At 60.7% G+C, this 113917-nt stretch carries 103 protein-coding genes and 3 pseudogenes (2 of these 106 running past the window's edge); 57 read left to right on the top strand and 49 right to left on the bottom strand.

Annotated elements, in window-relative coordinates; genetic code table 11:
• The 7 genes from ppc to QF045_RS08940 all read left to right on the top strand — a co-directional run.
• Window positions 1–385, top strand: the 3' end of a protein-coding gene (gene ppc / locus QF045_RS08910) for a phosphoenolpyruvate carboxylase (protein WP_306491886.1). It extends 2243 nt beyond the left edge of the window; only the last 385 of its 2628 coding nucleotides appear in the window; its start codon lies beyond the left edge, outside the window; the stop codon is at window positions 383–385.
• A 280-nt stretch (window positions 386–665) separates the two neighbouring features.
• Window positions 666–1313 (top strand): adenylate kinase, encoded by a 648-nt coding sequence (gene adk, locus QF045_RS08915; RefSeq protein WP_124369856.1) that lies wholly within the window; start codon window positions 666–668, stop codon window positions 1311–1313.
• A gap of 90 nt (window positions 1314–1403) precedes the next feature.
• Window positions 1404–2090, top strand: a complete 687-nt coding sequence (tsaB, locus tag QF045_RS08920; RefSeq protein ID WP_306491887.1) for a tRNA (adenosine(37)-N6)-threonylcarbamoyltransferase complex dimerization subunit type 1 TsaB — start codon at window positions 1404–1406, stop codon at window positions 2088–2090.
• Between the two features lie 160 nt (window positions 2091–2250).
• The gene (locus tag QF045_RS08925; RefSeq protein ID WP_306491888.1) at window positions 2251–2541 is read left to right on the top strand and encodes a hypothetical protein; all 291 of its coding nucleotides are present in this window, start codon (window positions 2251–2253) and stop codon (window positions 2539–2541) included.
• Window positions 2541–3401 (top strand): DUF72 domain-containing protein, encoded by an 861-nt coding sequence (locus QF045_RS08930; RefSeq protein WP_306491889.1) that lies wholly within the window; start codon window positions 2541–2543, stop codon window positions 3399–3401. Before QF045_RS08925 ends, QF045_RS08930 begins: the two co-directional genes overlap by 1 nt.
• A gap of 28 nt (window positions 3402–3429) precedes the next feature.
• Window positions 3430–4257 carry an oxaloacetate decarboxylase gene (locus QF045_RS08935; protein WP_306491890.1) on the top strand — a complete coding sequence of 276 codons (828 nt, stop codon included), beginning with the start codon at window positions 3430–3432 and terminating at the stop codon, window positions 4255–4257.
• A gap of 21 nt (window positions 4258–4278) precedes the next feature.
• Entirely contained in the window at window positions 4279–4959 is a 681-nt protein-coding gene (locus QF045_RS08940) for an extensin family protein (RefSeq protein WP_373424475.1), read from the top strand.
• Window positions 4960–4962: 3 nt separating this feature from the next.
• Here QF045_RS08940 and QF045_RS08945 read toward each other — a convergent pair whose 3' ends face one another.
• On the bottom strand, window positions 4963–5583 hold the full coding sequence (locus QF045_RS08945) for an energy transducer TonB (RefSeq protein ID WP_306491892.1): 621 nt from the start codon (window positions 5581–5583) through the stop codon (window positions 4963–4965).
• Window positions 5584–5679: 96 nt separating this feature from the next.
• On the opposite strand from QF045_RS08945, the gene QF045_RS08950 reads away from it, so the two are divergent.
• Window positions 5680–6462 carry a class I SAM-dependent methyltransferase gene (locus QF045_RS08950; protein ID WP_306491893.1) on the top strand — a complete coding sequence of 261 codons (783 nt, stop codon included), beginning with the start codon at window positions 5680–5682 and terminating at the stop codon, window positions 6460–6462.
• Between the two features lie 44 nt (window positions 6463–6506).
• Here the strand turns inward: QF045_RS08950 and QF045_RS08955 are convergent, their stop codons facing one another.
• Complete coding sequence (locus QF045_RS08955; RefSeq protein WP_306491894.1) at window positions 6507–7160, bottom strand: TetR/AcrR family transcriptional regulator; 654 nt, start codon at window positions 7158–7160, stop codon at window positions 6507–6509.
• Window positions 7161–7253: 93 nt separating this feature from the next.
• Here QF045_RS08955 and QF045_RS08960 point away from each other — a divergent pair, with 93 nt between their 5' ends.
• Both QF045_RS08960 and QF045_RS08965 read left to right on the top strand, forming a co-directional pair.
• Window positions 7254–8354: an efflux RND transporter periplasmic adaptor subunit gene (locus tag QF045_RS08960; RefSeq protein ID WP_306491895.1), complete on the top strand. Its 1101-nt coding sequence runs from the start codon at window positions 7254–7256 to the stop codon at window positions 8352–8354.
• Window positions 8355–8360: 6 nt separating this feature from the next.
• Complete coding sequence (locus QF045_RS08965; RefSeq protein ID WP_306491896.1) at window positions 8361–11426, top strand: efflux RND transporter permease subunit; 3066 nt, start codon at window positions 8361–8363, stop codon at window positions 11424–11426.
• A gap of 510 nt (window positions 11427–11936) precedes the next feature.
• Here the strand turns inward: QF045_RS08965 and QF045_RS08970 are convergent.
• The 3 genes from QF045_RS08970 to plsB are packed head-to-tail and all read right to left on the bottom strand — an operon-like array spanning window position 11937 to window position 15606.
• The gene (locus tag QF045_RS08970) at window positions 11937–12626 is read right to left on the bottom strand and encodes a DUF4197 domain-containing protein (RefSeq protein WP_306491897.1); all 690 of its coding nucleotides are present in this window, start codon (window positions 12624–12626) and stop codon (window positions 11937–11939) included.
• Window positions 12627–12648: 22 nt separating this feature from the next.
• A complete protein-coding gene (locus QF045_RS08975; RefSeq protein ID WP_306491898.1) occupies window positions 12649–13050 on the bottom strand; it encodes a YbaY family lipoprotein in 402 nt (133 codons plus the stop codon).
• 60 nt (window positions 13051–13110) lie between these two features.
• Entirely contained in the window at window positions 13111–15606 is a 2496-nt protein-coding gene (plsB, locus tag QF045_RS08980; protein WP_306491899.1) for a glycerol-3-phosphate 1-O-acyltransferase PlsB, read from the bottom strand.
• A gap of 180 nt (window positions 15607–15786) precedes the next feature.
• On the opposite strand from plsB, the gene QF045_RS08985 reads away from it, so the two are divergent.
• A complete protein-coding gene (locus tag QF045_RS08985) occupies window positions 15787–15996 on the top strand; it encodes a cold-shock protein (RefSeq protein WP_065886074.1) in 210 nt (69 codons plus the stop codon).
• A 131-nt stretch (window positions 15997–16127) separates the two neighbouring features.
• Here QF045_RS08985 and QF045_RS08990 read toward each other — a convergent pair whose 3' ends face one another.
• The 4 genes from QF045_RS08990 to QF045_RS09005 all read right to left on the bottom strand — a co-directional run bounded on the left by QF045_RS08990 (window position 16128) and on the right by QF045_RS09005 (window position 21223).
• The gene (locus tag QF045_RS08990; RefSeq protein WP_306491900.1) at window positions 16128–16505 is read right to left on the bottom strand and encodes a hypothetical protein; all 378 of its coding nucleotides are present in this window, start codon (window positions 16503–16505) and stop codon (window positions 16128–16130) included.
• Window positions 16506–16559: 54 nt separating this feature from the next.
• Entirely contained in the window at window positions 16560–17369 is an 810-nt protein-coding gene (locus tag QF045_RS08995) for a putative RNA methyltransferase (protein ID WP_306491901.1), read from the bottom strand.
• Entirely contained in the window at window positions 17369–18520 is a 1152-nt protein-coding gene (gene dapE, locus QF045_RS09000; protein WP_306491902.1) for a succinyl-diaminopimelate desuccinylase, read from the bottom strand. The genes QF045_RS08995 and dapE overlap by 1 nt, the downstream gene beginning before the upstream one ends.
• A gap of 111 nt (window positions 18521–18631) precedes the next feature.
• Window positions 18632–21223: a glycosyltransferase gene (locus tag QF045_RS09005; protein ID WP_306491903.1), complete on the bottom strand. Its 2592-nt coding sequence runs from the start codon at window positions 21221–21223 to the stop codon at window positions 18632–18634.
• A gap of 217 nt (window positions 21224–21440) precedes the next feature.
• Between QF045_RS09005 and tcdA the strand changes: the two genes are divergently transcribed.
• The gene (gene tcdA / locus QF045_RS09010; RefSeq protein WP_124385439.1) at window positions 21441–22250 is read left to right on the top strand and encodes a tRNA cyclic N6-threonylcarbamoyladenosine(37) synthase TcdA; all 810 of its coding nucleotides are present in this window, start codon (window positions 21441–21443) and stop codon (window positions 22248–22250) included.
• Between the two features lie 187 nt (window positions 22251–22437).
• Here tcdA and QF045_RS09015 read toward each other — a convergent pair whose 3' ends face one another.
• From QF045_RS09015 to QF045_RS09030, 4 genes are all read right to left on the bottom strand, one after another.
• Window positions 22438–22851, bottom strand: a complete 414-nt coding sequence (locus QF045_RS09015) for a SufE family protein (RefSeq protein ID WP_306491904.1) — start codon at window positions 22849–22851, stop codon at window positions 22438–22440.
• Window positions 22848–24053 carry an aminotransferase class V-fold PLP-dependent enzyme gene (locus QF045_RS09020; protein WP_306491905.1) on the bottom strand — a complete coding sequence of 402 codons (1206 nt, stop codon included), beginning with the start codon at window positions 24051–24053 and terminating at the stop codon, window positions 22848–22850. Before QF045_RS09020 ends, QF045_RS09015 begins: the two co-directional genes overlap by 4 nt.
• Window positions 24054–24122: 69 nt before the next feature.
• Window positions 24123–25157 (bottom strand): 2,3,4,5-tetrahydropyridine-2,6-dicarboxylate N-succinyltransferase, encoded by a 1035-nt coding sequence (dapD, locus tag QF045_RS09025; RefSeq protein ID WP_306491906.1) that lies wholly within the window; start codon window positions 25155–25157, stop codon window positions 24123–24125.
• A gap of 33 nt (window positions 25158–25190) precedes the next feature.
• A complete protein-coding gene (locus tag QF045_RS09030; RefSeq protein WP_053137275.1) occupies window positions 25191–25553 on the bottom strand; it encodes an ArsC family reductase in 363 nt (120 codons plus the stop codon).
• A 199-nt stretch (window positions 25554–25752) separates the two neighbouring features.
• Between QF045_RS09030 and QF045_RS09035 the strand changes: the two genes are divergently transcribed.
• Window positions 25753–27396 carry a Na+/H+ antiporter gene (locus QF045_RS09035; RefSeq protein ID WP_306491907.1) on the top strand — a complete coding sequence of 548 codons (1644 nt, stop codon included), beginning with the start codon at window positions 25753–25755 and terminating at the stop codon, window positions 27394–27396.
• 50 nt (window positions 27397–27446) lie between these two features.
• On the opposite strand, the gene dapC is transcribed toward QF045_RS09035, so the two are convergent.
• From dapC to map, 3 genes are all read right to left on the bottom strand, one after another.
• Window positions 27447–28646: a succinyldiaminopimelate transaminase gene (gene dapC / locus QF045_RS09040; RefSeq protein WP_306491908.1), complete on the bottom strand. Its 1200-nt coding sequence runs from the start codon at window positions 28644–28646 to the stop codon at window positions 27447–27449.
• A 157-nt stretch (window positions 28647–28803) separates the two neighbouring features.
• Window positions 28804–31506 carry a [protein-PII] uridylyltransferase gene (locus QF045_RS09045; RefSeq protein WP_306491909.1) on the bottom strand — a complete coding sequence of 901 codons (2703 nt, stop codon included), beginning with the start codon at window positions 31504–31506 and terminating at the stop codon, window positions 28804–28806.
• Between the two features lie 65 nt (window positions 31507–31571).
• On the bottom strand, window positions 31572–32366 hold the full coding sequence (gene map, locus QF045_RS09050) for a type I methionyl aminopeptidase (RefSeq protein ID WP_306491910.1): 795 nt from the start codon (window positions 32364–32366) through the stop codon (window positions 31572–31574).
• A gap of 387 nt (window positions 32367–32753) precedes the next feature.
• Here map and rpsB point away from each other — a divergent pair, with 387 nt between their 5' ends.
• The 23 genes from rpsB (at window position 32754) to ispD (ending at window position 58957) form a co-directional block, all read left to right on the top strand.
• Window positions 32754–33491, top strand: a complete 738-nt coding sequence (gene rpsB, locus QF045_RS09055; RefSeq protein ID WP_003189158.1) for a 30S ribosomal protein S2 — start codon at window positions 32754–32756, stop codon at window positions 33489–33491.
• Between the two features lie 204 nt (window positions 33492–33695).
• Entirely contained in the window at window positions 33696–34559 is an 864-nt protein-coding gene (tsf, locus tag QF045_RS09060; RefSeq protein WP_306491911.1) for a translation elongation factor Ts, read from the top strand.
• Window positions 34560–34771: 212 nt separating this feature from the next.
• Window positions 34772–35515, top strand: a complete 744-nt coding sequence (gene pyrH, locus QF045_RS09065; protein ID WP_003172271.1) for a UMP kinase — start codon at window positions 34772–34774, stop codon at window positions 35513–35515.
• Entirely contained in the window at window positions 35512–36069 is a 558-nt protein-coding gene (gene frr, locus QF045_RS09070; protein WP_306491912.1) for a ribosome recycling factor, read from the top strand. Before pyrH ends, frr begins: the two co-directional genes overlap by 4 nt.
• A 17-nt stretch (window positions 36070–36086) precedes the next feature.
• Window positions 36087–36842 carry a polyprenyl diphosphate synthase gene (uppS, locus tag QF045_RS09075; protein ID WP_306491913.1) on the top strand — a complete coding sequence of 252 codons (756 nt, stop codon included), beginning with the start codon at window positions 36087–36089 and terminating at the stop codon, window positions 36840–36842.
• Window positions 36843–37649, top strand: a complete 807-nt coding sequence (locus QF045_RS09080) for a phosphatidate cytidylyltransferase (protein WP_306491914.1) — start codon at window positions 36843–36845, stop codon at window positions 37647–37649.
• Window positions 37646–38851, top strand: a complete 1206-nt coding sequence (gene ispC / locus QF045_RS09085; protein ID WP_306491915.1) for a 1-deoxy-D-xylulose-5-phosphate reductoisomerase — start codon at window positions 37646–37648, stop codon at window positions 38849–38851. Before QF045_RS09080 ends, ispC begins: the two co-directional genes overlap by 4 nt.
• 38 nt (window positions 38852–38889) lie before the next feature.
• Window positions 38890–40242 (top strand): sigma E protease regulator RseP, encoded by a 1353-nt coding sequence (gene rseP, locus QF045_RS09090; RefSeq protein ID WP_306491916.1) that lies wholly within the window; start codon window positions 38890–38892, stop codon window positions 40240–40242.
• A 74-nt stretch (window positions 40243–40316) separates the two neighbouring features.
• Window positions 40317–42704: an outer membrane protein assembly factor BamA gene (gene bamA, locus QF045_RS09095; RefSeq protein ID WP_306491917.1), complete on the top strand. Its 2388-nt coding sequence runs from the start codon at window positions 40317–40319 to the stop codon at window positions 42702–42704.
• Between the two features lie 45 nt (window positions 42705–42749).
• Window positions 42750–43253, top strand: a complete 504-nt coding sequence (locus QF045_RS09100) for an OmpH family outer membrane protein (RefSeq protein WP_003172279.1) — start codon at window positions 42750–42752, stop codon at window positions 43251–43253.
• A gap of 3 nt (window positions 43254–43256) precedes the next feature.
• The gene (gene lpxD, locus QF045_RS09105; RefSeq protein ID WP_306491918.1) at window positions 43257–44312 is read left to right on the top strand and encodes a UDP-3-O-(3-hydroxymyristoyl)glucosamine N-acyltransferase; all 1056 of its coding nucleotides are present in this window, start codon (window positions 43257–43259) and stop codon (window positions 44310–44312) included.
• A 111-nt stretch (window positions 44313–44423) separates the two neighbouring features.
• Complete coding sequence (gene fabZ / locus QF045_RS09110; protein ID WP_003172281.1) at window positions 44424–44864, top strand: 3-hydroxyacyl-ACP dehydratase FabZ; 441 nt, start codon at window positions 44424–44426, stop codon at window positions 44862–44864.
• Window positions 44861–45637 carry an acyl-ACP--UDP-N-acetylglucosamine O-acyltransferase gene (gene lpxA / locus QF045_RS09115; protein WP_306491919.1) on the top strand — a complete coding sequence of 259 codons (777 nt, stop codon included), beginning with the start codon at window positions 44861–44863 and terminating at the stop codon, window positions 45635–45637. Before fabZ ends, lpxA begins: the two co-directional genes overlap by 4 nt.
• A gap of 2 nt (window positions 45638–45639) precedes the next feature.
• Window positions 45640–46779, top strand: coding sequence for a lipid-A-disaccharide synthase (gene lpxB, locus QF045_RS09120; protein WP_306491920.1), 1140 nt, complete (start codon window positions 45640–45642; stop codon window positions 46777–46779).
• A complete protein-coding gene (rnhB, locus tag QF045_RS09125) occupies window positions 46776–47408 on the top strand; it encodes a ribonuclease HII (RefSeq protein ID WP_306491921.1) in 633 nt (210 codons plus the stop codon). Before lpxB ends, rnhB begins: the two co-directional genes overlap by 4 nt.
• Window positions 47409–47485: 77 nt before the next feature.
• Window positions 47486–51007, top strand: a complete 3522-nt coding sequence (gene dnaE, locus QF045_RS09130) for a DNA polymerase III subunit alpha (RefSeq protein WP_306491922.1) — start codon at window positions 47486–47488, stop codon at window positions 51005–51007.
• 152 nt (window positions 51008–51159) lie between these two features.
• A complete protein-coding gene (locus QF045_RS09135) occupies window positions 51160–52107 on the top strand; it encodes an acetyl-CoA carboxylase carboxyltransferase subunit alpha (protein ID WP_003172288.1) in 948 nt (315 codons plus the stop codon).
• 160 nt (window positions 52108–52267) lie between these two features.
• Window positions 52268–53587 (top strand): tRNA lysidine(34) synthetase TilS, encoded by a 1320-nt coding sequence (gene tilS / locus QF045_RS09140; protein ID WP_306491923.1) that lies wholly within the window; start codon window positions 52268–52270, stop codon window positions 53585–53587.
• Window positions 53588–53860: 273 nt separating this feature from the next.
• On the top strand, window positions 53861–55492 hold the full coding sequence (locus QF045_RS09145; RefSeq protein ID WP_124361620.1) for a CTP synthase: 1632 nt from the start codon (window positions 53861–53863) through the stop codon (window positions 55490–55492).
• Window positions 55493–55497: 5 nt separating this feature from the next.
• A complete protein-coding gene (gene kdsA / locus QF045_RS09150) occupies window positions 55498–56343 on the top strand; it encodes a 3-deoxy-8-phosphooctulonate synthase (protein WP_003189190.1) in 846 nt (281 codons plus the stop codon).
• Window positions 56344–56498: 155 nt separating this feature from the next.
• Window positions 56499–57788 (top strand): phosphopyruvate hydratase, encoded by a 1290-nt coding sequence (gene eno / locus QF045_RS09155; RefSeq protein ID WP_306491924.1) that lies wholly within the window; start codon window positions 56499–56501, stop codon window positions 57786–57788.
• 183 nt (window positions 57789–57971) lie between these two features.
• The gene (gene ftsB / locus QF045_RS09160) at window positions 57972–58250 is read left to right on the top strand and encodes a cell division protein FtsB (RefSeq protein ID WP_057723188.1); all 279 of its coding nucleotides are present in this window, start codon (window positions 57972–57974) and stop codon (window positions 58248–58250) included.
• Window positions 58247–58957 (top strand): 2-C-methyl-D-erythritol 4-phosphate cytidylyltransferase, encoded by a 711-nt coding sequence (ispD, locus tag QF045_RS09165; RefSeq protein ID WP_306491925.1) that lies wholly within the window; start codon window positions 58247–58249, stop codon window positions 58955–58957. Before ftsB ends, ispD begins: the two co-directional genes overlap by 4 nt.
• A gap of 90 nt (window positions 58958–59047) precedes the next feature.
• Here ispD and QF045_RS09170 read toward each other — a convergent pair whose 3' ends face one another.
• On the bottom strand, window positions 59048–59950 hold the full coding sequence (locus QF045_RS09170; RefSeq protein WP_306491926.1) for a LysR substrate-binding domain-containing protein: 903 nt from the start codon (window positions 59948–59950) through the stop codon (window positions 59048–59050).
• Between the two features lie 108 nt (window positions 59951–60058).
• On the opposite strand from QF045_RS09170, the gene QF045_RS09175 reads away from it, so the two are divergent.
• The 8 genes and pseudogenes from QF045_RS09175 (at window position 60059) to rpoS (ending at window position 67181) form a co-directional block, all read left to right on the top strand.
• On the top strand, window positions 60059–61171 hold the full coding sequence (locus QF045_RS09175) for an S-(hydroxymethyl)glutathione dehydrogenase/class III alcohol dehydrogenase (protein WP_306491927.1): 1113 nt from the start codon (window positions 60059–60061) through the stop codon (window positions 61169–61171).
• Between the two features lie 8 nt (window positions 61172–61179).
• Window positions 61180–62025, top strand: coding sequence for an S-formylglutathione hydrolase (gene fghA / locus QF045_RS09180; RefSeq protein ID WP_306491928.1), 846 nt, complete (start codon window positions 61180–61182; stop codon window positions 62023–62025).
• Window positions 62026–62079: 54 nt separating this feature from the next.
• Window positions 62080–62553, top strand: a complete 474-nt coding sequence (ispF, locus tag QF045_RS09185) for a 2-C-methyl-D-erythritol 2,4-cyclodiphosphate synthase (protein ID WP_012722614.1) — start codon at window positions 62080–62082, stop codon at window positions 62551–62553.
• Window positions 62550–63608 (top strand): tRNA pseudouridine(13) synthase TruD, encoded by a 1059-nt coding sequence (gene truD / locus QF045_RS09190; protein ID WP_306491929.1) that lies wholly within the window; start codon window positions 62550–62552, stop codon window positions 63606–63608. The genes ispF and truD overlap by 4 nt, the downstream gene beginning before the upstream one ends.
• Window positions 63596–64345 carry a 5'/3'-nucleotidase SurE gene (gene surE, locus QF045_RS09195; protein WP_306491930.1) on the top strand — a complete coding sequence of 250 codons (750 nt, stop codon included), beginning with the start codon at window positions 63596–63598 and terminating at the stop codon, window positions 64343–64345. The genes truD and surE overlap by 13 nt, the downstream gene beginning before the upstream one ends.
• A gap of 41 nt (window positions 64346–64386) precedes the next feature.
• A complete protein-coding gene (locus tag QF045_RS09200) occupies window positions 64387–65022 on the top strand; it encodes a protein-L-isoaspartate(D-aspartate) O-methyltransferase (RefSeq protein ID WP_306494872.1) in 636 nt (211 codons plus the stop codon).
• A gap of 208 nt (window positions 65023–65230) precedes the next feature.
• A pseudogene (locus QF045_RS09205) lies at window positions 65231–66068 on the top strand (peptidoglycan DD-metalloendopeptidase family protein).
• A 105-nt stretch (window positions 66069–66173) separates the two neighbouring features.
• Window positions 66174–67181, top strand: coding sequence for an RNA polymerase sigma factor RpoS (gene rpoS / locus QF045_RS09210; protein WP_065951955.1), 1008 nt, complete (start codon window positions 66174–66176; stop codon window positions 67179–67181).
• Window positions 67182–67409: 228 nt separating this feature from the next.
• Here the strand turns inward: rpoS and QF045_RS09215 are convergent, their stop codons facing one another.
• Window positions 67410–67619 (bottom strand): cold-shock protein, encoded by a 210-nt coding sequence (locus tag QF045_RS09215; protein ID WP_002554837.1) that lies wholly within the window; start codon window positions 67617–67619, stop codon window positions 67410–67412.
• A 388-nt stretch (window positions 67620–68007) separates the two neighbouring features.
• Here QF045_RS09215 and dcd point away from each other — a divergent pair, with 388 nt between their 5' ends.
• Together dcd and QF045_RS09225 are read left to right on the top strand one after the other, a co-directional pair.
• The gene (gene dcd, locus QF045_RS09220) at window positions 68008–68574 is read left to right on the top strand and encodes a dCTP deaminase (RefSeq protein WP_003172320.1); all 567 of its coding nucleotides are present in this window, start codon (window positions 68008–68010) and stop codon (window positions 68572–68574) included.
• 108 nt (window positions 68575–68682) lie between these two features.
• Window positions 68683–68880 carry a hypothetical protein gene (locus tag QF045_RS09225; protein WP_057723177.1) on the top strand — a complete coding sequence of 66 codons (198 nt, stop codon included), beginning with the start codon at window positions 68683–68685 and terminating at the stop codon, window positions 68878–68880.
• A gap of 25 nt (window positions 68881–68905) precedes the next feature.
• Here the strand turns inward: QF045_RS09225 and pdeM are convergent, their stop codons facing one another.
• The 14 genes and pseudogenes from pdeM to QF045_RS09295 all read right to left on the bottom strand — a co-directional run bounded on the left by pdeM (window position 68906) and on the right by QF045_RS09295 (window position 83695).
• The gene (gene pdeM / locus QF045_RS09230; RefSeq protein ID WP_306491931.1) at window positions 68906–69553 is read right to left on the bottom strand and encodes a ligase-associated DNA damage response endonuclease PdeM; all 648 of its coding nucleotides are present in this window, start codon (window positions 69551–69553) and stop codon (window positions 68906–68908) included.
• On the bottom strand, window positions 69553–72033 hold the full coding sequence (locus tag QF045_RS09235) for a ligase-associated DNA damage response DEXH box helicase (protein WP_306491932.1): 2481 nt from the start codon (window positions 72031–72033) through the stop codon (window positions 69553–69555). The genes pdeM and QF045_RS09235 overlap by 1 nt, the downstream gene beginning before the upstream one ends.
• Window positions 72034–72090: 57 nt before the next feature.
• Entirely contained in the window at window positions 72091–72855 is a 765-nt protein-coding gene (locus QF045_RS09240; RefSeq protein WP_306491933.1) for an ABC transporter ATP-binding protein, read from the bottom strand.
• A 13-nt stretch (window positions 72856–72868) separates the two neighbouring features.
• The gene (locus QF045_RS09245) at window positions 72869–73987 is read right to left on the bottom strand and encodes a succinylglutamate desuccinylase/aspartoacylase family protein (RefSeq protein ID WP_306491934.1); all 1119 of its coding nucleotides are present in this window, start codon (window positions 73985–73987) and stop codon (window positions 72869–72871) included.
• 9 nt (window positions 73988–73996) lie between these two features.
• Complete coding sequence (locus QF045_RS09250; protein ID WP_306491935.1) at window positions 73997–74707, bottom strand: ABC transporter permease; 711 nt, start codon at window positions 74705–74707, stop codon at window positions 73997–73999.
• Window positions 74704–75432: an ABC transporter permease gene (locus tag QF045_RS09255; RefSeq protein ID WP_306491936.1), complete on the bottom strand. Its 729-nt coding sequence runs from the start codon at window positions 75430–75432 to the stop codon at window positions 74704–74706. Before QF045_RS09255 ends, QF045_RS09250 begins: the two co-directional genes overlap by 4 nt.
• 57 nt (window positions 75433–75489) lie before the next feature.
• On the bottom strand, window positions 75490–76269 hold the full coding sequence (locus tag QF045_RS09260; RefSeq protein ID WP_306491937.1) for a transporter substrate-binding domain-containing protein: 780 nt from the start codon (window positions 76267–76269) through the stop codon (window positions 75490–75492).
• Between the two features lie 311 nt (window positions 76270–76580).
• Window positions 76581–78216, bottom strand: a pseudogene (locus tag QF045_RS09265) (ATP-dependent DNA ligase).
• On the bottom strand, window positions 78213–79217 hold the full coding sequence (locus QF045_RS09270; protein WP_306491938.1) for a ligase-associated DNA damage response exonuclease: 1005 nt from the start codon (window positions 79215–79217) through the stop codon (window positions 78213–78215). Before QF045_RS09270 ends, QF045_RS09265 begins: the two are co-directional and overlap by 4 nt.
• A gap of 139 nt (window positions 79218–79356) precedes the next feature.
• Window positions 79357–81798 (bottom strand): penicillin acylase family protein, encoded by a 2442-nt coding sequence (locus QF045_RS09275; RefSeq protein WP_306491939.1) that lies wholly within the window; start codon window positions 81796–81798, stop codon window positions 79357–79359.
• A gap of 223 nt (window positions 81799–82021) precedes the next feature.
• Entirely contained in the window at window positions 82022–82222 is a 201-nt protein-coding gene (locus tag QF045_RS09280; protein WP_003189235.1) for an SEC-C metal-binding domain-containing protein, read from the bottom strand.
• The gene (locus tag QF045_RS09285; protein WP_306491940.1) at window positions 82219–82701 is read right to left on the bottom strand and encodes an LEA type 2 family protein; all 483 of its coding nucleotides are present in this window, start codon (window positions 82699–82701) and stop codon (window positions 82219–82221) included. Before QF045_RS09285 ends, QF045_RS09280 begins: the two co-directional genes overlap by 4 nt.
• A gap of 21 nt (window positions 82702–82722) precedes the next feature.
• A complete protein-coding gene (locus tag QF045_RS09290; RefSeq protein WP_306491941.1) occupies window positions 82723–83193 on the bottom strand; it encodes a YchJ family protein in 471 nt (156 codons plus the stop codon).
• A 4-nt stretch (window positions 83194–83197) separates the two neighbouring features.
• A complete protein-coding gene (locus QF045_RS09295; RefSeq protein ID WP_306491942.1) occupies window positions 83198–83695 on the bottom strand; it encodes a DUF6231 family protein in 498 nt (165 codons plus the stop codon).
• A gap of 174 nt (window positions 83696–83869) precedes the next feature.
• On the opposite strand from QF045_RS09295, the gene QF045_RS09300 reads away from it, so the two are divergent.
• A complete protein-coding gene (locus QF045_RS09300) occupies window positions 83870–84628 on the top strand; it encodes a collagen-like protein (protein WP_306491943.1) in 759 nt (252 codons plus the stop codon).
• 102 nt (window positions 84629–84730) lie between these two features.
• On the opposite strand, the gene QF045_RS09305 is transcribed toward QF045_RS09300, so the two are convergent.
• Window positions 84731–85195 carry a CopD family protein gene (locus QF045_RS09305; protein ID WP_306491944.1) on the bottom strand — a complete coding sequence of 155 codons (465 nt, stop codon included), beginning with the start codon at window positions 85193–85195 and terminating at the stop codon, window positions 84731–84733.
• Window positions 85196–85294: 99 nt separating this feature from the next.
• Between QF045_RS09305 and dinG the strand changes: the two genes are divergently transcribed.
• The 6 genes from dinG (at window position 85295) to QF045_RS09335 (ending at window position 93732) form a co-directional block, all read left to right on the top strand.
• Window positions 85295–87439, top strand: coding sequence for an ATP-dependent DNA helicase DinG (gene dinG / locus QF045_RS09310; RefSeq protein WP_306491945.1), 2145 nt, complete (start codon window positions 85295–85297; stop codon window positions 87437–87439).
• Between the two features lie 88 nt (window positions 87440–87527).
• Window positions 87528–89837: a beta-galactosidase gene (locus QF045_RS09315; RefSeq protein ID WP_306491946.1), complete on the top strand. Its 2310-nt coding sequence runs from the start codon at window positions 87528–87530 to the stop codon at window positions 89835–89837.
• Between the two features lie 83 nt (window positions 89838–89920).
• Complete coding sequence (locus QF045_RS09320) at window positions 89921–91066, top strand: serine hydrolase domain-containing protein (RefSeq protein WP_306491947.1); 1146 nt, start codon at window positions 89921–89923, stop codon at window positions 91064–91066.
• A gap of 142 nt (window positions 91067–91208) precedes the next feature.
• Window positions 91209–92336 (top strand): OmpA family protein, encoded by a 1128-nt coding sequence (locus QF045_RS09325; protein ID WP_306491948.1) that lies wholly within the window; start codon window positions 91209–91211, stop codon window positions 92334–92336.
• A 27-nt stretch (window positions 92337–92363) separates the two neighbouring features.
• On the top strand, window positions 92364–93011 hold the full coding sequence (gene pdxH / locus QF045_RS09330; protein ID WP_306491949.1) for a pyridoxamine 5'-phosphate oxidase: 648 nt from the start codon (window positions 92364–92366) through the stop codon (window positions 93009–93011).
• Window positions 93012–93267: 256 nt separating this feature from the next.
• Window positions 93268–93732 carry a glycine zipper 2TM domain-containing protein gene (locus tag QF045_RS09335; protein WP_003189251.1) on the top strand — a complete coding sequence of 155 codons (465 nt, stop codon included), beginning with the start codon at window positions 93268–93270 and terminating at the stop codon, window positions 93730–93732.
• Between the two features lie 75 nt (window positions 93733–93807).
• Here the strand turns inward: QF045_RS09335 and nhaA are convergent, their stop codons facing one another.
• A complete protein-coding gene (nhaA, locus tag QF045_RS09340) occupies window positions 93808–94992 on the bottom strand; it encodes a Na+/H+ antiporter NhaA (RefSeq protein WP_306491950.1) in 1185 nt (394 codons plus the stop codon).
• Between the two features lie 216 nt (window positions 94993–95208).
• Between nhaA and QF045_RS09345 the strand changes: the two genes are divergently transcribed.
• Window positions 95209–96303 (top strand): PLP-dependent cysteine synthase family protein, encoded by a 1095-nt coding sequence (locus QF045_RS09345; protein WP_306491951.1) that lies wholly within the window; start codon window positions 95209–95211, stop codon window positions 96301–96303.
• Window positions 96304–96425: 122 nt separating this feature from the next.
• Here the strand turns inward: QF045_RS09345 and QF045_RS09350 are convergent, their stop codons facing one another.
• The 3 genes from QF045_RS09350 to QF045_RS09360 all read right to left on the bottom strand — a co-directional run bounded on the left by QF045_RS09350 (window position 96426) and on the right by QF045_RS09360 (window position 99512).
• On the bottom strand, window positions 96426–98039 hold the full coding sequence (locus tag QF045_RS09350) for an NAD(P)/FAD-dependent oxidoreductase (RefSeq protein WP_306491952.1): 1614 nt from the start codon (window positions 98037–98039) through the stop codon (window positions 96426–96428).
• A gap of 106 nt (window positions 98040–98145) precedes the next feature.
• A complete protein-coding gene (locus QF045_RS09355; protein ID WP_306491953.1) occupies window positions 98146–98817 on the bottom strand; it encodes a COG3650 family protein in 672 nt (223 codons plus the stop codon).
• Between the two features lie 95 nt (window positions 98818–98912).
• The gene (locus QF045_RS09360; RefSeq protein WP_306491954.1) at window positions 98913–99512 is read right to left on the bottom strand and encodes a short chain dehydrogenase; all 600 of its coding nucleotides are present in this window, start codon (window positions 99510–99512) and stop codon (window positions 98913–98915) included.
• A 104-nt stretch (window positions 99513–99616) separates the two neighbouring features.
• Here QF045_RS09360 and QF045_RS09365 point away from each other — a divergent pair, with 104 nt between their 5' ends.
• Window positions 99617–100531 carry a LysR family transcriptional regulator gene (locus QF045_RS09365; RefSeq protein WP_306491955.1) on the top strand — a complete coding sequence of 305 codons (915 nt, stop codon included), beginning with the start codon at window positions 99617–99619 and terminating at the stop codon, window positions 100529–100531.
• On the opposite strand, the gene QF045_RS09370 is transcribed toward QF045_RS09365, so the two are convergent.
• From QF045_RS09370 to QF045_RS09410, 9 genes and pseudogenes are all read right to left on the bottom strand, one after another.
• On the bottom strand, window positions 100522–101007 hold the full coding sequence (locus tag QF045_RS09370) for a DoxX family protein (RefSeq protein WP_306491956.1): 486 nt from the start codon (window positions 101005–101007) through the stop codon (window positions 100522–100524). The two genes, QF045_RS09365 and QF045_RS09370, sit on opposite strands and share 10 nt — an antisense overlap.
• Window positions 101004–101781 (bottom strand): annotated as a pseudogene (locus tag QF045_RS09375) (DUF2063 domain-containing protein). The gene QF045_RS09370 and the pseudogene QF045_RS09375 overlap by 4 nt, the downstream one beginning before the upstream one ends.
• Window positions 101778–102656: a DUF692 domain-containing protein gene (locus tag QF045_RS09380; RefSeq protein ID WP_306491957.1), complete on the bottom strand. Its 879-nt coding sequence runs from the start codon at window positions 102654–102656 to the stop codon at window positions 101778–101780. Before QF045_RS09380 ends, QF045_RS09375 begins: the two are co-directional and overlap by 4 nt.
• Window positions 102657–102678: 22 nt before the next feature.
• Window positions 102679–102975 carry a DUF2282 domain-containing protein gene (locus tag QF045_RS09385; protein WP_306491958.1) on the bottom strand — a complete coding sequence of 99 codons (297 nt, stop codon included), beginning with the start codon at window positions 102973–102975 and terminating at the stop codon, window positions 102679–102681.
• Window positions 102976–103213: 238 nt separating this feature from the next.
• Window positions 103214–103915: an ABC transporter ATP-binding protein gene (locus QF045_RS09390; protein ID WP_306491959.1), complete on the bottom strand. Its 702-nt coding sequence runs from the start codon at window positions 103913–103915 to the stop codon at window positions 103214–103216.
• A 1-nt stretch (window position 103916) separates the two neighbouring features.
• Window positions 103917–104684 (bottom strand): high-affinity branched-chain amino acid ABC transporter ATP-binding protein LivG, encoded by a 768-nt coding sequence (livG, locus tag QF045_RS09395; RefSeq protein WP_005785832.1) that lies wholly within the window; start codon window positions 104682–104684, stop codon window positions 103917–103919.
• Window positions 104681–105934, bottom strand: a complete 1254-nt coding sequence (locus tag QF045_RS09400) for a high-affinity branched-chain amino acid ABC transporter permease LivM (RefSeq protein ID WP_306491960.1) — start codon at window positions 105932–105934, stop codon at window positions 104681–104683. Before QF045_RS09400 ends, livG begins: the two co-directional genes overlap by 4 nt.
• Window positions 105931–106854 (bottom strand): high-affinity branched-chain amino acid ABC transporter permease LivH, encoded by a 924-nt coding sequence (gene livH / locus QF045_RS09405; protein WP_065951982.1) that lies wholly within the window; start codon window positions 106852–106854, stop codon window positions 105931–105933. The genes QF045_RS09400 and livH overlap by 4 nt, the downstream gene beginning before the upstream one ends.
• Before the next feature lie 230 nt (window positions 106855–107084).
• Entirely contained in the window at window positions 107085–108212 is a 1128-nt protein-coding gene (locus QF045_RS09410) for a branched-chain amino acid ABC transporter substrate-binding protein (RefSeq protein ID WP_124385500.1), read from the bottom strand.
• Window positions 108213–108552: 340 nt separating this feature from the next.
• Between QF045_RS09410 and QF045_RS09415 the strand changes: the two genes are divergently transcribed.
• Window positions 108553–108855, top strand: a complete 303-nt coding sequence (locus QF045_RS09415; RefSeq protein ID WP_306491961.1) for a DUF2288 domain-containing protein — start codon at window positions 108553–108555, stop codon at window positions 108853–108855.
• A 190-nt stretch (window positions 108856–109045) separates the two neighbouring features.
• On the opposite strand, the gene QF045_RS09420 is transcribed toward QF045_RS09415, so the two are convergent.
• A complete protein-coding gene (locus QF045_RS09420; protein ID WP_306494873.1) occupies window positions 109046–111310 on the bottom strand; it encodes a bifunctional diguanylate cyclase/phosphodiesterase in 2265 nt (754 codons plus the stop codon).
• 138 nt (window positions 111311–111448) lie between these two features.
• Window positions 111449–111817: a YkgJ family cysteine cluster protein gene (locus QF045_RS09425; RefSeq protein ID WP_306491962.1), complete on the bottom strand. Its 369-nt coding sequence runs from the start codon at window positions 111815–111817 to the stop codon at window positions 111449–111451.
• Window positions 111818–112070: 253 nt separating this feature from the next.
• Here QF045_RS09425 and QF045_RS09430 point away from each other — a divergent pair, with 253 nt between their 5' ends.
• The gene (locus QF045_RS09430) at window positions 112071–113417 is read left to right on the top strand and encodes an MFS transporter (RefSeq protein ID WP_306491963.1); all 1347 of its coding nucleotides are present in this window, start codon (window positions 112071–112073) and stop codon (window positions 113415–113417) included.
• A 165-nt stretch (window positions 113418–113582) separates the two neighbouring features.
• Here the strand turns inward: QF045_RS09430 and rapA are convergent, their stop codons facing one another.
• A protein-coding gene (gene rapA / locus QF045_RS09435) for an RNA polymerase-associated protein RapA (RefSeq protein WP_306491964.1) crosses the window boundary here: on the bottom strand, window positions 113583–113917 show its 3' end. Its footprint extends 2512 nt past the window's final position; the window shows 335 of its 2847 coding nt (coding positions 2513–2847); the start codon falls outside the window, past its right edge; its stop codon occupies window positions 113583–113585.

Raw genomic sequence — 113917 nt, forward strand, 5'->3', positions numbered from 1 at the left:
GCGTGAGCAGTGGCCATTCTTCCGCACGCGCATCGACATGCTCGAGATGGTGCTGGCCAAGGCCGATGCCGACATCGCCCGTCTCTATGATGAGCGCCTGGTGCAGCCTGATTTGCTGCCATTGGGCGCGCATTTACGCGACCTATTGTCGCAGGCCTGCGACGTGGTGCTTGGCCTGACCGGCCAGTCGCAGCTGCTGGCCCATAGTCCGGATACTCTGGAGTTCATCCGCCTGCGCAACACCTACCTGGACCCCTTGCACCTGTTGCAGGCCGAATTGCTCGCACGCTCGCGTCAACGTGAAGCTGCGCAAGACAGCCCTCTGGAACAGGCGCTGCTGGTGTCCGTCGCCGGTATTGCCGCGGGTTTGCGCAACACCGGTTGAGGTTTTTCGCGTGTTCTCAACGGCTTGCGGATAAACCGCGACGACCGCCCTGAACAGGGCGGTCGTTGTTTGAGGGGCTGGGTTGCGCTCAGGCAAACCCGCTGGCTGACGCATGCCTGGCGCGGGTTTCTCCTACTTTTGGCGGCTTGTATGGTGAGGTCCTGCTGTGTATCTTGATCAGCCTTTGGCCGTTTGATCGGCCCAGAACCACATTTTTACGAGATTGGCCCCACGCGGCGAATCCGAGCGTCATCTCTATAAAAAATTGAGGAGCACATCGATGCGCGTCATTCTGCTGGGAGCTCCCGGGGCCGGTAAAGGTACTCAGGCAAAGTTCATCACTGAAAAATTCGGCATTCCACAAATCTCCACCGGCGACATGCTGCGCGCGGCCGTCAAGGCCGGCACCGAGCTGGGCCTGATCGCCAAGAGCGTGATGGACAGCGGCGGCCTGGTCTCCGATGACCTGATCATCAACCTGGTCAAGGAACGCATCAGCCAGGAAGACTGCAAGAACGGTTTTCTGTTCGACGGTTTCCCGCGCACCATTCCCCAGGCTGAAGCCCTGGTGAAAGCGGGCGTCGAGTTGGACGCCGTGGTCGAGATCGCCGTTGAAGACGAAGAAATCGTTCAGCGCATTGCTGGTCGTCGTGTTCACGAAGGCTCGGGCCGCGTGTACCACATTGTCTACAACCCGCCGAAAGTGGCCGGCAAGGACGATGTCACCGGTGAAGACCTGGTGCAGCGCAAGGACGATACCGAAGAAACCGTGCGTCATCGCCTGTCGGTCTACCATTCCCAGACCAAGCCGCTGGTGGATTTCTACCAGAAGCTGTCCGCTGCCCAGGGCAAGCCGAAGTACAGCCATATACCTGGCGTCGGCTCCGTGGAAGCGATTACGGCCAAGGTGCTGCAAGCACTGAGCTGATGCTTTAACTGCCTGCACTGACAACGGCCCGCTTGCGGGCCGTTGTTGTTTATACTGGCGCACTTTTTTTCGACTTGGACACCCACACCCATGAGCACCCTGCTGGCCCTGGACACCGCGACTGAAGCTTGCTCCGTTGCCTTGCTGCACGATGGCAAGGTAACGAGCCACTACGAGGTGATCCCGCGCCTGCACGCGCAGAAGCTGCTGCCGATGATCAAGCAGCTGCTGGAAGACGCCGGCACCCACCTGGGCGCCGTGGACGCGATCGCTTTCGGCCGTGGCCCGGGCGCGTTTACCGGCGTGCGCATTGCCATTGGCGTGGTGCAGGGCCTGGCGTTTGCATTGGAGCGTCCGGTTTTGCCGGTCTCCAACCTTGCGGTGCTGGCCCAGCGTGCGCTGCGTGAGCACGGTGCCTCGCAAGTGGCGGCGGCGATTGATGCGCGCATGGATGAAGTCTATTGGGGCTGCTACCGCGAGAACGCCGGTGAAATGCGCCTGGTGGGTGTAGAAGCCGTGCAGGCGCCGGAGTCATCCGTTTTGCCCGATGATGCTGGCGGCGACTGGTTTGGCGCCGGCACCGGCTGGGGATATGGCGAGCGCATGGGTGTGCAACCGGCGAGTCAGGACGCTGCGATGCTGCCTCATGCGCAAGATCTGCTCACGCTTGCGCGCTTTGCTTTCGAGCGCGGCGAGGCGATTGCGGCGGACCTGGCGGCGCCGGTCTATTTGCGCGATAAAGTCGCACAGACCAAGGCGGAGAGAGGGATTATTTGACGCCAGAAACGCGGTAAATCTGCGACAAAAATCGCCAATCGTCAGAATTTGCATCGGCTTTTAAACCTTTTACAAATTATGTGTTCTAGTTATCACCAGAGCATTTGCGCGCTACGGATTGCGCCATTAAAATGCCATTACTGATAGCGAGTTCGCGCCCATGCGTATTGATGGCTTTTCCTCACAGTCGTACCCGATCAAGCGTAAGCCTCGTAAGGCGAACGCCACTGTGGACGATTCAGTCGAGGACTCGCCGGACTTCATTCAGGTCCAATCGGATGCGCAGGCCAACAGCCAGGCGCGCACCAGTGGTCTTCCCGCCCGTCAGCAAGACATGGTCTTCCCCCGCTCCATGAGCAAAAGCGTCGCCACCGCCCTGGCCAGCTACCTGACCACCGCCGGCTTTGTCGAATGGGATATGGAAGTGCTGGGTCTCGATATCCACATCTGATGCGTCTGCCTTACTACATCGGCTGTCCGTCCTGGAGTGAAAACGCCTGGCGCGACTACCTGTACCCCGTCGATGCGCGCGCCAACGATTATCTGGCGCTCTATTCCCAAGTCTTCAACGCGGTTGAAGGCAACACCACCTTTTACGCGCGTCCCTCGACCTCTACTGTGCAGCGCTGGGCCGAGATCATGCCCGATCATTTTCGTTTCACCGCCAAATTCCCGGGTGATATCAGCCATGCCGGCGACTTGCGTGAACAGTTACCGGCGGCGGAAAGTTTTGTTGGTTTGATGAGTCCCCTAGGCGAGCGCGTTTCGCCATTGTGGCTGCAGCTTTCGAAGGGGTTCACACCGCAACGCCTGGGGGAGTTGGCCGGGTTTCTGGATGGCATCGATCGTCCGCTGGCGGTTGAAGTTCGCCACCGTGAGTTCTTCGCCAAAGGCGAGGCCGAGCGCAGCCTCAACCGGCTATTGCGTGACCGCGGTGTGGAACGCATTTGCCTTGATCCGCGTGCGCTGTTCAGCTGCACCTCCACCTCGGCGGCGGTACTGCATGCCCAATCGAAAAAGCCGAAGGTACCGCCACGCCCGGCGGCGTTGACGCAGTTTCCCCAGGTGCGCTTTATCGGGCATCCCGAGCTTGAGGCCAACGACCCGTTCCTGGTTCCGTGGGTCGAAAAGATCGCCGCATGGATCGAAGAAGGACGCACCCCCTACATGTTCCTGCACACCTCGGACAACCGTCTCGCCGCACAGTTGGCCTTGCGTTTTCACGACCAACTGATGATGCGTTTACCCGGTCTCGCGCCGCTGCCGACCTTGCATCGAGAACCCGTCGCGGAGCAACTGGGGTTACTCTAAGGCTTCTTTATCTCGCCTGGAGTCAGTCATGGATGCCCAAACCCTTCGCGCCCAAACCTTCAAAGCCCTGCACGAGCGCGATTGTGCCTTTGTCATGCCCAATCCGTGGGATGCCGGCTCCGCGATCATGCTTGCCAGCCTTGGCTTCGAAGCGTTGGCCACCACCAGCGCGGGCTTTGCGTTCAGCCTGGGGCGGCCGGATGCCGAAGGCGCGCTGTCGCTGGAGGACACCCTGGGCAATGCTGGCGCCATCGTCAGGGCGACGTCGCTGCCGGTCGCCGCTGACTTGGAAAACGGCTTCAGCGACACCCCAGAAGGCTGCGCCCAGACCATCTTGCGTGCCGCCGCCACCGGTATCGTCGGCGGTTCCATCGAAGACGCCACGGGCGTTGCCGTCGATCCGATCTACCCCTTCGACCTGGCCGTCGAGCGCATCGAGGCCGCCGTCGCTGCCGCCCGCAGCCTGAGCTTTCCCTTCACGCTGACGGCCCGGGCAGAAAACCTGCTGCATGGCCGCCTGGATTTGCCCGACACCATTCGCCGCCTGCAAGCCTATGCCGAGGCGGGAGCCGATGTGCTGTATGCGCCGGGCCTGCGCAGTGCCGAAGAGGTATTGGCGGTGGTCAAGGCAGTCGCGCCCAAGCCGGTGAATGTGTTGATGTCCGGTGGCTTGAATCTTAGCGTCGCGCAATTGAGCGAACTGGGCGTGCGTCGCATCAGCGTGGGCTCGGCCCTGGCCCTGGCGGCCTATGGCGAGTTCTATCGGGCCGCGCAGGAGGTCTACGGGCTGGGCACCTTTACCTTTACCGAGCGCAAGATGCCGTTCGACCAAGCCAACCGATTCTTCAAGGGCTAGGCCGTGCGGTCGATCAGCTTGATGGGCGTGTTGCTGTTGCTCGGCGGCGTTGTCGCCGTAGGTGTGTGGCGAGGCTGGGTGCCGTTTCCGAATGAGTGGAACCCCTGGGCGCCGCTGGATGTGGGCGCCAGTCCGAACCTGTTGACGCGCTACAAGTTGGGGCGGCTGCAGGATGATCCGGTTCTGTGCGATCAAGTGCTGAAAACTTCGGGATTGCGCGTCAGCCGTCAGGCGGACTCGCCCGCCGGCGCCGCCTGCCCGTTGCGCAACACGTTGAGGGTACAGGGCGCGGAGGTTGGCTTGAGCAGCAGCTTTTTGGCCAGTTGCCCACTGGCGGTAGCGTTTGCCTTGTTCGAACGCCATAGCGTGCAACCGGCCGCTCAGGCGATATACGGCCAGGCGGTGATGCGAGTCGACCACTTGGGCAGTTTCGCCTGTCGCAATATCTACAACCGCGCCGAAGGCCGACTCAGCCAGCACGCCTCGGCCAATGCCCTGGATATCGCCGGGTTTCGCCTGGCCGATGGACGCAGTATCAGTGTGCTCAAGGGGTGGCCGGGGGAAGGCGCTGACGCACGGTTTCTGCGTCAGGTGCGTGACAGCGCCTGTCACGCGTTCAATGGGGTATTAAGCCCGGACTATAACGCCGCGCACCGTAACCATTTCCACCTGGATATGGGAGGCTGGTGGGTGTGTCGCTAAGGGTCAGGCAGCCAGGCGCAGGTTGTTGGCGATCAGCGGGCGTGCCCAGTAATAGTCAAAATCCAGGGCCTTCTGTTGCGCCATCCGATCTTCTTCAGTGAAGGGCGTCGCGGCCGGTGGCAGCAAGTCCAGCTCGAACTCGGCAATCGGCAGGTGCAGTGGGCGAGGTTGTGGCGCCGGGCCGGGTTCAGCCACGGGGTTGCCCGCATTCAGGACAATCGGCCGTACCCAACCGCTTTCGAAATGCTGCTGGCGTTGCTGGGCGATGATTTCTTCATCGGCGAAGGGCGCTGCCGCGGGTGGCAGCAACTCGGTCTCGAATTCGGCGATCGGCAGGAACAGCGGTTCAGGCGGGGCGATCTCGGTGTCTTTCACGTCGCACCCACGCTGGGTGAGAATCTGCGCCAACAGGTCGGCGCCTTCGCTGGGCTCCACCGCGGGATCTTTCGCTGCAGATGCCGTGGCGGCAAGCGCGCCCGGCGTGGCGCCGAGCTGCTCGGCCAGGGCGCGGGCGAAGAAGTCCTGCCACACATGGCTCACCCCGGCCAGCGCTTGAGTATTGCGCAGGCCGTAGTGGTTGTGGGTCGGCAGTACACCGATGGTTAGGGGAAGAATGTCTGACATTTTTCTCGGTCGACGCTCAGCTCTGGCAAAATACCTGACTGTTGTTTTTATCGGCCGCTGTTTGCCGATCCTTAATATTTTTGAGCGTAGCGATTGATGAGCGAACAACCAGCGGCCAGCCGCATTCGGGTCGAGGCTTTGGCCGAAGGATTCCAGGCCCGTGCCGAGCAGTGGGCGGCGCTGCTTGGCTTGCCTGTGCACCTTGCGGATGCGGATTTTTCCCTGCAGGTCGGGGAACAGGGCCTGCAATTACAACAGCTCGGGCCTGACGCGCCGGGCCCGGTGCGAGTCGACTTTATCGAAGGCGGCGCGGCGCACCGGCGACTATACGGCGGCGGCAGTGGGCAGATGATCGCCAAGGCTGTGGGCATCGCCCAAGGCGTTCGCCCACGCGTGCTTGATGCCACGGCGGGCCTTGGCAAGGACGCCTTCGTGCTGGCCAGCCTGGGGTGTGACATGAGCCTGGTCGAGCGTCAGCCGCTGATTGGCGCTCTGCTTGAAGACGGCCTGGCACGCGCTGCGGACGATTTTGAAGTGGCGCCGATCGTGGCGCGGATGAAGCTGCTCAAGGGCAACTCCATCGACGTGATGCTCAATTGGGAGGGCGAGCCGCCGCAGGTGATCTACCTCGACCCGATGTTCCCGCATCGTGAGAAAACGGCATTGGTGAAGAAGGAAATGCGCCTGTTTCGGCCGTTGGTCGGTGACGACCCGGACGCTCCGGCACTATTGGCTGCCGCCCTGGCCTTGGCCAGCCATCGTGTGGTGGTCAAGCGCCCGCGCAAGGCGCCGTGCATCGAGGGGCCCAAGCCGAGTCACGCGCTGGAGGGCAAGTCCAGTCGCTATGACATTTATCCTAAAAAAGCACTCAAGCCTTAAGTCTTAAGCTGCAAGCAAAAGCGCGCTCAACTTGCCGCTTGCAGCTAACCACTTGCCGCTTCTCCTCGCCCATACGCCCGCATAAACAACCCCACCACCTCCTGCACATGGGCCTCGGCGTCCGTCTCACTCAACTGCCCGCCGCAGCCATACAGCAGACGGAAGTTTGCCGTGCCTTTGAGCAGGCAAAAGAAGTGCTCGGCAGCCTTGAAGGGTTTGTCGATGCTCAGAGCGCCACTCTGGTCGATCCGACTGAGCAGGCGCTCCATGCCTTGCAGCATGCGCATCGGCCCTGCCTCGAAGAAGATCTGTGAAAGTTTCACGTCCTGATTGCCGGTGGTCATCATCAGGCGATGCAGGTTCACCGATTCTTCGCTGTTGATCAGCCGATGGAACCCGCGCGCAATGTTCAGTAATACGGTTTGCACGGGCATGGCTTCGGGTAGCTCGAAGTACATCACCGGCAATTGTTCCTCGCACTTGGCGACAACGGCGGCAGTGAACAGGGTTTCTTTGTCAGTGAAGTGGCTGTAGACGGTCAGTTTCGACACGCCCGCTTCCAGCGCCACGGCGTCCATGCTGGTGCTTGCATAGCCATTGCTCAAAAACAGAATTTTCGCGGCATCGAGAATTGCCTGGCGTTTTGCCATGTCCTTGGGACGCCCGGGGCTGCTGGTGTTTACAGGATTGTCGGACATTTGCACCTTTAATACTGGACTGCTGAGTTTGGTATTAATAACATACCGGCCAGTATAATAATTCCTAGCTTCATTTGCGAAAGGTCCTACAGCATGCGCAGTACTTTCCTGCCCCTTGCGTTGCCTGTCAGTCTGGTTTTCCTGTTAGCCGCTTGCGGCCATGAGGAAGCGGCTCAAACCACCGTCCGCCCGGCCATGGTGGTGCAACCCCAGCCTACGGCGCAGGCAATGGACAGCTACCCAGGCGAAGTGCGCGCCCGTTATGAGCCGGACCTGGCCTTTCGCATCGCTGGCAAAGTCAGCAAGCGCCTGGTGGAGGAGGGCGAGCGGGTCAAGGCCAACCAGCCACTGGCAGAGCTGGACCCGCAAGATGTGCGCCTGCAACTGGAAGCCACCCGTGCGCAAGTGGCCGCCGCCGAGGCCAACCTGAGCCTGGTGCGTGCCGAACGTGACCGCTACAAGACCCTGATGGACCGTCAGATGGTCAGCCGGTCCCAGTACGACAATTCTGAAAATCTTTATCGATCAGGCGTTGCACGCCTCAAGCAGATCAAGGCTGAATTCGACGTGTCCAGCAACCAGGCCGGCTACGCTGTGCTGCGCGCGCCCCAGGACGGTGTCGTCGCCAAGCGCGCGGTGGAAGTGGGCCAGGTCGTCTCCGCGGGCCAAACCGTGTTCACCCTGGCCACCGATGGCGAGCGTGAAGTGTTGATCAGCCTGCCCGAGCAAGGCTTCGCTCGCTTCAAGGTTGGCCAGCCGGTGTCGGTTGAGTTGTGGAGCCAGCCGGATCAACGCTTTGCCGGGCGCATCCGCGAGCTCTCGCCCGCCGCCGATCCGAAGTCGCGCACCTTCGCCGCACGGGTGGCTTTCACGGAGGGCAAAACGGCGGCGGAACTCGGCCAGAGCGCCCGCGTATTCATACAGGCTGACGGTGTGATTGCCCTGTCGGTGCCGCTGTCGGCCCTCAGTGCGCAGGACGGCGCGTCCTACGTCTGGCGTGTGGCGCCGGACAATACCCTCAAGCGCACACCCGTGCGCATCGGCGCGTTTGGCGAGAAGACCGTGCCGGTACTCGAAGGCCTGACACCCACCGACTGGGTCATCGCCGCGGGTGTGCACGTGCTGCATGAGGGCCAGCAAGTGCGGCCGGTGGATCGCGCTAACCGCGTGGTGAATCTGGCGGCGAAGGAGTAGTCCCCGATGGGTTTCAATCTTTCCGAGTGGGCGTTGCGTAATCGCCAGATCGTACTGTTCCTGATGATCCTGCTGGCGGTGGTCGGCACCTTGTCCTACACCAAGCTGGGGCAAAGCGAAGACCCGCCCTTCACCTTCAAGGCCATGGTGATCAAGACCAACTGGCCGGGCGCCACGGCCCAGGAAGTCTCACGCCAGGTCACCGAGCGCATCGAGAAAAAATTGATGGAGACGGGCGAGTACGAGCGCATCGTCTCGTTTTCGCGCCCCGGTGAGTCCCAAGTCACCTTCATTGCTCGCGACTCCATGCACTCGGCGCAGATTCCCGAGCTGTGGTACCAGGTGCGCAAGAAGATCAGCGATATTCGCCAGACCTTGCCGCCGGATATTCAGGGGCCGTTTTTCAACGATGAGTTCGGCACCACGTTCGGTAACATTTACGCCCTGGCCGGTGATGGTTTCGACTACGCCGTGCTCAAGGACTACGCCGACCGTATCCAGATTCAGCTGCAACGGGTACCGGATGTGGGCAAGGTCGAGCTGCTCGGCCTGCAGGACGAGAAGATCTGGATCGAGCTGTCCAACCTCAAGCTCGCCACCCTCGGCCTGCCATTGGCCGCTGTGCAGCAGGCCTTGCAGGAGCAGAACGCGGTCTCGACCGCCGGTTTCTTTGAGACCCCGACCGAACGGGTGCAATTGCGGGTGTCCGGCAATTTCAAGACCGTGGAAGCGATCCGCAGCTTTCCTATCCGCGTTGGCGACCGCACTTTCCGCATCGGCGATGTGGCCGATATCCACCGTGGTTTCAATGACCCGCCTGCACCGCGCATGCGTTTCATGGGTGCTGACGCTATCGGTCTGGCCGTGGCCATGCGTGATGGCGGCGACATCCTGGTGCTGGGCAAGGCGCTGGAAAACGAATTCGCACGATTGCAGAAGAATCTTCCGGCAGGCATGGAGCTGCGCAAGGTCTCGGACCAACCGGCAGCGGTGAAAACCAGTGTCGGCGAATTCGTCCAAGTGCTGGCTGAGGCGTTGGCCATTGTGCTGCTGGTGAGCTTCTTTTCCCTGGGCGTACGCACCGGCATGGTGGTGGCCCTGGCGATTCCGTTGGTGCTGGCGATGACCTTCGCCACCATGTATTACCTCGGCATCGGCCTGCATAAAATCTCCCTGGGCGCGCTGGTATTGGCCCTGGGCTTGCTGGTGGATGACGCGATCATCGCCGTGGAAATGATGGCGATCAAAATGGAGCAGGGCTACGACCGGCTCAAGGCCGCGAGCTTCGCCTGGACCAGCACCGCATTCCCGATGCTGACCGGCACGTTGATCACCGCTGCGGGCTTTTTGCCGATTGCCACGGCGCAATCGAGTACCGGTGAGTACACCCGTTCGATCTTCCAGGTGGTGACCATTGCATTGCTGGCCTCATGGGTCGCCGCAGTGGTATTTGTGCCGTACCTGGGCGAAAAGCTGCTGCCGGACCTGGCTAAGATTCATGCCGCCAAACACGGCTCGGATCGGCCTGACCCCTACGGCACGCCCTTCTATCAACGTGTCAGGCGTCTGGTGGAGTGGTGCGTGCAACGGCGCAAGACGGTGATCGTCCTGACCCTGCTGCTGTTTATCGGCTCGGTGGGGCTGTTTCGTTTCGTGCCGCAGCAGTTCTTCCCGGCCTCGGGTCGCCTGGAATTGATGGTCGACCTGAAACTGGCCGAAGGCGCGTCGTTGAGCGATACGGCCGAGCAAGTCAAACGCCTCGAAACCCTGCTTAAGGAACACGCCGGCATCGATAACTACGTGGCCTACGTGGGCACCGGTTCGCCGCGTTTCTACCTGCCCCTCGATCAGCAACTGCCGGCTGCCAGCTTTGCGCAATTTGTGGTGTTGGCACACACCATCGAAGAACGCGAAGGCCTGCGCACCTGGCTGATCGAAACGCTGAACGAACAGTTTCCCGACCTGCGTTCGCGCGTTACCCGCCTGGAAAACGGCCCGCCCGTGGGCTACCCAGTCCAGTTTCGCGTGACCGGCGAGCACATCGAAGAAGTCCGCGCCCTGGCGCGCAAAGTCGCGATCAAGGTTCGCGAAAATTCTCACGTGGTCAACGTGCATCTGGACTGGGAAGAGCCGAGCAAAATCGTTTATCTGAATATCGACCAGGACCGCGCCCGCGCGCTGGGCGTAAGCACCGCCAACCTGTCGAAGTTCCTGCAAAGCTCCCTGACCGGCTCCACGGTCAGCCAGTACCGCGAAGATAACGAGTTGATCGAAATTCTCCTGCGCGGCACGGTCCATGAGCGCACTGAGTTATCGCGGCTGTCCAGCCTGTCCGTGCCGACCGATAACGGTAAAAGTGTGGCCCTGTCGCAGATCGCCACCCTTGAGTATGGTTTTGAAGAAGGCATCATCTGGCACCGTAACCGCCTGCCTACGGTGATCGTGCGCGCCGATATCTACGGCAAGGAGCAACCTGCGACCCTGGTCCAGCAGATTCTGCCGACCCTCGAAGGCGTGCGCGCCGAGTTGCCTGACGGCTATTTGCTGGAGGTCGGTGGCACCGTCGAAGATTCGGCGCGCGGACAGAACTCGGTGAAAGCCGGCGTGCCATTGTTCATCGTGGTGGTGCTGACCTTGCTGATGCTGCAACTGCGCAGCTTCTCACGCACAGCCATGGTGTTTCTCACAGCACCCTTGGGCTTGATCGGCGTAACGCTGTTCCTGCTGGTGTTTCGTCAACCCTTTGGTTTCGTGGCGATGCTCGGCACCATCGCGCTGTCGGGGATGATCATGCGCAACTCGGTGATCCTGGTCGACCAGATCGAACAGGACATCAAGGCGGGACTGGCGCCCTGGCAGGCGATCATCGAAGCCACCGTGCGACGCTTCCGGCCGATCGTGCTCACCGCACTCGCCGCGGTACTGGCGATGATTCCGCTGTCACGCAGTGTGTTCTTCGGGCCGATGGCGGTTGCCATCATGGGCGGGCTGATTGTGGCGACAGCGTTGACCCTGCTGTTTTTGCCGGCGTTGTACGCGGCCTGGTTCAGGGTCAGGAAGGAGGTTGGGTGATTGATCGATACCACGCGCAGCTGGTTTACGCGCTGATGCAAATAGGCACGCAGCCATGTGGAACGCCGACGCCTGCCGCTCCACTCAGAGATGCCTGATGAACAGGCAGGAGCCTCGGTATCGCTATAGGGCGGCCGGGGCTGTTTCACTGAGCTTATGGAGTTTCATATGTCATTTTTCACCGCGATTGCGGCTTTCAAAGGGGCGTTTCTCGGGGCCTTGCTGGGCAGCAATCTGCCGCGCCATGAAGTGGGTGCCGCAAAACCGCACAGGCCTGATCATGGGTACTCGGGTCATCACCACGGACTTCGTTATGGTCATAACCCACCTGCCAAACCACATCATGGGCGGCCTTATCCGTCCCATCCGACGTTCAATGAACATCAGTCTCCCACCAGAGTTTTGTACTCACTGTTTCGTTGAGCCATTAAGCACCCTGGCTTGAAACCACTGCGCCAAAGCCCTTTACAAGCGGCCTTGGCGCAGTAGTTGAGCGGTGTCGTCGAGGAATTACAGCGCGCCGAACACCTTCTTCGCCAAACTGGTGGCTGCCGCTGCGGGATTCTTGCGAATCGTTTCTTCCTGCTGCGCAATCATTTTGAACAAGCCATCCAGCGCCTGTTCGGTCACGTAATTTTCAACATTGGCGCTTTTGGCGTCCACTGCGCCAAACGCAGCCGCCTTGCCGGCGAGCGCGTTGTACTGCTGGGCCACGCCGACCTTGTCGGTGGCGGCCTTGACGATGGGCAGGAATTTGGCGCGGATCTGTTCGCGGCTGCTCGTGTTCAAGTACCGGGTGGCGGAGTCCTGGCCGCCGCTGAGGATGCCTTTGGCATCGGTCACGCTCATGTTCTTCACGGCATTGACCAGAATCGGCTGAGCCTGGGTAACGGCGGTTTCCGCCGCTTTGTTCATGCTGGTTTCCAGCTGGGTGACCTGATCGCCCATGCCGAACATCTTGAGCTTGTCAGCGACCTTGCCGAGCTTCCCCGGCAGGCCGATCTTCACGTCGGGGTTATTGCTGAAACCGCCGGGCGTACCCAGTTGCTTCACGGCGATCTGTGCGCCTTGGGTCAAAGCGTCCTTGAGGCCGCCGCTGGCGTCGCCCTGGGACAGGCTGCCAAGGTCCAGCGCCATGGCGTTGGCACCGAGCAGCAGGCCGGCGAGCAGGGCAGTGAGGCGAAGAGGGTTACGGAGCATGGGCGCTTCCTTGTGGTTGAGTTCAGTGGGCTACAGCGTCGACGCGCAAGCGCAGTGGCTGTTGATCCTGGCCGTTAAGCTGCACGGCGTGACGTTCAGTGGTGATGAACAGTAGCTTGCCGTCCACTTCGATGCGAGCACTGACCGAGTAGCTGTGGCCAGGCTTGACGTGTGCCGGGTCATAGCTCAGGTGAAACGGCAGCGGCACCTGGCCTTTGACCGGGCCTTTCTGTTCGGCCAGGACCACGGCGGGGGCGTCCATCAGCGACACGTCTTGCAGGCTGACGCTCAAGGTCGCGGTAGGCGGCAGGGCGATGCGTTGCAGGTAGAACACTTCGCCGTCCAGGCTGGCCTTGGGGGCAGGGGACATGGATTGGCAGGCTCCGAGCAGGGCAGTGAGGCCCAGAAGAATGATTTTTTTCATGGTGCAGCTCCTTTTCAACGGCGCCGGCAACTGCCCGGCGCCTTGTTCAATCTAGCGGGTTTACGCAGGTTCCACCGCTTGCTCGGCCGCGCCATCGACGCGATGCAACGCCACCTGGCGGATCGACAGGCGAATGTCCGCCGGCAGTACCCGTTTGGCCGCGCCTTCAGCCAGCTCGCCGAGCAGGTCGTGGTAGCTCAGCTTGCCGGCTTCATCACGGCGCAGCACATCTTGCTCCAACAAGGTCTGGATGAAATGTCGGAATAGGCTCTTGTCGAAGAATTCCGGGGCATTGAGGCCGTGCAGGATCGACAGCCGCTGGGCCATGATCGTGCACAGGTCTTCCAGCTCTTCGGCGCTGATGCTGTTCTGGCCGCTGTTGAGCAGCAGCGAAATGGCCATGTAAAAGCGTTGCAGGGTCTGGGCGATACTCTTGGACAGCAGCGTCAGCAGCACAAAATGCCGCGAGCTCGGCGCCGGGCGCAGGTACACGTTGTTTTCGAAGCGCAGCAGGCCCTGTTCGACAAACGCGTCCAGCCATTGGTCGACCACGGCATCCAGCTCCTCCAGCGGCCAGCGGATAAACAGCTCCGATTGCAGGTACGGATACAGCGCCTGCGTGTAGCGCAGGATCTGCTCGCGGCTCATGCGCGAACTGCTCTGGAAGAAGCTCGCCAGCAGCGCCGGCAGGGCGAAGATGTGCAATACGTTGTTGCGGTAATAGGTCATCAGGACGGCGTTTTGCTCATCCAGATAGACGATTTTACCCAGGGCATCGCTCTGTTCCGAGAGCAGGTTCATGTCCTTGACGTGCTTGATCAGCGCGAGGCCATCGCCGTCCGGCAGGGTGGTGTGCGGCGAATAGGGCACGCGGCGCAGCAGCGCCAGATACAGGTCCAACTGGCGGGCCATGGCTTGCTCATCCAGGGCCAGGCGGGTGGTCGACAGTAGCGCCAATGCCACCAGGTTCACCGGGTTCACCGCCGCGGCTTCGTTCAGATGGCGCGCCACCCGCTCGCCGAGGCGGTGGGTGGTTTCATTCAGCCACGCCGGCTTGTAGTTCGGGCCCAGTTCCTGAGCGCGCCAATCCGGTTGCTCGTTGTCGAGAAATTCCGCCAGCTTGATCGGCTCGCCGAAGTTGACCGCGACCTGGCCGAAGCGCTGCTTGAGCGCGCCCACCACTTTGAAAATATCGAAGATCGACTCTTTCTTCTTGCTCGCACCGCGCAGTTCACCGAGGTAGGTACGACCTTCCAGCACGCGTTCATAGCCGATGTACACCGGCACGAACACGATAGGCATGCGCGAAGAGCGCAGAAAACTGCGCAGGGTGATCGCCAGCATCCCGGTTTTGGGCTGCAGCATGCGCCCCGTGCGCGAGCGTCCGCCTTCGACGAAGTACTCGACGGGGAAGCCTTTGGTAAACAGGGTGTGCAGGTATTCGTTGAACACCGAGGTGTACAGCGGGTTGCCCTTGAAGGTGCGGCGCATGAAAAACGCACCGCCACGGCGCAGCAGGCTGCCGATCACGGGCATGTTCAAGTTGACGCCGGCGGCAATGTGCGGCGGGGTCAGGCCGTTCTTGAACAGCAGGTAGGAAAGCAGCAGGTAGTCGATATGGCTGCGGTGGCACGGCACGTAGATTACTTCGTAGCCCTGCGCAACCTGCTGCACGCCCTCGATGTTGTTGACCTTGATGCCGTCGTAGATCTTGTTCCAGAACCAGCTCAGCACCACTTCCAGGAAGCGGATTGCGGTGTAGGTGTAGTCCGAGGCGATCTCGTTGCCATAGCGCAGGGCCAGGGCCTTGGCTTTCTCCGGCGAGATTTTTTCGCGCTCGGCTTCATCGGCGATGGCTTGGCGCACCAACGGCATGTTCACCAGGCCCTTTACCAGGTTGCGGCGGTGAGACAGGTCGGGCCCGATCACGGCGGTCTTCAGGTTACGAAAGTGCACACGCAGGATGCGCTGGGCCATCCTTACGGTGCGTTCGTGCCCTTTATTGTGCTCGATCAATTCACGCAGATTGATAGGCGCGGAGAATTGCACACGGGTCTTGCGACCGAGGATCAGGATGCTCAACAACCGGCGCAAGCGCCCGGTGACCGCCCAGCTGTCGGCGAACAACAGTTTCCACGGGCTGGACTCACTTTCAGGCGATTGGCCCCAGAACACGCTGACCGGAATGATTTGTGCATTCTCTTCGGCATGTTCGGTCAGCACATTGACCAGGCGCGTCAGGGTCGGCGGTGCGCCGCGCTTGTCCTGGCGGCCGAGCCAGTCCGGGTCCGGCGTCAGGTAAAAGAACGCCGCGGGTTCCATCAACGGGCCGACCGATACCGGCAGCACCGGGCGCGGCAGGCCGGCCTTGGTGCACTCGGCGTCGACCACGGCCAATTCGGTCAGGGAGGGCGATTGCAGGACGTAGAACACCGGCCGGCTGCGGTCCAGGTTTAGGGTTAGGGACGACTGGTTGATCGTCTCCGAGCGAACCCAGAGGTACAGCAGTCGACGCAAGGTGCCAAACACCAGGCGACGGAACGGGGAGCGGGTCATAGGCGAGCTGCTTCAAGTGGGAATAAACCGGGCAGATGCTCGGGCAGGTAGTGTGCCGTATTCGCCGAAAATCGGCAAAAAAGCGGCGATGTAAAGTTGGGTTGATGGTTTTTGAACCTGTCTTATACTCGGCAGTTCAACCTCAGCGACTCAATAATAAAAACCAGTGGGAGTGAACAGATGACAACGCGCGAAACCGGCAATGTGAAGTGGTTCAACGATGCCAAGGGCTATGGCTTTATCCAGCGTGAAGATGGCAAGGATGTGTTCGTGCACTACCGCGCCATTCGCGGTGACGGTCATCGCTCATTGGCCGAAGGCCAGCAGGTGGAGTACGCCGTGGTGACCGGCGAGAAGGGGTTGCAGGCCGAGGATGTGGTGGGTCTTTAAGACCACCGCTGGACCCCTGTGGGAGGGGGCTTGCCCCCGATTGCTGAGTGTCAGTCGCTGAATAAATCGACTGATCCACCGCTATCGGGGGCAAGCCCCCTCCCACATTTGATTGGGTTCGCAGCTTGGAATCAGGCGGTTTTCCAGGTGATCTGTTCTTCACCGTCGGCGCTGATGCGAATCCAGGTGTCGGCGCTGTCCTCGCCTTCTTCCTCGACCCAGGTCCCCGGTGCGCAGCGCACTTCAACGTTCAGCGCGGCAAACGCGGCGCGGGCGCAGGCGATGTCGTCGCCCCACGGAGTCTGGTCGCTTTCCAGGAACAGGCTGTTCCACTTGCCGACGGCTTTTGGCAGCCAGGTCACCGGCACGTTGCCGGCCTTGCACTTGTAGGTCTGGCCCTTCTGGACCCAGTCGGTGCACGGGCCCAGGGCGGCGCCCAGCCAGGCGGCGATGGCCTTGTGGTCGACGTCGGCGTCCTTCAGGTAAATCTCAATATCGGGTTGGCGCATGGATGTTCCTCGTCGCGGGATTCGAAAATCCATTCGCGGGTACTGAAAAGTCGGTTATTGAAGCACGAAATAATCGTAGCGCATCGACACGGTGACCTGCAGCGGCTCGGCGGCTTCGATCACCTCGTTGCGCCGCTCTGCACTGGCGCGCCAGCCGTGGGGGGTCATGGCCAGCAGATTGGCGCGGTCCTTGGGTTCGGCCAGGCTCAGGGTGAATTCAAGGAGTTCGCTGTGCGCCAGGCTCATGCCATCCGGCACCAGTGCCAGGTGTTTGTCGTCGGTGTACTCGCGCACTTCGTCGTACAAGCGCTCGCGCAATTCCATCAGATGGCCGCGGGTAGGGCCGACCTTCATCAAGCCGCCACCTGGGCTGAGCAGGCGCTTGGCTTCCTGCCAGTCCAGCGGGCTGAACACGCTGGCGAGAAACTGGCAACTGGCGTCGGCCAATGGGATGCGGGCCATGCTGGCGATCAACCAGGTCAGCGCCGGGTTGCGCTTGCACGCCCGTTTGACCGCTTCCCTGGAAATATCCAAGGCGTAGCCGTCGGCATGAGGCAGGGCGTCGGCGATCTGCGCGGTGTAGTAACCCTCGCCGCACCCGATGTCCACCCAGCGTTGCGGCGCGCGTTCAGCGGCCAGCTCGGCCAGGCGCCGGGCCACAGGGGCGTAGTGCCCGGCATTGAGAAAGTCGCGACGCGCCTCGACCATCGCCAGGTTGTCGCCCGGGTCGCGGCTGTTCTTGTGCTGCACCGGCAACAGGTTCAAGTAACCCTGACGTGCGCGGTCGAAACGGTGCCCGGCGGGGCACGCCACGCCGTTGTCCACCGGGTTGAGCGGGGCGCTGCAAAGGGGGCAGGCGAGCATCAGGCGAGCAACTTGATCAGGGTCTGGTAGTAGATTTCGGTCAACACATCGAGGTCGCTGGCGAGGATGCGCTCGTTGACCTGATGGATCGTTGCATTCACCGGGCCCAACTCGACCACTTGCGTGCCCAGGGTCGCGATGAAGCGGCCATCCGAGGTGCCCCCGCTGGTGGACGCCTTGGTCTCACGACCGGTGATCGCCTTGATGCTGGCCGAGACCGCGTCGAGCAATGCGCCCGGCTCGGTAAGGAATGGCAGGCCCGACAGCGCCCAGTCCAAATGCCAGTCCAGGCCGTGTTTATCCAGGATCGCGGCCACCCGTTGCTGCAAACCTTCCACGGTGGATTCGGTGGAAAAACGGAAGTTGAACACCGCCGTCAGGTCGCCGGGAATCACGTTGGTGGCGCCGGTACCGGAATTGAGGTTGGAAATCTGGAAGCTGGTCGGCGGGAAGAAGCTGTTGCCGTCATCCCAATGCTCGGCAGCGAGTTCGGCCAATGCCGGTGCGGCCAGGTGGATCGGGTTCTTCGCCAGGTGCGGATACGCCACATGGCCCTGCACGCCGCGCACGGTCAGGGTGGCGCCGAGGGAGCCTCGGCGGCCGTTCTTGACCACGTCACCCACCAGCGTGGTACTCGACGGTTCGCCGACGATGCACCAGTCCAGGCGCTCCTTGCGCGCGGCCAGGCGTTCGATCACGGCCTTGGTGCCATGGTGCGCCGGGCCTTCTTCATCGCTGGTGATCAGGAAGGCCACCGAGCCCTTGTGGTCCGGGTAGTCGGCGACAAAACGCTCCGACGCCACCAGCATCGCCGCCAGGCTGCCTTTCATGTCCGCCGCGCCACGGCCGCACAGCATGCCGTGTTCGTCGATCAGCGCGTCGAACGGATCGTTCTGCCAGGCCTGCACCGGGCCGGTCGGCACCACGTCAGTGTGGCCGGCAAAGCACAGCACCGGGCCTTCATGTTTGCCATGGGTGGCCCAAAAGTTATCCACATCTTCGATGCGCATCGGCTCGAGCGCAAAACCGGCGTCGCCCAGGCGCTGCATCATCAGCTTCTGGCAATCGGCGTCGATCGGTGTGACCGACGGGCGACGGATCAGGTCGATGGCGAGTTGAAGGGTCGGCGAAAGGTCGGCATGGGCCGTCATGGGAAAACTCCGGAAAGCGTGTTTGGAAGAGCAGAGCGGGCATACAAAACGGCCGTTATCTTATAGCAAAACGGCGACCAGAGGCCGCCGTTTAGTGGATTGCGCAAGTTTTTACGCAGCGGGTGCGGGCTCAGCCTTCGCCGCAGGTTTGGGCAGTGAAGACAGGAACGCCATGATCAGCGCCGCCACATACGGCAGCGACTGCACCAGCAGCATCACCACCCAGAAGCGCATGTCATTGCTCGGCAGGCCCTGCACCAGGTAGATCCCCAGCGCGGCGCCCCACAACAGCAGCATGATGAACATCTCTTCGCGGGCTTCGGAAATCGCTACCCAGAAGCCGTGGTTATCGGCGTTTTTCGGCGTGCGAAAGAACGGAATGCTGGTGGTAAAGAAACCGTACAGCACCGCCTTGGCAATGGTGTGCGACAACGCCAGGCCGGCCAGGGCCGCGCAAAATGCATCCTTGAGGTTGACCCCGACCGCACGGCGGTAGAGGAAGATGATCTTGCCCACCTTGAACACGAACAATGCCAACGGCGGAATCGCAAAGATCAGCAACGGCGGATCGACACGGGTCGGCACGATGATCATCGCCGCCGACCACAACAGCGCGCCGACGGTGAAGAAGATGTTCATGCCATCGGCCACCCACGGCAGCCAGCCCGCGAGGAAGTGATAGCGCTGGCCACGGGTCAGCTCGGTGTCCTTGCCGCGCAGCAGGCTGGCGGTGTGGCGCTTGATGATCTGAATCGCGCCGTAGGCCCAGCGGAAACGCTGTTTCTTGAAGTCGATAAAGGTATCGGGCATCAGGCCTTTGCCGTAGCTGTCGTGGTAATACGCCGCCGACAAGCCTTTCTCAAACACGCGCAGGCCAAGTTCCGCGTCTTCACAGATGCACCAGTCGGCCCAGCCCAGCTCTTCGAGCACCGAGCGACGGGTCATGGTCATGGTGCCGTGCTGGATGATCGCGTCGCGGTCGTTACGGGTGACCATGCCGATATGGAAGAAGCCTTTGTATTCCGCATAGCAGAGCTTCTTGAAGGTGCTTTCGTTCTGGTCGCGGTAATCCTGGGGCGACTGCACCACGGCGATTTTCGGGTCGGCGAAGTGCGGCACCATGTGCTTGAGCCAGTTGGGCGACACGCAGTAATCGGAGTCGATCACCGCGATCACTTCGGCGTCCTTGGCGGTGTGCGGAATCAGGTAGTTCAGCGCGCCGCCCTTGAAACCGGCCAGTGGCGCGACGTGGAAGAACTTAAAGCGCGGGCCCAGGGTTTCGCAGTAGTCGCGCACCGGCTCCCATACCGCCGGGTCCTTGGTGTTGTTGTCGATGATCAGGACTTCGTAGTCCGGGTAATCGAGTGCGGCCAGGGCGTCGAGGGTCTGTTTGACCATTTCCGGCGGCTCGTTGTAGCACGGCACGTGGATCGACACTTTCGGGCGGTAGTCCGATTCCCCTTCTACCGGCAGGAATTCACGCCGGCGCTTGTGAGTCCACACTGCTTCCGCCAGTTCGTGGGCTTCGGTCAGCAGCACGATGAATACGCCCATGGCACCCAGCGCCAGCAAGAAACCGACGGTCAGGCTGAACCAGGTGCTGTATTGCTGGCTGTAGTCGTAGCCGATCCATACCAGCACCGACCCGCACAGGAACGCGATAAACGTCAGGAAGGTACGGCCGCGCTGGCGCAAGGCCGAACCGTCGATCATCAACAGGGTCAGCGACAGCAGGGCCAGTACCACCGAGCCGATCGCCAGCACGCGCCATTGCGGAATGGCGACCACCGGCCCTTCAAAGTTGAATTTCTGCTGGCGCGCGGCGTTGTACACGCCCCAATAGGCGCCAGCGGAACCTTCATCGCTGACTTTCCACGGTTGGTCGAAGGCTTCGATCACGAAATAGTTGAAGCCTTGGCGATTGAGCTTGTTGACCAGTGTGCGCAGGTAAATCGCCTGGTCTGCTGGCGACGATTCATTGCCGCCGCGCATGCGCCCGTTACTTGGCCAGCCAACTTCCGACAGCAGCAACGGCTTTTTCGGGAACATCTTTTTCAGGTCCCGGGCGCGGTCGAGTACGTACTGGCCGGCCTTGTCCATCGGAATGAATTCCCAGAACGGCAGGATGTGCGCGGCGATCAGGTCGACGTGCTTGGCCAGTTGCGGGTTCTTTTCCCAGATGTGCCATTGCTCGGAGGTGGTCACCGGCACTTTCACGGCGGCGCGCACCCGGTCCAGCAGCACAATCAGCGCCTCGGGGGTGATCTCTTCACGGAACAGCGCCTCGTTACCCACCACCACGCGCACAACGCTGCGCGAGCTGTTGGCGATCTCGATGGCGCGCTGGATTTCGCGTTCGTTGCGCTCAAGATCGGGGCTGATCCAGATACCCAGGGTCACGCGCAGGCCGAACTCTTCCGCCAGCTTGGGGATATCGCCCAGGGTGCCGTCGACCGAGTAGGTACGGATGTTGTCCGTCAGCTTGCTCATGATCTCGAGGTCACGACGCATCTGGTCGTCGCTCGGGTATTGGTTCTTCTGCGGATACTGGCCTTGCTGGAACGGCGAGTAAGAAAACCCGGAGATCTGTTCAGGCCAGTTGGGGGTAGTGACGGGGCGGTTGATCAACGCCCAGAAGCCAGTGAACAGTGCGGCAATAGCCAGCACCACCACCAGGTTGAGTCCAAATTTACGCGATGACATGGCGATTTCGGGTTCCAAAGGGTGTGGAACGAAAAGAGGTGTCGGCCTGCGCCGAACGGCGCGCATCCTACACCGGCCTTTCCCTGAGCGTACAGCAGACAGAGAAAAGCCGGACGTTAGTCCGCGAATGTCCACCTAAGTTCTTTACTTGTAGCTTGTCGCTTCGAACTTGTCGCTGCGTAGTCCATAATGCGCGCCGGTTTTTGGGGTAATGGTCATGAGCACAGAAGATCCACGGTTTGCAGGCGTCGCCCGCTTGTATGGCATTGAAGGCCTGGAACGCTTGAAAGCGGCCCATGTGGCGATCGTCGGCGTCGGCGGCGTGGGCTCGTGGGCGGCGGAAGCCATCGCCCGCTGCGGGGTGGGCGAGATTTCGCTGTTTGACCTGGATGACGTCTGCGTCAGCAACAGCAACCGCCAGTTGCATGCGCTGGACAGCACCGTGGGCAAACCCAAGGTCGAAGTGATGGCCGAACGCCTGCGCGGCATCAACCCGGCGTGTACGGTGCATGCGGTGGCGGACTTCGTAACGCGCGACACCATGGCCGAGTACATCACCCCGAACATTGATTGCGTGATCGACTGCATCGACGCGGTCAACGCCAAGGCGGCGCTGATTGCCTGGTGCAAACGCCGCAAAATCCAGATCATTACCACCGGCGGCGCCGGCGGGCAGATCGACCCGACGCTGATCCAGGTGTGTGACCTGAACCGCACCTTCAACGATCCGCTGGCCTCCAAAGTGCGCTCCACGCTGCGACGGGACTATGGATTCTCACGCACCGTGACCCGTCATTACAGCGTGCCGTGCGTATTTTCCACCGAGCAACTGCGCTACCCCAAGCCCGATGGCAGCATCTGTTTGCAGAAGAGTTTCGTCGGCGACGGCGTCAAGCTCGATTGTGCCGGTGGCTTTGGCGCGGTGATGATGGTGACGGCCACGTTCGGCATGGTGGCGGCGACCAAGGCGGTGGACAAGATTGTGGCCGGGGTGCGCCGGCCGTCGGAGCGGGTCAAACCCGCCTGAATCGAAGCATGTTGTTCAGCCCAAAATGTGGAAGGGGCCTTGCCCTAATGCCAGTCAGTTAAGCGAAAGCGGTTCAATGTAGGAGCGAGCTTGCTCGCGAAAAACGCCTAGGCAACGCGTTCATTCTGGATAAACGCGGGGGCCCTGAGTTCTTCGCGAGCAAGCTCGCTCCTACAGTGAACCAATTTCAGTTTTGGGTCTGGCTCAGGGAACGCATGCGCTGCAGGACTGCATTGAGGCCATTGCTGCGTGACGGGGAAAGTTGGCGCGACAATCCCAGTTGATTGAACCAGTCAGGCAGGTCAACGGCTTGCAACTGCGCAGCCGACAACCCATTGACCCGTGCCAGCAACAGCGCCACCAGGCCACGAATCATCCGCGCCTCGCTGCTGGCGGCAAACTGCCAGTGACCGTCCTCCAGACGTCCCACCAACCACACCAGGCTTTCGCAGCCGTGCACCAGGTTGGCGTCGACCTTGTCGGCCTCCGCCAGAGCCGGCAGCCGCTCGCCCCATTGCATCAACAGGCGTGCGCGTTGTTCCCAGCTGCCTATGGCCTGGAACGCTTGCAGTGCGGCCACCGCGTCCGTCGGCAAGCTCATCGCAACATATCCAGCGCCTGGTCCAGTGCTTCAAAGAAACGCTCCAAGTCGTCGGAGTCGTTGTACAGCGCCAGGGACACGCGAATCGCCCCCGACAACTGCAGTGCCTTGAGCAGCGGCATCGCACAGTGATGACCGGCACGCACGGCAATTCCCTGCTCGGTCAGCAGGTGTGCGAGGTCGGCGTTATGCACGCCCTCGACCACAAAGCTGACCAGCGCCACCTGCGGCGCGCCCAATACGCGCACGCCGTTGCGCGCCTTCAAGCCGCGCAGCAGATAATCGTGCAGCGCCGCCTCATGCTTGACCACGGCCTGTTGATCCAGTGAAGTCAGGTAATCCAGCGTGGCGCCCAGGCCGATCACGCTGGCAATCGGCGGCGTACCTGCTTCAAAACCCAGCGGGGCAGGGCGGAAGCTGGCGCTGTGGTAATCGGCCTGTTGCACCATCTCGCCACCAAACTGCCAGTGGCGCAAGTGATGCAAGACCTCATGGCGGCCATATAACACGCCGACTCCGTCCGGGCCGTATAGCTTGTGGCTGGAAAATACATAGAAGTCGCAGCCCAGGGCCTGCACGTCGTGGCGGCCGTGGACGATGCCTTGGGCGCCGTCGATCACCGTCAGTGTGCCGTGGGTGCGGGCCAGCCCGAGCAAGGCGTCGAGCGGTTGCCAGGCGCCGAGTACGTTGGATAGCTGGCTTACCGCCAGCAGTCGGGTACGCGGGCCGATCAGCCGGGCGGCGGCCTCGAGGTCAATCACACCGTCAGCGTCCAGTGGCAATACCACCAACGTCAGTGCGCGACGTTTGGCCAGTTGCTGCCAGGGCAGCAGGTTGGCGTGGTGCTCCAGGGCGCTGATGGCAATCTCATCGCCCGCATTGAATAAGTGCTCCAGGCCGTAGGCCAGGAGGTTCAGCGCAGAGGTTGCGCCGTGAGTAAATACCACCTGCCCGCTGTCGCCTGCATTCAACCACTGCGCAACCTTGCTGCGACTGTCTTCAAACGCCTGGGTCGCGTGGGCACCCGGCAGATGCTGGGCACGGTGCACATTGGCTGCGCCATTGGCGTAGTAATGGCTGATTGCATCCAGCAGGGCTTGGGGTTTTTGCGTGGTGGCGGCGTTGTCCAGGTAGGTCTGGTCCTGCCGTTGCAGGGTGGCGATGGCTGGAAAGTCAGCGCGCCAGGGGGAGGGCACAAGCATGATGTTCAAGACTCGTATAAGCGAGCCGCACCCTGACGGTGCGGCTCGCTGGGGGCATCGAGTGGCTGCTTAGTTGTGAGCGTGCAGCGCTTCGTTCAGTTCGATGGCCGATTTGTGGGTTTTGCACTCCACGGCACCGGTCTCGGAGTTGCGACGGAACAGCAGGTCCGGCTGGCCCGCCAGTTCACGCGCCTTGACCACTTTGACCAGTTGGTTCTTCTCGTCCAGCAAGGCAACCTTGGTGCCGGCGGTGACGTACAGGCCGGACTCCACGGTGTTGCGGTCGCCCAACGGGATACCGATACCGGCGTTGGCGCCGATCAGGCAGCCTTCGCCGACCTTGATCACGATGTTACCGCCACCGGAGAGCGTGCCCATGGTCGAGCAGCCGCCGCCCAGGTCCGAACCCTTGCCGACGAACACGCCAGCCGATACGCGGCCTTCGATCATGCCCGGGCCTTCGGTGCCGGCGTTGAAGTTGATGAAACCTTCGTGCATGACGGTGGTGCCTTCGCCCACATAGGCACCCAGGCGCAGGCGGGCGGCGTCAGCGATACGCACGCCGCTCGGCACCACGTAGTCGGTCATTTTCGGGAATTTGTCCACTGAGAACACTTCCAGCAGATCGCCGCGCAGGCGCGCTTCCAGCTGGCGTTCGGCCAGTTCAGCGATATCGATGGCGCCCTGGCTGGTCCAGGCCACGTTCGGCAGCTGCGGGAACACACCGGCCAGGCTCAGGCCGTGAGGCTTGACCAGGCGATGGGACAGCAGGTGCAGCTTGAGGTAGGCCTCAGGCGTGGAGGTCAGCGCGGTGTCTTCGGCCAGCAGGGTCGCCACCAGCGGGGTGTGGCTTTCGGCCAGGCGGCTGAGCAGGGCGGCTTGGGCGGCATCGACGCCTTTGAGCGCGTCGGCCAGTTGCAGGGCCTGGGTGACGGTGAAGCTAATCGCCTGGTTGCCTTCGGTGTAACCGAGGATCGGCGCGATGGCCGCGACGATCTCAGCCGATGGGTTGAGCAAGGGCTGTGCGTAAAACACTTCCAGCCAAGCACCTTGGCGGTTCTGAGTGCCGACGCCGAAGCCCAGGCTGAACAGGGAATTGGACATGCTGTTACCTCTACAAAAATGGAAAAGGCTGACCTACTTGAGGGCCGCCGAATAACTATCTGGCTTGAAGCCAATCAGGGTTCTGTCACCGAGATCGAGCACCGGGCGCTTGATCATCGAGGGTTGTGCGAGCATCAATTCAATGGCTTTCGACTGATCGAGATCGGCTTTGCGTTCGTCTTCGAGTTTGCGAAAGGTGGTGCCCGCACGGTTCAAAACCACCTGCCAACCGTGCTCGTTGCACCATTGGGTCAAGTGTTCGCGGTCGATACCGGCCGTTTTGTAATCATGGAACTCATAGCTCACAGCGTGCTCATCAAGCCAGGTGCGCGCCTTTTTCATGGTGTCGCAGGCTTTGATGCCGAAAAGGTGCAAGGTTTTGCTTGAAGCAGTCAAGGAATTGCCCCCTTTGGACGAATGAAAAATGAAAGATCGCGGATTATGCCACGCTCAGCGCATTTCGGCGCCGCCCGTCAGCAGGGTGCGACTTTTGTGCAAAAGCCACCGCGCAGCATAGACGCCTAATATGGCACTTCAACGGCCACGTGTTGCCTGATGTGTGTCGTTGCAAGTCGATTGTCTGGGAAACCGCTTTATGCAAACCGCCTACACCGTTCTTATCCTGCTGATGCTGGTCAGCGTTTCGCGTCTGGTCGGACGCATCATTCCCCTCCCGCTGCCGCTGGTGCAGATTGGCGCCGGGGCGCTGCTGGCCTGGCCCACGCTGGGGCTGCACGTGGCGCTGGACCCTGAGCTGTTCCTGTTTCTGTTCCTGCCGCCGCTGCTGTTCTCCGATGGCTGGCGCATGCCCAAGCGTGAGTTGTGGCGCTTGCGCGGGCCGATCCTGACGCTGGCCGTAGGGCTGGTGCTGTTTACCGTGGTCGGCGCGGGTTATTTCATTCACTGGATTGTGCCGGCGATTCCGTTGCCGGTGGCCTTCGCCCTGGCCGCCGTGTTGTCGCCGACGGATGCCGTAGCGGTGTCGGCGATTTCCCAGAACCGCTTGCCCACGCCCTTGATGCACATGCTTCAGGGTGAGGCCTTGATGAATGACGCGTCGGGCCTGGTGACCTTCAAGTTTGCCCTGGCTGCCGCCCTGACCGGGGTGTTTTCCCTGGCCGATGCCAGCCTGACCTTTGTGTTGGTGGCCGTGGGTGGGCTCGCGGTCGGTGTGGCGTTGAGCTGGCTGGTCGGTCGCCTGCGCGCCTGGATGATCGCGCGCGGATGGGATGACCCGGCCACCCACGTGGTATTCATGTTGCTGCTGCCGTTCGCTGCCTACGTTCTGGCGGAACGCCTGGGCGCGTCGGGCATTTTGTCGGCGGTGGCGGCGGGCATGATGCAAAGCTGGCTGGACCTGCTGCCGCGTCAAACCAGTACACGGCTGCTCAATCGCAGTGTGTGGTCGCTGCTGGAGTTTGCGTTCAATGGCCTGATCTTTCTGCTGTTGGGCCTGCAACTGCCGGACATCATTAAGGCAGTGGTGAGCCATGAGACGACAGTGTGGCCGACCTTGATGTATCGCTGCCTGGACGTAGTCGCGATCTTCGTGGTGCTGGTGGTGTTGCGCTTTATCTGGGTGCAGAGCATCTGGCGGCTGTCAGGCCTGCTGCGTCGTGTGCGTGGCAAACCCGAGCTGACCTTGGTGCCCACGGCACGCTCCTGCTGGTTGCTGACGGTGGGCGGTGTGCGCGGTGCGGTGACACTGGCGGGCGTGATGTCGGTGCCATTGCTGCTGGCGCCGGGCCAGGCTTTTCCGGAGCGCGACCTGCTGATCTTCATCGCGGCCGGCGTCATCCTGTTGTCGCTGGTGGCCGCTTGTATCGCGCTGCCGCTGCTGCTTCGAGGCATTGAAAAGAGCCCCGATGAGAAGCGGCACCGAGAGGTTCGTGACGCCTGGAAAAAAACCGCCGTGGCGGCGATCCATGCGCTGGAGGCCGAAGAACCTGATGAAGGCGCACTACCGGATGCGGCTCAAGCGGCGTTGGCCACTGAGCTCAAAGCGCGGTTGATGTCGGAATATCGCCACCAGCTTGAGGTATTCAACGATTCCGCCGAAGCCCAGGCACTGGCGCTGCAGATGGATCACTTGGAACGCAAGCTGCGGCTCAAGGGGCTGCGCGCGCAGCGGCTGGAATTGTACCGTTTGAGCCGCCAACACCAGATTGGCGATGACGTGTTACGCGAGGTCCTGGCGGATCTGGATATGAGTGAAGCGAACCTGGGGAGCGTCAAGTAGTTCTGCTTTCGCTCAACGGCCGCCCCCACGGTGTGGGAGCGGCTTGAACCTTAAGCGCGGCGCTGGATGAAATCGCGTATCCGCTCAGCCGCTTCGACACATTCGGCCAGCGGCGCAACCAATGCCAGGCGCACGCGCCCGGCGCCTGGATTGAAGCCGTCCACTTCACGGGACAGGTAAGAGCCCGGCACCACCGTCACATGTTCTTCCACGAACACGTCACGGCAGAACGCCGCATCGTCCCCATTCACATTCGGCCACAGATAAAAGCCGCCGTCCGGGCTTTGCACATCCAGCACCGGTTTGAGGATTGCCAGCACCGCGTCAAACTTCTCGCGATACAGGTCACGGTTGGCCAGTACGTGTGCTTCGTCTTGCCACGCGGCGATGCTGGCCAGCTGGGTTTGCACTGGCATGGCGCAACCATGGTAGGTGCGATACAGCAGGAACGCCTTGAGAATCTCAGCGTCGCCAGCCACGAAGCCCGAACGCAGGCCTGGCAGGTTGGAACGCTTGGACAGGCTATGGAACACCACGCAACGCTTGAAGTCCTGGCGACCCAGTTCGACACAGGCGCTCAGCAGGCCCGGCGGCGGGGTTTGCTCGTCGAAGTAGAGTTCGCTGTAGCACTCGTCGGCGGCGATCACGAAATCGTATTCGTCGGCCAGGGCGATCAGCTTTTTCAGGGTGTCTACGGGGATCAGCGCGCCGGTCGGGTTGCCCGGAGAGCACAGGAACAGGATCTGGCAGCGTTTCCAGATGTCCGGCGACACCGCATCGAAGTCCGGGTTGAAACCATTGCTGTCCAGGCACGCCAGGTAATGCGGCTTGGCACCGGCGAGGAACGCGGCGCCTTCGTAGATCTGGTAGAACGGGTTCGGGCTCACCACCAGCGCGTCGTCACTGCGATTGACCACGGTCTGGGTAAAGGCGAACAACGCCTCGCGCGTGCCATTGACCGGCAGGATATTGCGCGCGGGGTCCAGCCAGCCGCCGGGTACGTTGAAGCGGCGTTCGCACCAGGCACCAATGGCCTCGCGCAGTGCAGGGATGCCCAACGTGGTCGGGTACACCGCCATCTGGTCCAGGTTATTGCTCAACGCCTCGGCGACGAACCTGGGTGATGTGTGCTTGGGCTCGCCAATCGACTGTGCAATCGGGCGTTTGTCCGGGTTCGGGGTGACACTGCCGAGCAAGGCGCGCAGTTTCTCGAACGGGTAGGGCTGCAGCTGGTTCAGGGCGTTGTTCATCGAAAGTCTCGTCAAGTTCAGTTGTCGGCACGCAGTCTGGTTGCCGACGAAATTCAATGTGGGAGGGGGCTTGCTCCCGATTGCGTTGTGTCAGTCAGCTGATTTTTATCTGATCCACTGCTATCGGGAGCAAGCCCCCTCCCACAGAAGCCGATGTTCATAGGGTCAGGCGCGTCAGCTCGACGCCGGGTTCCTGGGTCACGCTCAATTGCTCAACGATTGCATCCTGCAAGCGGCGGCACAGCTCGGGGTCGGACAGCGGCTGGTTGTCGGCGTCGGTGATGAAGAACACGTCTTCGACGCGCTCGCCGAGGGTCGCAATCTTGGCGTTCTGCAAAGACAGGTCGAACTCGAGGAAAATCCCGCCGATGCGTGCCAGCAGGCCCGGGCGATCCGGCGCGCTGAGTTCCAGCAGCGTCACCGGGCGCTGGGCATCGTTGGAGATGGTCACCTGGGGCGCAAAGGCAAAGTGCTTGAGCTGGCGCGGTACCCGGCGCTGGATGATGGTCGGGTAGTCGTCCGGGTTGCGCAGGGCGTCGGTGAGGCCTTCGCGGATTTTCTTCACGCGCGCCGGATTGTCGCCGATCGAGTCGCCATCGGTGTCGAGCACTATGTAGGTGTCGAGGGTGAACTGGCTGCTGGAGGTGATCACTCGGGCGTCATGAATGTTCAGGTTGAGCTGGTCCATGGCCGCCACGGTCACGGCGAAGAAGTCATGTTGGTCCGGCGCATAGATGAAGATCTGCGTGCCGCCTTCAAATTCGCGCTGGGTGGTTTCCTTGATCAGCACCAACGGGCCACCATCGGCCGGCTGTTGCAGGATGGCGTCGGTGTGCCAGGCGACATCGCCGGCGGTATGGCGCAGGAAGTAGTCATCGCCCAGTTGCGACCACAGTTGTTCGACATCGTCCGGGTCGTTGCCGCCGCGCACCAGGATATCCAGGGCCGCGCTTTGGGTGCGGCGGATCTGCTCTTCGCGGTCCACCGGGTTTTCCAGGCCGCGGCGCAGCGCGCGCTTGGTCTCGGTGTACAGTTGGCGCAGCAGGCTGGCGCGCCAGGAATTCCACAGCGTTGGGTTGGTGGCGTTGATGTCGGAGACGGTCAGCACGTAGAGGTAGTCGAGGCGGGTTTCATCGCCGACGATCTGCGCGAAGTCGTGGATGACTTGCGGGTCGGACAGGTCCTTGCGCTGGGCGGTGGTCGACATCACCAGGTGGTTCTGCACCAGCCAGACGATCAGGCGGCTGTCCCACAGCGGCAACTGGTGGCGTTGGCAGAACGCTTCGGCATCGACCGCGCCGATCTCCGAGTGGTCGCCATGCCGGCCTTTGCCGATGTCGTGGTACAGCCCGGCCAGGTAAATCAGCTCGGGCTTGGGCAGCTTGGCCATGAGCTTGCTGGCCAGCGGGAATTTTTCTGACACCTGGGTGTACTGCAACTTACGCAGGTGCTTGATCAGGTTCAGGGTGTGGGCGTCCACGGTATAGATGTGGAACAGGTCGTGCTGCATCTGCCCGACGATAAAGCCGAACTCCGGCAGGTAGCGCCCAAGGATGCCGTAGCGGTTCATCCGCCGCAGGTTGCGGTGGATGCCGATCTTGCACTTGAACAGCTCGATAAACAGGCTGGTGTTGCGGATGTCGTTACGAAACTCATCATCGATCAGGTGACGGTTTTCCCGCAGCAGGCGGATGGTGTCGGCGCGCACGCCTTTGATTTCCGGCTGCTGGGCCATCAGCACGAAGATTTCCAGCATGGCGAACGGCGTGCGGCGGAACACATTGTCGTTGCGTGCCTCGATATAGCCATCGTGCAGTTGAAAGCGCGCATTGATCGGTTGCGGCGGCGCTTCGTCTTCGGGGGCCAGGATCACTTCTTCGAAGTGCTGGATGATCAGGTCGCTGAGCTGGGCAATGCTCATTACCACCCGGTAATACTGTTGCATGAAGCTTTCGATGCTGGTCTTCGCGTCTTCGCCTTCAAAACCCAGGAGGGTGGCGATGGAGCGTTGGTGGTCGAACAGCAGGCGGTCTTCGGAGCGCCCGGCAAGCATGTGCAGCGCGTAGCGCACTTTCCACAGGAACTCCTGGGACGAGGCCAGCAGGGCGTTTTCGCTCTCCACCAGAAAGCCCTCGCCGGCCAGGGCGCGCAGGTTCAAGGTGCCGTACTGGCGGCGGGCGACCCACAAGATCGTCTGGATATCGCGCAACCCGCCCGGCGAGCCTTTGACGTTGGGCTCCAGGTTGTATTCGGTGTCGTTGTACTTGTGGTGGCGGGCCTTTTGCTCGGCGCGCTTGGCCAGGAAGAAGTCCTTGCTCGGCCACATGTGTGCGGTGCTGGTGACTTCGAGCATGCGTTGGCGAAGGCGCTCGGGGCCGCAGATGGTGCGGCTTTCCATCAGGTTGGTGACCACCGTCAGGTCGGCGCGGGCCTCTTCGGCGCATTCATCGACCGAGCGTACGCTCTGACCGACTTCCAGGCCGATGTCCCACAACAGCGTCAGAAATCGCTCGATGGAATCGCGAAACATCTCATGGTCGGCGCTGTCCAGCAGGATCAGCAGGTCGATGTCGGAGTAGGGGTGCAACTCGCCACGCCCGTAGCCGCCAACCGCCACCAGGGCGATATCCGCCTCGGTGCTCCAGCTGAACTGTTCCCAGGCTTTTTGCAGGATGTTATCGACGAACCAAGCGCGGTCCTCGATCAGCCGGCGGATGTCGCGGCCGCTGCGAAAGCGCTGGTCGAGCACCTCGCGCGCCTGGCGGATCGCCTTCTTGAACGCGGCGATGGGGCTTGCCTTCAGTGCCAGTTCGGCCTGGAACTGGCCACGGTCGAAGAGTTCGGGATCCACTTGGGGCATCGATCGGTTTTCCTTTCTATCTATCAGTCAGTCACAACACCAGTGTGGGAAAACCTCAGCAACCCTTACGCCGACGCTGCATCCGAGGTGCGCGCGATTGTGTCATCGGCGCGCAGGGTGAAGATCTCGTAGCCGGTTTCGGTGACCAGCAGGGTATGTTCCCACTGGGCCGAGAGCTTGCGGTCCTTGGTGATGGCGGTCCAGCCATCGCCTAGCACCTTGGTGTCGGCCTTGCCCTGGTTGATCATCGGCTCGATGGTAAAGGTCATGCCGGCCTTGAGTTCCATGCCGGTGCCGGCGCGGCCGTAGTGCAGGATCTGCGGTTCTTCATGGAACACGGTACCGATGCCGTGGCCGCAGAACTCGCGCACCACCGAGAAGCCGTTCTTTTCGGCGTGCTTCTGGATCACTTCACCGATATCGCCCAGGCGGCAGCCAGGCTTGACGATCTCGATGGCCTTGTACATGCATTCCTGGGTGACCTGGGACAGGCGTTCGGCCCAGACCGGCACGTTGCCGACGTGGAACATGCGGCTGGTGTCGCCGAAATAGCGGTCCTTGATCACGGTGACGTCGATGTTCAGGGTGTCGCCATCCTTCAACGGCTTGTCACCCGGGATGCCGTGGCACACCACGTGGTTGACCGAGGTGCAGATCGACTTGGGGAAGCCTTTGTAATTCAGCGGGGCAGGAATGGCCTTCTGCACATTGACAATATAGTCATGGCAGATCTGGTTCAGTTCTTCGGTGGTGACGCCAGGCTTGACGTGTTCGGCGATCATTTCCAGTACGTCGGCGGCCAGTTTGCCGGCGATGCGCATGCCGGCGATGTCTTCGGCGGTCTTCAAACTAACGGTCATACAGGCTCTCTCTAGCGCCAAGCGCTGAAATCAATACGGTTCACGGGCGTGCGACATGAGGTTACATATTTCGCACAAGCCACAAAAAACGCGATTCTAACAGACGCGGGCGGCAAACCATGAGCCCCTGACGATCGCTTCTCTCTATAGAGTGGGGTTATATCGACGCTATTCAAAGGGTTGGGACGGGGCGACTCAAGGCAAATGTGATTGCGGGTTCCGTTTTCGCCCTTGCTGTGGTATAAAATGCGCCGCTTTCCGGGGATGCCCCGTAGAGCTTAAATCCACACACGTGTCGACACGATGACCTGGGTGCCGGAGGCCTTGAAGCCGCTGGTTGGTCATTGGGATACGTGGAGGCCAAACCCGACTTATTAAGGAACTATCATGTCCCAAGTCAACATGCGCGATATGCTGAAGGCCGGTGTGCACTTCGGTCACCAGACCCGTTACTGGAACCCGAAAATGGGCAAGTACATTTTCGGCGCGCGTAACAAGATTCACATTATCAACCTTGAAAAAACCCTGCCAATGTTCAACGAAGCTCTGACTTTCGTAGAGCGTCTGGCCCAGGGCAAAAACAAGATCCTGTTCGTCGGCACCAAGCGTTCCGCTGGCAAGATCGTTGCTGAAGAAGCAGCACGTTGCGGTTCGCCGTACGTCGATCACCGCTGGTTGGGCGGCATGCTGACCAACTTCAAAACCATCCGTGCTTCCATCAAGCGTCTGCGTGACCTTGAAGTGCAAGCCGAAGACGGTACTTTCGCCAAGCTGACCAAGAAAGAAGCGCTGATGCGCTCCCGTGACCTGGAAAAGCTCGATCGTTCCCTGGGTGGTATCAAGGACATGGGCGGTCTGCCTGACGCACTGTTCGTTATCGACGTTGATCACGAGCGCATCGCGATCACCGAAGCCAACAAGCTGGGCATCCCTGTTATCGGCGTAGTCGATACCAACAGCAGCCCGGAAGGCGTTGACTACATCATCCCAGGCAACGATGACGCAATTCGCGCTATCCAGCTGTACATGGGTTCGATGGCTGACGCTGTAATCCGTGGTCGCAACCACGTTGCTGGTGGCACTGAGCAGTTCGTTGAAGAAGCTCCGGTAGCCGCAGCTGAGTAATTGACGCCCTGGCGTTGACTCAGTAAGCAAAAAGGGGGCTTGGCCCCCTTTTTGCCACCTCGAAAACCGTTTGTCGGCGCCCACTTGTGGCAGCGCAACCTAGCGACTGTAACGTGCAGCAGCCTACAACGGAGATTCGGGAAGAATTGATCCCCCGTTCGATCGGGTGGAATGGTTGAAAACCTATCCAAGAGGAATTTGAAAATGGCAGCAATTACTGCAGCGTTGGTTAAAGAACTGCGTGAGCGTACTGGCGAAGGCATGATGGACTGCAAGAAGGCCCTGGAAAAGGCTGACGGCGACATCGAAAAAGCCATTGATGACATGCGTGCTTCCGGCGCCATCAAGGCTGCCAAGAAAGCAGGCAACGTAGCTGCTGAAGGCGCTATCGCTCTGAAGACTGACGGCAAAGCCGCCGTTCTGCTGGAAGTGAACTCGCAGACCGACTTCCTGGCTCTGCAGGACGACTTCAAGGCATTTGTTGCCGCCAGCGTTGAAAAAGCGTTCGCCGACAAGCTGACTGACGTCGCTCCGCTGATCGAAGCTCAAGAAGCTGCGCGCCTGGTACTGGTCGGCAAGGTTGGCGAAAACGTCAACATCCGTCGCCTGGTTCGCGTTGAAGGTGACGTGGTTGGCGGTTACCTGCACGGTAACAAGATCGGTGTTGCTGTTGTACTGAAAGGCGGCGACATTGAGCTGGCGAACGATATCGCTATGCACGTAGCGGCCAGCAACCCAGAGTTCCTGCTGCCTTCGGAAGTTTCGGCAGAAGCGATCGAGCGTGAAAAAGCTGTGTTCCTGCAGCTGAACGAAGAAAAAATCAAAGGCAAGCCAGAAAACATTGTTGAGAACATGGTCAAGGGCCGTATCAGCAAGTTCCTGGCTGAAGCAAGCCTGGTTGAGCAGGCGTTCGTCAAGAACCCTGAAGTCAAGGTTGGCGAGCTGGCCAAGAAAGCCGGTGCTGAAATCGTTTCCTTCACCTACTTCAAAGTAGGCGAAGGCATCGAGAAGCCGGTCGACAACTTCGCTGAAGAAGTTGCTGCCCAGCTGGCTGCCGCCAAGCAATAAGACAGTTTTCAACTGTCGCCCGAAAGAGGCTGCCCGCTCACGCGCGCAGCCTCTTTTCAAATGGGAAGGCTAATTTTATTTGGCTTCCCCTCGGAACTGGCTTACAAAGCCGTGTTCCGATGGCGCTGTGATGGCGTCCAGCTAGAGTGAACGCAAGCCGTAAACGGCTCGCCAAGAATTTTTTTAAAAATACGCCGCAGGAGAGATTCGCAATGGCTCAGCAGGGCAGTGGTTATCAGGCTCGCTATAAACGCATTCTACTCAAGCTCAGCGGCGAGGCCCTGATGGGCTCGGAAGAGTTCGGGATCGACCCCAAGGTGCTTGACCGCATGGCACTCGAGGTCGGCCAATTGGTCGGTATCGGCGTCCAGGTGGGTCTGGTGATCGGCGGTGGTAACCTGTTCCGCGGCGCGGCACTGAGCGCTGCCGGCATGGATCGGGTCACTGGCGACCACATGGGCATGCTGGCCACTGTGATGAACGCCCTGGCCATGCGGGACGCCCTTGAGCGTGCCAACATCTCGGCCATCGTGATGTCGGCGATCTCCATGGTTGGCGTGACCGATCACTATGATCGCCGTAAGGCCATGCGCCACCTGAACGCCAAGGAAGTGGTGATCTTTGCCGCTGGCACGGGTAACCCGTTCTTCACCACCGATTCGGCCGCGTGCCTGCGCGCTATCGAAATCGACGCCGACGTGGTGCTGAAGGCGACCAAGGTGGATGGCGTATACACTGCAGATCCATTCAAAGACCCGCATGCCGAGAAGTTCGATCATCTGACCTACGATGAAGTGCTGGATCGCAAGCTGGGCGTGATGGACCTCACGGCTATCTGCCTGTGCCGCGACCACAAGATGCCGCTGCGCGTATTTAACATGAACAAGCCCGGCGCCCTGCTGAATATCGTACACGGCGGCGCGGAAGGGACTCTGATCGAGGAAGGCCAACAATGATCAACGAAATCAAGAAAGACGCTCAAGAGCGTATGCAAAAATCCCTGGAGTCTCTGAACCATGCATTTGGTCAGATTCGTACCGGCAAGGCTCACCCAAGCATCCTGGGTAGCGTGATGGTGCCGTACTACGGCACGGACACCTCGATCACGCAGGTGGCCAACATCACGGTAAAAGACTCGCGCACCCTGCAAGTCGTGGCCTTTGAGCGCAACATGCTCGGCGCTGTCGACAAGGCTATCCAGAGCGCCGGCCTGAACCTCAACCCGACCAACCTGGGCGAGTTGCTGCTGATTTCCATGCCAGCCCTGACCGAAGAAACCCGCAAGGGCTTCACCAAGCAGGCGCGCAGTGCGGCTGAAGATGCACGCGTTGCTGTGCGCAACATTCGTCGCGATGCCTTGGGTGACCTCAAGAAGCTGGTCAAGGACAAGGAAATCAGCGAAGACGAAGAGCGCCGTGCCGTTGCCGATATCGACAAGCTGACCAAGGATGCGGAGGCCCAGATCACCAAGGCCACCGAAGAAAAAGAAAAGGACCTGATGGCCGTATAAGGGGTCAGGACGCCTTCATGGAAAAGACCAAGCAGACTGTGCCCTCTGTGGTGCCGCGCCATGTCGCGATCATCATGGATGGGAATAATCGCTGGGCGAAAAAGCGCTTTATGCCGGGCGTTGCCGGGCATAAAGCGGGTGTCGATGCGGTGCGCGCTGTCATCGAGGTGTGTGCCGAGGCCAAGGTCGAAGTGCTGACGCTGTTTGCCTTTTCCAGTGAGAACTGGCAACGGCCCGCCGAAGAAGTGAGTGCCTTGATGGACCTGTTCTTCAAGGCGCTGCGTCGCGAGGCCAAGCGCCTCAACGAGAACAACATCAGCCTGCGCATCATTGGTGACCGCTCCCGGTTCCATCCGGAACTGCAAACGGCCATGCGTGAAGCCGAGGCCATTACTGCCGGCAGCAACCGCTTTGTGCTGCAAATCGCAGCCAATTACGGTGGCCAGTGGGACATCGCCCAGGCTGCGCAGCGACTGGCTCGCGAGGTACAGGCCGGTCATCTGCGCCCCGACGACATTACGCCCGAACTGTTGCAAACCTGTCTGGTAACCGGTGACCTGCCATTACCCGATTTGTGCATCCGTACCGGTGGCGAGCATCGCATCAGCAATTTCCTGCTGTGGCAGCTAGCCTATACCGAGTTGTACTTCTCCGACCTGTTCTGGCCGGACTTCAAACACGATGCCATGCGCAATGCGCTGGCCGATTTCGCTTCCCGTCAGCGTCGCTTCGGTAAAACGAGCGAGCAGATCGAAGCTGGAGCCCGGGTTTAAATGCTTAAACAACGAATCATCACAGCGCTGATCCTGCTGCCAATTGCCTTGTGCGGTTTTTTCCTGCTCGAGGGTTCCGGCTTTGCGCTGTTTATCGGCCTGGTCGTGACCTTGGGGGCATGGGAGTGGGCACGTCTGGCGGGGTTCAGCGATCAATTGCCGCGCGTGGTGTACGCCGTGATCGTCGCGCTGTTGCTGTTCCTGATGTACATCCTGCCTGATATCGCGCCTTGGGTGCTGGGGGCGGCGGTACTGTGGTGGGCCTTGGCGACGTTCCTGGTGCTGACCTACCCGCGCACCAGTGGCCAGTGGTCCAGCGTGGCCTGCAAGTTGGTGATTGGCTTGCTGATCCTGCTGCCGGCCTGGCAAGGGCTGGTGGAAATCAAGCGTTTCCCGAATGGCAACGAATTGATCCTGGCGGTCATGGTGCTGGTCTGGGGCGCCGACATTGGTGCCTATTTTTCGGGCCGTGCCTTCGGCAAGCGCAAGCTGGCGCCTGCCGTCAGTCCGGGCAAGAGCTGGGAAGGCGTATACGGCGGCCTGGCCTTGACGCTGCTGATCGCGCTGGTAGTCGGTGTGTTGCGCGACTGGTCGGTGAAAGAGATTTTCCTGGCTTTGCTGGGTACTGCCGTCGTCGTCTTCATTTCGGTGGTGGGTGACCTTACCGAAAGCATGTTCAAGCGCCAGGCCGGGATCAAGGACAGCAGCAACCTGCTGCCGGGTCACGGCGGCGTGCTGGACCGTATCGACAGCCTCACCGCTGCGTTGCCGATCTTTGCTGTGTTGCTGTGGATGATCGCTTCGTGAGCCGTCCACAGCAGGTTACCGTGCTGGGCGCGACCGGCTCGGTCGGGCTGAGCAGCCTGGATGTCATCGCCCGTCATCCTGATCGTTATCAGGTGTTTGCGCTGACCGGCTTCACCCGTATCAGTGAATTGCTCGCGCTGTGCGTGCGCCACTCTCCGCGTTTTGCGGTGGTGCCACAGGCCGCTGCCGCCCGTAGCCTGCAGGATGACCTGCGGGCTGTCGGCCTTGCCACCCAAGTATTGGTGGGCGAAGAGGGGCTGTGCCAGGTGTCTGCCGATGCCGAAGTGGACACTGTGGTGGCGGCGATCGTCGGAGCGGCGGGTTTGCGCCCGACACTGGCCGCAGTTGATGCGGGCAAAAAGATCCTGCTGGCCAATAAAGAAGCGCTGGTCATGTCCGGCGCGCTCTTTATGCAGGCCGTGCGCAAGAGCGGTGCGGTCCTGTTGCCTCTCGACAGCGAGCACAACGCGATCTTCCAGTGCATGCCTGCTGATTTTGCCCGCGGCTTGAGCCAGGTTGGCGTGCGCCGGATTTTGCTGACGGCGTCCGGTGGCCCCTTTCGACAGACTCCTTTGGATGAGCTGGAGCATGTGTCGCCCGACCAGGCGTGCGCGCACCCGAACTGGTCCATGGGGCGCAAGATCTCCGTGGACTCGGCAAGCATGATGAACAAGGGCCTTGAGTTGATCGAGGCCTGCTGGCTGTTCGATGCGCGGCCCGATCAGGTAGAGGTGGTGATTCACCCGCAAAGCGTGATTCATTCCCTGGTGGATTACGTGGATGGCTCGGTATTGGCGCAGTTGGGCAACCCCGATATGCGCACGCCGATCGCCAATGCCCTGGCTTGGCCGCAGCGGATTGATTCCGGTGTGGCGCCATTGGACCTGTTTGCCGTTGCGCGCCTGGATTTCCAGGCGCCGGACGAGCAGCGCTTTCCATGCCTGCGTCTGGCCCGACAAGCGGCTGAAGCGGGTAACAGTGCGCCAGCCATGCTCAATGCAGCCAATGAGGTCGCCGTGGCGGCGTTTCTCGAACGGCGCATCCGCTTTCCGCAGATCGCGAGTATCATCCAGGACGTTCTGGATCTTGAACCGGTCGTGGCTGTGAGTGATCTGGAGGCAGTGTTCGAGGCCGATACAAAGGCTCGGGCCCTGGCCGAACAATGGCTGGACCGCAACGCGCGTCAGGCTGTGGGCGGGTAAGCGCCTTCAGGCATTGGATTGAAATGCGGAGAAATTAGATGAGTGCGCTCTACATGATTGTCGGCACCCTGGTTGCTCTGGGTGTGCTGGTTACCTTCCACGAATTCGGCCACTTCTGGGTGGCGCGTCGTTGCGGCGTCAAGGTATTGCGCTTTTCCGTCGGCTTCGGCATGCCGCTGGTCCGCTGGCACGACCGTCGCGGCACCGAGTTCGTGATCGCAGCCATCCCGCTGGGTGGCTACGTGAAAATGCTCGATGAGCGTGAAGGCGAAGTGCCTGCCGACCAGTTGGACCAATCCTTCAACCGCAAGACCGTTCGTCAGCGTATCGCCATCGTGGCGGCCGGTCCGATTGCCAACTTCCTGTTGGCGATGGTGTTCTTCTGGGTCCTCGCCATGCTGGGCAGCCAGCAAGTGCGCCCGGTCATCGGTGCGGTCGAGACGGGCAGCATGGCGGCCAAGGCTGGCCTGGTAGCAGGGCAGGAAATTGTTTCTATTGATGGCGAACCTACCACGGGTTGGGGGGCGGTCAATTTGCAGTTGGTGCGTCGACTGGGCGAGAGCGGCACCGTCAAGGTGGTGGTGCGCGAGCAGGACTCCAGTGCCGAAAGCCCCCGTGAGCTGGCTTTGGACCATTGGCTTCAAGGCGCTGACGAGCCGGACCCGATCAAATCCCTGGGCATTCGTCCGTGGCGTCCGGCGTTGCCGCCGGTGCTCGCCGAGCTGGACCCTAAAGGCCCGGCCCAGGCTGCGGGCCTGAAAACCGGCGACCGCCTGTTGGCCCTCGATGGTCAGGCGCTGGGCGACTGGCAGCAAGTGGTCGACCTGGTGCGTGTACGGCCTGATACCAAAATTGTGCTGAAAGTTGAGCGCGAAGGTGCTCAAATCGACGTTCCCGTGACCTTGTCGGTACGTGGGGAGGCCAAGGCCGCCGGGGGTTACCTGGGTGCCGGGGTCAAAGGTGTCGAGTGGCCGCCATCGATGGTGCGAGAGGTCAGCTTCGGGCCGTTGGCAGCAATTGGGGAGGGCGCGAAACGCACTTGGACCATGAGCGTGCTGACCCTAGAATCGCTCAAGAAAATGTTGTTCGGCGAGCTCTCGGTAAAAAACTTGAGTGGACCGATAACCATTGCTAAAGTGGCGGGCGCTTCTGCCCAGTCGGGTGTCGCGGATTTCCTGAATTTCCTGGCTTATCTGAGTATCAGCCTTGGGGTTCTGAATTTGCTGCCCATTCCAGTATTGGATGGGGGGCATCTGCTGTTTTATCTGGTCGAGTGGGTGCGTGGTCGCCCCTTGTCGGATCGGGTGCAGGGTTGGGGGATACAGATCGGTATCAGTTTGGTGGTCGGGGTGATGTTGTTAGCTCTGGTCAACGATCTGGGACGACTGTAACGCTTCGCTGAATTGCGAATCTGCCGCATTTTGCGGCAGTTTGTTTATTGCCAGTTGGAATAAGAAAGGACTTCATGAAACGTCTGCTGCTAACTGCGGTTCTCACCGTATTGATGATCGCCGAAGTTCACGCCGAGTCCTTCACCATCTCCGATATTCGCGTCAACGGCCTCCAGCGGGTTTCCGCGGGTAGCGTCTTTGGTGCCTTGCCGTTGAACGTCGGGGAACAGGCTGATGATCGTCGCCTGGTGGAATCCACTCGTGCGCTGTTCAAAACCGGGTTCTTTCAAGATATCCAACTGGGTCGCGAAGGCAATGTCCTGGTCATCACCGTCGTCGAGCGACCTTCTGTCGCGAGTATCACGATCGAAGGTAACAAGGCCATTTCCACTGAAGACCTGATGAAAGGTCTGAAACAGTCTGGCCTGGCCGAGGGCGAGATCTTCCAGCGCGCTACCCTTGAAGGTGTGCGTAACGAGCTGCAACGCCAGTACGTTGCCCAGGGTCGCTACTCGGCGAGCGTGGAGACGGAAGTTATCCCGCAGCCGCGTAACCGCGTGGGCCTGAAGGTCAACATCAACGAAGGCACCGTGGCGGCTATCCAGCACATCAACGTGGTGGGCAACACCAAGTTCGCCGACGAAGACCTGATCGACCTGTTCGAACTCAAGACCACCAACTGGTTGTCGTTCTTCAAGAACGATGACAAGTACGCCCGTGAAAAACTTTCCGGTGACCTGGAACGCCTGCGCTCCTACTACCTGGACCGTGGCTACATCAACATGGACATCGCTTCGACCCAGGTGTCCATCACCCCGGACAAGAAGCACGTCTACATTACCGTCAACGTCAACGAAGGCGAGAAGTACAAGGTTCGTGACGTGAAGCTCAGCGGTGACTTGAAAGTACCTGAAGACCAGGTCAAGTCCCTGCTGCTGGTCCAGAAAGACCAGGTGTTCTCGCGCAAACTGATGACCACTACCTCAGAGCTGATCACGCGTCGCCTGGGTAACGAAGGCTACACCTTCGCCAACGTCAACGGCGTGCCAACTCCAAACGATGAAGACCACACCGTCGACATCACATTCGTCGTCGACCCAGGCAAGCGTGCCTACGTTAACCGCATTAACTTCCGTGGCAACACCAAGTCCTCGGACGAAGTGCTGCGTCGCGAAATGCGCCAGATGGAAGGCGGTTGGGCGTCGACTTACCTGATCGACCAATCCAAGACTCGTCTCGAACGCCTGGGCTTCTTCAAGGAAGTCAACGTCGAAACCCCGGCCGTACCGGGCGTGGATGACCAGGTCGACGTGAACTATGCCGTTGAAGAGCAAGCCTCGGGTTCGATCACCGCCAGTGTCGGTTTCGCACAGAGCGCGGGTTTGATCCTGGGTGGTTCGATCACGCAGAACAACTTCCTGGGTACCGGTAACCGTGTGTCCATCGGCCTGACCCGAAGCGAATACCAGAGCCGATACAACTTCGGTTACACCGACCCCTACTGGACTGCAGACGGTGTGAGCCTGGGCTACAACGCCTTCTATCGCACCACCGACTACAAAGACCTCGATGTTGACGTTGCAAGCTATGCGATCGACAGCCTCGGTGCCGGTGTCAACGTGGGTTATCCGATCAGTGAGACCTCGCGTCTGACCTTCGGCCTGACCGCCCAGCAGGATGAAATCAAGACCGGTGTGTACACCGTGGACGAGATCTTCGACTTCACCCGCCGTGAAGGCGACAAGTTCCTGAACTTCAAGGCGTCTGCCGGCTGGTCCGAGTCGACTCTGAACAAAGGCGTACTGGCAACCCGTGGTCACTCCCAGAGCCTGACCGCGGAAGTCACCACGCCGGGCAGCGACCTGTCGTTCTTCAAGCTCGACTACCGTGGCCAGTTGTTCCAGCCGTTGAGCGATAACTACACCATGCGCCTGCACACTGAGCTGGGCTATGGCGATGGATATGGTTCGACCAATGGTCTGCCGTTCTATGAAAACTACTACGCGGGTGGCTTCAACTCGGTACGTGGCTTCAAGGACAGCACACTGGGTCCTCGTGGTACGCCGAGCCGTGGCCAGCTGCTTACTGGTAACCAGGGCACAGTGGCTGACTCGGACAACGACCCGCTGCCGTTCGGCGGTAACGTGCTGATCCAGGGTGGCGCGGAGATTCTGTTCCCGCTGCCGTTCGTCAAAGATCAGCGCTCCTTGCGGACTTCGGTCTTCTGGGACGTGGGTAACGTGTTCGACTCCAAGTGCGAGCAGATCAAGAACCCAAGTGGCTTGAAGTCCAACACCCAGTGCAACGACGTGAGCCTCAGCAACATGGCCAGCTCCGTGGGCGTGGGTGTGACCTGGGTGACTGCGTTGGGCCCGTTGAGCTTTGCTCTGGCCATGCCGATCAAGAAGCCGGATAACGCTGAAACCCAGATTTTCCAATTCTCCCTTGGCCAGACGTTCTAAGCGTCTGACCTAAGATAACGACAACGGATTCTGTAGGAGTACATCGTGCGTAAGTTGACTCAATTGGTCCTGCTGGCCACTGTGCTGGTAACCACCCCGGCCTTCGCCGAAATGAAAATCGCCGTTCTGAACTATCAGATGGCTTTGCTGGAGTCCGACGCGGCCAAGAAGTATGCCGTGGATGCCGAGAAAAAATTCGGTCCGCAACTGACCAAGCTCAAGACACTGGAAAGCAGCGCCAAGGGTATCCAGGACCGTCTGGTTGCCGGTGGTGACAAGATGCAGCAGGGCGAGCGCGAGCGTCTGGAGCTTGAATTCAAGCAAAAGGCCCGTGACTACCAGTTCCAATCCAAGGAGCTGAACGAAGCCAAGGCTGTTGCCGACCGCGAAATGCTCAAGCAGCTCAAGCCGAAACTCGACAGCGCCGTGGAAGAAGTCATCAAGAAGGGTGCCTTTGACCTGGTGTTCGAGCGTGGCGCCGTGATTGACGTCAAGCCTCAATACGACATCACCCGTCAGGTGATCGAGCGCATGAACCAGCTGAAGTAAACCATGACCGCGACTATCAAGCTCGGCGAGTTGGCCGAGTTCCTGGGGGCCACCTTGCGTGGCTCCCCGGAGAAAGAAATCACTGGGCTAGCCACCTTGCAGGAGGCTGGCCCAGCTCAGTTGAGCTTCCTCGCAAATCCTCAATACCGTAAATACCTGATCGATTGCCAAGCCGCAGCCGTGTTGCTGAAGGCCGCGGACGCCGAAGGGTTTGTCGGGGATGCGCTGGTGGTGGCTGACCCCTACCTGTCTTACGCGAAAGCATCGCACCTGTTCGATCCCAAGCCTAAGGCGGCTGGCGGTATTCACCCGTCAGCGGTAATTGCCGAGGATGCCCAGGTCGATCCTGCTGCGAGCATTGGTGCTTTTGCGGTGATCGAGAGTGGCGCGCGTATTGGCGCTGGCGTCACCGTCGGCGCGCATTGCTTCATTGGTGCACGCTGCGAAATCGGTGCCGATGGCTGGCTGGCGCCTCGCGTTACCCTTTACCACGATGTGCGTATCGGGCAGCGGGTGGTCATTCAGTCGGGCGCGGTGATCGGTGGTGAGGGCTTTGGCTTTGCCAATGCCAAAGGTGTCTGGCACAAGATTGCCCAGGTTGGCGGCGTATTGATCGGCGACGACGTGGAAATCGGGGTCAACACCGCTGTCGATCGCGGGGCCCTGGCCGATACCGTGATTGGCAATGGCGTGAAGCTCGACAACCAGATTCAGATCGCTCACAACGTGCAGATTGGCGATCACACCGCCATGGCTGCCTGCGTGGGGATTTCCGGCAGCACCAAAATCGGCAAGCATTGCATGCTTGCCGGTGGCGTGGGGCTGGTGGGGCATATCGATATTTGCGACAACGTCTTTATCACCGGCATGACCATGGTCACTCACTCGATTACCGAGCCAGGGGCTTATTCATCCGGTACCGCCATGCAGCCAGCGGCTGAATGGCGCAAGAGTGCGGCGCGCTTGAGACAGCTCGACGACATGGCGCGACGTCTCAAACAGCTGGAAAAGCGTGTTGGGGACGTGACCCCTGGCGGTAATGCTTCATCAGAAGGCTGATACCATTTCCATATCAAGTGTGCACAGCCGATAGACTGCCTCCTTGATTTGCTAGCGGGGCGTGCTTTTAGTCCGCCCGCCCCCAATCTTTATTACAGGCTTCCCCCCGAAATGATGGACATCAACGAGATTCGCGAATACCTGCCTCACCGTTACCCGTTCCTGCTGGTGGACCGCGTAGTGGACCTCAATGTTGAGGAAAAGCGCATTCGTGCCTACAAGAATGTCAGCATCAACGAACCGTTTTTCAATGGCCACTTTCCTGCGCATCCCATCATGCCAGGCGTGTTGATCATTGAAGCAATGGCCCAGGCTGCCGGTATCCTTGGTTTCAAAATGCTCGACCTCAAGCCTGCCGATGGCACGCTTTACTATTTCGTGGGCTCCGACAAGTTGCGTTTCCGCAACCCGGTCACCCCGGGTGACCAGTTGATCCTGGAAGCCAAGTTCATCAGCTGCAAGCGCCAGATCTGGAAGTTCGAATGCCAGGCTTCGGTTGATGGCAAGCCGGTGTGCTCTGCCGAAATCATCTGTGCGGAACGCAAACTATGAGTTTGATTGACCCTCGCGCAATCATCGATCCGTCGGCCGTCCTGGCCGACGACGTTGAGGTCGGCCCTTGGTCGATCGTCGGCGCAGGTGTGGAAATCGGCGAGGGGACTGTCATCGGGCCGCATGTGATCCTTAAGGGGCCGACCCGTATTGGCAAACACAATCGTATCTACCAGTTTTCCTCGGTAGGCGAAGACACCCCGGACATGAAGTACAAGGGTGAAGAAACACGCCTGGTAATCGGTGACCACAACATCATCCGTGAAGGTGTGACTATTCACCGTGGCACCGTGCAGGACCGAGCCGAGACGACGTTGGGCGATCACAACCTGGTGATGGCCTATGCGCATATCGGCCACGACAGCGTGATTGGCAACCACTGCATCCTGGTCAACAACACCGCGTTGGCTGGCCATGTGCATGTGGATGACTGGGCGATCCTGTCCGGTTTTACCCTGGTGCATCAGTATTGCCATATCGGCGCCCACAGCTTTTCCGGCATGGGCACCGCCATCGGCAAGGATGTGCCTGCATTCGTCACCGTGTTCGGCAACCCTGCCGAAGCACGCAGCATGAATTTCGAGGGCATGCGCCGTCGCGGGTTCAGCGACGACGCAATCCAGGCCCTGCGCCGGGCCTACAAGACGGTTTACCGTCATGGGCTGACGGTTGAGCAGGCCCTGGCCGAACTGGCTGAGCCTGCAGCGACGCACCCGGAAGTCGCGGTGTTTCGTGACTCGATCCAGGCGTCGACTCGCGGCATCACCCGCTGATCATGGCTAAGTTGCGTATCGCATTGGTCGCCGGAGAAGCTTCCGGCGATATTCTCGGCGCCGGCCTGATGCGGGCCCTCAAGGTCCAGCACCCTGCTATCGAATTTATCGGTGTCGGTGGCCCGTTGATGCAGGCCGAAGGCCTCACCTCCTACTTTCCGATGGAGCGCTTGTCGGTCATGGGCTTGGTGGAGGTGCTGGGGCGTCTGCGTGAGTTGCTCGCTCGCCGCAAGCTGCTGATCAAGACGTTGATCGAAGAAAAGCCCGACGTCTTTATCGGTATCGATGCCCCGGATTTCACCCTCAATATCGAACTCAAGCTGCGCCAGGCCGGAATCAAGACCGTTCACTATGTCAGCCCGTCCGTCTGGGCGTGGCGACAGAAGCGTGTGCTGAAGATTCGTGAAGGCTGCGACCTGATGTTGACCCTGCTGCCGTTCGAGGCCAGGTTCTACGAAGAGAAGGGCGTGCCGGTGCGGTTTGTCGGCCACACCCTGGCCGATGCCATTCCTTTGCAGGCTGACCGTGCCGCGGCGCGTACCGAGCTTGGGTTGCCCGACGGCCCGCTGGTCGCATTGATGCCGGGCAGCCGGGGTGGCGAAGTCGGGCGTCTTGGCAGCCTGTTTTTTGATGCCGCCGAACGTCTGCAAGCACTCAAGCCGGGCATTCGTTTTGTGCTGCCATGCGCCAGCCCGCAACGTCGCACGCAAATTGAAACACTGCTGGAAGGGCGCAACCTGCCGTTGACCCTGCTCGACGGTCAGTCGCACCTGGCCCTGGCCGCCTGCGATGCGGTATTGATCGCCTCGGGTACCGCGACCCTGGAAGCCTTGCTGTACAAGCGCCCAATGGTGGTGGCCTATCGTCTGGCGCCGGTGACGTTCTGGATACTCAAGCGGATGGTCAAGAGCCCATATATCTCCTTGCCCAATCTGCTGGCCCAGCGGTTGTTGGTGCCAGAGTTGTTGCAGGACGATGCTACGCCCGAAGCGCTTGCGCAAACTCTACTACCCTTGATTGACGGCGGCGAAGAGCAGACCCGTGGTTTCGACGAAATCCACCGCACCCTGCGCCGTGATGCCTCGAATCAGGCGGCTGACGCCGTGCTGAACTTGATTGGCCATAAACAGGAAGCCTTATGAGCACGCAAATGGGCCTGGATTTCAGCCTGGTTGCACATGCCCACGAACTGGTGGCGGGTGTCGACGAAGTCGGGCGCGGCCCGTTGTGTGGTGCGGTCGTGACGGCGGCGGTGATCCTCGACCCGAACCGGCCGATCCTTGGCCTTAATGATTCGAAGAAGCTCACCGAAGCCCGTCGTGAAAAACTCTATGACGAGATCTGCGAGAAGGCCCTGAGTTGGCATATCGCCCGGGCAGAAGTAGAAGAAATCGATGAGCTGAATATATTGCACGCCACCATGCTTGCCATGCAGCGTGCGGTTGAAGGGCTGCACATTACGCCAAAGCTGGCGATGATCGACGGCAATCGTTGCCCCAAACTGGCGATGCGCGCTGAGGCGGTGGTGCAGGGCGACAGCAAGGTGCCAGCTATTGCGGCGGCGTCGATTCTGGCCAAGGTCAGCCGCGACCGTGAAATGGCTGCGTTCGAATTGGTCTACCCCGGCTACGGCATGGGCGGACACAAAGGCTATCCGACGCCCGTTCATCTGGAAGCGTTGGCGCGACTCGGCCCTACACCGATCCATCGCCGCTCGTTCGCCCCGGTGCGCCAGGCTTATGAGCTGCGCGAGAGCCTCATCGAGGTGTAGTCGCCAGGCTGATGTTTTGCTCAAGGCCCGGTACAATCCCGGGCCTTGTTGTTTCCAAGTTACTGCACAGGATCACTATGCCGGCTTCATTCGTTCATCTACGCCTGCACACTGAATACTCCCTGGTCGACGGCCTCGTACGGATCAAACCGCTGGTCAAGACCCTGGTGGGCATGAACATGCCGGCAGTGGCGGTCACCGACCAGAACAACATGTGTTCCCTGGTCAAGTTCTACAAGAACGCCATGGGCGCGGGCATCAAGCCGATCTGTGGCGCCGACCTGTGGCTGTCCAACAAGGATCCGGACAACGCCCTGAGTCGCATCAGCCTGCTGGCGATGAACGGCGTCGGTTATCGCAACCTGACCGAACTGATTTCCCGTGGCTTTATCGACGGCCAGCGCAATGGTTCGGTCATTATCGAACGTGAGTGGGTGGCCGAAGCCAGCGAAGGCCTGATCATGCTTTCGGCCGCCAAAGAGGGCGAGGTTGGTGTTGCGCTGCTCGGCGGCAACCCTCAGGAAGCCGAAGTGCTGGCCCGTGAATGGATGCAGGTGTTCCCCGGCCGCTTCTACCTGGAAGTGCAACGCACCAATCGTCCCAACGATGAAGAGCATTTGCACGCCGCCGTGGCCCTGGCCGACAAGCTGGGCACGCCGCTGGTGGCAACCAACGATGTACGTTTTATCAAGAAAGAAGATTTCGAAGCCCACGAAACCCGCGTGTGCATCGGCGAAGGCCGGGCCCTGGATGACCCGCGTCGCTCGAAGAACTACAGCGAAGAGCAGTACCTCAAAAGCGCCGAGGAAATGGCCGAGCTGTTCAGCGACTTGCCCGAGGCGCTGGAAAACTCCGTCGAGATTGCCAAGCGCTGCAATATCGAAGTGAAGCTGGGCAAGCACTTCCTGCCCAACTTCCCGATTCCCGATGGCATGACCATCGACGAGTACTTCCGCAAGGTGTCGTTCGATGGCCTGGAAGAGCGGCTCAGCGTATTGCTGCCCAGGGACACCACCGAAGACTACGAAGCCAAGCGCCAGGTCTACGTCGACCGGTTGAATTTCGAACTGGATATCATCATCCAGATGGGGTTCCCCGGTTACTTCCTGATCGTGATGGACTTCATCCAGTGGGCCAAGAGCAACGGCGTACCGGTAGGCCCGGGCCGGGGGTCAGGCGCGGGCTCGCTGGTGGCCTACGTGCAGAAGATCACCGACCTCGACCCGTTGGAATATGACCTGCTGTTCGAACGCTTCCTGAACCCGGAGCGGGTTTCCATGCCCGACTTCGACGTCGACTTCTGCATGGACGGTCGCGACCGCGTGATCGAATACGTGGCCGAGAAATACGGTCGCAACGCGGTAAGCCAGATCATCACGTTCGGTTCCATGGCGGCCAAGGCGGTAATCCGCGACGTGGCCCGTGTACAGGGCAAGTCTTACGGCCTGGCCGACCGCCTGTCGAAGATGATCCCGTTCGAAGTCGGCATGACCCTGGAAAAAGCCTACGAGCAGGAAGAGATCCTGCGCGACTTTATCAAGGTCGATGAAGAAGCCGCCGAAATCTGGGACATGGCGCGCAAGCTCGAAGGCGTGGTGCGTAACGTCGGTAAACACGCCGGTGGCGTGGTGATCGCGCCCACCAAGCTCACTGACTTCTCGCCGATCTATTGCGATGAAGAAGGTGACGGCCTGGTCACCCAGTTCGACAAGGACGACGTGGAGGCGGCCGGCCTGGTGAAGTTCGACTTCCTCGGCCTGCGTACGTTGACGATCATCGACTGGGCGCTTAAGACCATCAACCGCGACCGCGCCAAGGTGGGCGAGGAGCCGCTGGATATCGCCTTCATCCCGCTGGATGACAAGCCGACCTACACCTTGCTGCAAAAAGCCGAAACCACCGCAGTGTTCCAGCTTGAATCGCGCGGCATGAAAGAGCTGATCAAAAAGCTCAAGCCCGACTGCCTGGAAGACTTGATCGCACTGGTGGCCCTGTTCCGTCCGGGGCCGCTGCAGTCGGGCATGGTGGATGACTTCATCAACCGTAAGCACGGCCGCGCCGAACTGGCGTACCCGCACTCCGACTATCAGTACGAAGGTCTCAAGCCGGTGCTGGCGCCGACCTACGGCATCATCCTGTATCAAGAACAGGTGATGCAGATCGCCCAGGTGATGGCGGGTTACACCCTCGGCGGCGCGGACATGCTGCGTCGCGCCATGGGTAAAAAGAAACCCGAGGAAATGGCCAAGCAGCGCGGCGGTTTCATTGAGGGTTGTGCCACCAACAACATCGACGCGGACCTGGCCGGTAACATCTTCGACCTGGTGGAAAAGTTCGCCGGTTACGGCTTCAACAAATCCCACTCTGCCGCCTACGGCCTGGTGTCGTACCAGACGGCGTGGTTGAAAGCCCACTACCCGGCGCCGTTCATGGCGGCGGTACTCTCGGCGGATATGCACAACACCGACAAGGTCGTGACCTTGATCGAAGAAGTGCGCACCATGAAGCTGCGCCTCGACGCGCCGGACGTGAACGCCTCGGAGTTCAAGTTCACGGTGAACGACGAAGGCCGCATCATTTATGGCCTCGGCGCGATCAAGGGCGTGGGTGAGGGGCCGGTGGAGGCGATCACCGAAGCACGTCAGGATGGACCGTTCAAGGACCTGTTCGACTTCTGTGCACGGGTCGACCTCAAGCGTATCAACAAACGTACCCTCGACGGCCTGATCCGCAGCGGCGCGCTGGACCGTCTTGGCCCGTATTTCCATGACGAACCCAAGGCATACCAGGCCAATATCGACCGTAACCGCGCCGTGTTGCTCACCGCCATGGAAGAAGCGATCAAGGCCGCCGAACAGACCGCCCGTACCCATGACAGCGGCCACGCCGACCTGTTTGGCGGACTGTTCGTCGAAGAAGACGCGGATGTGTACGCCAACCACCGCAAAGCCAAGGAACTGACCCTCAAGGAACGTCTCAAGGGCGAGAAAGACACCTTGGGCCTGTACCTCACTGGCCATCCGATTGACGAGTACGAAGGCGAGATTCGCCGTTTCGCCCGTCAGCGCATCATCGACCTGAAACCGGCCCGGGATACCCAGACCGTCGCCGGCATGATCATCGCCCTGCGGGTGATGAAAAATAAGAAGGGCGACAAGATGGGTTTCATCACCCTCGATGACCGCTCGGGCCGGATCGAAGCGTCGCTGTTTGCTGACGCGTTCCACTCCGCCCAGTCATTGCTGCAGACCGATGCCATGGTGGTGGTGGAAGGGGAAGTCAGCAACGACGACTTTTCCGGCGGCCTGCGCCTGCGCATCAAGCGTGTGATGAGCATGGAAGATGCACGGACCAACCTGGCCGAAAGCCTGCGCCTGAAGGTCAAGACCGAGGCGCTCAAGGGCGATCAGCTACGCTGGTTGGGTGACCTGCTCAAGCGTCACCGTGGCGCATGCCCGGTGACCATGGAGTACACCGGCAACGACGCCAAGGCCATGTTGCAGTTTGGCGAGACCTGGCGAATTGATCCCGCTGACGGCTTGATTCAAGCATTGCGTGACCAGTTCGGCCGTGACAACGTCTTTCTCCAATACCGCTGATGGCCAGGCGCTTTCTTTTCCATGAAGAGCAGTCGCCTGATCTCGGCCAAACATTTAATCTCGACCTAAACGCGCCTCTCCCTTAAGGTAGGGCGCGAATAGACAACCGGCTGGCCAGGCACTCCTTGGCCGTCGACCCAAGACGGACGCTTATGAACCCGAATTTTCTTGATTTCGAACAGCCGATCGCTGACCTGCAAGCCAAGATCGAAGAACTGCGCCTGGTCGGCAATGACAATTCGCTGAACATCGGCGATGAGATCGCTCGCCTGCAAGACAAGAGCAGCACGCTCACCGAAGACATCTTCGGCAAGTTGACCAGCTGGCAGATCGCGCGCCTGGCTCGCCACCCGCGCCGTCCATACACCCTGGATTACATTCAGCACATTTTCACCGAGTTCGACGAGCTGCATGGCGACCGTCACTTTTCCGACGACGCGGCCATCGTGGGCGGTATCGCTCGGTTGGACGACCAGCCGGTGATGGTAATCGGCCATCAGAAAGGCCGTGAAGTGCGCGAGAAAGTACGCCGCAACTTCGGCATGCCGCGTCCGGAGGGCTACCGCAAGGCCTGCCGTTTGATGGAAATGGCCGAGCGCTTCAAGATGCCGATCCTGACCTTTATCGACACCCCGGGCGCGTACCCAGGTATTGACGCCGAAGAACGCAACCAGAGCGAAGCGATCGCCTGGAACCTGCGCGTCATGTCTCGCCTGAAAACCCCGATCATTGCCACCGTAATCGGTGAGGGTGGATCTGGCGGCGCGCTGGCGATCGGTGTCTGTGATCAGCTGAACATGCTGCAATATTCGACCTACGCGGTGATTTCGCCGGAAGGTTGCGCCTCGATCCTGTGGAAAACTGCCGAAAAGGCGCCGGACGCTGCCGAAGCCATGGGCATCACCGCTGACCGCCTCAAGGGCCTGGGTATCGTTGACAAAGTCATCGCCGAGCCGCTGGGCGGTGCGCACCGTGATCCGGCCGCGGCTGCTGCGACTATCCGTGCCGAACTGGGCTCGCAACTGGCGATGCTCAAGAAGCTGGATAACGAAGCGCTGCTGGCCCGTCGTTATGAGCGCCTGATGAGCTACGGCCTCTAAAGTCGCTGAAGTACCCATGTGGGAGGGGGCTTGCCCCCGATAGCAGTGTGTCAGCCAATGCATAATTGACTGACACATCGCGATCGGGAGCAAGCCCCCTCCCACATTTGCTTTGTGTATGCTCGGCCTACGTACTTCAGATTTTCGGCGGTAACCTGTGATGAAACCGGCCCTGCCCGCCAAGCTCCTGCAAGCCCTGACTCCCTGGCGCAACGCCCCTGCCTGGCACATTGCATTCTCCGGTGGCCTCGATTCCACCGTTTTGTTGCATCTCCTCGCCTCCCTGGCAAAGACCGAAGCGCTCCCGACCCTCAGCGCCGTGCATGTCCATCATGGCCTGCAAGGCGCCGCCGACGCCTGGCCAGCGCATTGCCAATCGATCTGCGACAGCCTGAGCGTGCCGCTGCGGATCATGCGCGTGCAGGTGCGGCCTGGCGCCAGTCTTGAGCAGGCAGCACGTGACGCACGTTATCGGGCGTTTGCCGAAGTGACCGGGGCAGGGGAGGTGCTGCTCACTGGCCAGCATCGCGATGATCAGGCAGAAACCCTGTTGTTCCGGTTGTTGCGCGGGGCAGGGGTGCGAGGGTTGGCGGCAATGCCTGAGTCTCGCCCATTGGCGGCTGGGTATTTGGTGCGGCCGTTGCTGCTCGCCTCTCGTGACGAGTTGGAAGCCTACGCGCGCGCGCACCAGTTGGAGTGGATCGAAGACCCTTCCAACGCCGATCCAGGGTTTTCCCGCAATCACTTGCGCCATCACGTATTCCCAGCGTTAACGCAGCAATGGCCTCAAGCTGCCGCCAGCCTGGCTCGTACGGCTGAGCACATGGCTGAAGCCCAAGGCCTGCTCGACGAATTGGCGCATATGGATCTGCGGGCCGCCGATCAGCCTTCAGCCTTTCCCTGGTTGCCTTTGTCTTCCTTGGCCCTGGCACCCTTGCGCGAGCTTTCCGATGCACGCCAGCGCAACGCGCTGCGCCATTGGCTGGCTCCATCGACCCGCCTACCCGACAGCAACCATTGGGCCGGCTGGTATTCCCTGCGCGATGCCAGGGACGATGCACAGCCCGTCTGGCGTCTGACCGACGGCGACTTGCACCGTAGCGGCGAGCGCATCTGGTGGCTGCCCTCCATGTGGTCGGAATTCTCCGACGCGTCGGTGAGCTGGACCGACCCGCAAAAACCATTGGAGTTACCCGGAAATGGTCAGTTGAAACTCATTGGCCAGGCGCCCGAAGGTCCATTGGAAGTCCGCTACCGCCAGGGCGGCGAAGTCGTCGAAGTGCCAGGTCGCGGTCGACGTGACCTGAAGCGTCTGTTGAATGAGCGGGGGCTGCCCGGGTTCGTCCGTGGCAGATTGCCGCTGCTGTATCGGGGTGAGCAATTGCTGGCTGTCCCAACCCTTGCGGGGTTATGGGCCAGCTCATCGGATGACTGGCAATTACATTGGATGCCACAGACCTGCGATCAAGGTTTGAGCTGATAGAGCCTTTCCGGTAGACTACGCTCCCTTCTTGATACAACTTCTGTGGATTCGCCTGAATCGCAGCAGTTGCCGATTACCAAGCAGTCTTTGCTGGGCGATTCCAAAAAATGTGTAGCGATCAACGTACCGGTGTTCCACTGCTGGTCTGTCACAACGCGGCGGTTTTTTTGAAAGGTGCACTGTGATTAATGCAGGTGATCGGGGGCTTCGGCCTCTCTTCGCTTTCCCCGGCGGCTCGGACCGCTTTAACGCAGACTTCTAGGGTTTTTCATGACGCGCTACATATTCGTCACGGGCGGTGTTGTTTCTTCATTGGGGAAAGGCATTGCCTCCGCTTCATTGGCGGCCATCCTGGAGGCGCGGGGGCTTAAAGTCACCATGCTCAAGCTGGACCCGTACATCAACGTCGATCCGGGCACCATGAGCCCGTTCCAGCACGGTGAAGTGTTCGTCACGCATGACGGCGCCGAGACCGACCTGGACCTGGGCCACTACGAGCGGTTCATCCGCACGACCATGACCCAGAACAACAACTTCACCACCGGCCGTGTCTACGAGCACGTGCTGCGCAAGGAGCGCCGTGGTGACTACCTGGGTGCAACCATCCAGGTGATCCCGCACATCACCGACGAAATCAAGCGCCGCATCATCAAGGGCGCAGGCGATGCCGACGTGGCGATGGTCGAGATTGGTGGCACCGTGGGTGACATCGAATCCCAACCGTTCCTCGAAGCCATCCGTCAGTTGCGTTTCGAAGTCGGCGCCAAGCGCGCGATGCTGATGCACCTCACTCTGGTGCCGTACATCGCCACCGCCGGTGAAACCAAAACCAAGCCAACCCAGCACTCGGTCAAGGAACTGCGTTCCATCGGCCTGCAGCCGGACGTGCTGGTTTGCCGCTCCGATCACCCGATCGACATCTCCTCGCGTCGCAAGATCGCGCAGTTTACCAACGTTGAAGAACGTGCGGTGATCGCCCTGGAAGACGCCGACACCATCTACAAGATCCCGGGCATCCTGCATTCGCAAGGCCTGGATGATTTTGTCGTCGAGCGTTTCGGCCTGCAGTGCAATGGCGCGGACCTGTCCGAGTGGGAAGCCGTGGTCGACGCCAAGCTCAACCCTGAGCATGAAGTCACCATCGCCATGGTCGGCAAGTACATGGAGCTGCTGGACGCGTACAAATCGCTGATCGAAGCGATGAGTCACGCCGGCATCAGCAACCGTACCAAGGTCAACCTGCGCTACATCGACTCCGAAGACATCGAAAACCAAGGCACCGCGCTGCTTGAAGGCGTGGACGCGATCCTCGTTCCCGGCGGTTTCGGCCTGCGTGGCGTGGAAGGCAAGATCACGGCCGTGCAGTACGCTCGCGAGAACAAGGTGCCGTACCTGGGTATCTGCCTGGGCATGCAAGTGGCCGTTATCGAGTTCGCCCGTAACGTGCTGGGCTGGAAAGACGCCAACTCCACCGAGTTCGATCACACCAGCGGCCACCCGGTCGTGGGCCTGATCACCGAGTGGGAAGACGCCACCGGCGCCGTTGAAACCCGTACCGAAGCGTCCGACCTGGGCGGCACCATGCGCCTTGGCGCACAGGACTGCCTGCTGGAAGCCGGTTCGCTGGTACACGACTGCTACGGCAAGGACGTGATCGTCGAGCGTCACCGTCACCGCTACGAAGTGAACAACAACCTGCTGCCGCAGATCAAAGAAGCAGGCCTGAAGATCTCCGGTCGCTCCGGTGACGGCAAGCTGGTTGAAGTGGTCGAGGCGCCGGATCATCCGTGGTTCGTGGCTTGCCAGTTCCACCCTGAGTTCACCTCGACGCCGCGCGACGGTCATCCGTTGTTCAGCGGTTTCGTCAAAGCTGCATTGACGCAACATCAGAAGAAGGCATAACCCTGATGGCCCAGAAGATCATTCGCGTAGGCGACATCGAAATTGCCAACGACAAGCCCATGGTGCTGTTCGGCGGCATGAACGTACTGGAAAGCCGCGACATGGCGATGCAGGTCTGTGAAGAATACGTACGGGTGACCCAGAAATTGGGTATCCCTTATGTCTTCAAGGCCAGCTTCGACAAGGCCAACCGTTCGTCCGTGACTTCCTACCGCGGCCCAGGCCTTGAAGAAGGCATGCGGATCTTCCAGGACATCAAGCAAGCCTTCGGCGTGCCGATCATCACCGACGTCCACGAGCCTGAGCAGGCTGCCGTGGTCGCCGAGGTGTGCGACATCATCCAGTTGCCGGCCTTCCTGTCGCGCCAGACCGACCTCGTGGTTGCCATGGCCAAGACCGGCGCTGTGATCAATATCAAGAAAGCCCAGTTCCTCGCGCCCCAGGAAATGAAACATATCCTGAGCAAATGCGTGGAAGCGGGTAACGACCAGTTGATCCTGTGCGAGCGGGGTTCGAGCTTCGGCTACAACAACCTCGTGGTGGACATGCTCGGTTTTGGCATCATGAAACAGTTCGAGTACCCGGTATTCTTCGACGTGACCCACGCGCTGCAAATGCCCGGTGGTCGCTCGGACTCCGCCGGTGGGCGTCGTGCCCAGGTTACCGACCTGGCCAAGGCGGGCATGAGCCAGTCTTTGGCCGGCCTGTTCCTGGAAGCCCACCCGGACCCGGACAACGCCAAGTGCGACGGCCCTTGCGCCCTGCGCCTGGACAAGCTGGAGCCGTTCCTGGCCCAGCTCAAGCAGTTGGACGAGTTGGTCAAGAGTTTTCCGACGGTAGAAACCGCGTAAGCGTCGTTTCTCCGGTAGAATTTCCCACGCTTTACGCTCAGGTCCAGGCCTGAGCCTTGTCGTCTGCAAGCCTGCCCTGTTGTTCCACCCTTGCGGTCGGTCAAAAGATTTCCTTCAGCTGCGTCGTTTTCGTCAACTTTGGAGTGTTTACAACAATGGCAAAAATCGTCGACATCAAAGGTCGTGAAGTTCTCGACTCCCGTGGCAACCCCACCGTCGAAGCCGACGTGCTTCTCGATAACGGCATCATCGGCAGCGCCTGCGCGCCGTCCGGTGCTTCCACCGGTTCGCGCGAAGCGCTGGAGCTGCGTGATGGCGACAAGAGCCGTTACCTGGGCAAGGGTGTACTCAAGGCCGTAGCCAACATCAATGGTCCGATCCGTGACCTGCTGCTGGGCAAGGACCCGCTGGACCAGAAAGCCCTGGACCACGCGATGATCAAGCTCGACGGCACCGAAAACAAAGGTAGCCTGGGCGCCAACGCCATCCTCGCCGTGTCCCTGGCTGCCGCCAAGGCCGCCGCCCAGGACCAGGACCTGCCGCTATACGCGCACATCGCCAACCTGAACGGCACGCCGGGTGTGTACTCGATGCCGGTACCGATGATGAACATCATCAACGGTGGCGAGCATGCCGATAACAACGTCGACATCCAGGAATTCATGGTGCAGCCGGTGGGTGCCAAGACCTTCTCCGAAGGCCTGCGCATGGGCACCGAGATTTTCCATCACCTCAAGGCTGTGCTGAAGGCCCGTGGCCTGAGCACCGCGGTAGGTGACGAAGGTGGTTTCGCGCCGAACCTGGCGTCCAACGAAGATGCACTCAAAGTGATCTCCGAAGCCGTGGCCAACGCGGGTTACAAGCTGGGCACCGACGTGACCCTGGCCCTGGACTGCGCGGCCAGCGAATTCTTCGAGGACGGCAAGTACAACCTGTCCGGCGAAGGCCAGGTGTTCAACTCCGAAGGTTTCGCTGAATACCTGAAGGGCCTGACCCAGCGCTACCCGATCATCTCGATCGAAGACGGCCTGGACGAGTCCGACTGGGATGGCTGGAAAATCCTCACCGACAAGATCGGCGAAAAAATCCAGCTGGTGGGCGACGACCTGTTCGTGACCAACACCAAGATCCTGAAAGAAGGCATCGACAAGAAGATCGCCAACTCCATCCTGATCAAGTTCAACCAGATCGGCACCCTGACCGAAACCCTGGAAGCCATCCAGATGGCCAAGGCTGCGGGCTACACCGCCGTGATCTCGCACCGCTCCGGCGAAACCGAAGACTCCACCATTGCCGACCTGGCTGTGGGTACGTCGGCAGGCCAGATCAAGACCGGTTCCCTGTGCCGTTCCGACCGTGTGTCCAAGTACAACCAATTGCTGCGCATCGAAGAGCAATTGGCGGGTAAAGCCAAGTACAACGGTCGCAGCGAGTTTCGCGGCTGATCGCTACTGATGGCAAGGCATGGTAAAAAGTCGGTGGATTGCGTCGCAAATTTCACGACAGAGTGAATTTCAGCGCTAATCTGCTGACTGACAAGCACAAGCCTGGTTTATCCAGGCTTCGTGCTATCAGTTGCTGCAAAAGGTTTGCATGACTGTCTTTTTTCATTGGATACCCGGATTTCGATGCGCAGTCCCAATTGGTTGTTTCTCGTCTTGCTCTTGTTGCTGGCTGGCCTGCAGTACCGCCTATGGGTGGGTAACGGCAGCTTTGCGCAGGTGGAAGAGCTGACCCAGCAAATTGCCGACCAGCACGCCGAAAACGAACGTTTGCTGGAGCGCAACCGCGTTCTTGACGCCGAAGTGCTTGAGTTGAAGAAAGGTACGGAGACCGTTGAAGAACGGGCTCGTCATGAACTGGGCATGGTCAAGGAGGGCGAAACCCTCTACCAGTTGGCCCAATGAACACCGAGTTACCGGCCTTCTGGGCCGTGATTCCTGCCGCGGGTGTAGGTGCCCGTATGGCCGCGGACCGTCCCAAGCAGTATCTGCAACTGGGCGGGCGCACGATTCTTGAACACAGCCTTGGCTGTTTCCTTGACCATCCTGCACTGAAAGGGCTGGTGGTCAGCCTTGCGGTTGATGATCCTTACTGGCCCAGCCTGGCGTGTGCCGCTGACCCGCGTATTCACCGTGCGGACGGCGGATCGGAGCGTTCCGGCTCCGTGCTCAATGCCCTGCTGCAACTCAATGCCCTGGGTGCCCGTGATGATGACTGGGTGTTGGTGCACGACGCGGCGCGGCCCAATCTGAGCCGTGATGACCTCGACAAGCTATTGGGCGAACTGGCTGACGATCCGGTTGGCGGCCTGCTGGCGGTGCCGGCCCGTGACACCCTCAAGCGCGTCGACAAACACGGCCGTATCGTCGAGACCGTTGATCGCAGCCTGATCTGGCAAGCCTTCACGCCCCAGATGTTCCGCCTGGGCGCCTTGCACCGTGCGTTGGCTGACAGCCTGGTGGCCGATGCGGTGATCACCGACGAAGCCTCTGCCATGGAGTGGTCCGGCCAGGCGCCACGCCTGATCGAAGGGCGTTCGGACAACATCAAGGTGACGCGGCCGGAAGATCTTGAGTGGCTGCGGTTGCGCTGGGCTAACCGCACTCGGTAGGAGCGAGCTTGCTCGCGAAAATCGCCAACGATAACGCGGGTTTCCTGGCTTGACGCGACGCTCTCAGGTTTTTCGCGAGCAGGCTCGCTCTTACAACGTATGGCCATATTCCGGCCGTTCGGCCAACCCCGCCTTCAAGAAATCCACCAACTTCCTGACCTTCGGCGACAAATGCCGCTGCTGCGGATACAGCGCCCACACCGCCGTATTCGGCGGCTGATGCGCCTCCAGCAGCGACACCAGCGCGCCACTGTGCAAGTGCTCCAGCACGTAATAGTCCGGCAGCTGGCACAGCCCCATGCCCTGCAGCGCGGCATCCAGCACCGCCTGCCCACTGTTGCAGCGCCAGTTGCCTTGCACCCGCTGGGAAAATTCGCGTCCGTCCTGGGCCAGTTGCCACACATCCGAACTGCCGATCAGGCAGTTGTGCCGGCTCAACTCCGACAAACTGTGTGGCCGACCATACCGGGCCAGGTAGGAAGGTGACGCACACACATACATGCGGCGCGCAGCGAGGCGGCTGGCAACCATGCGCGAGTCTTGCAGGCGACCGAGGCGAATCGCCAGGTCGAGTCCTTCGTGCACCAGGTCCAACTGGCGGTTGCTCAGTTCGATATCGACCCGCAACTGCGGATAGAGCGCCATGAATGCGGTCACAAGCGGCACGATAAACCGTTCGCCATAGGCCACGGCGCAGGTCATGCGCAACATGCCTTTAGGTTCGCTGGTCAGGTCGCCCACTGCACGCAAGGCTTCTTCGCGACCGTCCTGCAAGCGTTGGCAGTGCTGCAGGAAGGTCTGGCCCGCTTCGGTCAGCGTTACTTTGCGTGTGCTGCGATACAGCAGGCGTGTTTGCAGCCGTTCTTCCAGGCGCGCCACCTGGCGGCTGATATGAGACGACGAAACCCCCAGGCGCTCGGCCGCCGCGGTAAATTGGCTGCATTCGGCCACGGCGACGAACTCATCGATGCCTTCCCAGCGGTTCTCCAGCATGGCTATTGTCCCTGTACAGCAATAATGTTTTGCTTTTGTCTGGATTATTAATCAATAAGCGATGTTTTACACTGTTCCAATCAACTTTCACTCCCTGGAGAAAACCGGATGATCAAGTCCCGCGCCGCCGTAGCCTTCGAAGCCAAGAAGCCCCTTGAAATTGTGGAAGTCGATGTCGCCATGCCCAAGGCTGGCGAAGTGCTTTTGCGCGTGGTCGCGTCCGGCGTGTGCCATACCGACGCCTACACGCTGTCGGGTGCAGACCCGGAGGGTATCTTCCCGTCGATCCTCGGCCATGAAGGCGGCGCAGTGGTTGAGGCTGTCGGTGAAGGCGTGACTTCGGTCGCCGTCGGCGACCACGTGATCCCGCTGTACACCCCGGAGTGCGGCCAGTGCAAATTCTGCCGGTCGGGCAAGACCAACCTGTGCCAGGCCATCCGCTCTACCCAGGGCAAGGGCCTGATGCCTGACGGCACCACGCGTTTTTCCTACAAAGGCCAGCCGATTTTCCACTACATGGGTACTTCGACGTTCTCTGAGTACACCGTGTTGCCGGAAATTTCCGTCGCCAAGATCCCCAAAGAAGCGCCGCTGGAAAAGGTTTGCCTGCTGGGGTGTGGCGTGACCACCGGTATCGGCGCGGTGATCAACACCGCCAAGGTCAAGCCGGGTGACACCGTGGCTATCTTCGGTTTGGGCGGCATCGGTCTCTCTGCGGTGATTGGCGCCGCCAAGGCCAAGGCGGGTCGCATCATTGCCATCGACATCAACCCGGCCAAGTTCGAAATCGCCAAGCAACTGGGTGCTACCGACTGCATCAACCCGAAAGACTACGACCGCCCGATCCAGGACGTGATTGTCGATCTGACCGATGGCGGCGTGGATTTTTCCTTCGAGTGCATCGGCAATGTCCAGCTGATGCGCGCGGCTTTGGAGTGCTGCCATAAAGGGTGGGGCGAGTCGGTGATCATCGGCGTGGCCGGTGCTGGCCAGGAAATCGCCACCCGTCCATTCCAACTGGTGACCGGCCGCGTCTGGCGCGGTTCTGCATTCGGCGGCGTACGTGGACGCAGCGAATTGCCAAGCTACGTTGAAATGGCCCAGACCGGCGAGATCCCGCTGGATACCTTCATCACCCACACCATGGGCCTGGAAGACATCAACAAAGCGTTTGACCTGATGCATGAAGGCAAGAGCATTCGTACCGTCATTCATTTCTGAGGTCGGCCATGAGTCTGGAAAACCTGTCCTGCCAGAAAAGCTTCGGTGGCTGGCATAAACGCTATAAGCATCACTCCGATGTGCTCGATTGCGACATGACCTTCGCGGTCTATCTGCCGCCGCAAGCGGAGCAGGGCGGCAAGCTGCCGGTACTGTACTGGCTGTCCGGCTTGACCTGCACTGACGAGAACTTCATGCAAAAGACCGGCGCCCATCGCATGGCCGCCGAGCTGGGCTTGATCATCGTGGCGCCGGATACCAGTCCGCGCGGCCCCGGAGTGCCAGATGACCCGGACAACGCCTGGGACTTCGGCCTGGGCGCCGGTTTCTACCTGAACGCCACCCAGGAACCTTGGGCCAGGCATTATCGGATGCACGACTACGTGGTGCAGGAACTGCCGGCGTTGGTGGAAGCGCATTTTCCGGCTTCGGACAAGCGGGGCATCAGCGGCCACTCGATGGGTGGCCATGGTGCGCTGGTCTGTGCGCTGCGCAATCCGGGCCGTTACCAGTCCGTATCGGCGTTTTCGCCGATCAACAATCCGATGGATTGCCCCTGGGGCCAGAAAGCCTTCTCCCGTTACCTGGGTGAAGAACGCTCGAAGTGGCGTGAATGGGATGCCTGCCTGCTGATCAGCGAAGCATCGGAGCGGTTGCCGCTGTTGGTGGACCAGGGCGATCGTGACGATTTCCTTGCCGTGCAGCTCAAGCCCGAGGCCCTGCAGGCAGCGGCCAAGGCGGCCGGTCATCCGCTGGAGCTGCGGCTGCAGCCCGGCTACGACCACAGCTACTTCTTTATCGCCAGCTTCATCGACGACCATTTGCGCCATCATGGTCGTGCTTTGCTCGGTTAATGTGAGGCAAAAGTAGGTAGAATCACGCCCTGAATTAAATCGGGGCGTTTTTTTATGCGTATTGGCCACGGCTACGATGTGCACCGTTTCGCTGAAGGCGATTTCATCACTTTGGGCGGCGTGCGTATCGCGCACCACCATGGGCTGTTGGCTCATTCCGACGGCGACGTTGTCTTGCACGCCTTGAGCGATGCGTTGCTCGGCGCAGCGGCGCTGGGTGATATCGGCAAGCACTTTCCAGACACCGACCCAACTTTCAAGGGCGCGGACAGCCGTGTCCTGCTGCGCCATGTGGTCGGCTTGATCCACGCCAAGGGCTGGAAGGTCGGCAATGTCGATAACACCATCGTGGCCCAGGCGCCCAAGATGGCCCCGCATATCGAGTCGATGCGCGCCCTGATTGCCGCCGATCTGCAAATAGAATTGGACCAGGTGAACGTGAAAGCCACCACCACCGAAAAGCTCGGCTTTACCGGTCGGGAAGAGGGCATCGCCGTGCACTCCGTCGCCTTGTTGCTGCGCGCATGAACGAACTCCAATTGCTCGGCCCGCGTGCCTATGGCGAGGCCCTGGGCAGCGCGGTCCTGAAAGCGACCGCCGAAGATTTCCAGGTAGACGAAGTACTTGATATCCCGCTGACCGGCGAGGGCGAGCATCTGTGGTTGTGGGTCGAGAAGCGCGGCCTGAATACCGAGGAAGCGGCGCGGCGTATCGCCAAGGCGGCCGGCGTGCCATTGCGCACCGTCAGCTATGCCGGGCTCAAGGACCGGCAGGCATTGACCCGTCAGTGGTTCAGCGTGCAATTGCCCGGCAAGGCCGACCCGGACATGAGTGCTGCCGAGAACGACACCCTCAAGATCCTGAAAACCGCCCGGCACAAGCGCAAGCTGCAGCGCGGTGCACACGCGGCCAATGGCTTTACCTTGCGCCTGACCCAGCTGGCCGGCGATACCGCCGCCATCGATGCGCGTCTGCAATTGATCGCCCAGCACGGCATTCCCAACTATTTCGGTGCCCAGCGCTTTGGCCATAATGGCGGCAATGTCTCTGACGCCCGTGACTGGGCGGCTCGCAAGGCCCTGCCGGAACAGCGCAATGTGCGTTCGCGGCTGCTCTCCACTGCCCGTAGCTTTCTGTTCAACAAGGTGTTGGCGGCGCGTGTCGCCGACGGTTCCTGGCAGCGTGCCCAAGTCGGCGACCTGCTGGCCTTTACCGACAGTCGCAGTTTTTTCCCGGCGGGGGAGGCTGAATGCAACGACCCACGCCTGGCGATCCTGGACCTGCACCCCACCGGCCCGCAGTGGGGTGAAGGCGACTCTCCGGCGAAAGGTCTTACATACGAATTGGAACAATCTGTGGCCGCCGGAGAAGCTGACCTGCGTGATTGGCTGGTAAATGCGGGTATGAGCCAAGAACGTCGCATTCTGCGACTGCCCATTGGTGGATTGACGTGGCATTATCCCGGGCCTGACATTCTGCAATTGGAATTCGTCCTGCCGGCTGGATGCTTCGCCACTGTATTGGTGCGCGAGCTTGTGGATCTGGTGCCGGTAGGGCCGACGGACAACCCATGCGTATTCTGATATCAAACGATGACGGTGCTACCGCACCCGGCCTCGCCGCGCTTCATGCCGCGCTGGCGGATTACGCCGAGTGCGTGGTGGTGGCCCCCGACCAGGACAAGAGCGGTGCCAGCAGTTCGCTGACGCTCGACCGGCCGTTGCATCCCAAGGTCCTGGCCAATGGCTTTATCAGCGTGAACGGCACCCCCACCGACTGCGTGCACCTGGCGATCAACAGCTTGCTGGAGCACGCGCCGGACCTGGTGGTGTCGGGCATCAACCTGGGTGCGAATCTGGGTGATGATGTGCTGTATTCCGGCACCGTGGCGGCGGCCCTTGAGGGGCGCTTTCTCGGTAGGACCGGGTTCGCCTTTTCCTTCGCCTCCCGGCAACTGGATAATTTGCCGACGGCGGCGTACTACGCTCGCAAACTGGTGGAGGCGCACGGTTCTCTGGACCTGCCGCCGCGCACGGTGCTTAACGTCAATATCCCCAACCTGCCTCTGGACCGTGTTCGCGGTATCCAGCTCACGCGGTTGGGGCACCGTGCTCGTGCGGTAGCGCCTTTGAAGGTGGTCGACCCGCGTGGCAAGGAAGGCTACTGGATCGCAGCGGCCGGCGACGCCGAAGACGGGGGCGAGGGCACGGACTTTCATGCGGTGATGCAAGGCTATGTATCGATTACCCCGTTGCAATTCGATCGCACCTTCAGTGATGCCTTCAGTGGTCTTGATGGCTGGCTGGAGGGACTGCGCTGATGGCTCGTGAACAGGACGACCTGCTGCGCCGTGGCATCGGGATGACCTCCCAGCGCACCCGCGAACGTTTGATCCAGCGTCTGTACGAAGAAGGCTTGTCCAACGCGCAGGTGCTGGAAGTCATCCGGCGCACGCCTCGACACTTGTTTGTCGACGAAGCCCTTGCGCACCGCGCCTACGAAGACACGGCGTTGCCGATCGGCCACAACCAGACCATCTCCCAGCCTTATATGGTCGCCCGCATGAGCGAACTGTTGCTGGCTGCGGGGCCATTGGACAAGGTGCTGGAAATCGGCACCGGCTCCGGCTACCAAACTGCCGTGCTGTCGCAACTGGTCGAGCGGGTGTTCTCGGTTGAGCGCATCAAGGTGCTGCAGGACCGCGCCAAGGAGCGCCTGGTGGAGCTGAACCTGCGGAACGTGGTGTTTCGCTGGGGCGATGGCTGGGAAGGCTGGCCGGCACTGGCGCCCTACAACGGCATCATTGTGACTGCGGTGGCCACCGATGTGCCGCAAGCGTTGCTGGATCAACTGGCCCCTGGCGGCCGGCTCGTCATCCCGGTGGGCTCCGGTGAAGTGCAACAATTGATGCTCATTATCCGAGAGGACGAAGGTTTTGCTCGGCACGTGCTTGGCGCCGTGAGGTTCGTGCCACTGCTCAACGGCCCGCTGGCCTGATCATTTATTCCCCGGCAGTGAATTCCATAGACGCGGATGTGTCTTACAGCGGGGTCTATAGATTCAACAGGGCAGGCGCCGGAATTAAACGTGATGAATTTTTCGTTTCAGTCAGGTGCCGGTAAAAAGCCATTGCCCAGTTATACTTGCGACACATTTCAGGCCTGATACAGGCGTTAACGTTCAGCCACCACAAAGGGAGCGGCGGGTGAGTCTCACAGGTCCTGCGCAGCGAATGAGTAAAACAAGCTTTCAGCGACTGGTGCTTGGCCTTGTCTTGAGTTCCTTACTGGCTGCCTGCTCAAGCACGCCATCCGGTGGTGCGCGAGTGGTTGACCGCACTAATGCGGCGCCGCAAAGGCCGACCGTGACCACCGGCCAGTACCTGGTGCGCAAGGGCGACACGCTGTTCTCGATTGCCTTCCGTTATGGTTGGGATTACAAGGCGCTCGCAGCTCGTAACAACATTCCGGTGCCTTACACGATCCATCCCGGGCAGACGATTCGTTTCGATGGCCGCTCCGGTTCGGCGCCTACGGCAGTTGTGACAAAGTCAGGATCTTCGCCTTCCTCTTCGAGCAAAACCACCGTCATTACTCGGCCGGCAGGCACCGTTGCGCCTGCGGTTGCGGGTAAGCCGGCACCCGCGCCGTTGCCACCTGCAGGGCCTGCCCCGACCGGTTGGGGATGGCCTTCCAACGGCGTATTGATTGGAAAATTCTCTTCAAACGGCAGTTTGAATAAAGGCATTGATATCGCCGGGGATTTGGGACAGCCTGTTTTAGCTGCGTCTGATGGGACAGTGGTGTACGCCGGGAGTGGTCTACGGGGCTACGGCGAGCTGGTCATCATCAAACACAGCGATACCTACGTCAGTGCCTACGGTCATAACCGCAGGTTGTTGGTTCGGGGAGGGGCAGCAGGTCAAGGTCGGACAGACAATTGCCGAAATGGGTTCAACGGGTACAGACCGGGTGAAACTGCACTTTGAGATTCGCCGTCAAGGGAAGCCTGTAGATCCACTGCAATTCCTACCCCGCCGTTGATGTGTTGCCAGCCTGTTCCCTCACGTAGAAGGAACAGGCTCCAGCGTTGCCAAGGATAAAGGCGTCGCTTGAGCTTGAGGTCGAACTCACCAAAGGACTATAACAATGGCTCTCAGTAAAGAAGCGCCGGAGTTTGACATCGACGATGAGGTTCTCCTGATGGAGGCCGGTATCGCTACGGAAACGATGTCAGATAATGAGGGTGCATCACCACCTTCAGTTCGTACCAAATCCAAGAACTCCTCCGCGTTAAAGCAACACAAGTACATTGACTACACACGGGCGCTCGACGCGACTCAGCTGTACCTCAATGAAATCGGCTTTTCCCCTCTGCTCACCCCTGAAGAAGAAGTTCATTTTGCGCGTCTGTCGCAAAAGGGGGATCCGGCTGGGCGCAAGCGCATGATTGAAAGCAACCTGCGCCTGGTGGTCAAGATCGCCCGGCGCTACGTCAATCGTGGATTGTCGCTGCTGGACCTGATCGAGGAGGGCAACCTGGGCTTGATCCGGGCGGTGGAGAAGTTCGACCCTGAGCGGGGCTTTCGCTTCTCGACCTATGCCACCTGGTGGATTCGCCAGACCATCGAACGGGCGATCATGAATCAGACCCGCACGATCCGGTTACCGATCCATGTGGTCAAGGAACTCAACGTGTACCTGCGGGCCGCACGTGAGCTGACACAGAAACTCGATCATGAACCTTCGCCCGAAGAAATCGCCAACCTGCTGGAAAAACCGGTAGGGGAGGTCAAGCGCATGCTTGGCCTGAACGAGCGCGTGTCTTCGGTCGATGTCTCGCTGGGTCCGGATTCGGATAAAACCTTGCTGGACACCCTGACGGATGATCGCCCAACAGATCCGTGCGAGCTGTTGCAAGATGATGATCTGTCCCAAAGCATTGACCAGTGGCTGTCCGAGCTCACCGACAAGCAGCGTGAAGTGGTGATTCGCCGCTTCGGCCTGCGCGGCCATGAGAGCAGCACTCTGGAGGACGTAGGCCTGGAGATTGGCCTGACCCGTGAGCGGGTTCGGCAGATTCAGGTGGAGGGTCTCAAGCGCTTGCGCGAGATCCTTGAGAAGAACGGCTTGTCGAGTGAGTCGTTGTTCCAGTAAACGCTGCAGCTTGAATGCTTGAATGCTTGAATGCTTGAATGTGGGAGGGGGCTTGCTCCCGATATCGGTGGGTCAGTCAGTTCATGTGAGGCTGACACACTGCAATCGGGAGCAAGCCCCCTCCCACATTTTTTTGTGCCTGGCATTAGGTGGGTATGAATACCAATTTACAGGCATAAAAAAACCCCGCTTTTAAGGGCGGGGTCTTTTCGACTAAGTCAGTACAAGTTAGATAACTTGAACTTCTTCAGCTTGCATGCCTTTCTGACCGCGGGTAGCGATGAAAGAAACCTGTTGGCCTTCTTTCAGGCTTTTGAAGCCGTCGGATTGGATAGCTTTGAAGTGAACGAACAGGTCGTCACCGGATTGTGGAGTGATGAAGCCGAAGCCTTTTTCATCGTTGAACCACTTAACGGTACCAGTTTGGCGATTAGACATGGTGTAACTCCTTGAACAAAGTTAACTGCGACTCAGGAAAAGCCCTGGCCGAGACTGAGTGCAAAGAGCAGGAAAAATTCTTGGAGATGGTTGGATCGAAATTCAACATATCGTGTAGAGATTCTCAGTGACACAAGCAACACAGTGACGCCACCTTAACCCTTTTTCCGGAACGTGCCAATGGTATTTCCGAAGGTTTCTCTATTTTCGTGACTGGCGGTGGTATTTATTGTCCCGCAAACCCGCCGCAAGAGTCCCGGCCCCGCTGGCTGCGGGTTACAGAGGCGGGTGCATTCGTCATTAAAAGCCCTGCGCCCTTTGAACCCCACCGCCGGCCCCGGTAAGATGCCCCACAGAATTTTTCCACCTCGCTATTCAGGACATCGCCATGAGCATCAAATCGGACAAGTGGATTCGCCGCATGGCGCAGGAACACGGCATGATCGAACCGTTCGTTGAGCGCCAGATTCGTGGTGAAGGCGACGATCGTGTGATTTCGTACGGGGTTTCCAGCTATGGCTACGACGTGCGTTGCGCCGATGAATTCAAGGTGTTCACCAATATCAACTCGGCGATCGTCGATCCAAAGAACTTCGACGAAAAAAGCTTCGTCGACGTCAAGAGCGATGTCTGCATCATCCCGCCAAACTCCTTCGCCCTGGCCCGCACCGTGGAGTTCTTCCGCATTCCGCGTGACGTATTGACCATCTGCCTGGGTAAGAGCACCTATGCCCGTTGCGGCATCATCGTCAACGTGACCCCACTGGAACCCGAGTGGGAAGGCCACGTAACCCTGGAGTTCTCCAACACCACCACGTTGCCGGCGAAAATCTACGCCAACGAAGGCGTGGCACAGATGCTATTCCTGCAGTCCGACGAAGCGTGCGAAGTGTCCTATAAAGACCGTGCCGGCAAGTATCAGGGCCAGCGCGGCGTCACTCTCCCACGCGCTTGATCGAAAGCTCCTACGGCTTAAGGGAATTAGTCTGCGGAAATCGACTCTATCTAGGTGTACTGCCTCGGCGCGTGTAGAACGCGTCGGGCCACGCTTGAGGAGTGCCTTATGAAGATCAACCCGCGAATCAGCGCAGAACTTGCCCGGCTTGAACCCAACCAGATTGGTGTTCTGGCCTGGTCCCTGATGGCCGATCCTGCTTATGCGGGCGGCATCCCCGGCCAACCTGAACCGGACTATCCGCAGCCCACCGAACCGGGTGAGCCGACCCTGCCGGACGAGCCGCCTCCCTCGCCTGTCGCCTGATGCTTGGGCGTACGCCTGCGCTTCATTAAACCGGCCAGACGTCATGATCGCCAATCACAAAGATTCGGCGTTCATTGTCTGGCGCCACTGCGTAACCGCCGGTAAAGGCGCCGAACGCTGGCAGCAGGCTGATGCCCTTGCCAATCTGGAAGCACGGCAGGCGTAGGCTCTGGCGACCCCTGCCGCGCAAGCGGTACACCGGATGAACATGTCCCGCCAGCACATGGTGGCTGGGATGGGCGTGCGGTTCGTGCTGCAAGGCGAATGGCCCCATCAGTAAAGGTTCCGGTACAACGTCGATGCGCAGGTCGGCAGGCGGATCACCAGCGCGTTGATCGTGATTGCCGCGAATCAGCGTGATCGGCAACTCGGCATGTCGTTCGCGCCATGCTCTGAGCGCGCCCAGGGTGCCGCTGGCATGGGAACCGGGGCCGTGAAGGAAATCGCCGAGGAAGATTATCTGAGCGCAGGTGAACGCTGACAGCAAGCGATCCAGGCGCTGCAGGTTTTCGCTGGTGGTGCCTTGCGGCACCGGTTGCCCGAGGCTGCGATAGGCCGAGGCCTTGCCGAAGTGCGCGTCGGCGATCAACAGGCTTTGGCGCGCTGGCCAGTAGATCGCTTTGTCCGCCAGCAACCACAATTGCTCACCCTCAAGCGTTACCGAACACACCATTAATCTTTTCCTCTGTCCGCGACTTTTTCCAGGTCCTTGACCATACGTGCGATGCGCTCCGAGAGCTTTTCCGAACTCAGGCTTTCGCGCATGCGCTCCACCAGCAGCGGGAAAGCCAGTGGCGTGGGCCGCTTGATCACATGCAAGTCCAACTGCAGCGCCGATAGACGCAGCAATGTCTCTTCCAGCCGCTGAATGTCCAGTTCATTGCGCAGAACTTCTTCGCCGGCCTGGGTCAGCAGCAGGTTCTGCGGGTCATATTGTTTGAACACTTCGAAGAACAGGCCACTGGAGGCCTGTACCTGCCGCGTGCTTTTTGGCGCACCGGGATAGCCGGCGAACACCAATCCGGCGATGCGCGCAATTTCCCTGAAGCGCCGCAACGCCAGTTCACCGGCGTTGAGGCTGGCGGCTACGTCCGTGAGCAAATCCTGTGGGCTGAGCAGCGCCTCGTTCAACCGTTCTGGCCAGTGCACCTCAGTGGCGCTCAGCAACTCCAGCCCATAATCATTGACGGCAATGGAGAAGGTCACCGGTTGCTGGCGGCTGACGCGCCACGCCAGCAAACTCGCCAGCCCTAGATGCACCTGGCGCCCGGCGAACGGGTATAGAAACAGGTGCCAGCCTTCGCGCGACTTGAGCACCTCCGCCAGCAAATGGTCGCGGGTCGGCAGGCCGGACCAACTCAGTTGTGTCAGCAGCAACGGCTGCACCGCCTGCATCTCCGGGCCCTCGAACCGCCCCTGGGCTGCCGCATCGAAGCGCTCGATCACCGCCTGTGCCAGCTCATTGGAAAGTGGCATGCGCCCGCCATTCCAGCGTGGCACGGCAGCTTTTTTCGCGGCGCTGCGGCGTACATAAGCGGTCATGTTTTCCACACGCACCAGTTCCAGCAGGCGCCCGGCGAATAGGAAGCCGTCCCCCGGCTTGAGGCGGGCAATAAAGCCTTCCTCGACACTGCCCAGGTTCTTGCCGCCGCCACCTTTGCTCCAGTACTTCAGATGGATGCTCGCATCGCTCACGATAGTGCCCACGCTCATGCGGTGACGGCGCGCCAATCGAGCATCGGGGACGCGCCAGATGCCGTGCTCATCGGGTTCCACGCGGCGGTAATCCGGATAAGCGGTGAGCGACAGCCCGCCATGGCGCACAAAAGCCAGCGCCCAGGCCCAGTCGGCGTCGCTGAGCTCGCGGTAGGCCCAGGCGCCGCGTACCTCTGCCAACAACGCATCAGGGGTGAATCCGCCGCCCAGGGCCATGCTGACCAGATGCTGCACCAGCACATCCAAGGGTTTGTAGGGAGATTCGCGGGCTTCGATACGTCGCTGGGCTATCGCATCCTTTGCCGCGGCTGCCTCCACCAGTTCCAGGCTGTGGGTCGGCACCAGTGTCACCCGGGATGGCCGACCTGGGGCATGCCCCGAGCGGCCGGCGCGTTGCATCAGGCGCGCCACACCCTTGGCCGAGCCGATCTGCAGCACCCGCTCCACCGGCAGGAAATCCACACCCAGGTCCAGGCTGGAGGTACACACCACCGCCTTAAGCTGGCCTTCTTTGAGCGCGCGCTCCACCCAGTCCCGGGTCTCCCGCGACAGCGAGCCGTGATGCAACGCAATCAGGCCGGCCCAGTCCGGCCTGGCTTCCAGCAGTGCCTGGTACCAGATTTCCGACTGCGCCCGGGTATTGGTGAACACCAGGCAACTGCTGCTGGCGTCCACTTGCGCCACCACTTGGGGCAGCATCTTCAAGCCGATATGCCCGGCCCACGGAAAACGTTCGGCGATGGGCGGCAGCAAGGTGTCGACCTGCAACTGTTTGGCCGTTTGCCCCTGTACGTTGATCCCGCCACCCTGTGGGACTAACACCTCCAGCGCGTGAGCCTGGTTACCCAAGGTCGCGGAAATACCCCACACCAGCAATTCGGGGTGCCAACGCCTCAGTCGCGCCAATGCCAATTGCAGTTGCACACCGCGTTTATTGCCGATCAGTTCATGCCATTCGTCCACTACGACCATGCGCAGGTGTCCCAGGCTGATCTCACTGTCGGCACGGGCGAGCATCAGCGTCAGGCTTTCCGGGGTGGTGATCAAGGTGGTGGGCTGGCGGCGGGTCTGGCGGGCGCGTTCGCTGCTGCTGGTGTCGCCGGTGCGCAGGCCAACAGTCCACGGTATCTGCAGTGCCGCCAGCGGCGCTTCAAGGGCCCGCGCGGTGTCGGCGGCCAGGGCACGCATCGGGGTGATCCACAATACGGTCAGTGGTTCAGCCGGCGCCTTGCGCTTGCTGGCAGCGGGTGGGCGAGTCATCGCGAAACGATTGAGGGCGGCGAACCACAGCGCGTAGGTTTTACCCGCGCCGGTGCTCGCATGCAGTAAACCTGACTGGCCGTCCTTGACGGCCTTCCACACCTCTTTCTGAAACGCGAACGGACGCCAGCCTCGGGTAGCAAACCATTGTTTTGCGAAATCGACGGGTTTTGCCATGCGGCAGCTGACGCTCTGGAGGCTCTATTGCACAGACACTCCAGGCGTCACAAAGGTTTACTTCAAGTTGCCGCTTAAAAACTGCTGCAGCCGCTCGCTCTTCGGATTGCCCAGCACGTCCGCCGGCGCACCTTGCTCTTCCACCAGGCCCTGGTGCAGGAACAGCACTTGGCTGGAGACCTTGCGCGCGAAGCTCATTTCGTGGGTCACCATGATCATGGTGCGGCCTTCTTCGGCCAGGCCCTGGATGACCTTCAACACTTCGCCCACCAGCTCCGGGTCCAGTGCCGAGGTGGGCTCGTCGAACAGCATCACCTCCGGCTCCATCGCCAGCGCGCGGGCAATCGCTACCCGTTGCTGCTGGCCGCCGGACAGGAACGCCGGGTATTGATCGGCCACCCGCGCTGGCAGGCCGACCTTGTCCAGGTAGCGACGGGCGCGGTCTTCTGCGTCTTTTTTGCTGCACCCCAGCACCCGGCGTGGGGCCATGGTGATGTTTTCCAGCACGCTCATGTGGCTCCACAAGTTGAAGTGCTGGAACACCATGGCCAGCCGCGTGCGCAGGCGTTGCAACTCGGCATCGTCGGCTACGCGCATGCCGTGGCGGTCGCTGACCATGCGGATCGCTTGACCGTCCAGGGTCATGGCGCCGTCGTTGGGCGTTTCCAGGAAGTTGATGCAGCGCAGGAACGTGCTCTTGCCCGAGCCGCTGGCGCCGATCAGGCTGATCACGTCACCGGTCTTGGCCTTGAGCGAGACACCTTTGAGCACTTCATTGTCGCCATAGCTTTTATGCAGGCCTTCAACGGTCAATTTGTACATGGAGCGTGCATCCTCAAGGCGAAAGTAGGTAGCCGCTGCGGTAGGCCTGTGCGCCTGCGACATGGCTGATGACCATCCCGGCGGTGGCCATGCGTCGCAGTGAGCGGGCGTAAAGCAGGCCGGCATTGCGGCAATGCACGGGCGTTACGCGGTCGGTAATGGGGTCGATGATTTCGGCGATCAGTTGCCCGGCTTCCAGGTATTCGCCCGGCAAGGCGCTGAACACCAGCAAGCCGCCCACGGGGGTGGTCACCGGTTCCACACCGGCCAGGGGCGTGGCCGGGTAGGCCAGCGCGGGCAGTGGCGCCGCGTCGCCTTCAATGGCACCGAAGTGGATCAGGTAATCGATGATCGCCTGGCAATCCAGGGCCGCCAGACCGTGGTTCACATCGCCCTGGCCGCGCAACTCGACCGTCACGGAGAAACTGCCCAGGGGGATCGGGAAGCGCTCGCCGAAGCGTTGCTGCAACTGCCACCACACCAGGGTGAAACATTCATCGAAGGACTGCCCGCCGGAATCGGTGGCCAGCAGATTGGCCTCAGAGCCCAGGTAACGGGCGAGCGGTTCCACCTGTGGCCAGGCCTCGGGCGTGGTGTAGAGGTGCGCCACCGCTTCGAAATCGCAGTGCAGGTCCAGCACCATGTCGGCCTCGCACGCCAGGCGTTGCAGCACCAGGCGTTGGGACTGCAATTGAGTCGACGCGCTTTGCGCGGCCAGGGCGTCGGATAAGGCGCTGCGGATCAATTGGGCGTTGCGCTGGGCGTCATCGCCCAGCAGGCCTTCGACCTGATCGCCGACCCTGTCGCTAAGGTCGACGAACAGGCGATTGAAATTCTGCCCGCTTTCCAGCTCGTAGCGGCCCAGGGGGATGTCCATCAGCACCTGTTCCAGCCCCACGGGGTTGGCGACCGGCACCAGTACGATTTCGCTACGCAAGCGGCCATCGACCGCCAGCTGTGCCAGGCGCGCCTTCAGATGCCAGGCCACCAGCATGCCCGGCAGTTCATCGGCGTGCAGTGACGACTGGATGTACACCTTGCTGGCGGCCTGTTCCGGGCCGAAGTGGAAACTGTGAATCTGCCGCGCCGTGCCAGGCACCGGTGCGATCAAGTCATGTCGCTGATGACGCATGAACACTCCTTAATGGCTCGGCCCGAGAAAGGCCAGCCAGCGGCGTTCGGCCAACCGAAACAGGCCGACCAGGGCGAAGGTTACGGCCAGGTAGATCAAGGCGGCGATGCCAAATGATTGAAAGGTCATGAAGGTCGCCGAGTTGGCGTCCCTGGCGACTTTGAGGATGTCCGGAATGGTGGCGGTAAACGCCACGGTGGTCGAGTGCAGCATCAGGATCACTTCGTTGCTGTAGTAGGGCAACGACCGGCGCAGCGCCGACGGCATGATCACATAGGCATACAACTTCCAACCGCTCAGCCCGTAGGCCTTGGCCGCTTCGACTTCGCCGTGAGCCATGCTGCGGATCGCCCCGGCGAAAATTTCCGTGGTGTAGGCGCACGTGTTGAGGGCGAAGGCCAGGATCGTGCAGTTCATCGCATCGCGAAAGAACGCATCGAGCACCGGCTGCGCGCGCACGGCGGCGATGCTGTAGATGCCGGTGTAGCAAATCAGCAGCTGGATATAGAGCGGCGTGCCGCGAAACAGGTAGGTGTAGAACTGCACCGGCCAGCGCACCAGGCGCCTGCGCGATACACGGGCGATAGACAGTGGAATCGACACCAGAAAGCCGATCACCAATGCGGCGCTGAGCAGCCACATGGTCATGGCCAGGCCCGTGATTTGCTGGCCGTCGCTATAAAGGAACGGGCGCCAGTATTCCTGCAAAAGCTCGATCATCGCACTGCCTCCCGTGAGCCTGCGGCGTAGCGCCGTTCAAGACGGCGCAAGACAAAGTTGGAGGCACTGGTGATCAGCAGATAGATCAGCGCGGCGATGACCAGGAAGTAGAACAGTTGATACGTGCTCTTGCCGGCGTCCTGGGCCGCCTTCACCAGGTCGGCCAGGCCGATGATCGACACCAGCGCCGTGGCCTTGAGCATCACCATCCAGTTGTTGCCGATGCCCGGCAGGGCAAAGCGCATCATCTGCGGGAACGTCACGTAGCGAAACCGTTGCCCGCGCTTGAGCCCGTAGGCGGTGGCGGCTTCCAGTTGACCACGCGGCACGGCGAGAATCGCGCCCCGGAAGGTCTCGGTGAAATAAGCACCGTAGATAAAGCCCAGGGTGATCACCCCGGCGCTGAATGGGTCGATCTCGATGTATTCCCATTCCATAAAATCGGTCAGGCCGGTCAGCCAGGTTTGCAGGCTGTAGAAAATCAGCAGCATCAACACCAGGTCGGGTACGCCGCGAATCAACGTGGTGTAGAGCTGGGCGGGGATACGCAGGAAGGGCAGGCTGGACAGCTTCGCGCTGGCGCCGAGCAGGCCCAGCAACACACTGACGGCCAGGGACAGCACCGACAATTTGATGGTCATCCAGGTGCCTTGCAGCAACAGCGGGCCGAAACCCTTCAAGCTGAACGCGCTCAGCCCGAGAGTTTGCAACAGATCTTCAAACATAAATCAGGACCTATGGCGGTAAAAAAGCGCCCCTTCAACAAAGGGGCGCCATGGGCATTATTTGCCGCTGTACAGGTTCAGATCGCCGAAGTGTTTTTTCTGGATGGTGGCGTAGGTGCCATCATCGTGTAACGCTTTGATACCTTTATCCAAAAGCGCCTTGAGCTCAGTGTTACCTTTTTTGATACCGACCGCGGTTTTCGACGGCAGCAACGGGTCGTCGATTGCAGCGCTGACTTCGTAGTCAGCACCGGCCGGGGACTTCAGGAAACCCAGCTCAGCCTGAAGCATGTCCTGCACGGAGGCATCGAGACGGCCGGAAGTCAGGTCCGCATACACCTGGTCCTGGTTGGCGTAGGCCTTGGTGGTCACGCCGGCCTTGTCCAGCACAGCCTTGGCGTAGGCTTCCTGGATGGTGCCTTGTTCGTAACCCACCGATTTGCCCTTGAGCGACTCAGGCGTCGAATACCCGGCGCCTTTCTTGAACACCAAAGATGTTGGGCCCGAGAACAGCTCGTTGGAGAAGTCGATAGCCTTTTCGCGCACCGGGGTCACGGTCATGGAAGAAATCACGCCGTCGAACTTGTTGGCTTTCAGACCCGGAATCATGCCGTCAAAGTCGCTTTCAACCCACTTGCACTTGACCTTCAGTTCCGCACAAATGGCATTGCCCAGGTCGATGTCGAAGCCCACCAGGCTGCCGTCGGCGGCTTTGGATTCGAACGGCGCATAGGACGGATCGACACCGAAACGCAATTCCTTGTATTCCTTGGCGGTTGCAACACCTGCAGCCATGCACAGAGCCAGTGCAGAAAGGGTCAGCAATGCTTTTTTCATTATGTATTCCCTGGAAACCAAGATAAGCGCTTGTGGCGCGTTTAGGACTGTTACTGAACGGTGTCAGACGGATCCCAAGTAGCAATTTCTGCACCATAGTGCCGAATGATCGTTTTAAAAGATCGGATGAGGGATTTTTAGGCGTAGTAAATGCCCCATTAGTGGGCGCTGAAAGAGTAGCGCACCATTTAAGATCGAGCGGAAATCCAGATGTGGGAGGGGGCTTGCTCCCGATAGCAGTGGATCAGGCACAAATGCTGTGACTGTCACACCGCCATCGGGAGCAAGCCCCCTCCCACAGTTGATTTGTGTTAGGCCAGTAAGTCCTGCAGCGTGGCGAGATTGTCGGCTTCCTCCACCGGCTTGTCCTGGCGCCAGCGCAACATGCGCGGAAACCGCACCGCAATCCCGCTCTTGTGCCGCTTGGACAGGGCGATGCCTTCGAAACCCAATTCGAACACCATGCTCGGCGTCACGCTGCTGACCGGGCCGAATTTTTCCACCGTGGTTTTGCGCACTATCGCGTCGACCTTGCGCATTTCTTCGTCAGTCAGCCCGGAATACGCCTTGGCGAATGGCACCAGCGTGCGCTCGCTGCCCGGCGGACCGTCCCACACCGCGAAGGTGTAGTCGCTGTACAGGCTGGCGCGTCGACCATGGCCGCGCTGAGCGTAAATGAGCACCGCGTCGACGCTGAACGGGTCGACCTTCCACTTCCACCACAGGCCCATGTCCTTGGTGCGGCCCACGCCGTACAGGCCTTTGCGATCCTTGAGCATCATGCCTTCGACACCGAGGCTGCGGGAGGCTTCGCGTTGCGTTGCCAACGCTTCCCAGGTAGGCCCTTCAAGCAACGGCGAGGGCAATAGCACGGGTTGGTTACACGCGGCGATCACCTGTTCCAGCTGCGTGCGCCGTTCAGCCAGTGGGCGGTTGCGCCAGTCGTCGTCGTGATATTCCAGCAGGTCGTAGGCGAGCACCGCCACCGGCGCCTCTTCAAGCACTTTTTTACTCAGGGTCTTGCGGCCGATCCGCTGTTGCAACAGAGCGAAGGGTTGCACAGCGTCCTTCCAGACCACGATTTCACCGTCGATCACCGTGCCGTCCGGCAAACCACTGACCAGGCTGTGAAGCTCTGGGAAGCGCTCGGTCACCAATTCTTCGCCACGGGACCAGACCCACAGGCGGCCTTCACGCTTGACCAACTGCGCGCGGATGCCATCAAACTTCCACTCCATCTGCCAGTCGGCGGGGGCGCCAAGCAGGGCATCAAACTGCTCCACCGGTTGCGCCAAGCCGTGGGCGAGAAAAAACGGATACGGCTGCCCGCCGCGCTGCGCATGTTCGTCGCTCGACTCGGCGGCGATCAGCTTGAGGTAGCCCGCCGCGGTGGGGCGATTGGACAAGTCGGTGTAGCCCACCAGCCGCTGGGCCACGCGCTTGCTGTCGAGCCCGGCCATGGCGGCAAGCGCGCGGGTGACCAGCAGTTTGGACACGCCCACGCGAAAGCTGCCGGTGATCAACTTGATGCACACCATCAGGCTCGGTTGATCCAGCTGCGCCCACAACGCCGGCAAACGTTCGGCCAGATCAGCAGGCGCCAGGCCCCGCAGCGGTAACAGCTTCTCTTCCAGCCACACCGCCAGGCCGTCTTCAGAGGTGTAGGGTCGATTCGGGCAGCAGCAGGGAAATCGTCTCCGCCAGGTCGCCGACGGACTGGTAGCTTTCCTCGAACAACCAGGGCTCGATGCTCGCCGCCTCGGTCGCCATATCCCTGAGCAAGCGCGTCGGTACCAATTGTCGCGGCCGGCCACCGGAGAGGAAGTACACCGCCCATGCGGCATCCTCCGGCGATGCCTGCTGAAAATAGTCTTGCAATGCCGCCAACTTGGCGTTGCTGGACGTCGTCGCGTCGAGGTCGGCATACAGCTCGGCGAAGGCTTTCATACGCTGGCCTCTTCTTCGTCATCGCCGTATTCGGTGCTGAAACCTTGAGCATCCAGGCCTTTCTCGCGCAGATGGCGCACCAGTACGCCCACCGAACCGTGGGTGACCATTACCCGTTCGGCGCCGGTCTGTTCGATCGCCCACAACAGGCCGGGCCAATCCGCATGGTCCGACAGCACAAAGCCACGGTCGACCCCGCGCCGCCGCCGGGTACCCCGCAGGCGCATCCAGCCACTGGCGAAAGCATCGCTGTAGTCGCCAAAGCGGCGGATCCAGGTGCTGCCACCGGTGGAGGGCGGGGCGATGATCAGTGCCTGGCGCAGCAGCGGGTCGTTTTTCTTGAAGTCGCCGGCGTACAGGGTTTCGGGGATGTAGATACCGGCATCGCGGTATACCCGGTTCAGCGGCTCGACGGCGCCATGGCTGAGGATCGGGCCGATGCTGGCGTCGATGCCATGGAGAATGCGCTGGGCCTTGCCGAACGAATAGCAGAACAGCACGCTGGCTTTGCCGGCGGCGACGTTGGCCTGCCACCAGTCATTAATGCCCGCGAAGATCTGTGCCTGCGGCTGCCAGCGGTAGATCGGCAGGCCGAAGGTCGATTCAGTGATGAAGGTATGGCAGCGCACCGGCTCGAAGGGCGCGCAAGTGCCATCGGGCTCGACCTTGTAATCGCCGGACGCGACCCAGACTTCGCCCTGGTATTCCAGGCGCACCTGAGCTGAGCCCAGCACATGCCCGGCCGGATGAAAACTGATGGTGACACCGTGATGCTCCAACGGCTCGCCGTAGGCCAGGGTTTGCAGGTTGATGTCCTGGCCCAGGCGCGAGCGCAGGATGCCTTCGCCGGGGGCGGCCGCCAGGTAATGTTGGTTGCCGGTACGGGCGTGGTCGCCGTGGGCATGGGTGATGACGGAGCGTTCCACCGGGCGCCAGGGGTCGATGTAGAAATCACCGGCGGGGCAGTAGAGGCCTTCGGGTCGGGCAATGACAAGGTCCATGGGGTGACCGGGGAGGAGGGCTTATCATTTAGGAGGATATGACGGTGAGAGAAGTTCTATTTGAATGCATGGGGTCCAAATGTGGGAGGGAGCAAGCCCCCTCCCACATTTGGATTCGGTTTCTTCTGAGAAAACCGGGTTACTTGCCGGGTGTCAGGGTCAGCCGGTTTTTTCCGTACACCTTGTCAAAGTTCTGCGGCTGCATCGGGAAGCTCAGGTATTGCGCCTTGAGCGACGGGTCGATGCCGTTGGCATAGTTCGGGCTGGCCGGGTTGCCGGACTGGCCGATGCCACCCTGGCCCATCATCGGTTCCGGCTGGCCGAAGTCGACGATCATGCGCAGCGCCGACGTCTGGCTCACGTTGAAATCCTGCCCCCAAGTGTATGGCGCCGGATTCAGGGTGTTGTGGTCGCCGCCGCTGGCGAACGGACCACGGATAACCTGCCCGCTGGTGTTCTTCCAGCTGATGGTGTGCAGCTTGCCCCACTGCCAGGTCTTGTGATCGGCACCCAACAAACTGTCGCCGCTGCTGATCGCAGCGGCCAGAGTGCGTGCCAGGATTGCCGGCTTGTCTTCCTTGAGCGGCGTGCGCGTGTCATCCCACAGCGGGCTGTCTTCGCGGCCCAGCAAATGGTCGGCGGTGGCTGCATAAGACAGGTTGGCGTTGCTGACAAAGGCTTTCCAGCTGGCGCTGTGTTCGGGGCCGAGTTTGTCGAGGAAGATCTGCTTGGCGCTTTCCTGCAGGAACAGCTCGTAGACCGCCGCGTCGGCGGACGTTGGCGCAAGGCGGCCATCGAAGGCCATCAATCGTCCGAGTGCTTCGCGTGCCTTGGCCTGTTCGGCGGCGGGCAGCGCATCGATGGCCTGTTTCAGCGGCTGGGCCATGCCCGGCGCCTGGAACATGCCCTTGAGTTTGGCGGCGAAGGTGGTGGTCTGGTCGTATTGCATGGCGATCAGGCTGCGGCTGTCATGCTTGCCGGCATTGGCCAGTTGCGCCAGGCGCTCGCTGCGCTCCGGTGCAGCCCAGGAATTGGACAGCTGCATGCCGTAGCCACGCGGGGCGGTGCGCTGGTTGGCGGTGCCGATCCAGCCTTGAGCCGGGTCCTGGTCATAGGGGTGCAGCATGGCGTCGGCGTAACCGTCCCAGTCAAAGCGCGTGTCCCAGCCCGGCGAGGGCAGCAGGCCTTCGCCTTCGCGGCGGTTGGGAAAGCGACCGGTGACCTGCCAACCGATGTTGCTGGCGTCGGCGAAGATCATGTTCAACGCAATCGCGCGAATTTCGCGGGTGGCGTCCGAGGCCTTGCCGGCGTTTTGCGCGCGGGACAGGTCGAAGAACGCATCCAGGCTCTTGTCATCTTTCAAGTCGGCGGTTTGCAGGGCCAGGCCAAAACCGCTGGTGAGGGCCTGGCTGCTATTGAGCAAGGCACCGTGGCGGGTTTCGTACACCACTTCGCGAATCGAGCGTTGGCCTTTGACGAAGAAGGTCTCGTTACGCACGCCGGCCGGCAGCCATTTACCGTTGTTCTCGTAGTACAACGCGCTGCCCTGGCGTTTGACCTTCTCCAGGAACAGGTCCTGGGTGTCGCCCTTGACCGCGCTCATGCTCCACGCCACCTTGCCGTTGAAGCCCGACAACAGGGTGGGCAGACCGGCAATCGACGCGCCGACCGCCTGATATTTCGGGGCGCGGATTTGCACATAGCTCCAGGGTGATGGCGCTTGCGGCTGGGCCGCGATGTCGTTGGCCATCAGGCTTTTGCCACTGCGGCTGCGTTGCGGTCCGATGGCCCAGTTGCTAGAGGTAGTAACGCCCAGGGCGTTGAGGCTGTTGAGCTGCTGGCTGACCGTGTCCAACCCGGCCAGGCCGGTGATCTGGCTCAGGTTCACACCCTTGAGTTTGTCGGCTTCGGCCAGCGGGATCGCTTCGTCCGGCGCGCTGGGGATAAGCCAGGCGAGCTTGTCGACACCGACTTTTTGCGCCAGCACCAGCGAAGAAATTTCCTGCTGCAGGTTGCTCGACTCGCTGAAATTCAGCAGGCAGAACAGCAGCGCCGAATCTTCCGGCTTCCAGTACTCGGGCTTGTAGCCGGTCTGGGCCAGGTCGGTGGGCAGCTTGTCGCGGTAGCGGAACAGGTAGGCGTTGACGCCCCGCGCATAGACTTCAAAGAAGCGCTTGAGGCGTGGCGATGAGGCGTTGTACAGCTCGCCGGCGCTCTTTTTAAGGTTGACCGCGCGCATGAAGCGGTCGACATCGAGTACCTCCGGGCCGGACATTTCCGCCAAGCGGCCCTGGGCCAGCAGGCGCAAGGTGACCATCTGGGTGATCCGGTCGCTGGCGTGCACATAGCCGAGGCTGAACAGCGCGTCGTGGAAGGTGTTGCTTTCAATCAGCGGCATGCCCTGGGCATTGCGGCGTATCGAGACGTTTTGCGCGAGGCCCTTGATCGGCTGTACGCCGGCCACGGGGGGCAGGGTGTCCTGGGTGTTCTGGAGCTGGCAACCGGCCAGGCTCAACGCACTGGCCACTGCCGCGGCAACGCCGAACCGGGGAAGAAAATGTGTAAGGGCTGGCGAGGCCATGGCAAAGCTCCTGCGGGGGGGTAGCGTCATTAAAGGCGCTACGTTAGTGAGCGCGGTGAAACGACGCAAGCGGGAGTTTTGTAATTGCGTGAGTACTTGGGCTTATGCACAAACCAATGTGGGAGGGGGCTTGCTCCCGATAGCGGTCATTCAGTCAATGTCTATACAGACTGACATACTGCTATCGGGAGCAAGCCCCCTCCCACACTGGATGCTCAATGGCTTAAGCGCCGTGGCACTTCTTGAATTTCTTCTCGCTGCCGCATGGGCAAGGGTCGTTGCGACCTACGTCTTTCAACGCGTTGCGCACGGGCTCCTGATGAGCGTGGCCGCAGTTCGGGCCGTGGACATGCCCGTGGTCGTGATCATGGTGATCGTGATCGTGGTTGCAGTCAGGACCATGGACATGGGGTTGCTGAGTCATCGATGTCGCTCCGGAATAAAATCGCCGGGGATTATCTCGCCATTGTGGGCCACCTGCACGTCATTACCGATGAATAATCCGGTTTTCAGCTCGCCTTCGAGGCGATAGGGCACGGGGCGTTCGGGATTTTTCAGCATTTGCACCACATCGCGTATTCGCGGCCACAGGTTGGTGCGCACCGAGACCTTGAAGACTTTATGGCTGCGCGGCGGCACGGTCAGCCATTCGTTGGACTCGCCCTCAGTCAGCACCAGATCGCCCAGGGTGACCTTGTAGATCAGGCCGCGCACGGTCAGGTCGGCGTCGTCGCGGTTGTCCACGCGAAAGTACAGCTTGAACTTCTGCTCCAGCAGCTTGGCCCGCACCACTTCGACGTTGACCAGTGATACGTGGGGCGGCGGCGCATCGTCTTCGAACCACGAGGCGCAGCCGGTCAGACTCAGGGTTAACGCCAGCATCAAGCTGAAGGTGCGAAACATTGGCGTTATCCTGTCCGGTTGTTAAAAGTAGCTGGAGCAGCACTTCTTGAACTTCTGCCCGCTGCCACACAAACATACATCATTACGCCCGGCCTTCACCTCCACCGTCGGATCGATGAAGTACCAGCGCCCTTCGTTCTGTACGAAAGAAGAGCGTTCACGGTGGCTATGTTCGCCAGTGCTGTCGTGCCAGCGCGCGGTGAAGGTGACGAAAGCGTGTTCCGGCTGGCCGCCGAAGACTTCCGAGCTTTCCACCTCAAGGCCGAGCCAGGTGCTTTGGGCGCTCCAGGCGGCAATGGCGTTGCGGTCCAGGCCTGCTTGCTGCGCCGGCAGGGTGGTGCTCACCAGGTAGTCCACCAGGCCCAGCACGTAAGCGCTGTAACGCGAACGCATCAGCGCCGCGGCACATGGGGCCGGGTGGCCGGCGTGGTAATGGCCGCAGCAGGCGTCCAGCAGGGTGCCACTGCCGCAGGGGCAAATGGATGTGCTCATGGGGTTACCACCAATACTTTCCAAAATTTTCCGGGTTGGCCCAGAAGCGGGCGTTGAGCCAGTCCGGTACTTGTTTATAGTCAAGCAGATCGTAGGTAAACAGTGTCAGCACCTGCTCATCGCGCTGGAATCGCTCACCGGCCTGCAGGGCCAGGGAGAAAAAGTCGGTGTCCTTCCAGTCGCAGGCGGCCAGGTCCACCAGCACCGCGATACGGCTGGCATTTAGGTTGCGGATGCCACCCAGCAACGTCAGACCCTGGGGTTTGGGCAGGTGTTCAAGGCAATCGACCACCAGCGCCAGGTCAAAACGCTGCGCCGCCAGTTCGGCAGGCAGCGGGCCAGGTGGGGCCACGCTGACGAGCACCTCGGAATGCGCCGCTTTAAACGCATCCAGCGCGGGAAACTGGCTGGCGCCCAACAACAACAGGCGTTTGGGGGCGTGCAGGTCCAGCAGCGCAGCCAGTGCTTGCTGGGGCGTACGGGAAGAAATTCCAGCGGTCATTGCAGATCCTCACATCAGGACCGTAGAGACTAGCGCGGCTGGGCGTGCGGGCCTAGCGCATTACCGCCAATACCGCGGGTGTCTGAAGTTTTTTGATCCTTCACTGGCAAATCGCCCGTGGAAGTCGTTACTGTGCGTCCAAAGAAAAATTTGAAAACACTCGGGAGCCCCATGATGCGTAAGGTTTTTCTGCTGGCCCTGTTGGTCAGCCCCGTTGCCCTGGCCCAGAGCGTCAGTGTCGAGACCAACTCGTTGATGCGCTTGCCCAGCAGCACCAGCGTGTTGCAGCTGGAGCGCCTGGACGTGGCGGACTACGGCACCCTGCTGATTCCTGCCACCATCAGCCAGATCTCGGTGGAGCAACTGCATCTGGGGCGTGACGCGCGCATCGCGATTGTCCCTGGCAATACCGCGCTGCAGCTGCAGGTGCGCCAGGCTGAACTGGAGCACGGCAGCCAGATCACATCGCGCGGTGCGCCCGGTACCCATGAAAAACCCGCCAAGGCCGGGCGTGACTTGACCTTGCGTATCGATTCGCTGACGGCTGAAGAACTGTCGGTGGATGCTCGTGGCGGCGCCGGTGCTCAAGGGTATGCGGGGCTGGATGGCGCTAACGGCGAAGACCCAGGGTGCACGTGGGGTTCGGCAGGGCGTGGATTCAATGGCGACAACGGCGGCAATGGCCTGCCGGGGGCGGCGGGTGCAGCGGTGCGTGTCGAGCTGCCCCAGGACTTTCCTGGCGAGCGGATCAAGGTCTGGGTGGACGGCGGTGCCGGTGGCTTGGCCGGTGTAGCGGGCAAACCTGGCAAGGGCGGGCAGTCCAAGGGCTGCCTGGTGTACCGCGCCGACGGCGGCGAAAAAGGCCGGCCGGGGCTAGAGGGGCAGCCGGGGCCGGTTGGGCCTGCGGGGTCTGTGATCATTCAAAGGCTTTGAGTCGCCTGGTAGACCGCCATCGGCGGCAAGCCCCCTCCCACCTTGGGAGCGCATTCCAAATGTGGGAGGGGGCTTGCTCCCGATAGCTGTCTACAAATTTGCTCAGAACATCGGCCGAGCCGAAGCAATCGCCACCACCACCAACCCCACCATCAAGTTAACCCCCACCAATTTGCGGATCTGCCCCAGTGCCGCCGCACCTGCCGGCCAGTCCTCAGCCGCCACCGCCGCCTTCAGCGCCGGAAACTTCAACGCCTGAATGCGGATAAACAGCGCCGTCATCACCAGGTACAAGCCCATCATCACCTGCACATAGCGCGGCGCGGTCTCAAAGCCGTTGAAACGCAAGTGCAGCAGGCCGACACCGCTGATCGGCAAAATCAGCACCGCCACCCACACCCAGACAAAAAAACGTTGAAACACATTTGCCCACAGCTTCAGCCGGGCAGGGCCCTCAAGTGCCGCCATGGCGGCGGGGCGCAGGATCATCCAGGCGAAAAACATACCGCCGACCCAGATCAAAGCGGCCAGTACATGCAGGGTGTAAGCGAGGCTAAACGCGGTCATTGTGGTACTCCGTTCTGCGCGGGATTAATTAGCGGGGTATGATAGCGGCCGATCCGAACCACTGAAAATTTATCCAGCGTTTTTTGCGCCCGACTATCCATGATCAGCACTGAACTCAAAACCACGATCCAGGGCGCCTATTCGCGTTTTCTCGAAGCCAAGAGCTTGAAACCGCGTTACGGCCAGCGCCTGATGATCGCCGAAGTGGCGAAAGTCCTCGGGGATATCGACACGGACGACGAGGGCCGCCGCGAGGGCGAACCCGCGGTCGTGGCCGTCGAGGCCGGCACCGGTACCGGTAAGACGGTGGCCTACAGCCTGGCTGCGATACCTACCGCCAAGGCTGCGGGCAAGCGCCTGGTGATCGCCACGGCGACCGTGGCACTGCAGGAGCAGATTGTCTACAAGGACCTGCCCGACCTGATGCGCAATAGCGGCTTGAGCTTTACCTTTGCCCTGGCGAAGGGGCGTGGCCGCTATATGTGCCTGTCCAAGCTCGACGTATTGCTGCAGGAAGGCCACGCGCAGACCGCCACGGCATCGCTGTTCGAAGAAGAAGGCTTCAAGATCGAGGTCGATGAGGCCAGTCAGAAGCTGTTTACCAGTATGATCGAGAAACTCGCCGGCAATAAATGGGACGGCGATCGCGACAGCTGGCCCACCGCCCTTGAAGACTCCGACTGGGCGCGCCTGACCACCGACCACAGTCAGTGCACCAACCGCCATTGCCCCAACTTCGGTCAGTGCGCCTTCTATAAGGCCCGCGAAGGCATGGGCAAGGTCGATGTGATCGTCACCAACCACGACATGGTGCTGGCCGACCTGGCCCTGGGCGGCGGTGCCGTCCTGCCGGACCCGCGCGACACTCTGTATGTGTTCGACGAAGGTCATCACCTGCCGGACAAGGCCATCGGCCACTTCGCCCATTACACCCGGTTGCGTTCCACCGCCGACTGGCTGGAAACCACCGCCAAGAACCTCACCAAGCTGCTGGCCCAGCATCCGCTGCCGGGCGATCTGGGCAAGCTGATCGAACAGGTGCCTGAGCTGGCGCGTGATATCAAGACCCAGCAGCAGTTCATGTTCAGCGCCTGCGAGCAGGTGGCCGACTTCAAGCCCGGCGAAGACGTGGAAGGCCGTGAGCGGCCGCGTCACCGGTTTGTGGGCGGCATGATCCCTGAGCATATGCGCGAAATGGGCATTGAACTGAAGAAGGGCTTTTCACGCCTGACCGACCTGTTCACCCGTCTCACGGACCTGCTCAAGGAAGGCATGGATGGCGAGGTCAATATCGGCATCGCCAGCAACCAGGCCGAAGAATGGTACCCGCTGTTCGGCAGCCTGCTGTCTCGTTCTCAGGGCAACTGGGAGTTGTGGACGGCGTTCACCGTCGAAGACCCGGAAGACAACCCGCCCATGGCGCGCTGGCTGACCTTGTCGGAAAGCGGTGCGCTGTTCGATATCGAGGTCAATGCCAGCCCGATCCTCGCTGCTGAAATGTTGCGCCGCAACCTGTGGAACGTGGCCTACGGCTGCCTGGTGACCTCGGCCACGTTGACCGCCCTGGGCACCTTCGACCGCTTCCGCATGCGCGCCGGCCTGCCGAAAAAAGCCGTCACTGCAGTGGTGCCGAGCCCGTTCCATCATGCCGACGCTGGCGTACTGCGGGTGCCCGACCTCAAGGCCGACCCTCGGGACGCGGCGGCGCACACTGCGGCGATCATCCGCGACCTGCCCGAGCTGGTCGAAGGTTCGCGGGGCACCCTGGTGCTGTTTTCGTCGCGCAAACAGATGCAGGACGTATTTGACGGCCTTGACCGCGACTGGCGTAAACAAGTGTTTATCCAGGGCAACCTGTCCAAGCAGGAAACCTTGAACAAGCACAAGGCGCGCGTCGATGGCGGTGATTCCAGCGTGTTGTTCGGCCTGGCAAGCTTTGCCGAGGGCGTGGACTTGCCTGGCGCCTACTGCGAACACGTGGTGATCGCCAAGATTCCGTTTTCGGTTCCGGATGACCCGGTCGAGGCCGCGCTGGCCGAGTGGATCGAAGCCCGAGGCGGCAACCCGTTCATGGAAATCTCGGTGCCCGATGCTTCCTTGAAGCTGGTGCAGGCCTGCGGGCGCTTGCTGCGCACCGAGCAGGACCGGGGCACCATCACTTTGCTCGATCGCCGCCTGGTCACCCAGCGCTATGGCAAGGCAATCCTGAATGCCTTGCCGCCGTTCAGGCGCGAAATTTCTTAAGCCACCGTGGGCGAACTCGCCCACTTCGTGGTCTATCTCATGTATGTCATCAGGCCAGTCATCGGCCGTTTGGGAGAACCTTGTTCGTATGATTCGCACGCTGCCCGCTCTTTTTGCCCTGCTGTTCGCTGCGCCCTTGATGGCCGCGCCTGCCGGGCAACAAACCCTGTTCAACTTCGTCCGGCCCGCTGATGTGGTCAAAGTGGCGACCCAGGACGCCAGCCTGCCGCAATACAACGCCGAACAAACCCCCGAAGGCGAGGTGCTGCGCCGTATCACCTTCAACCCGGCGGCCGAGCCGAGCCTGGTGCTCAGCCCGCAGACCGGCGTGTGGGACTGGTCGCAATCGGGCGCCATGAGCCTGCGTATCCAGAGCGCCATGAATTGGGCGTTGACCCTCTACGTCAAAGTACAAAGCGCCGACGGCAAGACCCTGGTCAGCCGCATCGACCTGCCGGCCGGCCCGGCGCAGACCTTGCTCGTGCCGCTGCAAGCCAACTCGCCGCTGACCCAGGGCATGAAGGCCGGCCCGCCGATGCCGATGACTGTGGATGGCCAGCGTGTGCTGTTGGCCGCCAGCGGCGGGGAAATCGACCGCAACCAGGTGGTGTCGGTGACGCTGTCTATGATCAAACCGAATGCTGCCCAGAGCATCCTGCTGGAGCGCTTTGGCGTGCAAGACAGCGAGCCGGTGATCAAGGCGGCCTACAGCGAACTGGTGGACGCTTACGGCCAGTCGACCCGTGCGCGCTGGCCGGAAAAGGTCAGCACCGACGAACAGCTCAAGGCCGCGGCGGCCAAGGAGCAGCAACAGCTGAAGGTGTGGCTTGCCGAGCGTGACAAGTCCTCGCTGGACCAGTACGGCGGCTGGAACAAAGGCCCGGCGTTCGACGCCAGCGGTTTCTTTCGCACTGAAAAGCGCGACGGTCGCTGGTACCTGATCACGCCGGAAGGTCACCCGTTCTACTCGTTGGGAGTGAATACCGTGGCCCCGGACAACAGCCAAACCTACGTGGCCGGGCGCGAGTGGATGTTTGCCGCGTTGCCCAAGGCGGGTGAACCGTTCGATAAGTATTACGGCAGCGGCGATAACCGTACCGGCAACGGGGCGGGCGAGGGGCGCGGTTTTGGCGCGGGGCGTTGGTATGATTTCTATGGTGCCAACCTGCAGCGCACATACGGTAAGGAAACCGGCTCCGACGGAGTCGACCAGAAACGCTGGATGACCCACACCCTCGACCGTTTGCAAGCCTGGGGCTTCAATACCGTCGGCAACTGGAGCGACCCTGACCTGGCCACGGCCGACCGCGTGCCCTACACCTTGCCGCTGTCGATTGTGGGTGATTACGCCAGCATCAGTACCGGCACCGACTGGTGGGGCGGCATGCCCGACCCGTTCGACCCACGGTTTGCCATGGCCACTGAACGCGCGGTGGCCATTGCCGCTCGCGATCACCGCGACGACCCGTGGCTGATCGGCTTCTTTGCCGACAACGAACTGGCCTGGGCCGGCCCAGGCGACGACGCGAAATCCCGTTACGCCCTGGCCTACGGCACCCTGCGTATGACCACCGACGTACCGGCCAAGCGAGCCTTCCTCAAGCAACTGCGCGACAAGTACCGCAACGAGGAAGGGCTGTCGAAAGCCTGGGGTATCCAATTGGCGGGCTGGGAACTGATGGAAGACCCAGGTTTCGAGCCGCCGATGCCGAATCCCGAGCACCCTGAAATTGAAGCCGACTTCAAATATTTCCAGAAGACCTTCGCCGACGCCTACTTCAAGACCATCTCCGACTCGCTCAAATGGCACGCGCCCAATCAGTTGCTGCTGGGTGGACGTTATGCGGTGAGCACCCCTGAAGCAGTGGCAGCCTGCGCACAGTATTGCGATGTGCTGAGCTTCAACATGTATACCCTCAAACCTCAGGACGGCTATGACTTTGCCGCCCTGCGCGCACTGGACAAACCGGTGCTGATCACCGAATTCAATTTCGGCTCGACCGACCGTGGCCCGTTCTGGGGCGGGGTGACGCAGTTGGCCACAGAAGAAGAACGGGGCGCGGCCTACGCTGCGTTCCTCAACCAAGCCATGGCGGAGCCATCGATTGTTGGCGTGCACTGGTTCCAGTACCTGGACCAGCCGGTGACCGGCCGCTTGCTGGACGGTGAAAACGGCCACTTTGGCCTCGTGGGCATTACCGATGTGCCGTTTCAGGGCTTCGTCGACAGCGTGCGTAAGAGCAATCTCGCGGCGGTCGACCAGCTCGGCAAGGCGGCGGAAAAAGCCAAGGCGGCCGGCGCGGCGCGTGAGAGCGAAGGTGGCCGAGCAGGCCAGGCAGGCAAAGGCGCGGGCCAGGGCGCCGGGCACGCGGGCGGGCACTCTGGAAATGGGCATTGATTCGTCGTTGACGGGTTCACAAACCCCCTAATGACTGGAACAATGTCGGCCACTTTTCATGATGTTTTTTTGAGGTCGCTCAGGTGCAGATTCAGGGTCATTACGAGCTCCAGTTCGAAGCGGTACGTGAAGCCTTCGCCGCCTTGTTCGATGACCCTCAAGAGCGCGGTGCCGGGCTTTGTGTCCAGGTCGGCGGCGAGACGGTTGTCGACCTGTGGGCCGGCACCGCCGACAAGGACGGCGCCGAAGCCTGGCACAGCGACACAATCGTCAATCTGTTCTCCTGCACCAAGACCTTTACGGCGGTCACTGCCCTGCAACTGGTGGCCGAGGGCAAGCTGAAGCTGGACGCGCCCGTGGCCGATTACTGGCCGGAATTCGCGGCGGCGGGCAAAGAGGCCATTACCCTGCGCCAGTTGCTCTGCCATCAGGCCGGGTTGCCGGCGATCCGCGAGATGCTGCCCACCGAAGCCTTGTACGACTGGCAATTGATGGTCAACACCCTGGCGGCCGAAGCGCCGTGGTGGACACCCGGCCAGGGCCATGGCTACGAGGCGATCACCTATGGCTGGCTGGTCGGTGAACTGCTGCGCCGTGCCGACGGGCGCGGGCCTGGAGAGTCGATCGTGGCGCGGGTGGCGCGGCCGTTGGGGCTGGATTTCCACGTGGGCCTGGCGGATGAAGAGTTTTATCGTGTCGCCCATATAGCCCGCAGCAAAGGCAATATGGGCGATGCAGCGGCACAACGGTTACTTCAAGTAATGATGCGCGAACCCACGGCAATGACTACGCGTGCATTTGCCAATCCGCCGTCTATTCTGACCAGCACTAATAAACCCGAATGGCGGCGCATGCAGCAGCCAGCGGCAAATGGTCACGGTAATGCGCGCAGTCTGGCTGGGTTTTATAGCGGCTTATTGGACGGTAGTTTGCTGGAAAGCGACATGCTCGAACAATTGACGCGTGAACACAGTATCGGGCCGGATAAAACCTTATTGACCCAAACCCGTTTCGGCCTGGGTTGCATGTTGGATCAACCTGAGTTGCCCAATGCTACCTTCGGCCTTGGCCCACGCGCGTTCGGGCATCCCGGAGCAGGTGGCTCGGTCGGGTTTGCCGACCCTGAACATGATGTAGCGTTCGGTTTTGTGACTAATACCTTGGGGCCCTATGTACTTATGGACCCACGGGCGCAGAAGTTGGTCGGAATATTGGCCGGTTGTCTATAAACCCCTTGCTGTTTCACAATTTTTTGTTACAAAGACACGTATAAGAAGACGCTGAACGCAATGATGTAACTTCAATGTTCTTAAGCGTCGGTTTAACGGGGCATCTGGCCCCCCTGGTTTTTTCTCATTTTGTGGATATCTCATGTTATCGAACAAGTCCTTGGCACTGGCGCTGTGCCTCACTATTACGGGTTGTGCACAAACTCCACAGAATGATGCCGAAGGTGGGCATTGGTGGTCATTTGGATCAGACAAGGCTGCTACCAAGGACGCAGTGACCCAAAACGACGCCAAGCCGGACGCCAAGCCTGCTGCCGACGCCAAGCCTGCCGCACCCGTCGCCGCTGCTTCTGCTCCGGCAGCCAAGGCCGACACAGGCTCCAGCTGGTGGCCATTCTCCACCAAGAGCGCTGATGAAAAGGCCTCCGACGACAAGGCCGACCTGAAAGCAGACCTCAAGGCAGCCACTCCAGCGCCGACCGTGGCCAAGACCGACACTGAAGCCCATTGGTGGTGGCCGTTCGATACCAAGCCAAAGCCATTGGCCAAGGTCGACGTGACCAACGTGCAGATGCCTGATCCGAAAATCACCCAGGCCTGGTTGGACGATTACGAGCCGCGCCTGCGTGCCGCCATCAAGGACAGCAACCTGCAACTGGAGCGTCGTGACAACGTCCTGGTGGTGATCGCCCCGGTGGACGGTTCCTACAACCCGAAACGCCCGGCCATGCTGCTGCCGGTAACCCTGGGCCCATTCACTCGCGTTGCCAAGGCCGTTGAAGCGGATCCAAAGACCGCCGTACTGGTTCTGGGTCACGTTGATGCCACCGGTAGCGCTCCGGCCAGCCAAGCGTTGAGCAAGGAACGTGCGCAGTCGATTGCCTCGATTTTCAGCCTCAGCGGTTTGAAGCAGGATCGCCTGATGCTGCGGGGCATGGGCGACTTGATGCCACGTGCCGCCAACGACAGCGCTCCGGGCCGTGCGCTGAATCGTCGCATGGAAATCATGTTCACTCAGCGTACAACGATGTTGGCGCTGTTGAGCAAGTACAACTCGGGCAAGACCCCGCCTGTGGCTGAGATGGTTGCCGTGCAGGATGTTCCCGCACCGGCTCCTGCGGCAAAAGCGCCTGCGAAGAAAGCGCCAGCCAAGAAAGCCGCCGCCAAGCCAGCCGCTAAAAAGGCTGCGGCCAAACCTGCGGCCAAGAAACCAGCTGCGGCCAAAGCCAAGGCGGCCGCACCGGCGAGTAACGACCAGGCGAAAAACTGATCCGTTGAACCAGAAGGATAACGCCGCATGACCCAGGCACTGGCCGATATGCGCCGTGACTACACACGGGACGGTTTGAGCGAGGCCCAGGCCCCGGACGAACCGTTTGCCTTGTTCCACCAATGGTTCGCCGATGCGGTGAAAACCGAGCCGGCACCGGTGGAGGCCAACGCCATGACCCTGGCCACGGTCGACCAGGACGGTCGGCCGCACTGTCGCATCCTGTTGCTCAAGGGCCTGGATGCGCAGGGCTTTACCTTCTTTACCAACTATCAGAGCGCCAAAGGTGAACAACTGGCGGCGCGCCCGTTCGCAGCAATGACCTTTTTCTGGCCGACCCTCGAGCGCCAGGTGCGCATTGAAGGGCGGGTGGTCAAGGTCACGCCTGAAGAGTCGGATGCTTATTATCAGGTGCGTCCTTTGGGCAGCCGTCTGGGTGCCTGGGCGTCGCCGCAGAGCCAGGTCATTCGTGATCGCGAAGAACTGCAGGCACTGCTCAAGGCAACCGAAGAGCGTTTCAGCGATACCCAACCCGATTGCCCCGAGCATTGGGGAGGCTATCGTTTGTTGCCCGAGCGCATCGAGTTCTGGCAGGGCCGCGCCAGCCGCCTGCATGATCGCCTCAACTATCGCCTGCAAGCGGGCCAATGGACGCGCGAGCGTCTTGCGCCCTGAGCGTTTCCTTTCGTCATCTCAGCTGAATCATGCCCTTCGCGCCGAAGTCTCTATGCAAGAGATTTCGGCGTTTTCGGCTATATGGCTACACTGATCAAGCACGCTATGGCATGGTTCGGTTTAGCTACCGCTCGTCGATTTTTGTGGTGCCGACAGCCTGTACTCAGGCTGAATGAAAGCACTTTTCTGCCTGGCTCGCCGTGACAGGCGCCAAGCTGCAGCGTTTAATGAATACCTGTCCTTTGGAGTTGATGCTATGCGTAAGTCCGTTTTACTAGTTGCCTGCTTTACCACCCTGTCATTGCTGTTGGGTGGCTGCGCCTCGAGTCTGACCGGCGACTCGTACTCCCGTGACGAGGCGCGTCGCGTACAGACCGTCCGCATGGGTACCATCGAATCCCTGCGCCCGGTCAAGATCGAAGGCACCAAAACCCCAATCGGCGGTGCTGCAGGTGCAGTCATCGGCGGCGTTGGCGGCAGCGCCATCGGCGGCGGCCGTGGCAGCATCGTTACCGCTGTGATCGGCGCGGTAGCCGGCGGCCTGCTGGGCTCGGCCACTGAAGAAGGCCTGACCCGCACCCAGGGCGTGGAAATCACCGTTCGTGAAGACGACGGCAGCATGCGTGCTTATGTGCAAGCCGTGCAGGAAAATGAAATTTTCCGCATTGGCGACCGCGTGCGCATCATGACGGTGGACGGTACCAGCCGCGTTACTCGCTGACGGCGTAGGCAACGGGCGAAGAAAAACCCCAACCGGGTAACCGGTTGGGGTTTTTTGTTTTAGTGGTGCAGCAACTCAGGAGGGTTGAACGGACTTGCGACTCGCCATCGCCGTCACTGCGTAACCAATAAACGCCGCCACTATCGAACCGGTCAGAATCCCCATCCGATCCTCGCCCGCAAATTCGCTGGCTCCTGGCACGAATGCCAGTGAGCCGACAAACAGGCTCATGGTAAAGCCGATCCCACACAGAATGGCCACGCCCAGCACCTGGCCCCAGTTCGCACCGCTGGGCAACGAGGCGATGCCCGTCTTGATGGCCAGCCAGGTAAGGCCGAACACACCGACGGTCTTGCCGATCAACAGGCCGGCGGCGATGCCCATGGGCACGTGGTGGGTAAAACTTTCGAGGCTGACGCCGGTGAGGGACACCCCGGCGTTGGCAAACGCGAAGAGCGGCAGGATAGCGTAGGCCACCCACGGGTGCAGGGCATGTTCCAGGGTCAGCAGGGGCGAGGTTTCGGCATTCTTGGTGCGCAACGGAATGCAGAACGCCAGGGTCACCCCGGCCAGGGTGGCATGGACGCCGCTCTTGAGTACGCACACCCACAGGATCAGGCCGATGATCATGTACGGTCCGAGCTTGACCACACCCAGGCGGTTCATCGCAATCAAGGCGATCAAACACGCCGCCGCGCCCGCCAGCGAAGCGCCGGACAGGTCGGCGGAGTAGAACAGCGCGATGACGATGATGGCACCGAGGTCGTCGATGATTGCCAGGGTCATCAGGAACAGCTTCAGCGACACCGGCACGCGTTTGCCCAGCAGCGCCAGGACGCCCAGCGCAAAAGCGATATCCGTGGCCATCGGGATTGCCCAACCGGCGAGGGCTGCCGGGTTGTCCTTGTTCAGCGCCCAGTAGATGAGCGCCGGTACGACCATGCCGCCGATCGCCGCTGCGCCGGGAAGGACCACCTGCGACGGTTTGGACAAGTGGCCATCGAGCAGCTCGCGTTTGACCTCAAGACCGATCAGCAGGAAGAACAGGGCCATCAGCCCGTCGTTGATCCACAGCAAGGCCGGCTTGGCGATCTGCAGCGCGCCCACCTGCGCCACCACGGGCGTGTCGAGGAAGGCGCCGTACAGGTGTGACAACGGTGAATTGTTGATAATCAGTGCCAAGGCGGCAGCGGCGATCAGCAACAGGCCGCTGGCGGCTTCCAGCTGGAAGAAACGGGTGAAAGTGCTACGCAGAGGCACGGGATGCTCTCCAATCGAGGTTCAATAGATGGGTACCCTAACCCGTACCGTTAGTTGTTAAAACAAAAGTTATATTCTTATTTGTTATAAGCGTACGGCGCAGCTTGTGGTGCGTCTAAGCCTAGCAATTGTGTGACCAATTGAGTCGTCACTGTATCTGTGTGCAGTGTAGGAAACCCCCTAATATCGCGCTGAAATTCTTAGAGAAGCCACCTCATGAGCGACCACCGTCCCTGGGCCCGCGAAGCCATTCGCATCATTGAAGCGGATTTCCAGCGCAGCGCTGACACCCATCTGATCCCTTTGCCGTTGCCGGGCTTGCCGGGTATCGAGCTGTATTTCAAGGATGAGTCCAGTCACCCGACCGGCAGCCTGAAACATCGGCTGGCGCGCTCGCTGTTCCTGTACGCGCTGTGCAATGGCTGGCTGAAGCCCGGTGCACCGGTGATCGAAGCGTCCAGCGGTTCGACGGCGATCTCCGAGGCCTATTTCGCGCGCCTGCTCGGCCTGCCGTTTATTGCCGTGATGCCCGCCACCACTTCCCAGGAAAAGATCGCCCAAATCGCCTTTTATGGCGGCAAGAGCCATCTGGTGCAGGACCCCACGCAGATCTACGCCGAATCCGAACGTCTGGCACAGGAAAGCGGCGGTCACTTCATGGACCAGTTCACCTACGCCGAGCGCGCCACCGACTGGCGCGCGAACAACAACATCGCCGAGTCGATCTTCCAGCAGTTGCGCTTCGAGCAACACCCGGAGCCGAGCTGGTTGATTTCCAGCCCCGGAACCGGCGGCACTACCGCGACCCTGGGGCGCTATGTGCGCTATCGCCAGCATTGCACCCGCGTGTTGTGTGCCGACGCCGAACGTTCGGTATTTTTCGATTATTACCTGAGCGGCGACGCCAGCCTGCGCCTGGACTGCGGCTCGCGGATTGAAGGAATTGGCCGGCCACGGGTGGAAGCCTCGTTTTTGCCGACTGTGATCGATGCGATGGTCAAGGTGCCGGATGCGCTGTCGTTGGCGGCGATGCATTATCTGGCCGAGCGGTTAGGGCGGCGAGTGGGCGGTTCCAGCGGGACGAACCTGATCGGTGCCCTGGTGGCGGCGCACCAGATGAAAGCGGCGGGGGAGTCGGGGTCGATCGTGGCGATCTTGTGTGATGGGGGCGAGCGCTATGCCACCACTTACTATGATCAAGCATGGCTGGCGGGGCAGGGCTATGCGTTGGAGGGCCTGATCGCCGCGGTCGCAGCAAGTGTCGAACGCGGCGATGCGCTACCCGGCACTGTCTTGCGCGCCAATATCTGATACACCGCAAACCAAATGTGGGAGGGGGCTTGCCCCCGATTGTGGTGTATCAGTCAAAGATGCTCCGACTGAACGACTGCTATCGGGGGCAAGCCCCCTCCCACATGTGTACAGCGGCGTTCTCAGGCCTCGATGCCCAGCATATCCCGCGCCAACGCCTCGGCGATGCGAATCCCGTCAACGCCCGCCGACAGAATCCCACCGGCATAACCCGCGCCTTCACCGGCCGGGAACAAGCCTTTCACGTTCAAGCTCTGCATCGACTCATTACGGGTAATCCGCAGCGGCGACGAAGTGCGCGTCTCGATACCGGTCAAGACCGCATCGTGCAGCGAGTAGCCTTTGATCTGTTTCTCGAAGGCCGGCAAGGCTTCACGGATGGCTTCGATGGCGAAGTCGGGCAGGGCCAGGGCCAGGTCACCCAAGGCTACCCCCGGCTTGTAGGACGGTTCCACGCTGCCGATAGCCGTGGACGGCTTGCCTGCGATGAAATCGCCGACCAATTGTGCCGGGGCCTCGTAATTGCTGCCGCCGAGGACGTAAGCATGCGACTCCAGGCGCTCCTGCAGTTCGATACCGGCGAGGGGGCCGCCTGGGTAGTCCACCTCAGGCGTGATGCCAACCACGATGCCCGAGTTGGCGTTGCGCTCATTACGTGAGTACTGGCTCATGCCGTTGGTCACGACGCGATGGGGCTCCGACGTCGCGGCCACTACGGTGCCGCCAGGGCACATGCAGAAGCTGTAGACCGAGCGGCCGTTCTTGGCGTGGTGCACCAACTTGTAATCGGCGGCGCCGAGTTTCGGGTGCCCGGCGTATTTGCCCAGACGTGCGGCGTCGATCAACGACTGCGGGTGTTCAATACGGAAGCCCACCGAGAACGGCTTGGCCTCCATGTACACGCCCCGACCGTGAAGCATGCGGAAGGTGTCGCGGGCGCTGTGGCCCAGGGCCAGGATCACGTGCCGGGAGAGGATTTGTTCGCCGCCGTCGATGACCACGCCGTGCAACTGGCCATCTTCGATCAGCACGTCGGTGACCCGTTGTTCGAAGCGCACTTCACCGCCCAGGGCAATGATCTGCTGGCGCATGTTTTCCACCACGCCGGTCAGACGGAATGTGCCGATGTGCGGCTTGCTGACATAGAGAATCTCTTCCGGCGCGCCGGCCTTGACGAACTCGTGCAGCACTTTGCGCCCGTGGAACTTCGGGTCCTTGATCTGGCTGTACAGCTTGCCGTCGGAGAAGGTCCCGGCGCCGCCTTCGCCGAACTGCACATTGGACTCGGGGTTGAGCACGTTTTTGCGCCACAGGCCCCAGGTGTCCTTGGTGCGCTGGCGCACTTCCTTGCCCCGCTCAAGGATGATCGGCTTGAAGCCCATCTGTGCCAGCAGCAGCCCGGCGAAGATTCCGCAGGGGCCAAAGCCAACCACGACCGGCCGTTCGACCAGGCCTTGCGGTGCCTTACCCACCACGTGGTAGCTGACATCCGGTGCCGGGTTGATGTTGCGATCATCGGCAAACTTGAGCAGCAAGGCGGCTTCGCCCTTCACATTCAGGTCAATGGTGTAGATAAAGCACAGCTCCGAGGACTTCTTGCGGGCATCGTAGCTGCGCTTGAACAGGGTGAAATCGAGCAGGTCATCACTGGCGATGCCCAGGCGCTGCACGATGGCGGGCCGCAGGTCTTCTTCGGGATGGTCGATGGGCAGCTTGAGTTCGGTGATTCGTAACATGACAGGATCCGGTAGGCGGCGGGCAAGGAGGCCGGCGGTTTTGCAAACCGGCGATTATAAGCCCCAATGGCGCTTTTCCGTCAGGTTAAAACAGCGCAGGGCGCAATCAGTCGTCCCGCGAGCCGCCAAATGCCGCGCAACCACGCTGTACCTGGCCGTTTACACGCAGCTCGGCGCTCATGTGTTGCAAGCTGCCGCTCATGCTGTCGACGCATCGCTGCGGGGCGACCCACAACTCGATGTGCTGGTTATTGGCGTCGGTCATCAGGTTGAAGCGCCCATCCCCCAGTTGCTCCTCGACATACGGCACTGCCAGGGGCGGCTGGCCTTCTCGTTCGAGCACCATGCCCTTGGCCGTGACGCTCATCGCCCAGGCCGGCTTGTGGCCGTTTGCGCGCAGGATCATGCGTTTGAAGTCCGGGTCGCCACAGGCTGAGGTCGAGCGTTCGACGCGATACAGCTGTTGCAGGTCCACTGAGCCCTGGGTGCCGCTGGCAACGCCGGAAAACTTGCCACGCAGATCTGCAAACAGCGCGCCTTGCTGACCGGCCAGGGAGGCGGCTTCCTGCAGGATGCTGGTGCCACCGGTGTCGTTGACCACGTAGTTGCGCTGGTCGTTGCAAGGCTGGAACAGCAGCTTGCCGTCCACCGCCGTCAGTTCACCCTGCATGCGGGTCAGCCCGACGGTAGAGACCTTGGCAGGCTCGCTGTCGAACATCTGGCAAGCGGCGAAGAAGGGGAACAGGGCTAGCAATGTAAGGGTCGAGGCGGCACGCATTTTCGGTCTCCAGACAGGTGCCGTCACGTTACGCAGGCTTGCGCCGCATCACAAGCCTGCGACCCAGCTTCAGGCGTTTCTTACAGCCGTGAAACTCAGCCCACGATAAAGGTCTGACCGGTCTGTAAACCCTCGACACTTTTTGCGTAGGCCAAAGCCACTTCGGCGGCGGGCACCGGTTTAAACCCACGGAAATAGGGTGCGTAGCTGCCCATGGCTTCCAACAGCACCGTCGGGCTCACGGTGTTAATGCGCAAACCGCGTGGCAGTTCAATTGCCGCTGCCTTGACGAACGCATCCAATGCGCCATTCACCAGCGCCGCCGAGGCGCCGGTGCGAATCGGGTCACGGTTCAAAATACCGCTGGTGAAGGTAAACGACGCGCCGTCATTGGCGAACTCACGGCCGATCAACAGCAGGTTCACCTGGCCCATCAGCTTGTCACGCAGGCCCAGTTCGAAGTCTGTTTCGCGCATGTCGCTCAGCGCTACGAAGTTCACGTTGCCTGCTGCGCAAACCAGCGCGTCGAACGTGCCGGTCTGCTCGAACAACTTGCGAATCGAGGCGGTGTCACTGATGTCGACCTGCAAGTCGCCGCTGTTGCGGCCGATGGCGATCACTTCGTGACGCTGTGCCAGCTCTGCCTTGACCGCTGAACCGATCGTGCCGTTGGCACCAATCAAAAGAATTTTCATCGTGCTGTTCCTCCAAGAGCCAGTTGAAGGAAGAGTCTAGTGTGGCTTTTTCACCGAATAAACGCGCTAATAGGCAACCTTTGGTTTTCAAATGGAAACAATCGATGAGCGAAATGGATGACCTCGCCGCCTTCGCCGTGCTGATAGAAGCGGGCAGCTTCACCCTGGCGTCCGAGCAATTGGGTTGCAGCAAGGGGCAGTTGTCCAAGCGGATCAGCCAGTTGGAGGCGCAGTACGCCGTGGTGCTGCTGCATCGCACCACGCGCAAGCTGAGCCTTACCGCCGCAGGTGCGGCATTGCTGCCTCAGGCACAGGCGCTGGTGTTGCAGGTGGAACGTGCGCGTCAGGCCTTGGCGCGGCTCAACGATGACCTGGCCGGGCCGGTGCGTATGACGGTTCCGGTTTCATTGGGAGAAACCTTCTTCGATGGTTTGTTGCTGGAGTTTTCCAGGCAATACCCACAGGTGCAGATCGAGCTGGAGCTCAACAACCGCTATCGGGATCTGGCGCGGGACGGGTTCGATCTGGGTGTACGCTTGGACGCCATCGAGAATGAGCGGCTGGTGGTCAAGCCACTGCTGGCCTGGCACGAGATGACCTGCGCCAGCCCGGCCTATCTGCAACAGCACGGCGAGCCGCTGCGCCCGCAGGATCTGGCCGGCCACACCTGTTTGCTCAACAGCCATTACAGCGGCCGCGAGGAGTGGCTGTATCACCAGCAGCATGAGTTGCTGCGTGTGCGGGTCAGCGGCACCTTCGCTTGCAACCACTACAACCTCTTGAAAAAAGCCGCATTGGTGGGCGCCGGTATCGCTCGCTTGCCGTCCTACCTGCTCCCGGCGGAATTGGCGGATGGTCGCTTGCGCTGGCTGCTGCGTGACTATCAGACGCGCAGCCAGCCGATGTACCTGGTGCATCCCTACCAGGGTGGCCTGCCGCGGCGCATCCAGGTATTGGCCGACTACCTGGTGGACTGGTTCAAGCGCAGCGGCGCGGCCCTGGACCGTCTTCAGCGGTAGCGACGGGCGATCCAGTGGTCGATGGACAAGCGGCCCGGGCCCTTGGCAACCAACAGCAATAACAGCGCAAGCCAGGTGCCATGGGTCGGGTAGGCGTCTGGATAGACAAACAACTGAATGGTCAGGGTCATGCCGATCAGGGCAAGGGCTGCGAATCGCGTGGCAAACCCCAGCAGGATCAACACCGGGAAAAAGTGTTCGGCAAACGCTGCCAGGTGCGCGGCGACTTCGGGCGACAACAGCGGCACGTGGTATTCGCTGCGAAATAACGGCAAGGTCGAGGCCGCAAGTTTGGGTTCGCCGAGCTGGAAGGTGCCGCTGACCAGATCGATGGCGAAACCTTCGACTTTGGTCTGCCCGGATTTCCAGAACACCGCCGCGACAGAGAAGCGTGCAATGAAAGCGATCAGGCTGTAAGGGATTTTTTCGAAAAGTGCGATGGCCCGGTTGAGCAGGTGGGCAGCGGGACGGTTCATGGCGATACCTTTTGTTCCAGGTGTAAATGAGTAATGGCGTCGTGGCTGATCAACAGCGCCAGACACCGGTGGAGTTCGAATTCGGACGAGACCCGTAAGGCATGCTCCACAGCGGTTTCCAGTTTCATGCCTTGGCTCAGGCATTCAATAAAGGCCACCGAGCCGCTGTCGATGGCGAACACCTTCACCGCCAAGCCCTGGCGCAGGATCAGTGCGTTTTGCGCAGGCCATGGGTTCAAGCCGGCAAGGCCGTCGTCAGTCTGGTGCGCGGCCCATATCGCCACGACCGCATAGCAAGAGTTCAACGTGGCGAGCGACGGGTGCAGTTGCAGGCTTGACTGCCCCACGTCTGCGTGACCTTGCAGGCAGTGAAGAATGTGTTGCTGGCACTGCGCCGGGATGTCCGGCGCGTGATAAGCACGAACACCGCAGGCGCTCCAGCCGTGCGACATCGGCGAGATAGGGCACGCTGGCAGCCGGTTCGAATGCCTGGATAAAGTCCGCCAGACTGCTGCCGTACTCGTTGATCAACGGGCTGGTGGGAGGGTTGGCCTGAACGAAAAGACCGGCCATGGCGCGGAAAAATTTATCGCCCACCAATTGCAACGTCACGGGATAGCTGGCCGCCAAGGCATTGATCAACGAGCTGTGGACGTTATTGCGATACACCGCGAAGCGACTGGCCGGGTCTGCGCCGTTGCTGCTGAACAACCCGTCCGGACAGGAGCCGTCCGCCGCGATCAAGGCGTTGGCAAATGCGCTCTGAAGGCTCATGAAATCACCTGCAACAGATGCCGTTCGGCTTGCCTGGCTTCAGCGTGCAGCACGCTGAAGGCCGGCACCTGGTTATCTCGCTCGATCAGCGTGGCGACCGGCCCCGTGCGGTTGAGCAGCTGTTTGTATAGCTGCCACACCGCCTCGTCGATCGGCGCGCCGTGATCGTCGATGAGCAACCTGTCGCCCAGGCTGTCGGTGTCTTCGGCAAAGCCGGCCAGGTGTATCTCGCCGACGGCCTGCAAAGGTAAGGCATCGATGTAGGCCAGCGGATCGCGCTGATGGTTGATGCACGACACGTAGACGTTATTCACGTCCAGCAACAAACCGCAGCCGGTGCGCCGAATAATTTCGCTGAGGAAGTCCGTTTCGTCCAGGGTGGAGCGTTGAAACTGCACATAGGTCGACGGGTTCTCCAGCAGCATCGGCCGCTTGAGCGCGCTTTGCACCTGATCCACGTGCTCGCAGACACGCGCCAGGGTTTGCGCGTCGTAGGCCAGGGGCAGCAAGTCATTGAGAAACACCGGGCCGTGGCTGGACCAGGCCAGGTGTTCGGAAAAAGAGTGGGGTTGATAGCGTTCGATCAGCCTGGCCAGCCGTGCCAGGTGCTCAGGGTTGAGTGGGCCTTCACCGCCGATGGAGAGACCCACGCCGTGCAACGACAGTGGGTACCGTTCGCGAATCAAGCCCAGATAGTGGTGAAAAGGGCCGCCGGCGACCATGTAGTTTTCGGCATGCACTTCAAAGAAACCGATGTCGGGGCAGGTCTCAAGCACTTGGTTGATGTGCTCGGTCTTCAATCCCAGCCCCGCCCTGTGAGGGAGGCCGGACACTTGAGCCGGTGAGGCCGTAGGCTGGGATGAAAGCGTCATCATCTGTCCTCAGGTTTGCGGGGGTTCAGGACTTGGCGGTAAAGGCTGCTTCCTGACCGAAACCGGTCGGTGAGGTGGTGCTTGGGGTTTTCGTGCAAGTGCCGGCGGGTACCAGCTTCCAGGCGTTGGCCTGGTCCTTGGTTTTGGACGTACCGGCGCAAGAAGTGCCGGCGCCGGCGGCGCAGTCGTTCTTGCCGGCCTCGGCGATGCCGAAGCATTTCTGCATGTCATCGGCCGCATGGGCGGTGGCGGTCAGGGCAGACAGGCTCAAGGCCGAGCCAAGGGCCAGGACGAGGGTGGCAGCGGACAGTTTGGTCGTCATGATGTATCTCCAGCAGTGGGTTGATTGGCAGGCTTGATTGCCTGCTTGCACCACTAGAGAGAGGGGGACGAACTTCGTTACAAGCCGGCCGAAAATAATTGTAAGCATCACGCAAAGCAAATGTGGGAGGGGGCTTGCTCCCGATGGCGGTGTATCAGATACCCATAGGCTATCTGACACTCTGTCATCGGGAGCAAGCCCCCTCCCACATTTCAAGCCGGTTCATCCAGCAACCGTTTTAACCGCCCAGGTACGCCTCACGCACCTTTGGATCAGTCAGCAGTTGCTCGCCGGTGCCCTGCATCACCACTCGGCCGTTCTCCAACACATAGGCGCGGTCGGCAATTTTCAGTGCCTGGTTGGCGTTCTGCTCCACCAGGAACACCGTCACCCCGTCCTTGCGCAACTGCTCGATGATGTCGAAGATCTGCTGGATGATGATCGGCGCCAAGCCCAGGGACGGTTCGTCCAGCAGCAACAGCTTGGGCTTGCTCATCAACGCCCGGCCGATGGCGAGCATTTGCTGCTCGCCGCCGGACATGGTGCCGCCGCGCTGGCTGAAGCGCTCCTTGAGCCGCGGGAACAGGTGCAGCACCTTGTCCATCTGCGCCTCGTAGTCGCCCTTGTCGGTAAAGAAGCCGCCCATGGCCAGGTTCTCTTCCACGGTCAGGCGCGAGAACACGCGACGGCCTTCGGGCACCACCGCGATGCTCTTGCGCATGATTTCGGCGGAGTGCTTGCCCACCAGTTCTTCACCCATGTAGCGGATGCTGCCGCTGTGGGCCTGGGGCGAACCGCACAGGGTCATCAGCAACGTTGACTTGCCGGCGCCGTTGGCGCCGATCAGGGTCACGATCTCACCCTGACGCACTTCCACGTTGACGCTGTGCAGGGCCTGGATCTTGCCGTAGAAAGTGGAAACGTTTTCGAATTGCAGCATTTTACGCTTCCCCCAAATAGGCTTTGATCACTTCGGGATTGTCGCGGATCTGCTCCGGCGTCCCGTCGGCCAGCGGCGTGCCCTGGTTGATCACGACGATATGGTCGGAAATGCTCATGACCAGTTTCATGTCGTGTTCGATCAGCAGCACGGTGGCGTTGTTTTCCTCGCGCAGCACGCTGATCAGCGCCTTGAGGTCTTCGGTTTCCTTGGGGTTCAGGCCGGCGGCCGGTTCGTCGAGCATGAGGATCCGCGGGCGGGTCATCATGCAGCGGGCGATTTCCAGGCGACGCTGCTGACCATAGGCCAGGGTGCCGGCCGGGCGGTTGGCGAACTCGGTCAGGTTGACCTTATCCAGCCAGTACGCCGCGTACTCCATGGCCTCGCGCTCGCTCTTGCGGAATGCCGGCGTCTTGAACAGGCCTGCGAAGAAGTTGGTGTTCAGGTGACGGTGCTGGGCGATCAGCAGGTTTTCGACCGCTGTCATGTCCTTGAACAGGCGCACGTTCTGGAACGTGCGCACCACGCCCTTACGGGCGATCTCGTGGCCGGCCAGGCCCTGGATCGGCTGGCCGTCCAGCAGGATGCTGCCACCGCTCGGCTTGTAGAAACCGGTGAGGCAGTTGAACACCGTGGTCTTGCCGGCGCCGTTGGGGCCGATCAGCGCGACCACTTGTTTTTCCTTGACGGTCAGGGCGACGCCGTTGACCGCGAGCAGGCCGCCGAAGCGCATGCTCAGATTTTCGACTTTTAGGATCTCGCGGCTCATTTGCGCAGCTCCATGTGTGGACGTTGCATGGGCAGCAGGCCTTGAGGGCGCCAGATCATCATCAGCACCATCATGGCGCCGAACATCAACATGCGGTATTCGCTGAACTCACGCATCATTTCCGGCAGCAGGATCATCACAATCGCGGCGAGGATCACACCCAGTTGCGAGCCCATGCCGCCCAGTACCACGATGGCGAGGATGATCGCCGACTCGATAAAGGTGAACGACTCCGGGGTCACCAGGCCTTGGCGCGCGGCGAAGAAGCTGCCGGCGAAACCTGCAAATGCAGCGCCCAGGGTGAAGGCGGAAAGCTTGATGATGGTCGGGTTCAGACCCAGGGCGCGGCAGGCGATTTCATCTTCGCGCAAGGCTTCCCAGGCGCGGCCGATCGGCATGCGCAGCAACCGATTGATCACGAACAGCGCTGCCAGCGCCAGCAACAGGGCGACCAGGTACAGGAACACCACCTTGCTCACCGGGTTGTAGGCAATCCCGAAGTACTCATGGAAAGTCTGCATGCCCTCAGCCGCGCTACGGTCGAACGACAGGCCGAAGAACGTTGGCTTGGGAATGCTGCTGATGCCATTGGGGCCACCGGTGATATCGGTGAGGTTACGCAGGAACAGACGGATGATTTCACCGAAACCCAGGGTTACGATCGCCAGGTAGTCACCGCGCAGGCGCAACACCGGGAAACCCAGCAGGAAGCCGAACGTGGCCGCCGCCATCCCCGCCAGTGGCAGGCAGATCCAGAAGCTCCAGCCCAGATAGTGCGACAGCAGCGCGTAGGTGTAGGCCCCCACGGCATAGAAGCCCACATAACCCAGGTCGAGCAGGCCGGCCAGGCCGACCACGATGTTCAGGCCCAGGCCCAGCAACACGTAGATCAGGATCAGGGTGGCGATGTCGACCGCGCCGCGCGAGCCGAAGAACGGCCAGATCAACGCGGCGATGATCAGGCCGATGATGATGTAGCGCTGGGTGCGCGGCAGGGTCAGGAATTGGCTGACCTTAGGCGACACCAATGGGCCACGGTTGCCCTTGAACAGGGCACCGACCTGCTGGGTGAACAGCACGCGCAGGAACATCAGCACCGAACACAGGGCGATCACGGTCAGGGTCAGCGGCCCTGTGCCATGCACTTCCAGGTTGATGCCAACAATGCTCAGCTTGAGACCGAGTACCGGAAAGGCCACGGCCCATACCAGCAAGGCGCTGAAAAACGCCGATTTAAGATATCTGCTCATACTTTCTCAACCTCCGGGCGGCCCAGGATGCCGGTCGGACGGAACAACAACACCAGGACCAACAAGCCGAACGCCACGACGTCCTTGTACTGGTCACCGAAGATATCGGCGCCAAAGGCTTCGGCCACGCCCAGTACCAGCCCACCGAGCATGGCGCCCGGAATACTGCCGATACCGCCCAATACCGCCGCGGTAAAGGCCTTGAGGCCTACCAGGAAGCCGGCGTTGGGGTTGATCACGCCGTACTGCATGCTCAGCAACACGGCAGCGACCGCCGCCAGCGCAGCACCGATCACGAAGGTCAGGGCGATGATGTTATTGGTGTTGATGCCCAGCAGGTTGGCCATCTTGATGTCTTCGGCGCAGGCCCGGCAGGCGCGGCCCAGACGAGAGCGGGAGATGAACAGCGTGAGGCCGAGCATGGCCACCAGGGTGACGATGAAGACCAGGATCTGCATGTAGGAAATCAGTACTTCTTGCGCACCACCGGGACCGAAGGAGATGCTCCCCGGAATCAGGTTGGGAATGGACTTGTCCTTGGAGTCCTGGGACAGCAATACCGTGTTCTGCAGGAAAATCGACATGCCGATGGCGGAAATCAGCGGGATCAACCGGTTGCTGCCGCGCAAGGGACGGTAGGCAACACGCTCGATACTGTAGCCATAGGCACTGGTCACGACGATCGACGCAAGGAACGCAGCGGTCATCAACAGCGGCAGGGAGTGGATACCCATCATGGCCAGCCCGGCGAGGGCGATGAAGGCCACGTAGGAACCAATCATGTACACCTCGCCATGGGCGAAGTTGATCATTCCAATGATGCCGTAAACCATTGTGTAGCCAATGGCTATCAAGGCATAGGTGCTGCCAATGGTCAGGCCATTAACCAGCTGTTGGAAAAAATGATAGATCTCAGGCATTACAGCGCTCCTAAAAACCCGATACGCATTTCACTGGTGGAGTCATGTTCCGGCCCTGCGCTGTGTTCTGTGAGCACATTTGCACAAAGCGTTTGCCAGCGAACCGCTGGTGACGGTTTTAAGATTTTCAGGTGAGCCAGCGCCCGGATCGCGGGTGACATGGCCCATAAACCTCGTAAAACAAAGCCCACTGCTCTCACAGTGGGCTTGTTGGACCAGTAACGCCTGGCTTACTGAGGGGAAACTTCGGTTTTTGGTTTGCCGAAGTGCCATTCGTAGACCACGAACTTGAAGTCCTTCAGGTCGCCCTTGGCGTCGAAGCTGAGCTCACCGGTAGGGGTCTTGAAGGTACCCGCGTGGATGGCCTCGGCCACCTTGGCGGTGTCTTCGCTCTTGGCAGCCTTGATACCGCCGGCGATCACTTCGATGGCCGAGTAGGCTGGGAACACGAACGGACCGGTTGGGTCCTGCTTGTTCTTGGCGAACTCTTCAACGATGGCCTTGTTGGCCGGATCGGTGTCGAAGGATTTAGGCAGGGTCACCAGCAGGCCTTCGGAAGCGCCTTGGGCGATTTGCGAGATGGAGTCGTTGCCGACGCCTTCCGGGCCCATGAACTTGGCGTTCAGGCCTTTTTCCTTGGCTTGGCGCAGAATCAGGCCCAGCTCAGGGTGGTAGCCGCCGTAGTAGACGAAGTCGACGTTGGCTTGCTTGAGTTTCTGGATGATCGAGGAGAAGTCCTTGTCGCCGGCGTTCAGGCCTTCGAAGACGGCAACCTTGGTGCCTTTTTCTTCAAGGGTTTTCTTCACGGCGCTGGCGATGCCTTCACCGTATTGCTGCTTGTCATGCAGCACGGCAACGATTTTCGGCTTCACGTGGTCGGCGATGTAATTGCCGGCCGCCGGGCCTTGTGCGCTGTCCAGGCCGATGGTGCGGAAGATCAGCTTGTAGCCACGGGAGGTGATTTCCGGGCTGGTGGCCGCAGGGGTAATCATGATGACGCCTTCGTCTTCGTAGATATCGGACGCTGGCTGAGTGGAGCTGGAGCAGAGGTGACCGACCACGAACTTGACGCCGTCGTTGACCACTTTGTTGGCTACGGCAACGGCTTGTTTCGGATCGCACGCGTCGTCGTATTCCTTGGCTTCAAGCATCTTGCCGTCCACGCCGCCCTTGGCGTTGATGTCGGCGATTGCCTGCTTGGCACCCATGAATTGCATGTCGCCGTATTGCGTTACTGGCCCGGTCTTGGGGCCGGCAATGCCGATCTTGATGGTGTCGGCTGCGAACGAATGGCCGGCAACCCCAGCCAGGACCATAGCGGCAAACAGTTTGGAAATCTGCTTAGTAGCCTTATTCATAGTGCTCCACTCTTACTGTTGTATTTTTTATAGTTCTAGCGGCCTTGTGAGCTGCAGAACCGGATCAGATATCTCGGATATCCCCCGGCGATGCCCTGGCAACTGTACCGGTACAGTGTAGAGCGCCGGTTGAGCGCTTGAAAAGCTGGCTGCCGGGGGCAAAACCGGGTTGTGTCGCTTTAATGAAAGAAAAAGACAGAATTGCGGCGGGGTGATGCCAGCGTTGCACGCATTCCTTGGCTTTTCCGACACTTTCAATTGCTACCTCATTTGCTACTGGGTTTTTCTGGCTGAGACACGACGCTATGATTGCGCCGATTTTTTACTCAGGTGAACTCCCATGACGCAAGAACCTAGCACCCTCTATGCCAAGCTGCTCGGTGAAACCGCCGAAATTTCCTGGAAGGAGCTCGAACCGTTCTTTGCCAAGGGTGCCCTATTGTGGGTCGACGCTGGCCTGGATTTGATCGAGGCGGCCGAGGCGATGGCCGAAGACAATCGCGACAAGGTCGCTGCCTGGCTGGCTGCAGGGAGCCTCGGCGAAGTGTCTGCGACGCGGGCGGTGGACTTGGTCGCACGAGACCCGGGCTTGTGGGCGGTGGTGGTGTCGCCCTGGATTTTGATCCAGGAAAGGGCGGCGTAAGAAGCTGCTGCTCGATATTGGTGCGCCGAATGTGCCTCGGCAAGTGTGTAGCCGAGTAACCGCTTGAGCGGTGATGGCACCTTGCCGTAGAGAAAGGTCACAGGTGACGGTGACGTTAACGTCACGGGAACAGTTAGGGGGCCGGGGCGAGGGCAGGGGAATTGTTTCAACGTATTAAACCCTCGCCCCGTCAGCGAATCGGCCTCACGATCGAAGGCGGGTTGGTGCGCGCCGCAGCCGGTTCCTTCGCTGGCAGGGGGTCTTTATTGCTACCCGTGCCGATCGTGTGGAGCGGGTTGCGTATCTGCATGCCTTGCATGACGCCGATGATGTCGTTGAAGGCCACCGCCGGGCTCAGCAGGTAACCCTGAATGAAGTCGCAGCCATGCTGCAGTAACAGCTCGAATTGTGCTTGAGTCTCCACCCCTTCGGTCACCACCTCCAGGTGCAAGGTATGCGCCATGCCGATGATGGCCTGGACGATTTCGCTGTCGGCGGTGGACTTGGGGATGTCCTGGATAAACGAACGGTCAATCTTCAAGGTGTTCAGCGGCAGGCGCTTGAGGTAGGCCAGCGATGAATAGCCGGTGCCGAAGTCATCGATCGCCAGGGATACGCCCAGGGCGCGGATCTGCCGCAACAAGGCCAGGGTGCTGCTGATATTGCCCATCAACGCGTTTTCGGTGACTTCCAGCTCCAGGCGATTGGCGGCAATGCCGGCAAAGCGCAGCGCGGCTTCGATTTCGTCTGCCAGTTCATCGCGGGCCAGGTTCAGGGCCGAGCAGTTCACGGCCATGGTCAGCTCGGTGTAGCCGCGATCCGACAGCAGGCTCAGATCATGGCAGGCCTGGCGCAATACCCAGTGGTCCAGTTCAGCAATCAAGCCGTTGCTCTCGGCGATTCCGATAAAGCGGTCCGGAGCCAGCAGCCCGTGTTGCGGATGCTGCCAGCGCACCAGGGCCTCCAGGCGCGTGACCTTGCCCAGTTTCATGTCGAAGATCGGCTGATAGAACAGCACCAGTTCATTACGCGTGCGCAGGGCGGCGCGCAGTTCTTCTTCCAGTTGCAGCTCAAGGAAGGCGCGGGTTTTCAGGTTGGAACTGAAGAAGTGCAGACTGTTGCGCCCGGCGTCCTTGGATTGGTAAAGCGCCAGGTCGGCGGTTTTCAGCAGTTCTTCGCAGGTCTGGCCATCCTCGGGAAACAGGCTGATACCGATGCTGGTGGTCATGACCATGCGTCGGCCCGCCAACTCGATGGGTTCTTTCATTTTTTGCATGATGCGCTGGGCCATATGCCGCGCTTCTTCGCGATGATGGATGTTGATCAGGATGCAGAACTCATCCCCGCCAAAGCGCGCCACCACGTCGGCATGGCTGCGTACCGAGCTTTTGATATGGCTGGCCAGCACGGTGAGCAATTGATCACCGGCATCATGTCCAAGGCTGTCGTTGATGCGCTTGAAGTGGTCAATATCGAGGAAGATCACCGCCATCATGCCGTTGGTTGCGGTTTTTTCCGCGACTTTTTCCGCGAAAATCTGGTTGAAGCCCCGCCGGTTGAGCAAGCTGGTCAGCGCATCGTAATGGGCCACCTGTTGCAACGAGGCACGGGCCTGGTCCAGTTCGCTGAGCAGCGCGTTGACCCTGCGCAGGTCACGTTCCTTGTGCTGCAGCTTCTTGTCGGCCAGGGCCGCGCTGATGCTGCTGCCGATGACCAGCAAGGTAATCACCGCCACCGACAGGCCCAATTGCAACGGATTGTGATCGATCGGCAACTGCAGATTCGAGCCATTCGGTATCAGCATTTGCATGGCTGCCATACCGGTGAAGTGCATGCTCAGGATGCCGGCACCCAGCACCAGGCTGGCGGCGTATTTGAGCAACTGGTGAAACACGCCGGTACCGTTGCGCAGGTAGCTCGACAGCAGCAACGCTGCCAGGCTGGCACCGATGGCAATCGCGACCGATGCCATGAACAGCCCGGACTCGAAGTACACCTGGGCCTGGGAGCGCATGGCCGACATGCCGACGTAGTGCATCAGGGCGATACCCAGGCCCATCCACACCGAGGCCAGCAGGTACTGGTCGAATCGCAGATGCGCATGACTGAGTGTCTGCATGGCGAACAGCGAAGCGATCAGGGCGATGACCAGCGAGACGAAGGTCATGATCAGTTCGTAATGAATGGCGATGGGGGCCTGGAAAGCCAGCATGCTGATGAAGTGGGTCGACCAGATACCGCCCGCCAGGCAACCGGCGCCCAACCATCGCCAGCGGCGGCGGGCCTTGGGGTCTTCTACATGGCCGACGCGTTCGGCCATGTCCAGCGTGCCGAAGCCCGCCGCGCAGGCGACCAGGTACGCCAGCAGCACCAGAAAGGGGTTATGACTGCAATTGAGTAATAAGTGCCCGTTGTCTGGAAGGTCGGTGAAAAAGTGCAGCCCCAGCCATTCCATAGCATGTCCCGTCATAGAGTCGCGTCACTGCCTGAGGCGATGACCTATGAGGTCGAGTATAGAAGCCTCGGAGGATTTGCCACGGATAATGGCACTTTGATTTCAATTATTTCGACATGCCAGCCATAGCGTTTGATGCTAAGCGCTGATCGGCAACGCCAGCTCGAAAGGCGGTTCTTCGAGGGGCGCCAGGCCGAAGGCGGCGCGGGCGGCATCGCAATCGATGTTTTGTTCGCCCTGGCTCCATGATGCATCGAACTCGCGGCAGGGGCTCGAGCGCTGTTCATAAATCGTGCAGCGTGTGCCTTTGCCCACTTCGCCCTCAAGGCTGCAGCAGCGTGCCGGCTTCTGGTCGGTTCCGATCATTGCCACGCGGGTGGGGTTGATCTGTACCACGAGGTCATCGGGCACTGTGCCGCCCGATGAGGCGCACTCGCCCCAGAAGAAAGACACACGAAAGTATGAACAGCAGGCACCGCAATTCAGACACGGACTGGCTTCGGACATGAGCGTCATCAATAAAGGATAGGTAAGAGGGGAACTGCGGGAAGGCTCGCCATTCTATCGGGGCCATGGCCGTTGGGAAGAGGGGCTCACACATATATTTTCGTCAGGAAAGTCCCGTAATACCGGGTGAAATCACGCCCTATCAGCTTTACGAATCATTACAGACAAGCGCTGCCAGCCCGCCTATGTTGCAAAGACCCGAGCAGGATGCAGTGGGCATCGCAGCTCTCATAACAATAAAAGAGACGGACCCATGCAGAACTCGACCCAAGCGGCGAATGCCTGGCGCATTCTGTTCCTGCTGTTCCTCGCCAACCTGTTCAACTTCTTCGACCGTACCATCCCGGCGATCATCATCGAGCCGATCCGCATGGAATGGCACCTGAGCGACTTCCAGCTGGGGATCATCGGCACCTCTTTCACCATCGTCTATGCCATCGCCGGGTTGCCGCTGGGGCGTTTGGCCGACACCGGTTCGCGCAGCAAACTGATGGGCTGGGGACTGTTTGCCTGGAGCGGGCTGACGGCGCTCAATGGTTTGGCCGGCAGTTTCTGGAGCTTTCTGTTGGTGCGCATGGGCATTGGTATCGGCGAAGCCAGCTATGCCCCTGCCGCCAATTCGTTGATCGGTGATCTGTTTCCCGCCCATCGTCGTGCGCGCGCCATGGGGATCTTCATGCTCGGCCTGCCGTTGGGCCTGTTGCTGGCATTCTTTACCATCGGCTGGATGGTCAAGGCGTTCGACAGCTGGCGTGCGCCGTTCTTTATTGCTGCCGTACCGGGGCTGATCCTCGCAGTGTTCATGTTCTACATCAAAGAGCCCAAGCGCGGCGCGGCGGAAACGGTGCAAGTGCCTCAGGAGCGCGTCGACCGTCCGATCCGCCGCGTACTGGCGGTGCCTACCTTCCTGTGGCTGGTGCTGGCCGGGTTGTGCTTCAACTTTGCCACCTATGCGTGCAACTCATTTCTGGTGCCGATGCTGCAGCGTTACTTCCTGATGCCGTTGCAGGATGCGGCGGTGGCCACCGGTGTCATCGTTGGCGTGACGGGCCTGGTGGGCCTGACCCTGGGTGGCTGGATTGCCGACAAGATCCATCAGCGCGTCGCTAATGGCCGGCTGCTGTTCGCGGCGTGCAGCCTGATTATCTCCACGATCACCACCGGCTGGGCATTGCACGCCGGGCGTATCGAGATCGGCGTGTTCGTCGTGCTGTTCAGCGTTGGCTGGCTGTTTGCCTATAACTTCTATACCTGCGTGTACACGGCGATTCAGGACGTGGTTGAACCGCGCCTGCGGGCCACGGCGATGGCGCTCTTCTTTGCCGGCTTGTATCTGTTGGGCGGGGGGATGGGGCCGATTGTGGTGGGCGGGCTGTCTGACCATTTTGCGCATGCGGCGATGTACGCGGCGGGGGCGCAGCAGATGACCGAGGCGTATAAAGCCGTCGGTTTGCATGACGCCATGTACCTGATTCCGGTGGCGTTGTTCCTGACCATGCTGTTTCTGTTCCAGGCGTCGCGCAGTTTTGTGCGTGATGCCAAGCGGATGAAAGAGGGGCTGGGTGCGGTTGAGGTGCCGGCTGTGGTGGCGACGGCTTGAGATTGAGGTGATGCTATCGGGAGCAAGCCCCCTCCCACACTGACTGCGTTCACACATCAAAATGTGGGAGGGGGCTTGCCCCCGATGAGGCCCGCAACGCCAGCGGTGTTCTCAAGTGAATAAAAAAGGCCCGCATTGCGCGGGCCTCTTTCATTCAGCGCAGGATCAACCCGCAACCAATACCCGAATCGCTTCCAGTCGCAGCGCCGCCTTGTCGAGCATGGCCAGGCCTTGCTCGCGCTGGTTGCGCAGGGCGACCAGCTCGCTGTCGCGTACGGTCGGGTTGACCGCTTGCAGCGCGGTCAAACGCGCCAGTTCTTCGTCGGTGTCCGCCGCCAGGCGACGCTTGGCTTCGGCCACTCGCTCGGCGTGGCGCGGGGCGATCTTCTCTTCGCCGGCATTGATGCGCGGCGTCAATTGGTCGCGTTGGGCCTGCACGAACTTGTTGGCGCTGGCCCGTGGCACGCTTTCCAATTGGTCGTTCAAGGTCACGAACGACA

Origin of the sequence: Pseudomonas sp. W4I3, assembly GCF_030816195.1 — a bacterium.
Lineage (GTDB): Bacteria > Pseudomonadota > Gammaproteobacteria > Pseudomonadales > Pseudomonadaceae > Aquipseudomonas.

What these genes read in the sequence shown, in the direction of transcription:
- QF045_RS09200 (WP_306494872.1), top strand. Translation starts at nt 64,387, where the DNA reads ATGACCTCCCAGCGCACCCGCGAACGTTTGATCCAGCGTCTGTACGAA.
- QF045_RS08955 (WP_306491894.1), bottom strand. Translation starts at nt 7,160, where the DNA reads ATGTCCGACAATCCTGTAAACACCAGCAGCCCCGGGCGTCCCAAGGAC.
- rseP (WP_306491916.1), top strand. Translation starts at nt 38,890, where the DNA reads ATGAGTGCGCTCTACATGATTGTCGGCACCCTGGTTGCTCTGGGTGTG.
- pyrH (WP_003172271.1), top strand. Translation starts at nt 34,772, where the DNA reads ATGGCTCAGCAGGGCAGTGGTTATCAGGCTCGCTATAAACGCATTCTA.
- dcd (WP_003172320.1), top strand. Translation starts at nt 68,008, where the DNA reads ATGAGCATCAAATCGGACAAGTGGATTCGCCGCATGGCGCAGGAACAC.
- ispF (WP_012722614.1), top strand. Translation starts at nt 62,080, where the DNA reads ATGCGTATTGGCCACGGCTACGATGTGCACCGTTTCGCTGAAGGCGAT.
- QF045_RS08995 (WP_306491901.1), bottom strand. Translation starts at nt 17,369, where the DNA reads ATGCTCGCCTGCCCCCTTTGCAGCGCCCCGCTCAACCCGGTGGACAAC.
- QF045_RS09430 (WP_306491963.1), top strand. Translation starts at nt 112,071, where the DNA reads ATGCAGAACTCGACCCAAGCGGCGAATGCCTGGCGCATTCTGTTCCTG.
- QF045_RS08990 (WP_306491900.1), bottom strand. Translation starts at nt 16,505, where the DNA reads ATGCGCCAACCCGATATTGAGATTTACCTGAAGGACGCCGACGTCGAC.
- QF045_RS09170 (WP_306491926.1), bottom strand. Translation starts at nt 59,950, where the DNA reads ATGCTGGAGAACCGCTGGGAAGGCATCGATGAGTTCGTCGCCGTGGCC.
- pdxH (WP_306491949.1), top strand. Translation starts at nt 92,364, where the DNA reads ATGACCCAGGCACTGGCCGATATGCGCCGTGACTACACACGGGACGGT.
- pdeM (WP_306491931.1), bottom strand. Translation starts at nt 69,553, where the DNA reads ATGGTGTGTTCGGTAACGCTTGAGGGTGAGCAATTGTGGTTGCTGGCG.
- QF045_RS09290 (WP_306491941.1), bottom strand. Translation starts at nt 83,193, where the DNA reads ATGAGCACATCCATTTGCCCCTGCGGCAGTGGCACCCTGCTGGACGCC.
- dapC (WP_306491908.1), bottom strand. Translation starts at nt 28,646, where the DNA reads ATGAACAACGCCCTGAACCAGCTGCAGCCCTACCCGTTCGAGAAACTG.
- QF045_RS09410 (WP_124385500.1), bottom strand. Translation starts at nt 108,212, where the DNA reads ATGAATAAGGCTACTAAGCAGATTTCCAAACTGTTTGCCGCTATGGTC.
- lpxB (WP_306491920.1), top strand. Translation starts at nt 45,640, where the DNA reads ATGGCTAAGTTGCGTATCGCATTGGTCGCCGGAGAAGCTTCCGGCGAT.
- tsaB (WP_306491887.1), top strand. Translation starts at nt 1,404, where the DNA reads ATGAGCACCCTGCTGGCCCTGGACACCGCGACTGAAGCTTGCTCCGTT.
- plsB (WP_306491899.1), bottom strand. Translation starts at nt 15,606, where the DNA reads ATGACCCGCTCCCCGTTCCGTCGCCTGGTGTTTGGCACCTTGCGTCGA.
- QF045_RS09285 (WP_306491940.1), bottom strand. Translation starts at nt 82,701, where the DNA reads ATGTTTCGCACCTTCAGCTTGATGCTGGCGTTAACCCTGAGTCTGACC.
- tilS (WP_306491923.1), top strand. Translation starts at nt 52,268, where the DNA reads ATGAAACCGGCCCTGCCCGCCAAGCTCCTGCAAGCCCTGACTCCCTGG.
- QF045_RS09380 (WP_306491957.1), bottom strand. Translation starts at nt 102,656, where the DNA reads ATGATGACGCTTTCATCCCAGCCTACGGCCTCACCGGCTCAAGTGTCC.
- kdsA (WP_003189190.1), top strand. Translation starts at nt 55,498, where the DNA reads ATGGCCCAGAAGATCATTCGCGTAGGCGACATCGAAATTGCCAACGAC.
- adk (WP_124369856.1), top strand. Translation starts at nt 666, where the DNA reads ATGCGCGTCATTCTGCTGGGAGCTCCCGGGGCCGGTAAAGGTACTCAG.
- QF045_RS09360 (WP_306491954.1), bottom strand. Translation starts at nt 99,512, where the DNA reads ATGAAAATTCTTTTGATTGGTGCCAACGGCACGATCGGTTCAGCGGTC.
- dinG (WP_306491945.1), top strand. Translation starts at nt 85,295, where the DNA reads ATGATCAGCACTGAACTCAAAACCACGATCCAGGGCGCCTATTCGCGT.
- QF045_RS09300 (WP_306491943.1), top strand. Translation starts at nt 83,870, where the DNA reads ATGCGTAAGGTTTTTCTGCTGGCCCTGTTGGTCAGCCCCGTTGCCCTG.
- QF045_RS08960 (WP_306491895.1), top strand. Translation starts at nt 7,254, where the DNA reads ATGCGCAGTACTTTCCTGCCCCTTGCGTTGCCTGTCAGTCTGGTTTTC.
- QF045_RS09145 (WP_124361620.1), top strand. Translation starts at nt 53,861, where the DNA reads ATGACGCGCTACATATTCGTCACGGGCGGTGTTGTTTCTTCATTGGGG.
- ispD (WP_306491925.1), top strand. Translation starts at nt 58,247, where the DNA reads ATGAACACCGAGTTACCGGCCTTCTGGGCCGTGATTCCTGCCGCGGGT.
- dapD (WP_306491906.1), bottom strand. Translation starts at nt 25,157, where the DNA reads ATGTCCAATTCCCTGTTCAGCCTGGGCTTCGGCGTCGGCACTCAGAAC.
- QF045_RS09240 (WP_306491933.1), bottom strand. Translation starts at nt 72,855, where the DNA reads ATGTACAAATTGACCGTTGAAGGCCTGCATAAAAGCTATGGCGACAAT.
- QF045_RS09015 (WP_306491904.1), bottom strand. Translation starts at nt 22,851, where the DNA reads ATGAGCTTGCCGACGGACGCGGTGGCCGCACTGCAAGCGTTCCAGGCC.
- QF045_RS09225 (WP_057723177.1), top strand. Translation starts at nt 68,683, where the DNA reads ATGAAGATCAACCCGCGAATCAGCGCAGAACTTGCCCGGCTTGAACCC.
- QF045_RS09295 (WP_306491942.1), bottom strand. Translation starts at nt 83,695, where the DNA reads ATGACCGCTGGAATTTCTTCCCGTACGCCCCAGCAAGCACTGGCTGCG.
- QF045_RS09315 (WP_306491946.1), top strand. Translation starts at nt 87,528, where the DNA reads ATGATTCGCACGCTGCCCGCTCTTTTTGCCCTGCTGTTCGCTGCGCCC.
- QF045_RS09080 (WP_306491914.1), top strand. Translation starts at nt 36,843, where the DNA reads ATGCTTAAACAACGAATCATCACAGCGCTGATCCTGCTGCCAATTGCC.
- ftsB (WP_057723188.1), top strand. Translation starts at nt 57,972, where the DNA reads ATGCGCAGTCCCAATTGGTTGTTTCTCGTCTTGCTCTTGTTGCTGGCT.
- eno (WP_306491924.1), top strand. Translation starts at nt 56,499, where the DNA reads ATGGCAAAAATCGTCGACATCAAAGGTCGTGAAGTTCTCGACTCCCGT.
- QF045_RS09020 (WP_306491905.1), bottom strand. Translation starts at nt 24,053, where the DNA reads ATGCTTGTGCCCTCCCCCTGGCGCGCTGACTTTCCAGCCATCGCCACC.
- QF045_RS09245 (WP_306491934.1), bottom strand. Translation starts at nt 73,987, where the DNA reads ATGCGTCATCAGCGACATGACTTGATCGCACCGGTGCCTGGCACGGCG.
- rpoS (WP_065951955.1), top strand. Translation starts at nt 66,174, where the DNA reads ATGGCTCTCAGTAAAGAAGCGCCGGAGTTTGACATCGACGATGAGGTT.
- tsf (WP_306491911.1), top strand. Translation starts at nt 33,696, where the DNA reads ATGGCAGCAATTACTGCAGCGTTGGTTAAAGAACTGCGTGAGCGTACT.
- QF045_RS08965 (WP_306491896.1), top strand. Translation starts at nt 8,361, where the DNA reads ATGGGTTTCAATCTTTCCGAGTGGGCGTTGCGTAATCGCCAGATCGTA.
- rnhB (WP_306491921.1), top strand. Translation starts at nt 46,776, where the DNA reads ATGAGCACGCAAATGGGCCTGGATTTCAGCCTGGTTGCACATGCCCAC.
- dapE (WP_306491902.1), bottom strand. Translation starts at nt 18,520, where the DNA reads ATGACGGCCCATGCCGACCTTTCGCCGACCCTTCAACTCGCCATCGAC.
- QF045_RS09420 (WP_306494873.1), bottom strand. Translation starts at nt 111,310, where the DNA reads ATGGAATGGCTGGGGCTGCACTTTTTCACCGACCTTCCAGACAACGGG.
- QF045_RS09350 (WP_306491952.1), bottom strand. Translation starts at nt 98,039, where the DNA reads ATGTTACGAATCACCGAACTCAAGCTGCCCATCGACCATCCCGAAGAA.
- QF045_RS09325 (WP_306491948.1), top strand. Translation starts at nt 91,209, where the DNA reads ATGTTATCGAACAAGTCCTTGGCACTGGCGCTGTGCCTCACTATTACG.
- QF045_RS09045 (WP_306491909.1), bottom strand. Translation starts at nt 31,506, where the DNA reads ATGCCCCAAGTGGATCCCGAACTCTTCGACCGTGGCCAGTTCCAGGCC.
- QF045_RS09425 (WP_306491962.1), bottom strand. Translation starts at nt 111,817, where the DNA reads ATGTCCGAAGCCAGTCCGTGTCTGAATTGCGGTGCCTGCTGTTCATAC.
- QF045_RS09005 (WP_306491903.1), bottom strand. Translation starts at nt 21,223, where the DNA reads ATGTCATCGCGTAAATTTGGACTCAACCTGGTGGTGGTGCTGGCTATT.
- frr (WP_306491912.1), top strand. Translation starts at nt 35,512, where the DNA reads ATGATCAACGAAATCAAGAAAGACGCTCAAGAGCGTATGCAAAAATCC.
- surE (WP_306491930.1), top strand. Translation starts at nt 63,596, where the DNA reads ATGCGTATTCTGATATCAAACGATGACGGTGCTACCGCACCCGGCCTC.
- QF045_RS09365 (WP_306491955.1), top strand. Translation starts at nt 99,617, where the DNA reads ATGAGCGAAATGGATGACCTCGCCGCCTTCGCCGTGCTGATAGAAGCG.
- QF045_RS09175 (WP_306491927.1), top strand. Translation starts at nt 60,059, where the DNA reads ATGATCAAGTCCCGCGCCGCCGTAGCCTTCGAAGCCAAGAAGCCCCTT.
- bamA (WP_306491917.1), top strand. Translation starts at nt 40,317, where the DNA reads ATGAAACGTCTGCTGCTAACTGCGGTTCTCACCGTATTGATGATCGCC.
- QF045_RS09345 (WP_306491951.1), top strand. Translation starts at nt 95,209, where the DNA reads ATGAGCGACCACCGTCCCTGGGCCCGCGAAGCCATTCGCATCATTGAA.
- rpsB (WP_003189158.1), top strand. Translation starts at nt 32,754, where the DNA reads ATGTCCCAAGTCAACATGCGCGATATGCTGAAGGCCGGTGTGCACTTC.
- QF045_RS09400 (WP_306491960.1), bottom strand. Translation starts at nt 105,934, where the DNA reads ATGAGCAGATATCTTAAATCGGCGTTTTTCAGCGCCTTGCTGGTATGG.
- QF045_RS08930 (WP_306491889.1), top strand. Translation starts at nt 2,541, where the DNA reads ATGCGTCTGCCTTACTACATCGGCTGTCCGTCCTGGAGTGAAAACGCC.
- lpxD (WP_306491918.1), top strand. Translation starts at nt 43,257, where the DNA reads ATGACCGCGACTATCAAGCTCGGCGAGTTGGCCGAGTTCCTGGGGGCC.
- livH (WP_065951982.1), bottom strand. Translation starts at nt 106,854, where the DNA reads ATGCCTGAGATCTATCATTTTTTCCAACAGCTGGTTAATGGCCTGACC.
- QF045_RS08935 (WP_306491890.1), top strand. Translation starts at nt 3,430, where the DNA reads ATGGATGCCCAAACCCTTCGCGCCCAAACCTTCAAAGCCCTGCACGAG.
- dnaE (WP_306491922.1), top strand. Translation starts at nt 47,486, where the DNA reads ATGCCGGCTTCATTCGTTCATCTACGCCTGCACACTGAATACTCCCTG.
- QF045_RS09035 (WP_306491907.1), top strand. Translation starts at nt 25,753, where the DNA reads ATGCAAACCGCCTACACCGTTCTTATCCTGCTGATGCTGGTCAGCGTT.
- QF045_RS09385 (WP_306491958.1), bottom strand. Translation starts at nt 102,975, where the DNA reads ATGACGACCAAACTGTCCGCTGCCACCCTCGTCCTGGCCCTTGGCTCG.
- QF045_RS09235 (WP_306491932.1), bottom strand. Translation starts at nt 72,033, where the DNA reads ATGGCAAAACCCGTCGATTTCGCAAAACAATGGTTTGCTACCCGAGGC.
- QF045_RS09390 (WP_306491959.1), bottom strand. Translation starts at nt 103,915, where the DNA reads ATGCTGCAATTCGAAAACGTTTCCACTTTCTACGGCAAGATCCAGGCC.
- truD (WP_306491929.1), top strand. Translation starts at nt 62,550, where the DNA reads ATGAACGAACTCCAATTGCTCGGCCCGCGTGCCTATGGCGAGGCCCTG.
- QF045_RS08975 (WP_306491898.1), bottom strand. Translation starts at nt 13,050, where the DNA reads ATGAAAAAAATCATTCTTCTGGGCCTCACTGCCCTGCTCGGAGCCTGC.
- QF045_RS09415 (WP_306491961.1), top strand. Translation starts at nt 108,553, where the DNA reads ATGACGCAAGAACCTAGCACCCTCTATGCCAAGCTGCTCGGTGAAACC.
- lpxA (WP_306491919.1), top strand. Translation starts at nt 44,861, where the DNA reads ATGAGTTTGATTGACCCTCGCGCAATCATCGATCCGTCGGCCGTCCTG.
- QF045_RS09355 (WP_306491953.1), bottom strand. Translation starts at nt 98,817, where the DNA reads ATGCGTGCCGCCTCGACCCTTACATTGCTAGCCCTGTTCCCCTTCTTC.
- QF045_RS08950 (WP_306491893.1), top strand. Translation starts at nt 5,680, where the DNA reads ATGAGCGAACAACCAGCGGCCAGCCGCATTCGGGTCGAGGCTTTGGCC.
- QF045_RS09250 (WP_306491935.1), bottom strand. Translation starts at nt 74,707, where the DNA reads ATGATCGAGCTTTTGCAGGAATACTGGCGCCCGTTCCTTTATAGCGAC.
- QF045_RS09305 (WP_306491944.1), bottom strand. Translation starts at nt 85,195, where the DNA reads ATGACCGCGTTTAGCCTCGCTTACACCCTGCATGTACTGGCCGCTTTG.
- QF045_RS09275 (WP_306491939.1), bottom strand. Translation starts at nt 81,798, where the DNA reads ATGGCCTCGCCAGCCCTTACACATTTTCTTCCCCGGTTCGGCGTTGCC.
- QF045_RS09255 (WP_306491936.1), bottom strand. Translation starts at nt 75,432, where the DNA reads ATGTTTGAAGATCTGTTGCAAACTCTCGGGCTGAGCGCGTTCAGCTTG.
- QF045_RS08970 (WP_306491897.1), bottom strand. Translation starts at nt 12,626, where the DNA reads ATGCTCCGTAACCCTCTTCGCCTCACTGCCCTGCTCGCCGGCCTGCTG.
- QF045_RS08985 (WP_065886074.1), top strand. Translation starts at nt 15,787, where the DNA reads ATGACAACGCGCGAAACCGGCAATGTGAAGTGGTTCAACGATGCCAAG.
- QF045_RS09280 (WP_003189235.1), bottom strand. Translation starts at nt 82,222, where the DNA reads ATGACTCAGCAACCCCATGTCCATGGTCCTGACTGCAACCACGATCAC.
- fabZ (WP_003172281.1), top strand. Translation starts at nt 44,424, where the DNA reads ATGATGGACATCAACGAGATTCGCGAATACCTGCCTCACCGTTACCCG.
- fghA (WP_306491928.1), top strand. Translation starts at nt 61,180, where the DNA reads ATGAGTCTGGAAAACCTGTCCTGCCAGAAAAGCTTCGGTGGCTGGCAT.
- map (WP_306491910.1), bottom strand. Translation starts at nt 32,366, where the DNA reads ATGACCGTTAGTTTGAAGACCGCCGAAGACATCGCCGGCATGCGCATC.
- QF045_RS09215 (WP_002554837.1), bottom strand. Translation starts at nt 67,619, where the DNA reads ATGTCTAATCGCCAAACTGGTACCGTTAAGTGGTTCAACGATGAAAAA.
- QF045_RS09335 (WP_003189251.1), top strand. Translation starts at nt 93,268, where the DNA reads ATGCGTAAGTCCGTTTTACTAGTTGCCTGCTTTACCACCCTGTCATTG.
- livG (WP_005785832.1), bottom strand. Translation starts at nt 104,684, where the DNA reads ATGAGCCGCGAGATCCTAAAAGTCGAAAATCTGAGCATGCGCTTCGGC.
- QF045_RS08940 (WP_373424475.1), top strand. Translation starts at nt 4,279, where the DNA reads ATGGGCGTGTTGCTGTTGCTCGGCGGCGTTGTCGCCGTAGGTGTGTGG.
- uppS (WP_306491913.1), top strand. Translation starts at nt 36,087, where the DNA reads ATGGAAAAGACCAAGCAGACTGTGCCCTCTGTGGTGCCGCGCCATGTC.
- QF045_RS09270 (WP_306491938.1), bottom strand. Translation starts at nt 79,217, where the DNA reads ATGGACCTTGTCATTGCCCGACCCGAAGGCCTCTACTGCCCCGCCGGT.
- QF045_RS09260 (WP_306491937.1), bottom strand. Translation starts at nt 76,269, where the DNA reads ATGAAAAAAGCATTGCTGACCCTTTCTGCACTGGCTCTGTGCATGGCT.
- QF045_RS09135 (WP_003172288.1), top strand. Translation starts at nt 51,160, where the DNA reads ATGAACCCGAATTTTCTTGATTTCGAACAGCCGATCGCTGACCTGCAA.
- QF045_RS08945 (WP_306491892.1), bottom strand. Translation starts at nt 5,583, where the DNA reads ATGTCAGACATTCTTCCCCTAACCATCGGTGTACTGCCGACCCACAAC.
- tcdA (WP_124385439.1), top strand. Translation starts at nt 21,441, where the DNA reads ATGAGCACAGAAGATCCACGGTTTGCAGGCGTCGCCCGCTTGTATGGC.
- QF045_RS08925 (WP_306491888.1), top strand. Translation starts at nt 2,251, where the DNA reads ATGCGTATTGATGGCTTTTCCTCACAGTCGTACCCGATCAAGCGTAAG.
- QF045_RS09370 (WP_306491956.1), bottom strand. Translation starts at nt 101,007, where the DNA reads ATGAACCGTCCCGCTGCCCACCTGCTCAACCGGGCCATCGCACTTTTC.